At 50.5% G+C, this 115343-nt stretch carries 108 protein-coding genes and 2 tRNA genes (1 of these 110 running past the window's edge); 64 read left to right on the top strand and 46 right to left on the bottom strand.

Going from position 1 to position 115343, the window contains the following annotated elements; translation table 11 throughout:
* On the top strand, nucleotides 1-506 hold the 3' portion of the coding sequence (locus AC5FXQ_RS18140; RefSeq protein WP_493603827.1) for a bifunctional 3-deoxy-7-phosphoheptulonate synthase/chorismate mutase. The gene continues 505 nt to the left of window position 1, outside the view; only the last 506 of its 1011 coding nucleotides appear in the window; its start codon lies beyond the left edge, outside the window; it ends in the stop codon at nucleotides 504-506.
* 250 nt (nucleotides 507-756) lie between these two features.
* Complete coding sequence (locus AC5FXQ_RS18135; protein ID WP_493603826.1) at nucleotides 757-1503, top strand: hypothetical protein; 747 nt, start codon at nucleotides 757-759, stop codon at nucleotides 1501-1503.
* A gap of 124 nt (nucleotides 1504-1627) precedes the next feature.
* Here the strand turns inward: AC5FXQ_RS18135 and AC5FXQ_RS18130 are convergent, their stop codons facing one another.
* Entirely contained in the window at nucleotides 1628-3676 is a 2049-nt protein-coding gene (locus AC5FXQ_RS18130; protein WP_493603825.1) for an alpha/beta hydrolase family protein, read from the bottom strand.
* Nucleotides 3677-4054: 378 nt separating this feature from the next.
* Here AC5FXQ_RS18130 and hisH point away from each other — a divergent pair, with 378 nt between their 5' ends.
* The 4 genes from hisH (at nucleotide 4055) to hisIE (ending at nucleotide 6882) form a co-directional block, all read left to right on the top strand.
* The gene (gene hisH / locus AC5FXQ_RS18125) at nucleotides 4055-4636 is read left to right on the top strand and encodes an imidazole glycerol phosphate synthase subunit HisH (protein ID WP_493603824.1); all 582 of its coding nucleotides are present in this window, start codon (nucleotides 4055-4057) and stop codon (nucleotides 4634-4636) included.
* On the top strand, nucleotides 4633-5355 hold the full coding sequence (gene hisA, locus AC5FXQ_RS18120; protein WP_493603823.1) for a 1-(5-phosphoribosyl)-5-[(5-phosphoribosylamino)methylideneamino]imidazole-4-carboxamide isomerase: 723 nt from the start codon (nucleotides 4633-4635) through the stop codon (nucleotides 5353-5355). Before hisH ends, hisA begins: the two co-directional genes overlap by 4 nt.
* Nucleotides 5349-6113, top strand: coding sequence for an imidazole glycerol phosphate synthase subunit HisF (hisF, locus tag AC5FXQ_RS18115; RefSeq protein WP_493603822.1), 765 nt, complete (start codon nucleotides 5349-5351; stop codon nucleotides 6111-6113). The genes hisA and hisF overlap by 7 nt, the downstream gene beginning before the upstream one ends.
* A gap of 163 nt (nucleotides 6114-6276) precedes the next feature.
* A complete protein-coding gene (gene hisIE, locus AC5FXQ_RS18110) occupies nucleotides 6277-6882 on the top strand; it encodes a bifunctional phosphoribosyl-AMP cyclohydrolase/phosphoribosyl-ATP diphosphatase HisIE (protein WP_493603821.1) in 606 nt (201 codons plus the stop codon).
* A gap of 50 nt (nucleotides 6883-6932) precedes the next feature.
* Here the strand turns inward: hisIE and AC5FXQ_RS18105 are convergent, their stop codons facing one another.
* The 3 genes from AC5FXQ_RS18105 to AC5FXQ_RS18095 form a co-directional block, all read right to left on the bottom strand.
* Nucleotides 6933-7529, bottom strand: coding sequence for a hypothetical protein (locus AC5FXQ_RS18105; protein WP_493603820.1), 597 nt, complete (start codon nucleotides 7527-7529; stop codon nucleotides 6933-6935).
* Nucleotides 7530-7594: 65 nt separating this feature from the next.
* Complete coding sequence (locus tag AC5FXQ_RS18100; protein ID WP_493603819.1) at nucleotides 7595-8458, bottom strand: alpha/beta fold hydrolase; 864 nt, start codon at nucleotides 8456-8458, stop codon at nucleotides 7595-7597.
* Nucleotides 8459-8483: 25 nt separating this feature from the next.
* Entirely contained in the window at nucleotides 8484-9038 is a 555-nt protein-coding gene (locus AC5FXQ_RS18095; RefSeq protein ID WP_493603818.1) for a TetR/AcrR family transcriptional regulator, read from the bottom strand.
* A 136-nt stretch (nucleotides 9039-9174) separates the two neighbouring features.
* Here AC5FXQ_RS18095 and AC5FXQ_RS18090 point away from each other — a divergent pair, with 136 nt between their 5' ends.
* Nucleotides 9175-9420, top strand: coding sequence for a hypothetical protein (locus AC5FXQ_RS18090; RefSeq protein ID WP_493603817.1), 246 nt, complete (start codon nucleotides 9175-9177; stop codon nucleotides 9418-9420).
* 17 nt (nucleotides 9421-9437) lie between these two features.
* On the opposite strand, the gene AC5FXQ_RS18085 is transcribed toward AC5FXQ_RS18090, so the two are convergent.
* The gene (locus AC5FXQ_RS18085; RefSeq protein ID WP_493603816.1) at nucleotides 9438-11216 is read right to left on the bottom strand and encodes a chloride channel protein; all 1779 of its coding nucleotides are present in this window, start codon (nucleotides 11214-11216) and stop codon (nucleotides 9438-9440) included.
* A 194-nt stretch (nucleotides 11217-11410) separates the two neighbouring features.
* Here AC5FXQ_RS18085 and AC5FXQ_RS18080 point away from each other — a divergent pair, with 194 nt between their 5' ends.
* Nucleotides 11411-12217, top strand: a complete 807-nt coding sequence (locus tag AC5FXQ_RS18080) for a metallophosphoesterase (RefSeq protein ID WP_493603815.1) — start codon at nucleotides 11411-11413, stop codon at nucleotides 12215-12217.
* Between the two features lie 5 nt (nucleotides 12218-12222).
* Here the strand turns inward: AC5FXQ_RS18080 and mnhG are convergent, their stop codons facing one another.
* The 7 genes from mnhG to AC5FXQ_RS18045 are packed head-to-tail and all read right to left on the bottom strand — an operon-like array spanning nucleotide 12223 to nucleotide 18132.
* Complete coding sequence (gene mnhG / locus AC5FXQ_RS18075; protein ID WP_076421762.1) at nucleotides 12223-12624, bottom strand: monovalent cation/H(+) antiporter subunit G; 402 nt, start codon at nucleotides 12622-12624, stop codon at nucleotides 12223-12225.
* Nucleotides 12625-12627: 3 nt separating this feature from the next.
* Nucleotides 12628-12897 carry an MrpF/PhaF family protein gene (locus AC5FXQ_RS18070; RefSeq protein WP_493603814.1) on the bottom strand — a complete coding sequence of 90 codons (270 nt, stop codon included), beginning with the start codon at nucleotides 12895-12897 and terminating at the stop codon, nucleotides 12628-12630.
* Nucleotides 12894-13391, bottom strand: a complete 498-nt coding sequence (locus AC5FXQ_RS18065; protein WP_493603813.1) for a Na+/H+ antiporter subunit E — start codon at nucleotides 13389-13391, stop codon at nucleotides 12894-12896. Before AC5FXQ_RS18065 ends, AC5FXQ_RS18070 begins: the two co-directional genes overlap by 4 nt.
* A gap of 1 nt (nucleotide 13392) precedes the next feature.
* Nucleotides 13393-14901 carry a proton-conducting transporter transmembrane domain-containing protein gene (locus tag AC5FXQ_RS18060; RefSeq protein WP_493603812.1) on the bottom strand — a complete coding sequence of 503 codons (1509 nt, stop codon included), beginning with the start codon at nucleotides 14899-14901 and terminating at the stop codon, nucleotides 13393-13395.
* A 9-nt stretch (nucleotides 14902-14910) separates the two neighbouring features.
* Nucleotides 14911-15273, bottom strand: a complete 363-nt coding sequence (locus tag AC5FXQ_RS18055) for a Na+/H+ antiporter subunit C (protein WP_007661047.1) — start codon at nucleotides 15271-15273, stop codon at nucleotides 14911-14913.
* A 4-nt stretch (nucleotides 15274-15277) separates the two neighbouring features.
* Nucleotides 15278-15820, bottom strand: a complete 543-nt coding sequence (locus AC5FXQ_RS18050; RefSeq protein ID WP_493603811.1) for an MnhB domain-containing protein — start codon at nucleotides 15818-15820, stop codon at nucleotides 15278-15280.
* A complete protein-coding gene (locus AC5FXQ_RS18045) occupies nucleotides 15817-18132 on the bottom strand; it encodes a putative monovalent cation/H+ antiporter subunit A (protein WP_493603810.1) in 2316 nt (771 codons plus the stop codon). Before AC5FXQ_RS18045 ends, AC5FXQ_RS18050 begins: the two co-directional genes overlap by 4 nt.
* A 161-nt stretch (nucleotides 18133-18293) precedes the next feature.
* On the opposite strand from AC5FXQ_RS18045, the gene AC5FXQ_RS18040 reads away from it, so the two are divergent.
* On the top strand, nucleotides 18294-19217 hold the full coding sequence (locus tag AC5FXQ_RS18040; protein WP_493603809.1) for a universal stress protein: 924 nt from the start codon (nucleotides 18294-18296) through the stop codon (nucleotides 19215-19217).
* Between the two features lie 43 nt (nucleotides 19218-19260).
* Here AC5FXQ_RS18040 and AC5FXQ_RS18035 read toward each other — a convergent pair whose 3' ends face one another.
* The 4 genes from AC5FXQ_RS18035 to AC5FXQ_RS18020 all read right to left on the bottom strand — a co-directional run bounded on the left by AC5FXQ_RS18035 (nucleotide 19261) and on the right by AC5FXQ_RS18020 (nucleotide 23769).
* Nucleotides 19261-20589, bottom strand: a complete 1329-nt coding sequence (locus tag AC5FXQ_RS18035) for a Na+/H+ antiporter NhaA (protein ID WP_493603808.1) — start codon at nucleotides 20587-20589, stop codon at nucleotides 19261-19263.
* A 102-nt stretch (nucleotides 20590-20691) separates the two neighbouring features.
* On the bottom strand, nucleotides 20692-21765 hold the full coding sequence (locus AC5FXQ_RS18030) for an alanine racemase (RefSeq protein WP_493603807.1): 1074 nt from the start codon (nucleotides 21763-21765) through the stop codon (nucleotides 20692-20694).
* Nucleotides 21766-21769: 4 nt separating this feature from the next.
* Nucleotides 21770-22222 (bottom strand): GNAT family N-acetyltransferase, encoded by a 453-nt coding sequence (locus AC5FXQ_RS18025; RefSeq protein WP_493603806.1) that lies wholly within the window; start codon nucleotides 22220-22222, stop codon nucleotides 21770-21772.
* Nucleotides 22162-23769: a sodium:solute symporter family protein gene (locus tag AC5FXQ_RS18020; RefSeq protein ID WP_493603805.1), complete on the bottom strand. Its 1608-nt coding sequence runs from the start codon at nucleotides 23767-23769 to the stop codon at nucleotides 22162-22164. Before AC5FXQ_RS18020 ends, AC5FXQ_RS18025 begins: the two co-directional genes overlap by 61 nt.
* A gap of 1099 nt (nucleotides 23770-24868) precedes the next feature.
* Between AC5FXQ_RS18020 and AC5FXQ_RS18015 the strand changes: the two genes are divergently transcribed.
* The 13 genes from AC5FXQ_RS18015 (at nucleotide 24869) to AC5FXQ_RS17955 (ending at nucleotide 39073) form a co-directional block, all read left to right on the top strand.
* Nucleotides 24869-26380 (top strand): IS110 family RNA-guided transposase, encoded by a 1512-nt coding sequence (locus AC5FXQ_RS18015; RefSeq protein WP_493603804.1) that lies wholly within the window; start codon nucleotides 24869-24871, stop codon nucleotides 26378-26380.
* A 36-nt stretch (nucleotides 26381-26416) separates the two neighbouring features.
* Nucleotides 26417-27355, top strand: a complete 939-nt coding sequence (locus AC5FXQ_RS18010) for a DUF5677 domain-containing protein (protein WP_493603803.1) — start codon at nucleotides 26417-26419, stop codon at nucleotides 27353-27355.
* Nucleotides 27356-27451: 96 nt separating this feature from the next.
* Complete coding sequence (locus AC5FXQ_RS18005; RefSeq protein WP_493603802.1) at nucleotides 27452-28069, top strand: hypothetical protein; 618 nt, start codon at nucleotides 27452-27454, stop codon at nucleotides 28067-28069.
* A gap of 91 nt (nucleotides 28070-28160) precedes the next feature.
* Nucleotides 28161-28643 (top strand): hypothetical protein, encoded by a 483-nt coding sequence (locus AC5FXQ_RS18000; protein ID WP_493603801.1) that lies wholly within the window; start codon nucleotides 28161-28163, stop codon nucleotides 28641-28643.
* Between the two features lie 16 nt (nucleotides 28644-28659).
* Nucleotides 28660-29229 (top strand): DUF4256 domain-containing protein, encoded by a 570-nt coding sequence (locus AC5FXQ_RS17995; protein WP_493603800.1) that lies wholly within the window; start codon nucleotides 28660-28662, stop codon nucleotides 29227-29229.
* A gap of 110 nt (nucleotides 29230-29339) precedes the next feature.
* Nucleotides 29340-30173 (top strand): hypothetical protein, encoded by an 834-nt coding sequence (locus AC5FXQ_RS17990; protein WP_493603799.1) that lies wholly within the window; start codon nucleotides 29340-29342, stop codon nucleotides 30171-30173.
* A gap of 2 nt (nucleotides 30174-30175) precedes the next feature.
* Nucleotides 30176-30895 carry a hypothetical protein gene (locus AC5FXQ_RS17985; protein WP_493603798.1) on the top strand — a complete coding sequence of 240 codons (720 nt, stop codon included), beginning with the start codon at nucleotides 30176-30178 and terminating at the stop codon, nucleotides 30893-30895.
* The gene (locus AC5FXQ_RS17980) at nucleotides 30896-32173 is read left to right on the top strand and encodes a WD40 repeat domain-containing protein (RefSeq protein WP_493603797.1); all 1278 of its coding nucleotides are present in this window, start codon (nucleotides 30896-30898) and stop codon (nucleotides 32171-32173) included.
* An 8-nt stretch (nucleotides 32174-32181) separates the two neighbouring features.
* Nucleotides 32182-32409, top strand: coding sequence for a hypothetical protein (locus AC5FXQ_RS17975; protein WP_493603796.1), 228 nt, complete (start codon nucleotides 32182-32184; stop codon nucleotides 32407-32409).
* Between the two features lie 29 nt (nucleotides 32410-32438).
* Nucleotides 32439-33911, top strand: a complete 1473-nt coding sequence (locus AC5FXQ_RS17970) for a S41 family peptidase (RefSeq protein WP_493603795.1) — start codon at nucleotides 32439-32441, stop codon at nucleotides 33909-33911.
* Nucleotides 33912-34016: 105 nt separating this feature from the next.
* Complete coding sequence (locus AC5FXQ_RS17965) at nucleotides 34017-34757, top strand: acetolactate decarboxylase (protein ID WP_493603794.1); 741 nt, start codon at nucleotides 34017-34019, stop codon at nucleotides 34755-34757.
* 194 nt (nucleotides 34758-34951) lie between these two features.
* On the top strand, nucleotides 34952-37588 hold the full coding sequence (locus AC5FXQ_RS17960; RefSeq protein ID WP_493603793.1) for a DUF5686 and carboxypeptidase regulatory-like domain-containing protein: 2637 nt from the start codon (nucleotides 34952-34954) through the stop codon (nucleotides 37586-37588).
* A gap of 237 nt (nucleotides 37589-37825) precedes the next feature.
* Nucleotides 37826-39073, top strand: a complete 1248-nt coding sequence (locus AC5FXQ_RS17955) for an aspartyl protease family protein (RefSeq protein ID WP_493603792.1) — start codon at nucleotides 37826-37828, stop codon at nucleotides 39071-39073.
* A gap of 1 nt (nucleotide 39074) precedes the next feature.
* On the opposite strand, the gene AC5FXQ_RS17950 is transcribed toward AC5FXQ_RS17955, so the two are convergent.
* The gene (locus AC5FXQ_RS17950; protein WP_493603791.1) at nucleotides 39075-39353 is read right to left on the bottom strand and encodes a hypothetical protein; all 279 of its coding nucleotides are present in this window, start codon (nucleotides 39351-39353) and stop codon (nucleotides 39075-39077) included.
* 551 nt (nucleotides 39354-39904) lie between these two features.
* Here AC5FXQ_RS17950 and AC5FXQ_RS17945 point away from each other — a divergent pair.
* The 8 genes from AC5FXQ_RS17945 to argH all read left to right on the top strand — a co-directional run bounded on the left by AC5FXQ_RS17945 (nucleotide 39905) and on the right by argH (nucleotide 48523).
* Entirely contained in the window at nucleotides 39905-40573 is a 669-nt protein-coding gene (locus AC5FXQ_RS17945; RefSeq protein ID WP_076421777.1) for an N-acetyltransferase, read from the top strand.
* A gap of 7 nt (nucleotides 40574-40580) precedes the next feature.
* On the top strand, nucleotides 40581-41777 hold the full coding sequence (gene argG / locus AC5FXQ_RS17940; protein WP_493603790.1) for an argininosuccinate synthase: 1197 nt from the start codon (nucleotides 40581-40583) through the stop codon (nucleotides 41775-41777).
* The gene (gene argC / locus AC5FXQ_RS17935) at nucleotides 41777-42778 is read left to right on the top strand and encodes an N-acetyl-gamma-glutamyl-phosphate reductase (RefSeq protein ID WP_493603789.1); all 1002 of its coding nucleotides are present in this window, start codon (nucleotides 41777-41779) and stop codon (nucleotides 42776-42778) included. The genes argG and argC overlap by 1 nt, the downstream gene beginning before the upstream one ends.
* 286 nt (nucleotides 42779-43064) lie before the next feature.
* The gene (locus AC5FXQ_RS17930; protein WP_493603788.1) at nucleotides 43065-44213 is read left to right on the top strand and encodes an aspartate aminotransferase family protein; all 1149 of its coding nucleotides are present in this window, start codon (nucleotides 43065-43067) and stop codon (nucleotides 44211-44213) included.
* A complete protein-coding gene (locus tag AC5FXQ_RS17925; RefSeq protein ID WP_493603787.1) occupies nucleotides 44213-45169 on the top strand; it encodes a Rossmann-fold NAD(P)-binding domain-containing protein in 957 nt (318 codons plus the stop codon). The genes AC5FXQ_RS17930 and AC5FXQ_RS17925 overlap by 1 nt, the downstream gene beginning before the upstream one ends.
* Before the next feature lie 42 nt (nucleotides 45170-45211).
* Nucleotides 45212-46009, top strand: coding sequence for an acetylglutamate kinase (argB, locus tag AC5FXQ_RS17920; RefSeq protein WP_493603786.1), 798 nt, complete (start codon nucleotides 45212-45214; stop codon nucleotides 46007-46009).
* On the top strand, nucleotides 46002-47066 hold the full coding sequence (locus tag AC5FXQ_RS17915; RefSeq protein WP_493603785.1) for a M20 family metallo-hydrolase: 1065 nt from the start codon (nucleotides 46002-46004) through the stop codon (nucleotides 47064-47066). Before argB ends, AC5FXQ_RS17915 begins: the two co-directional genes overlap by 8 nt.
* A 125-nt stretch (nucleotides 47067-47191) precedes the next feature.
* Nucleotides 47192-48523 (top strand): argininosuccinate lyase, encoded by a 1332-nt coding sequence (argH, locus tag AC5FXQ_RS17910; RefSeq protein WP_493603784.1) that lies wholly within the window; start codon nucleotides 47192-47194, stop codon nucleotides 48521-48523.
* 54 nt (nucleotides 48524-48577) lie between these two features.
* Here argH and AC5FXQ_RS17905 read toward each other — a convergent pair whose 3' ends face one another.
* On the bottom strand, nucleotides 48578-49264 hold the full coding sequence (locus AC5FXQ_RS17905) for an MCP four helix bundle domain-containing protein (RefSeq protein WP_493603783.1): 687 nt from the start codon (nucleotides 49262-49264) through the stop codon (nucleotides 48578-48580).
* A gap of 199 nt (nucleotides 49265-49463) precedes the next feature.
* Between AC5FXQ_RS17905 and AC5FXQ_RS17900 the strand changes: the two genes are divergently transcribed.
* From AC5FXQ_RS17900 to AC5FXQ_RS17870, 7 genes are all read left to right on the top strand, one after another.
* The gene (locus AC5FXQ_RS17900) at nucleotides 49464-50186 is read left to right on the top strand and encodes a peptidase-C39 like family protein (RefSeq protein WP_493603782.1); all 723 of its coding nucleotides are present in this window, start codon (nucleotides 49464-49466) and stop codon (nucleotides 50184-50186) included.
* A 3-nt stretch (nucleotides 50187-50189) separates the two neighbouring features.
* Nucleotides 50190-51668: a RimK family ATP-grasp domain-containing protein gene (locus tag AC5FXQ_RS17895; protein WP_493603781.1), complete on the top strand. Its 1479-nt coding sequence runs from the start codon at nucleotides 50190-50192 to the stop codon at nucleotides 51666-51668.
* Nucleotides 51658-52914 (top strand): carboxylate-amine ligase, encoded by a 1257-nt coding sequence (locus AC5FXQ_RS17890; RefSeq protein ID WP_493603780.1) that lies wholly within the window; start codon nucleotides 51658-51660, stop codon nucleotides 52912-52914. The genes AC5FXQ_RS17895 and AC5FXQ_RS17890 overlap by 11 nt, the downstream gene beginning before the upstream one ends.
* Nucleotides 52908-53633, top strand: coding sequence for an N-formylglutamate amidohydrolase (locus tag AC5FXQ_RS17885; protein WP_493603779.1), 726 nt, complete (start codon nucleotides 52908-52910; stop codon nucleotides 53631-53633). Before AC5FXQ_RS17890 ends, AC5FXQ_RS17885 begins: the two co-directional genes overlap by 7 nt.
* A 142-nt stretch (nucleotides 53634-53775) precedes the next feature.
* Entirely contained in the window at nucleotides 53776-54381 is a 606-nt protein-coding gene (locus tag AC5FXQ_RS17880; RefSeq protein ID WP_493603778.1) for a YqaE/Pmp3 family membrane protein, read from the top strand.
* A 127-nt stretch (nucleotides 54382-54508) separates the two neighbouring features.
* On the top strand, nucleotides 54509-55444 hold the full coding sequence (locus AC5FXQ_RS17875) for a DnaJ C-terminal domain-containing protein (protein WP_493603777.1): 936 nt from the start codon (nucleotides 54509-54511) through the stop codon (nucleotides 55442-55444).
* A gap of 32 nt (nucleotides 55445-55476) precedes the next feature.
* Nucleotides 55477-55833, top strand: coding sequence for a hypothetical protein (locus AC5FXQ_RS17870; RefSeq protein WP_493603776.1), 357 nt, complete (start codon nucleotides 55477-55479; stop codon nucleotides 55831-55833).
* On the opposite strand, the gene AC5FXQ_RS17865 is transcribed toward AC5FXQ_RS17870, so the two are convergent.
* Complete coding sequence (locus tag AC5FXQ_RS17865; RefSeq protein ID WP_493603775.1) at nucleotides 55824-56567, bottom strand: pseudouridine synthase; 744 nt, start codon at nucleotides 56565-56567, stop codon at nucleotides 55824-55826. The genes AC5FXQ_RS17870 and AC5FXQ_RS17865 overlap by 10 nt on opposite strands.
* 94 nt (nucleotides 56568-56661) lie before the next feature.
* Between AC5FXQ_RS17865 and AC5FXQ_RS17860 the strand changes: the two genes are divergently transcribed.
* Nucleotides 56662-56862, top strand: a complete 201-nt coding sequence (locus AC5FXQ_RS17860; protein ID WP_007656593.1) for a hypothetical protein — start codon at nucleotides 56662-56664, stop codon at nucleotides 56860-56862.
* Between the two features lie 2 nt (nucleotides 56863-56864).
* Here AC5FXQ_RS17860 and AC5FXQ_RS17855 read toward each other — a convergent pair whose 3' ends face one another.
* Nucleotides 56865-57128 carry a hypothetical protein gene (locus AC5FXQ_RS17855; RefSeq protein ID WP_493603774.1) on the bottom strand — a complete coding sequence of 88 codons (264 nt, stop codon included), beginning with the start codon at nucleotides 57126-57128 and terminating at the stop codon, nucleotides 56865-56867.
* Between the two features lie 30 nt (nucleotides 57129-57158).
* Nucleotides 57159-57578: a hypothetical protein gene (locus tag AC5FXQ_RS17850; protein ID WP_493603773.1), complete on the bottom strand. Its 420-nt coding sequence runs from the start codon at nucleotides 57576-57578 to the stop codon at nucleotides 57159-57161.
* A gap of 316 nt (nucleotides 57579-57894) precedes the next feature.
* Between AC5FXQ_RS17850 and AC5FXQ_RS17845 the strand changes: the two genes are divergently transcribed.
* The 5 genes from AC5FXQ_RS17845 to AC5FXQ_RS17825 all read left to right on the top strand — a co-directional run bounded on the left by AC5FXQ_RS17845 (nucleotide 57895) and on the right by AC5FXQ_RS17825 (nucleotide 60926).
* Nucleotides 57895-58167, top strand: coding sequence for a hypothetical protein (locus tag AC5FXQ_RS17845; RefSeq protein WP_493603772.1), 273 nt, complete (start codon nucleotides 57895-57897; stop codon nucleotides 58165-58167).
* 47 nt (nucleotides 58168-58214) lie between these two features.
* The gene (locus AC5FXQ_RS17840; protein ID WP_493603771.1) at nucleotides 58215-58496 is read left to right on the top strand and encodes a GIY-YIG nuclease family protein; all 282 of its coding nucleotides are present in this window, start codon (nucleotides 58215-58217) and stop codon (nucleotides 58494-58496) included.
* Between the two features lie 117 nt (nucleotides 58497-58613).
* Nucleotides 58614-59633 carry a cation diffusion facilitator family transporter gene (locus AC5FXQ_RS17835; RefSeq protein ID WP_493603770.1) on the top strand — a complete coding sequence of 340 codons (1020 nt, stop codon included), beginning with the start codon at nucleotides 58614-58616 and terminating at the stop codon, nucleotides 59631-59633.
* An 81-nt stretch (nucleotides 59634-59714) separates the two neighbouring features.
* Nucleotides 59715-60395, top strand: a complete 681-nt coding sequence (gene msrA / locus AC5FXQ_RS17830) for a peptide-methionine (S)-S-oxide reductase MsrA (RefSeq protein ID WP_493603769.1) — start codon at nucleotides 59715-59717, stop codon at nucleotides 60393-60395.
* Nucleotides 60396-60491: 96 nt separating this feature from the next.
* Nucleotides 60492-60926 (top strand): phage holin family protein, encoded by a 435-nt coding sequence (locus tag AC5FXQ_RS17825; protein ID WP_493603768.1) that lies wholly within the window; start codon nucleotides 60492-60494, stop codon nucleotides 60924-60926.
* A 255-nt stretch (nucleotides 60927-61181) separates the two neighbouring features.
* Here the strand turns inward: AC5FXQ_RS17825 and AC5FXQ_RS17820 are convergent, their stop codons facing one another.
* The 4 genes from AC5FXQ_RS17820 to AC5FXQ_RS17805 form a co-directional block, all read right to left on the bottom strand.
* Nucleotides 61182-62315 (bottom strand): tetratricopeptide repeat protein, encoded by a 1134-nt coding sequence (locus AC5FXQ_RS17820; RefSeq protein ID WP_493603767.1) that lies wholly within the window; start codon nucleotides 62313-62315, stop codon nucleotides 61182-61184.
* A 70-nt stretch (nucleotides 62316-62385) separates the two neighbouring features.
* The gene (gene gyrA, locus AC5FXQ_RS17815; RefSeq protein ID WP_493603841.1) at nucleotides 62386-64938 is read right to left on the bottom strand and encodes a DNA gyrase subunit A; all 2553 of its coding nucleotides are present in this window, start codon (nucleotides 64936-64938) and stop codon (nucleotides 62386-62388) included.
* 68 nt (nucleotides 64939-65006) lie between these two features.
* Nucleotides 65007-65249: a hypothetical protein gene (locus AC5FXQ_RS17810; protein ID WP_493603766.1), complete on the bottom strand. Its 243-nt coding sequence runs from the start codon at nucleotides 65247-65249 to the stop codon at nucleotides 65007-65009.
* A gap of 147 nt (nucleotides 65250-65396) precedes the next feature.
* Nucleotides 65397-66179, bottom strand: coding sequence for an SDR family oxidoreductase (locus tag AC5FXQ_RS17805; RefSeq protein WP_493603765.1), 783 nt, complete (start codon nucleotides 66177-66179; stop codon nucleotides 65397-65399).
* A gap of 130 nt (nucleotides 66180-66309) precedes the next feature.
* Here AC5FXQ_RS17805 and AC5FXQ_RS17800 point away from each other — a divergent pair, with 130 nt between their 5' ends.
* Nucleotides 66310-67038, top strand: coding sequence for a hypothetical protein (locus tag AC5FXQ_RS17800; protein WP_493603764.1), 729 nt, complete (start codon nucleotides 66310-66312; stop codon nucleotides 67036-67038).
* A 56-nt stretch (nucleotides 67039-67094) separates the two neighbouring features.
* On the opposite strand, the gene AC5FXQ_RS17795 is transcribed toward AC5FXQ_RS17800, so the two are convergent.
* The 6 genes from AC5FXQ_RS17795 to AC5FXQ_RS17770 all read right to left on the bottom strand — a co-directional run bounded on the left by AC5FXQ_RS17795 (nucleotide 67095) and on the right by AC5FXQ_RS17770 (nucleotide 72519).
* Nucleotides 67095-68114, bottom strand: a complete 1020-nt coding sequence (locus tag AC5FXQ_RS17795; protein WP_493603763.1) for a metal-dependent hydrolase — start codon at nucleotides 68112-68114, stop codon at nucleotides 67095-67097.
* Nucleotides 68115-68120: 6 nt separating this feature from the next.
* The gene (locus AC5FXQ_RS17790) at nucleotides 68121-69287 is read right to left on the bottom strand and encodes a hypothetical protein (RefSeq protein ID WP_493603762.1); all 1167 of its coding nucleotides are present in this window, start codon (nucleotides 69285-69287) and stop codon (nucleotides 68121-68123) included.
* A 162-nt stretch (nucleotides 69288-69449) separates the two neighbouring features.
* A tRNA-Thr gene (locus AC5FXQ_RS17785) sits at nucleotides 69450-69522 on the bottom strand.
* 22 nt (nucleotides 69523-69544) lie between these two features.
* Nucleotides 69545-69617 (bottom strand) — tRNA-Thr (locus tag AC5FXQ_RS17780).
* Between the two features lie 131 nt (nucleotides 69618-69748).
* On the bottom strand, nucleotides 69749-71923 hold the full coding sequence (locus AC5FXQ_RS17775) for a DUF349 domain-containing protein (protein WP_493603761.1): 2175 nt from the start codon (nucleotides 71921-71923) through the stop codon (nucleotides 69749-69751).
* Nucleotides 71924-71949: 26 nt separating this feature from the next.
* Nucleotides 71950-72519, bottom strand: a complete 570-nt coding sequence (locus AC5FXQ_RS17770; protein WP_076421796.1) for a YqgE/AlgH family protein — start codon at nucleotides 72517-72519, stop codon at nucleotides 71950-71952.
* A gap of 276 nt (nucleotides 72520-72795) precedes the next feature.
* Here AC5FXQ_RS17770 and pdxH point away from each other — a divergent pair, with 276 nt between their 5' ends.
* From pdxH to AC5FXQ_RS17750, 4 genes are all read left to right on the top strand, one after another.
* A complete protein-coding gene (gene pdxH, locus AC5FXQ_RS17765) occupies nucleotides 72796-73446 on the top strand; it encodes a pyridoxamine 5'-phosphate oxidase (protein WP_493603760.1) in 651 nt (216 codons plus the stop codon).
* A gap of 29 nt (nucleotides 73447-73475) precedes the next feature.
* Nucleotides 73476-74774 carry a DUF1015 domain-containing protein gene (locus tag AC5FXQ_RS17760; protein WP_493603759.1) on the top strand — a complete coding sequence of 433 codons (1299 nt, stop codon included), beginning with the start codon at nucleotides 73476-73478 and terminating at the stop codon, nucleotides 74772-74774.
* Nucleotides 74740-75321 (top strand): Maf family nucleotide pyrophosphatase, encoded by a 582-nt coding sequence (locus AC5FXQ_RS17755; RefSeq protein ID WP_493603758.1) that lies wholly within the window; start codon nucleotides 74740-74742, stop codon nucleotides 75319-75321. The genes AC5FXQ_RS17760 and AC5FXQ_RS17755 overlap by 35 nt, the downstream gene beginning before the upstream one ends.
* Nucleotides 75322-75515: 194 nt before the next feature.
* Nucleotides 75516-76703 (top strand): class I SAM-dependent rRNA methyltransferase, encoded by a 1188-nt coding sequence (locus AC5FXQ_RS17750; protein WP_493603757.1) that lies wholly within the window; start codon nucleotides 75516-75518, stop codon nucleotides 76701-76703.
* A 176-nt stretch (nucleotides 76704-76879) separates the two neighbouring features.
* Here AC5FXQ_RS17750 and AC5FXQ_RS17745 read toward each other — a convergent pair whose 3' ends face one another.
* From AC5FXQ_RS17745 to sdaAB, 7 genes are all read right to left on the bottom strand, one after another.
* Nucleotides 76880-78271, bottom strand: coding sequence for a methyltransferase RsmF C-terminal domain-like protein (locus tag AC5FXQ_RS17745; protein WP_493603756.1), 1392 nt, complete (start codon nucleotides 78269-78271; stop codon nucleotides 76880-76882).
* Between the two features lie 52 nt (nucleotides 78272-78323).
* Entirely contained in the window at nucleotides 78324-78725 is a 402-nt protein-coding gene (locus AC5FXQ_RS17740; RefSeq protein ID WP_493603755.1) for a (deoxy)nucleoside triphosphate pyrophosphohydrolase, read from the bottom strand.
* 37 nt (nucleotides 78726-78762) lie between these two features.
* Nucleotides 78763-79752 (bottom strand): acyltransferase family protein, encoded by a 990-nt coding sequence (locus AC5FXQ_RS17735; RefSeq protein WP_493603754.1) that lies wholly within the window; start codon nucleotides 79750-79752, stop codon nucleotides 78763-78765.
* An 87-nt stretch (nucleotides 79753-79839) separates the two neighbouring features.
* The gene (locus AC5FXQ_RS17730) at nucleotides 79840-80829 is read right to left on the bottom strand and encodes an NAD(P)H-dependent glycerol-3-phosphate dehydrogenase (RefSeq protein ID WP_493603753.1); all 990 of its coding nucleotides are present in this window, start codon (nucleotides 80827-80829) and stop codon (nucleotides 79840-79842) included.
* Between the two features lie 16 nt (nucleotides 80830-80845).
* Nucleotides 80846-82246 carry an efflux RND transporter periplasmic adaptor subunit gene (locus AC5FXQ_RS17725; RefSeq protein WP_493603752.1) on the bottom strand — a complete coding sequence of 467 codons (1401 nt, stop codon included), beginning with the start codon at nucleotides 82244-82246 and terminating at the stop codon, nucleotides 80846-80848.
* A 9-nt stretch (nucleotides 82247-82255) separates the two neighbouring features.
* Entirely contained in the window at nucleotides 82256-83734 is a 1479-nt protein-coding gene (locus AC5FXQ_RS17720) for a TolC family protein (RefSeq protein WP_493603751.1), read from the bottom strand.
* A gap of 14 nt (nucleotides 83735-83748) precedes the next feature.
* Complete coding sequence (sdaAB, locus tag AC5FXQ_RS17715; protein ID WP_493603750.1) at nucleotides 83749-84426, bottom strand: L-serine ammonia-lyase, iron-sulfur-dependent subunit beta; 678 nt, start codon at nucleotides 84424-84426, stop codon at nucleotides 83749-83751.
* Nucleotides 84427-84770: 344 nt separating this feature from the next.
* Here sdaAB and AC5FXQ_RS17710 point away from each other — a divergent pair, with 344 nt between their 5' ends.
* From AC5FXQ_RS17710 to AC5FXQ_RS17700, 3 genes are all read left to right on the top strand, one after another.
* Entirely contained in the window at nucleotides 84771-85739 is a 969-nt protein-coding gene (locus AC5FXQ_RS17710; protein ID WP_493603749.1) for a tryptophan 2,3-dioxygenase family protein, read from the top strand.
* A gap of 197 nt (nucleotides 85740-85936) precedes the next feature.
* Complete coding sequence (locus AC5FXQ_RS17705; RefSeq protein ID WP_493603748.1) at nucleotides 85937-87505, top strand: NAD(P)/FAD-dependent oxidoreductase; 1569 nt, start codon at nucleotides 85937-85939, stop codon at nucleotides 87503-87505.
* A 99-nt stretch (nucleotides 87506-87604) separates the two neighbouring features.
* On the top strand, nucleotides 87605-87967 hold the full coding sequence (locus AC5FXQ_RS17700) for a CoA-binding protein (protein WP_493603747.1): 363 nt from the start codon (nucleotides 87605-87607) through the stop codon (nucleotides 87965-87967).
* Between the two features lie 203 nt (nucleotides 87968-88170).
* Here the strand turns inward: AC5FXQ_RS17700 and AC5FXQ_RS17695 are convergent, their stop codons facing one another.
* Complete coding sequence (locus AC5FXQ_RS17695; protein WP_493603840.1) at nucleotides 88171-90681, bottom strand: ABC transporter permease; 2511 nt, start codon at nucleotides 90679-90681, stop codon at nucleotides 88171-88173.
* A gap of 112 nt (nucleotides 90682-90793) precedes the next feature.
* Nucleotides 90794-91513 (bottom strand): ABC transporter ATP-binding protein, encoded by a 720-nt coding sequence (locus AC5FXQ_RS17690; RefSeq protein ID WP_493603746.1) that lies wholly within the window; start codon nucleotides 91511-91513, stop codon nucleotides 90794-90796.
* A gap of 144 nt (nucleotides 91514-91657) precedes the next feature.
* On the opposite strand from AC5FXQ_RS17690, the gene AC5FXQ_RS17685 reads away from it, so the two are divergent.
* Entirely contained in the window at nucleotides 91658-92377 is a 720-nt protein-coding gene (locus AC5FXQ_RS17685; protein WP_493603745.1) for an arylesterase, read from the top strand.
* 183 nt (nucleotides 92378-92560) lie between these two features.
* Here the strand turns inward: AC5FXQ_RS17685 and AC5FXQ_RS17680 are convergent, their stop codons facing one another.
* From AC5FXQ_RS17680 to AC5FXQ_RS17670, 3 genes are all read right to left on the bottom strand, one after another.
* Nucleotides 92561-93733, bottom strand: a complete 1173-nt coding sequence (locus AC5FXQ_RS17680) for an efflux RND transporter periplasmic adaptor subunit (protein ID WP_493603744.1) — start codon at nucleotides 93731-93733, stop codon at nucleotides 92561-92563.
* 1 nt (nucleotide 93734) lies between these two features.
* Nucleotides 93735-98132: a CusA/CzcA family heavy metal efflux RND transporter gene (locus AC5FXQ_RS17675; RefSeq protein WP_493603743.1), complete on the bottom strand. Its 4398-nt coding sequence runs from the start codon at nucleotides 98130-98132 to the stop codon at nucleotides 93735-93737.
* Nucleotides 98133-98236: 104 nt separating this feature from the next.
* Complete coding sequence (locus AC5FXQ_RS17670; protein ID WP_493603742.1) at nucleotides 98237-98560, bottom strand: DUF6660 family protein; 324 nt, start codon at nucleotides 98558-98560, stop codon at nucleotides 98237-98239.
* Nucleotides 98561-98851: 291 nt separating this feature from the next.
* Here AC5FXQ_RS17670 and AC5FXQ_RS17665 point away from each other — a divergent pair, with 291 nt between their 5' ends.
* The 3 genes from AC5FXQ_RS17665 to AC5FXQ_RS17655 are packed head-to-tail and all read left to right on the top strand — an operon-like array spanning nucleotide 98852 to nucleotide 101429.
* Nucleotides 98852-99385: an RNA polymerase sigma factor gene (locus AC5FXQ_RS17665; protein ID WP_116544760.1), complete on the top strand. Its 534-nt coding sequence runs from the start codon at nucleotides 98852-98854 to the stop codon at nucleotides 99383-99385.
* A 19-nt stretch (nucleotides 99386-99404) separates the two neighbouring features.
* Nucleotides 99405-100289: a hypothetical protein gene (locus tag AC5FXQ_RS17660; RefSeq protein WP_493603741.1), complete on the top strand. Its 885-nt coding sequence runs from the start codon at nucleotides 99405-99407 to the stop codon at nucleotides 100287-100289.
* Nucleotides 100290-100301: 12 nt separating this feature from the next.
* On the top strand, nucleotides 100302-101429 hold the full coding sequence (locus tag AC5FXQ_RS17655) for an outer membrane beta-barrel protein (protein WP_493603740.1): 1128 nt from the start codon (nucleotides 100302-100304) through the stop codon (nucleotides 101427-101429).
* 65 nt (nucleotides 101430-101494) lie between these two features.
* On the opposite strand, the gene AC5FXQ_RS17650 is transcribed toward AC5FXQ_RS17655, so the two are convergent.
* Entirely contained in the window at nucleotides 101495-102247 is a 753-nt protein-coding gene (locus AC5FXQ_RS17650) for a TrmH family RNA methyltransferase (protein WP_493603739.1), read from the bottom strand.
* Between AC5FXQ_RS17650 and tamL the strand changes: the two genes are divergently transcribed.
* On the top strand, nucleotides 102206-104701 hold the full coding sequence (tamL, locus tag AC5FXQ_RS17645) for a translocation and assembly module lipoprotein TamL (protein ID WP_493603738.1): 2496 nt from the start codon (nucleotides 102206-102208) through the stop codon (nucleotides 104699-104701). The two genes, AC5FXQ_RS17650 and tamL, sit on opposite strands and share 42 nt — an antisense overlap.
* Before the next feature lie 124 nt (nucleotides 104702-104825).
* On the opposite strand, the gene AC5FXQ_RS17640 is transcribed toward tamL, so the two are convergent.
* Complete coding sequence (locus AC5FXQ_RS17640) at nucleotides 104826-106904, bottom strand: alpha-ketoacid dehydrogenase subunit alpha/beta (RefSeq protein ID WP_493603737.1); 2079 nt, start codon at nucleotides 106902-106904, stop codon at nucleotides 104826-104828.
* A 306-nt stretch (nucleotides 106905-107210) separates the two neighbouring features.
* Between AC5FXQ_RS17640 and hemF the strand changes: the two genes are divergently transcribed.
* From hemF to AC5FXQ_RS17620, 4 genes are all read left to right on the top strand, one after another.
* A complete protein-coding gene (hemF, locus tag AC5FXQ_RS17635) occupies nucleotides 107211-108110 on the top strand; it encodes an oxygen-dependent coproporphyrinogen oxidase (protein ID WP_493603736.1) in 900 nt (299 codons plus the stop codon).
* Between the two features lie 2 nt (nucleotides 108111-108112).
* Complete coding sequence (locus AC5FXQ_RS17630; protein WP_493603735.1) at nucleotides 108113-108700, top strand: phosphatase PAP2 family protein; 588 nt, start codon at nucleotides 108113-108115, stop codon at nucleotides 108698-108700.
* Between the two features lie 94 nt (nucleotides 108701-108794).
* The gene (locus AC5FXQ_RS17625; RefSeq protein WP_493603734.1) at nucleotides 108795-111116 is read left to right on the top strand and encodes a TonB-dependent receptor; all 2322 of its coding nucleotides are present in this window, start codon (nucleotides 108795-108797) and stop codon (nucleotides 111114-111116) included.
* A 4-nt stretch (nucleotides 111117-111120) separates the two neighbouring features.
* Entirely contained in the window at nucleotides 111121-112053 is a 933-nt protein-coding gene (locus AC5FXQ_RS17620) for a DUF4249 family protein (RefSeq protein WP_493603733.1), read from the top strand.
* A 70-nt stretch (nucleotides 112054-112123) separates the two neighbouring features.
* Here the strand turns inward: AC5FXQ_RS17620 and AC5FXQ_RS17615 are convergent, their stop codons facing one another.
* Nucleotides 112124-112711, bottom strand: coding sequence for a riboflavin synthase (locus AC5FXQ_RS17615; RefSeq protein WP_493603732.1), 588 nt, complete (start codon nucleotides 112709-112711; stop codon nucleotides 112124-112126).
* Between the two features lie 238 nt (nucleotides 112712-112949).
* Here AC5FXQ_RS17615 and AC5FXQ_RS17610 point away from each other — a divergent pair, with 238 nt between their 5' ends.
* From AC5FXQ_RS17610 to AC5FXQ_RS17595, 4 genes are all read left to right on the top strand, one after another.
* Nucleotides 112950-113612: a protein-L-isoaspartate(D-aspartate) O-methyltransferase gene (locus AC5FXQ_RS17610; RefSeq protein WP_493603731.1), complete on the top strand. Its 663-nt coding sequence runs from the start codon at nucleotides 112950-112952 to the stop codon at nucleotides 113610-113612.
* A gap of 123 nt (nucleotides 113613-113735) precedes the next feature.
* Nucleotides 113736-113927, top strand: a complete 192-nt coding sequence (locus tag AC5FXQ_RS17605; protein ID WP_493603730.1) for a hypothetical protein — start codon at nucleotides 113736-113738, stop codon at nucleotides 113925-113927.
* Between the two features lie 165 nt (nucleotides 113928-114092).
* Complete coding sequence (locus AC5FXQ_RS17600; protein ID WP_493603729.1) at nucleotides 114093-114623, top strand: acyl-CoA thioesterase; 531 nt, start codon at nucleotides 114093-114095, stop codon at nucleotides 114621-114623.
* A gap of 15 nt (nucleotides 114624-114638) precedes the next feature.
* Nucleotides 114639-115277 carry a hypothetical protein gene (locus tag AC5FXQ_RS17595; RefSeq protein WP_493603728.1) on the top strand — a complete coding sequence of 213 codons (639 nt, stop codon included), beginning with the start codon at nucleotides 114639-114641 and terminating at the stop codon, nucleotides 115275-115277.
* The last annotated feature ends 66 nt before the right edge of the window (nucleotides 115278-115343 follow it).

Raw genomic sequence — 115343 nt, 5'->3', positions numbered from 1 at the left:
CGCAGATAGAAGACATGATCGATTATGTGGACGTTTTTCAGGTGGGTGCCCGCAACAGTCAGAACTTTAACCTGCTTGACTCACTGGGTGAGGCGCAGAAACCTGTGTTGCTGAAACGTGGTATATCCGGTACTTTGGAAGAGTTGCTGCAAGCGGCAGAGTACATCTTCTCGAACGGCAACGAAAAAATAATGCTTTGCGAACGCGGCATACGTTCTTATGAAAACGCCTACCGCAACGTACTGGACCTGAACGCCGTGCCGGTGCTCAAAGCCAAGACCCACCTGCCTGTGATCGTTGATCCATCGCACGGCATCGGGCTGCGCGACCACGTGGAGCCGATGTCACTGGCAGCTGTAATGGCCGGAGCCGACGGCGTGATCTATGAAACGCACCAGAAGCCGGAAGAAGCTTTTTCTGATGGACAACAGACGGTGAATTTCCAGGAATCGGAGCGCTTGATCAAAAGAATGCGACAGGCATTTGAGCTAAGGGAGAAGTTTTAAGGTATAGTAGTCTGAATCTTTAAGGGCCCCTTCCCAAGAGTTTGCAGGATTAGACAGGGCTCCTGCCCCACGTTTTTTCAGGGTTCCTGTGAAAGCTCTCGTCCTCGAGTAGGTATTTACAAAAGTGTATACCTATTTGCGGACATTACTCTAAATTAATTCAGAAGGCCTAATGCGAGAGCATTAGGCTTTTGCACTTAAGCTATAACCAACCACGCCTTTTGCGTACTAAATCATACAACAACCGCCTATGCAGAAATTATACGCACTGATAGTCAATAAACTTTTTCTTCTGGTACTCTCGGCTACATTGTTTTTCACCAGTTGCACTTCCCTGCAGGAGTCTCCTAAATACCAGTTTTCAGAAGGTATTTATAAAGCGAAGATTACGAAGGAGGCGGCGGCTAGGGTATACGTAGACATGGATGATGAAACCTTGATGCTCTACCCGGCGCAAGATTATAAAAGAGGGCAGTCGGTCCAGCTCGACACAACGACCAAAATTACACTTGCTATACCTGAGGAGCTGGATACGGCACCGGCTCACAGCTATACTTTCTCCAAGCCTTCCTTCGATCTGGATGTGCTGACCATTCCTTTTAAATACCGACCGGGCACGGCAGGTATACCAAACCAACTTAACACGACTTTTCAGGGAGCGCTGTTTATTGGAGCCCGTCGGGATGTTTTCCGGATCAACTACAAAGCTACACCAGTAGGCAATCACCGTCGTTTTTTGAACCACTTCGGGTATAGCTTCGGCTTGTTTTCAGGTATAGGCGCTACGACTGTGAACGAAGCCGTAACGGGTGGTCAGGTAGGCTATGAATATGAAGGGGTGGTGCTTTTAAATGGAGTGGCTGGTATAGTCGGCATCAACAACTTTACCTTTGGTCTGGCGCTGGGCTTCGATCATCTCCTCGATAAGTACCGCCACGACTGGGTATACCAGCGCAAGCCGTGGTTGGGATTGGCCTTTGGCCTGAACCTGAACTAATTTAGCCCTGATAGAAGAGAATTTCCAACCAGGGAATCGATATATTCTTTTAAAATTTTAAATCTGGGCAGTTATGCCTTGAAGCAAAAAAAGCCCGGTACCATTCAGTACCGGGCTTTCTGATTTAGTTTACTTTCGAATCTAGCGTTTCATCTAACCACTTGAAGAACTCACGCTGCCAAACCATAGCGTTCTGCGGCTGCAGTACCCAGTGGTTTTCGTCAGGCAGGTATAGCAAGCGGCTCTTGATGCCTTTAAGCTGGGCCAGTTGGAAAGCCTGCAGCCCTTGCTCTATACCTACGCGGAAATCCTGTCCTCCCTGTACGATCAGGATCGGCGTGTCCCACTTGTTGGCAAGCTCGATCGGGTTGTATTCCTTGTAGCTCTGTGGCGACTTCGTATCCCAGTAAGGACCTTTCAGTTCGTTGTTGGCGAAGAACATTTCTTCGGTGGTGCCATACCAGCTGCGCATGTCAAAAAGACCATCGTGCGCTATGAAGGTTTTGAATCGGCCTTCGTGCACACCCGCCAGCATAAACACAGAGTAACCACCGTAGCTCGCGCCAATCGCACCCAGTCGCTCTTTGTCTACATAAGACTCCTTCGCAACATCATCGATGGCAGACAAGTAATCGCGGATGGGCTGACCACCCCAGTCGCCACTGATCTGGCGGTTCCACTCCTCACCATGGCCCGGCATACCGCGACGGTTTGGTGCCACTACAATGTAGCCCTGTGCTGCGATCAGCTGCAAGTTCCAGCGATAAGAGTAAAACTGTGTCAGGGCTGACTGCGGACCGCCCTGGCAGTACAGTAGTGTTGGATATTTCTTGTTCGGGTCGAAGTCCGGTGGGTATACCACCCACGAAAACAGGTCTTTGCCGTCGCTGGCTTTGGTTGTGCGCGGCTCCACTTTGCTCTTCGCCAGTTTGCTGTATACCTCGTGGTTCACTTTTGTGAGCTGCGTCAGCTGCCCCGACTTGGTGTCCAAACGGTATAGCTCCGGCGCATGGTTCATGTCGTTGCGCGTTACGATCAGATTATTGCCCGCCTGACCCACGATGCCGTTCACATCGAACTGCCCTTTGGTTACCTGGCGTATACCTTTGGCCGTAACCTTGTCGAGGCTTTTCGGAAGCGCGATTTCGTATACCTGAATCGTGCCTTTGGTAGGGGCTACAAACCAAATTTTGCTACCATCGTTGCTCCACTCGAACCCGTTGATTGTCTCGTCCCAGTCTTGCGTCAGGTTGTGCTTCTTGCCCGATTTGGTATCCATTACGATCAGCTCGTTCTGGTCGGCTTCGTTGCCGTCTTCGTCCATAGCCAGCCAGGCCAGTTTAGAGCCGTCGGCGCTATAGGTGGGATGGGTGTCGTAGCCCATGTTGCCCTCGGTGAGGTTAGTAGTCTTTCCACTGGCGATGTCGTAGCGGTAAATGTCGGTGTTGGTGCTCACGGCGTAGTCCTTGCCGAACTTCTTCTTGCTCACATAAAGGATCGCCTTGCTGTCCGGGCTCCAGATCACGTCTTCTTTGCCGCCGAAAGGTTTTTGCGGGGCATCGAATGGCTCGCCTTTCATCAGGTCAACCGGTGTGCCCAGCTGCCCATTGTTGTAGCTGGCGAAGAAGATGTGCTGAAACTTACCGTCTTCCCATGTATCCCAGTGGCGGTAGTTCAGATCGTCGTACACATAAGCGTTTGCCTTCTTCAACTCCGGGTAGATGTCGGAGCTATGCATCTTCTTCACTTCCACTTCGCGGGAGAACAACAGGTGCCTGCCGTCCGGTGAGAAGCGTACATTGCTCAGGCCGCCCTCCACGTTGGTCAGTTGCTTGGGCTCGCCTTTGCCACCGGCCAGCTGCCAAAGCTGGCCTTTGTGCAGGTATACGATGTTGCCTGTAGCCTTATCGATATGCACCACACTCTCGCCACCTTTGCTAGAAGTCAGCTGGGTTGGCTGGCCGCCAGAAACAGGTATAGCGTAGAGATTGCGCTCGCTGTTGTTTTCCTCCACGTTCGGGTAGCTCACGCCATAGATCACAGATTTGCCGTCGGGGGTTATGGTTTCTGCAGAAACCCGGCCCAGCTTCCAGAGCAGTTCCGGGGTCATGCGCTGTTGTGCCTGCGCCATTGTCACGGCAAACACACCAGCAAGTATCATTATCTTTTTCATGCTCCAAAAATAACCGAAAACCCGACATCTTGAAACGACAATCGTATACCTTGTGAAAAAGAATCAGGTATAGGCATGGTATTACGCCAGCCGCAACCTATATTTGCAGCAATGAAAGGCACAATGGCACATCTGCACCATCATCATGCACGAAGCAAAAGTTTCGGAGCCGTCTGCCTATGGATTTGATTTAGTTTAAGCTAAAATATACTTTCCAAAAGCCTGACTCCGAACAGAGTCAGGCTTTTTTTGTTTGTCTGAATCTTTGTATAGGGGCCCTGCCCCAAGGATTTGTAGGATTAAAGGATTGACAGGATTTTTATTAATCATTAGTCTCTATCATTATTCATTCGTCACTATTCATCACTCATTATATAAATGAACCTCGTTATAGTTGATTACAAAGCTGGTAATGTGCAGTCGGTACTCTTTGCGCTGGAGCGACTGGGGGTGCAGGCTACGCTGAGCTGCGATTTTGAAACGATCAAGGCGGCGGATAAGGTGATCTTTCCGGGAGTGGGAGAGGCTTCGTCAGCGATGGCGCAGCTGCGGGCCCGCAATCTGGATAAGTTGCTCCCGACACTGGAACAACCTTTCTTTGGCGTTTGCCTGGGCATGCAGTTGCTCTGCGAGCACTCCGATGAAGGTGATACAGACTTGCTGGGTATCATTCCTTTGCCGGTGAAACGCTTTGAAACCGACCTGAAAGTGCCGCACATGGGCTGGAATCAGCTGGAGAAGCTGCAGTCGCCTTTGTTTGGAGGTATAGCCGAAGGGGAGTACGCTTATTATGTGCATAGTTATTATGTGCCGCTGAGCGAGTTTACCATCGCACAGACTTCATATCCGGAGCCGTTCTCGGCCGCTTTGCAATACAAAAACTTCTACGCTGCGCAGTTTCACCCCGAAAAAAGTGGTACTGCCGGTTCTCAGATCATCAAAAACTTCCTTGCCTTATGATGGAAATTGTCCCTGCCATTGACCTGATTGGCGGCCAATGCGTGCGCCTCACCGAGGGCGACTTTGCCCAGCAGACCACCTACGACAGCAATCCGCTGGAAGTGGCCAAACGCTTTGAAGCGAACGGCGTCAAGCGCCTGCACCTGGTGGACCTCGACGGCGCCCGCGCCCGTAAGCCGGTGAACCTCAACATACTCGAAAACATTGCCGCCAACACCAGCCTCACCATTGACTTTGGCGGTGGTTTGCAGTCAGACGAAGCGGTAAAACAAGCTTTTGATGCGGGTGCGGCTCAGATTACGGCAGGCAGCATTGCGGTGCGTGAGCCGGAGAAGGTGAAGAACTGGCTCTTGCAATATGGCGCTGAAAAGATCATCATCGGGGCTGATTTTAAAGGTACCAACATCGCTATCAGCGCCTGGACCGAAGAGAGCAAATACCCGCTGCAGGATTTTATGTCGGGTTATCTGAAAACGGGAGCCAAACTTTTTATCTGCACCGATGTTAGTAAAGACGGTAAACTGCAGGGACCTTCTATCAACACTTACCGTCACCTGAAACTCACCTTGCCCGATGCGCAAGTAATTGCCAGTGGCGGCGTCACGACAGTACAGGACCTGGAGGAACTACAGGAGATCGGTGTAAAGGGCGCCATCATCGGAAAGGCGATCTATGAAGGGACAATTACATTAAAGGACTTAGCGCGATTTTTATGTTAACTAAACGCATTATACCTTGTCTGGACATCAAGAACGGACGCACCGTAAAAGGGGTCCGTTTTGAGAACATCCGTGATGCCGGAGACCCGGTGGAGCTGGCCAAATGGTATGCCGGGCAGGGTGCTGACGAACTCGTGTTTCTGGATATCACCGCCACGAACGAAGAGCGAAAGACCTTTGCCGAACTCGTGCGCGACATTGCCCGCCACATCGATATACCCTTCACAGTGGGTGGAGGCATCAGTGCCGTGGCTGATGTGGAAGTACTCCTGATGGCAGGTGCCGATAAAGTATCCATCAATTCGGCCGCAATCCGTAATCCGCAGCTGGTGGAAGATCTGGCGCGTCGTTTCGGCAGTCAGTGTGTGACCGTGGCCATTGACACCAAGTATACCGAAGCTACTGGCTGGAAGGTATACGCCCGCGCCGGCACCGTGGAGACAGAACATGCCACCGTTGACTGGGCAAAAAAAGTAGTGGAACTGGGAGCGGGCGAGATCCTGTTGACCAGCATGAACAACGACGGTACCAAAGCAGGTTTTGCGCTGGATGTTACCCAGGCAATTTCAGAGGCTGTTTCCGTGCCGGTGATCGCCTCAGGAGGCGCAGGTACCATGCAGCATTTCGCCGATGCTTTCCAGGTAGCCCATGCTGACGCCGCCCTTGCCGCCAGCCTCTTTCACTTCCGCGAACTGGATATTCCGGATCTGAAGCGGTTTCTCAAGGCGGAAGGTATAGCGGTGAGGAGCGCTATGTAAATGAGTGATTGAGTGAATTGTAAAATAAACCTTGTAGGGACAGGACGAGACCTATCCGAACCGTGCTCGGAATTCCCCTCTGGGTGTAGGGGCCCTCGATAAAGGAGGGTTAATCGTGCAATCAACAATTCAACCAACCCAAAACATTGTAAATAATATAACTGTGCTAGATTTCGATAAAATGGGTGGGCTGGTGCCTGCTGTGATACAAGACGCAGAAACGAGTCAGGTGCTGATGCTGGGGTATATGAACCAGGAGGCGCTGGACAAGACGCAAAAGGAAGGGCTGGTGACTTTTTTCTCCCGCTCTAAAAACCGCCTCTGGACCAAGGGCGAAACTTCAGGACATACCTTGCAGGTAGTCAGCATGGCTGAGGACTGCGACAATGACTCGCTCCTGATCAAAGTAAAACCTAACGGCCCCACTTGCCATACCGGCGACACCAGTTGCTTCGGAGAGGACACGACAGTTAAGCGGTTAGCGGCGATCCAGTTCATCGCCAGACTCGAGGAAGTGATTCAGCAACGCAAGGTAAACCCGACGGAAGCGTCCTATACGAACTTCCTGTTTGACAAAGGCGTGAACAAGATCGCCCAGAAAGTGGGAGAAGAGGCTGTGGAAACCGTGATTGACGCGGTGGCGGGCAAGCTGGATACCATGAAAGGGGAGGCGGCTGATCTGCTGTATCACCTGCTGGTGCTTTTGGCAGCCACGGGGCTGGAGCTAGCCGATGTAGTGGCTGTGCTGGAGGAACGTCATAAAAAATAAAGATCAGTCGCGGTGGCGACTGGTCTTCAAAATATCTTATTGGCCCTTGCTTAAACGTTAACGAGCTTCAGGTTATTGAATTTACCCTTCAGGGTAATGTTGCACTTGCGGGGCTTTTCCTGATTGCTACCATAGGAGGTAGGGTCGGTTACATTCGTTATCGTTACTTCAAAGCTGCCGCTTGCAAGTCCGGTTGTGGCATTGTAGGCCTTGATCTCAATCTGCCCCTCCATGCGGTTTCCGCTGCTAAACAAGGCACTCTTGCTGGTCTTGTTGTAGTAGTGGTAGTAGGTCAGGTCGGCACGCCCTTTCTTGTTATTTGAGAGTGACCGGATTGGATAAACGCCGATGTAGTCATGCAGCAGATCCGCCTGCTTGATATTGAATACCAGTGCGTCGATGGTGGCAGGTTGTGACGGCGCAAAATTTATCTGCAGCTTTTCCTCGTCTGATAAGAATTGCATCTCTTTCAGACTAAGGCTATAGACAGCCTTTTCCTCTTCTGCAGATTCCAGGTAATTAAAAGATCTTTCCATCGTGGCCTCCACCTTTGGCATGATGGAGGTGCTTTCATCCTTCTCTTTATCGCACGATAAAGAGAGAAATGTAATGACTAAAAGCCATGCAGAAAGTATGATCTTTTTCATAGTTTTAATTTGACTATAAAGGTATGAAAAAGATTACTTTAGCAGCAATAAATATTAAAAATTCTTTATATAAAATCTTTGATGGCGTCAGCGACCTCGCCTCCCTTTTCCTCCTGCACAAAATGACCAGCCTCTAAACGCTTAACATTCGCTTCCGGGAAGGTATTTTGCCACTGTTCAAGCAGGTTCAGCGGGAGTAGTTTGTCTTTTTCTCCCCACAGAATCAGTTTAGGTATAGCACGAAGCTTTTCGCGCTGCTCCCAAAGGCTGGCAAACCACGACCCGGATTCTTTGAGTGCAATAGCAAAGTGCCAGGTGCCCATACGGTTGCGGCTGTTACCCAGGGGCTTTAAATAGTGCTGGTGCACGTCCTTACTAAGATGGCGTTTCTGGTGGTAGCCTTTAGGCAGGAGCAGGCGGGGCGAAAAGCCAAGGCTCAGGTATAGGAACCGCCCTATGCTGCCATTGAGGAAACCACTGATCTTCATTATTTGTGCTTCATCCTCCAGCGACCACATCCAGGTGTTCAGTATGATAAGGCGCTTCACATTCTGTGGATGCCTCAAAGCATAGCTCAGTCCGATGGGGCCACCAAAATCATGTACTACCAAGGTAATGTCCCGGAGTTGCAGGTGCTCAATCAATTGCTCCAGGTTCTGCGCGTGCGCTGCTGGGGTATACGCAAAGGCTTCAGGGCCAGGTTTGTCTGAGAGACCAAAGCCCAAATGGTCAGGGGCAATACAGCGGTGTGTCCGGCTGAGTGCTTTTATTTGCTGACGCCATACAAAAGACCAGGTAGGGGTGCCATGCACAAAAACGATCGGTTCACCCTGCCCTTCATCTACATAGTGCATCTGTCCGGCTTGCAGCGCCAGCGTGTGGTGAGCAAAGGGGTATAAAATGCGGTCAAGCCATTTGGGGGATTTCATCCTGTGTTTTTTTAACGATCAACATTCATTTCTTATACTTCATGATCAGGAGGGAGGCCACGTCATCGATAGGGTAATTGTCGTAAAACAAAAAGTGGCTGGCCATACCATCGATGGAAGCGAAGAGGAGTTTGGCTTCGAGTTCAGGGAAGGGGATACCCGCCTCCATCAGATTCTGTCGGATGCGCTCTTCGATGTAAGCAGTCTCCTCCTGCATCTCGTACAGCAACTGCCTGACGACCTCTGATTGCATCCGGATGCCGTGCAGCAGTTTCCAGAAGTCTTTCTTTTCTTTCAGCAGTTTCACAGTCTGCAGAATATGTTGCGCTATACCTGAGCCAGCCTGCTCAGAAGCGGGCTCAAATGAAGCATGGATGTCTTCGACGCCGCGGCGGAAGATTTCTGCCAGCAGCTCGTCTTTGCTTTTAAAGTAATTGTAAAGCAATCCGAGTGACATACCTGCCTCACTGGCAATGTTGCGGATTGAGGTGGCTTCATAGCCTTGCGATGCAAAGAGCTTCAAGGCTACCTCAACTAACCTGTTAATACTGTGTTCTCTTTTTTCCTGGAACCGGGTCATGGGAGGGTGAACGTTTGCTCAAATATATTATGATTGAACGTCCGTTCAAATATAAAGTTGTTATTTTAGTCGCTACTTCATCTATTAACGCAAACTCTTTCAGAAGCGTATAACTGGCGTTTACCTGCACAATGTATTGACCAAAAATGAAGACACCCACCAGTTAATCGGTAAGAAGATACTTTCTAAAGTTGCCAACAAAATTGTGGTCACCCCTGATAATCCGAAGGATAGCGAAGAGCTCCGGCCCGGAGATATTGAGGTAATTCGCGCTCAAGACCGCCTTGTTTTCAACTTCTGGAAAGACTGCCTGGTCAGCGGGTTTAGAACAGCTGCCGGTATCGAAGGTATCGGCACGGATCTAAGCGACCCCAATAGGTGAGATTTGGAGTTGCTCCCTCAGCTTCCCGTCGTTTTGATGAGGAGCTTGCGGTACTTTGTAAAGATGCTTGACTTGGATACGAAGCCCAGGTATGCGTCACCCTGAAGTACGGGGAGATTCCAGGCGCCTGTCTCGTCAAATTTTTTCATCACGTCTGCCATGGTGTCGTTGTGGTGTACCACGGCAGGCGGGGCTGACATGAGTTCGGTTACCAGCACTTTGTCATACTTATCCTGCTTAAACATGATCTCGCGCACATCTTCGAGTAGGATAATCCCTCTTAGTTTCTGCTGTTCGTCCACGACAGGGTACAGATTGCGGCGGCTGTGGGCGATCACGTCCACCAGTTCTCGCAATGTGGCGCTATACCTGACAGGGTGAAAATCAGTCTCGACCAGGTGGCGGATCTGCATGATGCGCAGTACCGTGCGGTCTTTGTTAGCGGTGAGCAGTTCCCCTTTCTGAGCCAGCTTCTTGGTGTCGAGCGAGAAGGGTTCAAAGTACTTAACCATCGCAAAAGCAGTGGCCGATACGATCATCAGCGGGATCATCAAGGTATAGCCGCCCGATATTTCGGCAATAAGGAATACGGCGGTTAGCGGAGCATGCATCACACCGCTCAGGATACCGGCCATCCCTACTACCGTAAAGCTGCCTTCCGGCAATTTATGGATCTGCAGTATATTGGCGAGCCGGCTCAAAAAGAAGCCCACGTGTGCCCCCACGAACATAGAAGGAGCGAAGTTGCCCCCATTGCCGCCACCTGCAATGGTGAAGGTAGTAGCCGCTACTTTTACCAGTGCCAGCATCCCGACAAAACCCAGCACCAGCCATTCATTTGTGCCGAAAAAAGAAAGCCAGCTGTCTTGCAGCAGTGCTTCGGGCTTGCCGCTTTCGAGGAGTTTGACGGCGCCGTAGCCTTCCCCAAAAAGCGGAGGAAACAACATGATCAGCAATCCAAGCAATACACCGCCCACCAGCGCCCGGCGGTAGGGCTGGTCCTGAAATGGCTCAAAAAGTGCTTCGATGCGCCAGGCGGCCCGGCTGTAGTACACAGACATCAGTCCGGTGAGGATACCCAGCAGGATGTAGAAGGGGACATGCGAGGCGGCGAAAACACCCAATTGGTCTGCAAAGAAAAGCAGCTCTTCCCGAAGGATGATGCGTGAGCAAAGCGCTCCCACCACCGCCGAGATGATCAAAGGTATAAAGGCGGAGATGCTGATATCGGTAAGCAGCACTTCGATGGCGAAGAGCACACCGGCGATAGGTGCATTGAAAACGGCCGCTATACCTGCGGCAGCGCCACAGGCCAGCAGCAGTGTACGGTCGCGGTAATTCAGGTGATACTCCCGCCCGAAATTAGACCCGATGGCAGAGCCTGTCACCACAATAGGAGACTCCAGACCGGCCGATCCGCCAAAGCCAGCCGTAATGCCACTGGTGAGCACGTGGGAATACATTTTATGCGACTCCACCATGCTGGACTTCTGCGATATGCTGTGCAGGATGCTGGCCGTGCCACGCCCCAGCTGTCCGTTGAACATGACCCGCACCAGGAACACCACCAGCAGGATACCCACCAGCGGAAACACCACCAGCCAGACCGGCTCCTCGAGCAGGCGGTTGCCGTACGCCAGCAGCTGCTGGATGTAATGCACCAGCGTTTTGAGCACCACGGCGGCCAGTCCGGCAGTGAGGCCGACCAGAACACTGGAGATCAGGATGAAGTTACGGGTAGAAGTATGGCGGCGAAGCCAGAGAAGTGGAATTTTATACTTGCGGAACTGTGGCATGTGGGACTATACACGAAAGGTCAGCCGGGTTTACGAAAAATACAATCAAAGGTCCGGCCTTAAAAAAACCTTGCGCATAAAAGTATAAACTCTAAGCCGTTAGAAAAAAAATAACATAGGAAATCTAACCTGTAGGGACGTTTTTTAGTTAATATAGTGGTTAAGACCTAGCGGAAATCCTTACAAAATAGCCTATGCATCACGAGCCTGACAGAAGCGGAAACCTGATACTGAAAGACTTGCACGGCCATTTCCATGTGATTGGAGATGTGCACGGCTGTTTTGATGAATTGGTGCTCCTCCTCCGAAAGCTTGGATACACCATAGAGGATGACAAAGCTGCTGGCAGGTATCACGTGACACCGCCCGAAGGCTGCATGGCCGTGTTTGTAGGCGACCTGGTGGATCGGGGACCTAACTCACCGGAAGTGCTGCGCCTGGTGATGGACATGGTGGAGCAGGATGTGGCACTGTGCGTTAGCGGCAACCATGACGACAAACTGTACCGCAAACTGATGGGCCGCAACGTGCAGGTGCGTCACGGACTGGAACTGACCATGGCCCAGCTCGAGCATTACAACAAGGCCTTCATTGACAGGGTAAGGGAGTTTTTGGGGCACCTGCCGCACCACATCATACTGGACGAAGGCCGCCTGGTGGTAGCGCATGCCGGCCTGGAGGAGCGCCTGCATGGGCGGCACAGCAAATCTGTGCGTGACCTTTGCCTCTATGGCCCAACCACCGGAGAGCTGGATGCCCACGGCCTGCCTGTCCGGCTCGACTGGGCCGCTGACTACTCTGGCGTAGCTGTCGTGGTATACGGCCATACGCCTGTCCGCGAGCCCCGCTGGAAAAACAATACCATCAACATTGACACGGGCTGTGTTTTTGGGGGAAAGCTAACAGCGCTGACCTATCCCGACCACATCCTGACGACCGTCGATGCCTTCGATACCTATGCCGAGTCTATCCGGCCCTTTCTTCATCATCCCACGCACTAAGCCTGCTATACCTGCTTGTTGTCACGCTCATGGTCGCGGTGGGCGGTGTGTTCTTTGTGCAGGTATTCCTTGAACTCATCGAGATTAGTACGGTCCCAGAACGGGATCTTATTCCGCACAGCGGTACGCCCGATCACGTGTGCCGCTACCGGAGACGTCAGGAAGGTAAAGCCGATGATCAGCACCACTTTCAAAAACATGTCGGGCTCGTTGAAGTAGATGCCCATACCTGACAGGATAAGCCCCAGCCCCAGTGTTGCCCCTTTGGTGATGGCTGACATGCGGATGTAGAAGTCCGGAAAGCGCAGCAGCCCGATGGTGCTGATCAGCATAAACATGACGCCGATGATGATAAGCACCGAGCTGATGATCTCGCGGATGAGCAGAAAATTGATGTCTTCAAGCATAGGCTAGCGGGTTGATTTCATGAGGTAATAGGCAAAAGAGATAGAGCCCAGAAAACCGAACAGGGATAAGATGATGGCAACGTCTATGAAGTCCTCGTTGCCGGTGAGCTCCGTATAAATAGCCACGATGCCGATGACATTGGCCACGAACAGATCAAAGGCCGTGATGCGGTCTGGCAGCGAGGGACCCATGGCAAACCGGATGCCGGTCATGATCAGGCAGAGGCTCAGGGCGGCCATGGCAAATATCAGTGTGAAGGAGAATATACTCATCTTGTAAGTTGTAATAGTCTGCGTTCGAAACCATGTTTTATCGTGTGCTTGGCCAGCTCCAGGTCATTGTGCTTGATGTATAGCGTATGTACGTACAACACCTTCCGGTCAGCACTCACATCGATGGAGAGAGAGCCCGGCGTGAGCGTGATGATACCCGACAGCAGGGTGATCTCCATATCGGTAGAGGCTGCCAGGGGCAGTGCAATGACCGTCGGCTTCATACGGTAGGTAGGCGTCAGGATGTCATAGGCTACCTTGAGGTTGGCCACGACCAGCTCCTTCAAAAAGAACAGGATAAAGGAGATGGCTTTTGGCAGTTTATGGAAATAGGAGCGATGATAGGAGGGGGTGGTAAGCCATAGGATAAACATGATGAACGTGGCGACCACTACCGCCCAGATCGCATTGTACGGAAACATCGGCTCGCCATATTCGAAGTAGATGTAGCTGCCAAAGAAAGCGATCAGGAAGTGGATGATAAATGTCTTCATGCTATTTTTTCAATACGGCGTTGATGTATAATTCGCTGTTCAGGAGCTGCTCGGCTGCCAGTTGCGCCATCGATACCACCGGCTCGGCATACACCCCGATAAAGAGAATGAACAGTACCAGAAACAGCACCGGCAGATGGAGCAGGAGGTTGTCTTTTTTCTCGCGCGCTGTCACCACGTCATCCAGCGGATCAGCCTCGGGCTTATTTTTCCAGAATACCTCGTTCCAGATCTTCGTCATCGAGAAGATCGTGATCAGGCTAACAGCCAGGGAAACTAGCACGATCACAAAGCTGTCGATCTCAAAGCCTGCTTTGGCCAGCATGAACTTGCCCCAGAAACCAGAGAAAGGCGGTATACCGGCCAGAGAGAAAGCCGAGATGAAAAACAGTACCGACAGAAAAGGGTGCTGCAGGTATACGCCGCCCAGCTTTTTGAGCGCAAAGGTGCCCCGGTTATGCGCCACCACACCGCTGATCAGGAACAGATTGGTTTTGACCAGAATGTTGTGGATGATAAAGTAGACACTGCCTGCAATCGCCAGGGGTGTAAACAGAGCCAGGCCCATCAGCATATACCCTATCTGGCTTACGATGTGGAATGACAGGATCTTGCGGAAGTCATTTTGTGAAGCCGCTCCAAACACCCCGATCACCATCGTAAAGCCGGCCAGCACGGTGAATAGCGGAATGGTCAGTTCCTGGTCGGTGACAAATACCAGCGTAAACAGGCGGATCAGTGCATACATACCTACCTTGGTGAGCATACCCGCAATGAAGGCAGAGATGGCAATGGGCGGCGTGTGGTAAGAAGCCGGCAGCCAGAAGAAAAGCGGAAATATGGCTGCCTTGATACCGAAGGCGATCAGGAAAAACATGCCCGCCATGGTTATGAGGGCCGGATGCGATACCGGCGTGCGAACCAGCACAGCCAGTTCCGCCAGGTTGAGGGAGCCCAGTATGCCGTACACCACGCCTATACCTGTGAGCAGAAAACCGGAGGCCAGAAAGTTGATGGTGACATACTTGATAGCGCCCTCCAGCTGCGGCTTGGTGCCCCCCAGCGCGATCAGCACAAAGCAGCAGATCAGCAGCACCTCAAACCACACGAAGAGGTTGAACAGGTCACCGGTCAGGCAGGCGCCTGACACCCCCATCTGCAGAATGAGCAGCACCGGGTAGTAACCAAAGGTCTGGCGGGCTTTGTCGAGCCCTTTGATGGAAAAGAGGTAGATGGCCATGCCGATGATTGAACTGGTAATCACCATCATGGAGCTGAACAGATCCGCCACCAATGATATGCCAAAAGGGGCGGGCCAGCTGCCGATCTGGGTTGTCCGGATGCCATGGTCATTCACATCAAAGAGCAGCAGGAAAGAGGCAATCAGCATACAGGCTTGTGCCAGAATGCCGATAACTTGTTGCGCTCGCACATACCGCCAGAAGAAGAGGCTCAGGATAGCCCCAAACAGCGGAATAAGCAGCGGCAACATGATAAGCAGGTGGTTCATAGGGTGTGCTTAGTGTTTTTCTTCAATCTGGTCGGTGGTGTTCATGTCGTCGAGGTCGGTGGTGCCAAACGACTGGTATACCCGCTTGATCAGCACAATGGCAAAGGCCTGTATACCGAAGCCGATCACAATGGCCGTGAGCAGCAGGGCCTGCGGCACCGGGTCGGCGAAAGGCTCTGTGGCTACACGCTCATCCTGCCCGATAATGGCTGAGCCCCCGCGGGTAAGGCGACCGATCACAAACAGAAACAGGTTGGTTGCCAGGCCGAACAGGATTAGCCCAAGTATAAGCTTAAAGAAATGCCGGTGCAGGATCAGGTAAAGACTTGCTGAAAAAAGGATACCGATCAGAAAGGGTAGTATGAGTTCCATAGTTTTATTCTTCTGACATCACAAAGGTTATTTTGAGCACCACCCCGATCACCAGCAGGTATACGCCAATATCGAACAGGATAGGGGTGCCCGGTTTGCCGATAATCGGGATGTAAAAATCAGCCCAGTAGGCATGCATGAACGGCTGTCCGAATACCAGACCCACAACGCCACTGCCAGCTGCCAGGAGCAGACCGGTGGCAATGATGTAGATGGGCTCGATGCGGATCATGCGCTCTTTCATCTCCGGGTGCCGGGCCAGTTTTCTGCGGCGCCACACATTCACCCGCATCATGCGCATCAGGTAGAGGGACCGGCTCTGGTTAGGCTGTCTCGGGTAGCCGTAGAGATTTATCTTCAGGAAGGTATCCACGGTTTGCTGCGGTCCGTGGGTCATGGTATGAAATACAAAGGCAATGGCCCCGATCAGACCGCCGATAAACCCCCCGCCCGGGTGGTTATGCCCCCTAAACAGGGTATAGACCGAGAAGATGATGAAGATCGGTATGAGGATGCGGATGGCGACCGCAAGAATGACGGTTTTCATGGTTTGTCTCCTTTCTGCATGCGTAGTTTCAGCATTGCCAGTATACCAATGGCCGCTACGGCCAGCACCACGATCTCACCCAGCGTATCCAGTGCCCGGAAGTCTACCAGGATCACGTTCACGATGTTGCGCCCCTGTCCGAGCAGGTAGCTGTTCTCGCCATAGTAGGCTTTCAGCTGGGAGTCAAGCGGGTACTGCTTCACGATCAGGATCACATAAGTCATCATGGCCCCAAAAGCCAGCGAAAGCAGCACATACTTGTAGCGCTCTGAGGCATGTGAGAGGTAGCGGAATGCCGGTAGTTTGTGCAGTATCAGTACGAAGATCACGACTGTCAGCGTTTCGATGAGCAGCTGCGTGGCGGCCACATCAGGCGCACCGAAGAGGATGTAAAACAGTGCCATAGAATAACCAATGATACCCATTACGGCAATAGAGGTGAGGCGGGAGCGTGACTTGAACAGGAAGATCAGCGCTGGCACGATCATCAGTAGCAACACCACTTCGTACATGCGCAACTGCGAGAGCTCCGGTAGTCGGTTAACGAGCTCCAACCGGGGACCATCCTTCCAGAGGGAGAGCACGATCAGGGCGATGTGTGCTGAGATGATGGCTGCGATGTAGCTGCGCAGGTAGCCGTTCTGAATGGCAGCTGTAATTTTGGTAGCGCCAGCCAGGAAACCTTTGAGCGAGAGCTGGTACAGGTTAGCCGGACCTAAGCGGTAGATTCCGTTGAAACGGTTGGCGTAGCTAAGCAGTCGGTTAGAAAAGCGGTAGACGACATAGCCCAGCGCCACCGTAAGCAGACTAAGGCCCAGCACCAGATTGAAACCATGCCACAGCGCCAGTTCAAACACCTGCTCGACTCCCAGCATTGCCTCTGCGGCGCGGCGTAGCAGCGGCGTTACAAAGAAGCCCGGCAGCAGGCCAAACACCAGTCCGGTGCTGGCCAGGATGACCGGCGGCAGGTAGAGCATGGCTTTGTCGGGGTGCTGCAGGGGTGTAGGCTCAACGGCACGACGCCAGAAAACGCCATAACCTATGGCAATCGCCACAGCCACAAACACCATCCCCGAAAAGAAACTCACGGCAAAGAGCATCCAGCGGAAAGGGCTTTCTTCGAGCGCGGCCTCATACACCAGCTCTTTGCCGATGAAGCCAAAGAAGGGAAGCAGACCAGCCATGGACATACCGGCCAGCAGCGCCGCAATAGCCGTGAAGCGCATGGAGCCGGACAGGCCAGTGAGTTGGGTCAGGTCACGGGTGCCGGTGGCGTGGTCTACGTTGCCGGCCACCAGGAAGAAGGTGCCTTTGTAGAGCGCGTGCGCCAGCAGAAACACTACCATGGCCTCCAGTGCAGGAGCAGTGCCTATACCTGTCATGGTCACCAGCAGACCCAGTGCACTGATAGTGGTGTAAGCGAGGATAGCTTTGAGGTCAACGTGCTGGGTGGCAAGCAAAGCACCTAATATGGTCGTGATGCCACCGATCAGCATTAAGGTATACTGCCATTCGTCAGTGCCTCCCATGACAGGGGTGAGCCGGGCCAGCAGGTATACGCCTGCTTTCACCATGGTAGCCGAGTGCAGGTAGGCGCTGACCGGAGTGGGAGCTGCCATGGCATTGGGCAGCCAGAAGTGAAAAGGAAACTGGGCCGACTTGGTAAAAGCTCCCAGCAGGATCAGCACGAGGGCCGGCAGGTATAGCGCATGCTTTGTCACCACATGCCCCCGCTCCAGCAGTTCGCTCAAGGTATAGGTTTCGCCGGCCATGCCCACCAGTATCAGGCCAGCCATCAGGGCCAGACCACCGAGCCCGGTAACGAGCAGTGCCTGCAGCGCCGAGTTGCGGGAGCTCTCCTTGTCATGCCCGAAGCCGATGAGCAGGTATGAACTGATACTGGTGAGTTCCCAGAAAACAAAGAGCGAAATGATATTACCAGCGAGCACTAGTCCCAGCATCGCCGTCATGAACAGCGTCAGGTACAGGTAGAAACGCCCCAGCAAGGGATGACCTTTGAGGTAACCTCCCGCGTATATCATAATGAGTGTTCCGAAGCCCGTGATCAGCAGGGCAAAAAGCAGACTGAGTCCGTCCAGAAAGAAATGCAGGTTGATGTTGAGAGAGGGAGCCCATTGTTGCACTTCACCTAAATTGTTGCCTCCCAGCACGGCAGGAGCCAGTGTGAGCAGGTATATAAAAATAGATAGGGGCAGCAGGGCCATGGGCACGTATACCCATTTGCCGAGCCAGCGGTAGAGCATAGGCGCGGCAAATGCCAACAGGAAACCTGCGAGTATAGCTAAAAACATCAAAAATGCTTAGTTTGTAAATGTATCCTTGTTAATTTCGTAGCTGATTTAACACATAGTACCAATCTGCGCATTTATTGTTACGTCAGGGTCGAAATTGAGGGGGAGAGCAGGAAAAGGACAAGCGCAGCAAACGATAACCCAAAAACCAAAACATCATCATGAACACGCTGAAACGTATTATGGTGGGGCTCGACCTGTCGGAAATGGACGATACCCTGATCTCCTACACCGCATTTCTTTGCTCCATTTCTGAAATAGAGAAAGTTTACTTCATCCACGCCGAGAAAAGCCTCGACATACCTGCAGAGGTGCTGAAGGGAATTCCGAACGGCATGGCAGTCGACGAAAAGATCCGCGTGGCCATGGAGGAGAAGATTTTCAGTTACTTCGGACCGGAGCAACGTTCGAAAGTAGAAGTGCAGGTAGTGGAGGGATCTCCGCTGAAGGAGCTGTTGCACTGGTCCAAAGAAAAGCAGATCGACATGGTGGTCGTAGGCCGCAAGTTCCATTTGCGTGGAAGTGGCGTACTGGCCCAGAAGATCCTGCGCAGTGGGCGTGTGAGCGTACTGTTCGTGCCTGAGAATGAAGATCCGATCCTGAACCACATCATGGTCAGCGTTGACTTTTCTGAATACTCATTGATGGCACTCGATCGCATCCTGCACTCAGCACTTACAAGACCGGAAGTGCGCATTACCTGTCTGCATGTTTACGAAGTGCCAACCGGCTACATTACGCTGGGCATCAGCTACGAAGACTTTGACGAACGCATGCAAGGCTTTGCCCGCGACAAGTTTGAGCAGGTACTGGCCCGTTTCCCTGAACTGCGGGACCGTGCCACACTACGACTTGTGAAGCAGGAAAACGAGGACGATGTGGGAGAACTGATCGTAGTGGAGGCGAAGCGCGCCAGAGCCGACATGCTGGTAATTGGTGCCAAAGGAAAGTCAGCTGCCGCTCTCTTTGTGCTGGGTAGCGTGACAGAGAAAATTCTACGCCACAACGACGACATGCCAATGATTGTCTATAAGAAGGAAAAAGAGGAGCTTGGCTTCCTGGATGCGCTTCTGGGCAACGATTAAGACCTGCTTCTAAAGCGGAATTTAAATTATGACGAAAGACCTGCTATACCTGAGGGTGTGGCAGGTCTTTTGGTTTGCCCGCCACTGCCAATACTAACATCCCAAGCAGACCAGCCAATGCTGAAGCCGCGTAAATACTGATCTTCACAAGCGTGAGCTGCTCCGGCGCAGCAAAAGCCTGCTGCGCCTGGAAGAGCGACAGCATAAAGCCCGCACCCAGTAGCAGAGCGCCGCCGGTCAGTTGACCCCAGTGCAGCCCTGCAGGTATGCGCGCTATACCTGTGAGCGAAAGCAGCCAGGCAAAAAGCAGCATTCCGATTGGTTTGCCGAGGACCAGGGCGAGGAATATACCCATCGGCACGGGGCCAAGCAGGTCACGCCAAACAAAGCTGTTGTAGGCGAAGGGCACAAAAGCCAGCGCAAAAAGGGGTAGGGCCAGGTAGGCAGCCCAGGGCAGGAGCCTTTGCTGCAAGCGCCGCAGCGGTGACAGGGCTTTTGTGCTGTTAGCCCGCAGGGTATGCGCAGCCGCCTGAAAATCTTCCTCCATTTCTTCGCCGGGTTCCGGGCGCTTCATCATGCGCAGGGCATGGAGCTGTCCCATCACAGTATCGGTGGAGGTTACAAAGTCTTCTTCTCTCACCCGCGAGTGGATCGGCATGACCAGCGCCAGCAACACACCTGCCACGGCTCCCTGCACACCTGCCAGGAGAAAACTAACCAGCATGACCAGCCCCAGCAGCAGGTATAGCCACATGGTGCGGTTGCGGAGCGCCCGCAGCACCACGAGCAGGCCAAACACGCCGGTGGCAACCGAAAGTGCCAGCAGGTTGTGGGTAGAGGTATAGAGCACCTGACTCAGCAACAAACTGCCTATACCTTGCATGATCGCGGTGGAAGACAGGAATACCCGCAGGGAAAGCGGCAGGGAATTGCTTGCCAGCGCCAGGAGCGCCAGAACTGCCGCCACATCGGCAGTGGCCACTACAGGCCAGCCTGCCTGTGCAGCAGGGGGAGCCAGGTATAGGTAGACCGCAACAGGTATAAGCATACCTCCTAAAGCGGTAGTAAAGGCAAAAATCATATCAGACTTTGCCTTCAGCTCGCCCACACGAAGCACCCGCTTCAGTTCCATGCCAAGTATAAGATATAAAAGTGGCAGCAAGGCCTGCTGCACCCAATAGCCGATTGGTTTGGCTATGGTGTAGGCTCCAAATGTGATGGTCAGCGGATTTTCCCACAGGTATAGCCAGGAAGCACCCCAAGGCGAGTTGAGCCAGGACAGAGCCAGTAGCGCAACAACCAGTGTCAGGGTACCTCCACGCACCAGCACCTGTTCGAATTTTTCGAAGGAGTAGGTTATGCGATTGAGCAAAGTGGGTTCAGCAGCCAAGGTATAAAGGAATAGCGATATTTAGATTCACCTTAGAGACGTAGCAAGTCCTGAAAAGTTTTGGTCCTGCTGTACCTTATGCTGCTATTCTACCACTTCTTTGGCAATGTAGCGGGAGTTCATGATGCTGAGCGCGCCCATGTACTTCAGATTAAAGTTCAGCACATCGCCCACCCTGTAGTTCTGTTCGTTTACGCCAAGCTCCACCACCAGCATATCAGAACTGGCTCCGACCACACTCAGGCCATCATCTTTGGGTATAAGGTATTTTGGGTTGATGTCCAGCAGACCTACATCCAGGATGGCACGGTGAGAGGTTTTGCCGTAGAGGCTCTCGTCGATCTCGAAACTCTCACCACTTGGGTTCTCCGCCAGCATACCGATCGGGATCATGGGCTTTTCGTTCAGTTCAATGATCTCGGCGCTTAGCTCGAACACATCGTCGTGCATGCCTTCAAAGGTTTCGCCGGTAAACAGGTTGAGCCCAAAAAACAAGGCCTCCCCAATCCGGAAATGGTTAATGCCCTTTGGCATCTGGTGGTTGAAGAGCAGGGGAATGGTAACCGAGGTGCCACCAGACACCCAGGGAATTTCGATGTTGAACTTCGCTTCGATGATCTGCTTGTACAGGCTCAGCTGTATCAGTTTGTCCTGCGTCGGCATCACGCCGTGGAGGCAGTTGAAGTTGGCACCAAGCCCGATGACGGAGATGCCGGGCAGGTTGAAGATCTGCTCGTAGAAGTCCACCAGGTCGTCGCCCATCACACCTTCCCGCAGGTCACCCATCTCGATCATGATGATGACCTTATGCGTTCTGTTTTGCCGCTCAGCCTCTTCAGACAGCAGCCGGATAATGTCGAGCTCTGTCTCAAAGCTCACATCGGCGTATCTGATGATGTCGGGAATGCTTTGTTTCGGAGCTGGTTTGATGTATACGGTCTGCACATCGGGTGCCATGTTCTTAATTGTGATCAGGTTGGTCACCCTGGAATCGTGGACCTCCTTTACGCCGAGGGCAAGCACCTCCTTCAGGAAAGTCTCTTCGCCGCAAAGTAGCTTGGTGACGATGCCCCAGTCGATGTTCCTTTCGCGGAGCACCTGGTCGATGTGGTTGTAATTGTGTCTGAGTTTGGAGCGGCACAGTTTTAAGACTGCCATTATATTATCTGATAAGTCTGTATTCTAAATATTTGTTGGTGAAGCCCATTTTTTCGTACAGGTGGCGAGCCGGATTGTCGGGCTCCACGTGCAGCGCAATGCTGCCCTCTGTTGTTTCGGCAGCCAGCTGTACCAGCTTTTTGCCTACGCCCTTGCCACGCTGACTGTTGTGAACGGCCACATAAACCAGTATATTTTCAGGGATATATCCGCTCATACCTGTATTATTCAGTATTAATGCGCCCACAACCTTTCCGTTCTCCCGTGCTACCAATACCGAACCGCCTTTGCCCTCTGCATCCGAGAGCGCATAATCCATGCACTTGGCTATGTCTTCGCGGGCGTCGCCGTACTGGTCCAGGTGCTCAAAGAGGAAGTCAAGCACTTCGTCGTGGTTTAGCTGCCGGTGGTTGGTAGGGGTGTGGATTTCGTATTGGACGGAGTTGTTTTCTGCCATTTCTCTTCTTCAGTTTTATTTGGGTATAGTATAGTTAACGTAATGTAAAGCACAAGGGAAGCCGTGAGGCCAAATAAATTGGGATCTAGGCCGTAGGGCAAGCCAAAGCTCAGATCGAGCCACGGCATGTGTACGATGCCTTCGGTATTCATGGTTACCTGCAGCAGAATGGTGGTAAAGCCCCCGACTAGCATCGCCCAAAATGCGGCCACACTGCTACGGCGTTTCCAGAAGAGCGCCCCGATGATCGGCACAAACAAACCGGACACCATAAAGGCGTAGGAGTAGAGCATCAGGTCGAGCACATTGGTCATGGTGGTGGCCAGCCAAAGCGCAAATGCCCCGACGAGCAGCGTGATCAATTGCGACAGGCGCAGCATTCTGGGAGAATCAGGATCAGATTTCGTGAAGTGCCCGATCACGTCGGTCACAATATTGCCCGACGAAGCCATCAGGCAACTGTCGGCGGTAGAAAGGATGGCGGAGAAATAAGCCGAGAGCATCAGCCCCATCAGGCCAACCGGCAGTACCGAGCGCAGGAGCATCGGCAGCCCTGACTCCGGATCCACATCCGCGCCTACGCCTAGTGCTTCAAACATACCCTGTTCCGCTGCCACTCTTGCCAGTATACCTAAGCTCACACCCATAAATGCCATGATCGGCCATTCGAACAGGCCGGCCAGGTACCAGGCACGCTTGGCAGTTTTTTCGTCGCGGCAGGCGTAGATGCGCTGGTAGAGCGTCATGCCCACAAACCAGATCGGAATGATGGTGATAGCCCAGTTCACGATCTGCTGCCAGGTGATGTTGGTGAGCGTCAGAAACTCTGCAGGCAGGGTGCTACGGATGGCTTCCATGCTGCGACCGGACTGTGCAGACACCCAGGCAAAATCTGTGAGCTGACCAAAGCCAATCTGCTCCACGCCACCACCGACAGCCAGAAAGGAAACAGGTATACCGATGAAGATGAGTCCGCCCATCAGAATCGCCCACTGTACGGTGTCTGTATAGATCACCGCTTTGAGGCCCCCCATAACAGTATAGACCACCGCTATGATGCCCATGATCAGCAGGGCCGTGTTGAGGTCGAGGTTAACGAATGTGCCGCTGGCCAGCTTGGCCCCGGCCAGAATCTGCGAGCTGGTAAAGCCGGTATAGCCGATGGCTGAGATAATGCCGGCCAGCAGTGCCACGCGAGCGTTGAAGTAGTGGCCAAAAATCTGTGGGAAGGTGAGGAATTTGTCGAATGCCGGGTTACGCTTCACTTTAGGTATAAGAAACATTGCCGCCAGCCAGGCACCGAGCAGGCCGGTAAAGAGCATCCAGGCACCGGAGAGCCCCATCACGAAGCCCAGTCCGCCCAAGCCGATGGAGAAGCCGCCCCCCACATCCGTTGCCACCACCGATAGACCAATGTGCCCGCTGCCCATACCTCTGCCACCCACATAATAATCGTCTGCACCCTGGTTCTTTTTGAGGAAGTAGAATCCAACGCCCAGCATGGCCAGCATGTAGAGCACGAATATGGTAAGGTCGAGTATGTGCATGTATTAGAATAGTATAAGTTTGAGTATAGGCTATTAGTATCGCTGATTATGAATATACTCAAAATTTTGCTGAAAAGCTTGTTTTAGTAGCTAAAAGTAGTCCTAAGGGCAAGGATTAGCTAAAATGAAGTGTGGCTTTTGTGCAAATTGTTTAAAGATGTATGACAGGAAGAGCGTGGACAAAAAAGGTGTGAAAGGGTGAATTTTGTTAGGATAATAATATTTAGGAGGAGCTGGTGATGTGTGTAATCAGGTTGATGATACGGACAGTTAATGGAAGCGGATTTTACTATAAAAATGATAAAAACTGAATATAATTTCAAGGTTTTGTTTATATTGGGTAGGTGCTATATTTATGTGAGCTCGGTGGTTCACCAGATATAGTGCAGATAGTGGGAGTAGGTATTCCTGTTATACACTAGTTGGCATTAATTTAAGATGAATAAATACAGGGTAGAACTAATAATTATTTTGATAGGCGTACTAATAGGTATTGTCTTTACTTATATTAATGTACTTTATTTCTTACTGTTTATAGTCTTAGTTGCTGTAGTTGCTGTTGTTTCCCTGATAACGTTCTTTGTGGGACTGTTCAACAAATCAAAAGCAAAATCAATTGGACTTGCATGCTTTATTTCTTCAGTACTTTTAATGGGCACCTACTTAGGAATGGGCAGACTAATCAAAATAAAAAGATAGCAAGTAGCATCAACAGTGATTAGCGACATTGAAGCTTACAGACTGAAAAAAGGAATATATCCTCTAAATTTAAATGAAATTGATGCCGAACAAAGGCTTAAAATACTTAGGTACACACCTAATGAAAGTAGAGATTCATACACTGTAAGCTATCTTATGAATGGCTACCATAGAACAGTTTATAGTAGCAAAACTGGTACTTGGACTGCAATGCAATAGAAAAACAAATGCCAACAAAGTGCATAATTTATGCTACGGCTTTGCCTTACACACATTATAGCACCAGCACGTTAGCTGGAATTCCCCCCATATTAACTATTGATTTCTCACGCTAACGCTGCTGCGTATAATTCTTGTATCCCTTGCAAGACCGGATTTTAATTGACGCTTTTAAGCTCGGGTGGCATTCTGGTTGGAATGTAGAGAGCCTTCTGTGGAAGAGGGCTTTGAGGTGATTTCAGTGGTGGCTCCCTTGGGAGACCCCGATCAGGATACTTTCAATACCTACAGTACATTCCCCTGGGATCATTTTTCTTTCACTTCATTCCTTACAGCTATGAAAAAGAAAAGCACACCCATGGAGATTGTCAACCCCCGCGCCGCCGGCATCGACGTGGGCAGCCGCTCCCACTTTGTGGCCGTGGGCCAGGGGGCGGATCAGGTGCGGGAGTTCGGTGTTTATCAGGCTGACCTACGGGAACTGACCCAGTGGCTGCAGGAGCAGCAGATCACCACCGTGGCCATGGAGAGCACGGGCACCTACTGGCAGAGCCTGTTCACGGCCCTGCAGCAGGCGGACCTGGAGGTGCTGCTCTGCAACGGCAAGTTCACCAAGAACATCAAGGGGCGCAAAACGGACGTGCAGGACTGCCAGTGGATCCAGCGCCTGCACTCGCTGGGGCTGCTCTCGGGCAGCTTCCTGCCTGACGCGGCCACCGAGGAGCTGCGCACCTACTGCCGCCACCGCGCCTCGCTGCTGGAGACGGCGGCCGTCACCACCCAGAAGATGCAGAAGTACCTGCGCCTTTTGAACCTGCGGCTCGACGTGGTGGTGCGCGACATCACCGGCCAGACAGGCATGGCCATCATCGAGGCCATCTGCCAGGGGGAGACGGACTCCATGCGCTTGGCCTGTTTCCGCCACGGCAACTGCCGCAAGTCAAAGGAGGAGATCGCCCGCGCCCTGCACGGCAACGGCCGCCGGGACCTGCTCTTCGCTCTGTCCCAGGAATTGGATATGTACAAAACCCTGCAGCAGAAAATTGCCGCCTGCGACGCGGCCATCGAGCAGCTGCTCAAAGAGCAGATTGGAGCAGACGAGGAGAGGCGGGAGCTGAAGGCTGATCCCAAGCCCTATAAGCGCGTCAACAAGAACGCGCCCCAGCAAATGGACCTCAACCAGCTGGCCTTCCAGTACTACGGCGGGGTGGACCTGCTAAAGATAGAGGGGGTGAGCCACGCGACGGTGATGGCGCTCATGAGCGAGGTGGGCGCGGAAGGAATAAGAAAGTTTCCCACGGCCAAGCAGTTCTCCAACTGGCTCAAGCTCTGCCCCAACACCAAGGTGAGCGGCGGGCGGGTGCTCAGCTCCCATATCCCCAAGGGCAGCAACCGTCTGAAGATCGCCCTGAGGCAGGCGGCCAATGTGATCGGTAACCTACGCGAGACGCACCTGTCGGACTTCTTTAAAAGGGTGGCTTTCCGCAAAGGGCGGCAGGCGGCGGTGAGCGCCACGGCCCGCAAGCTGGCGGTGATCATTTGGCACATGCTCACTTACCGCGTGCCTTACAACCCGCCCACCCAGTACCTGTTCCTCGATGAGAAAAGAAAGCTTAAGCTCGTGCAGCGGATAAAGAAAAACATCACTAAATTAGACCTCAAGCCTGAAGAATTAGGCTTCGCAACTGCCTGAAAAATAAACGTTAGTCAGGATTTAAAGAATTAGAAATTGAAGCAACCTGTACAAGAAATAGTCTCAAGAGAATTAAATAATGATGGAGTAAGAGCATTGCTTGAATACTTATCAAATGGTATTGACGAGACTGTTAACTTCGGTTCACATATTCTGAAATGGGATTTAGATACAGCAAGAGGTAGTGACGAGAATCTACCAATAATTTTATCACTTCGACACTTTTTAGAACTCATAGATTCTATTTCCATACTTATTAAAAGCTCGTCTGTTGATCCTTGTAAATTAATCCTAAGGGGTGCACTAGAGACCTATTTTAGTATAGAATATCTACTTGAAGATAAAACCATTGACCGTAGCATGGCTTTTATGGTGTGGCACACGCATAAAAATTTAAAATCTTACAAAAGGTTAGATCCTAGAAATGAACAGGGTAAGCAACTTCAGCATAAATTGAATAGTGACAAATCTGTTAATGGGTTTAAAATACCTGAAATACCAGAATTGAATCATGCTATTGTAAATCTTGAGTCACTGCTTCAAAAACCGGATTATCATAAAGCAAACCAAGAATACCTGCGAATTAAAGAAAAGGGTGAAAAGAATCCCGCGTGGTATAGACTTTTTGATGGTCCAAAGAATGTTCAAGAGCTTGCGGAACATTTAAAGCTTTCAGGTCTCTATGAAACTTTATATCGTTCTTGGTCAGGTCCTACACATGGAACAGATATTCTTCAAGGAAAGCTGTTTGGCTCAGTTGATAATAAGGCAGAAATTGTGCAGATAAGATATCCAAAGGATGTTCAAATGATTACCAGCTATGCAATGACTTTTTCCTTGAAAACATTTTCAACAATCATTAATAAAAGGCTCCCACTCAAAAAGAGAGAATATGATGATTGGTATTCATCCATTAAGGGCTTACATCAGCGAGTAGCAAGTAAAGAGCAGTTAATAAACATTAAGCTAGACTGAAGAATAACACAAGCTAACAAAGTTCATACAGAACCTTTCGCTAATACTTCAGGCTCCGCATGCACGAGTACCGTTAGGCTACAATAAAACTATGGAATGCTAAGACTATACAAGAGAAAACTCCCGAGTTGTGATAAGCTATTTAAGGAGTTTCTAAGTCCATGGTATCCAGAAGAAGAAAGAACTGAAATGACTCGTCCGGACATGTATGTTATAGCGGGTTATGAAGGAAGACCTCTTGATATGGATGAACTACAGTATTTGCAAGAAGATGTATTACAGGAAGTACAGGGATACATCAAAGATGTAACTGACGCTGCACTACAAGACTTCAAAAATATCGTTAATGCCAACTCTCTGAATCTTGAAGTTCTCGATAGAGTTGACAGGTTTTATGACAGAGTGAATGTTGCGCAAATAATAAAGCAAAGTAATCCGGAAGATTTTTCAAACCAGTACTTAGTATCTGTTTGTGAGTTGGGAGCTACATTAGGTTATTTGTTCAAGCAGTCACAAGAATTTGACTGGTTATACTCTTACCCATACTTTCATTCTATCATAGTGCATAAAGAAACAGGATTCGGTATTACTGTTTTTGATTGGGCAGTAAAGAAGTTTAGCGAGTATGGTATAGAAGATGGGCTTGCGGCTAAGTTTCAGGCAGCCTTAGATGGAATAGAAAACTATAAAAAAGAGAATAATATCCTAGCCTAACCAAGCACATGTGCAAAGCTTCGGCTGAAAGCCTCGCTCACCTCATGTACGAACATGTTCCCATAAAGACAACCCTCCCACAATAAATCACATGAAGCTAAAATACTACCTTATTCCACTCGCTTTTGTGGCTATATCTTGCAGCGCTTCCAAGAATACCGGCTCCACTTCAAATACTGCCTCCGCTAAAGGTATGGTTGACTACGGTAGTCCGGTGCACGAGCAAAAGCTACTGAATGAAACTACTTTCGTGATAGCAGAAGTCAGCGAGGACAAAACCTACGGCTATGACAGCAAAAATCCGATCATGGTGGGAGGCGCTGATAAGTCGGAGGGGCCTCTTAATGAAAGGCGATTCCTGAATGCGCTGGCAGGTCCAAACGGTGAACCCATCAGTTATCACCGGCTTGGAAGCTGCTGTAGTTTTCAGTCCAAAAACGGGATGATGGGTGGCGGCCTGCTCGACAAGTACAGCATCACCTACGAAGGTCTGGCAGAGCCGATCATTCTGTACATAAACATGTATGACTCTGACAATCTGAAAATACCGGTTGGTTTTACCTTGAAGCAATAAGTTTAACTAAGTCGATATGACCATGGCAACTACAAAAGACTTAACAGCAACACAGCAGGAAGAATTATTCAGCACCCTGAAAACCCGATTCGAAAAAAACATGCAGCGCCATGCAGGTATAACCTGGACGGATGTGCTAGCGAGACTAGAGGTGGATCCTGCTAAACTGTGGTCGCTGCACGAAATGGAGCGCACTGGTGGTGAGCCGGATGTGGTAGGGCATGATCAGCAGACAGGGGAATACATCTTTTACGACTGCGCAGCAGAGAGCCCCAAAGGACGCCGAAGCGTGTGCTACGACCGCGAAGGATTGGAGTCCAGAAAAGAGCACCGGCCAGAAAACAATGCCGTGGATATGGCTGCTGAAATGGGCATTGAACTGCTCACAGAGGCTCAATACCGGGAGCTACAAAAGCTTGGGAAATTCGATCTAAAGACGTCGAGCTGGATCCAAACGCCTGCTGAGATCAGAAAGCTAGGAGGTGCTCTTTTTTGCGACCGACGCTATGATCATGTTTTCGTCTATCACAACGGGGCACAATCCTACTATGCTGCGAGAGCGTTCCGGGGCTCCCTGACGCTTTGATCAGCAAATTCGAAATTGGAGTATTGACCTGCCCATTCTGGAAATTACAGGCTATGGCTATCTATTTTTTTAACTACTTCAACGATAATACAAACTTATTATTACGCTTCATGAAGATCAGATCAAGTCTAGCATTAATACTGGCAGTTATTCTTGCAGGCTGTCAGCTTAGTCAGGAAGTAGACCCTGTAGAAGAAGAAGATAACCTGCTGGTTGTCGATTGGAAGGGCCGGAAAAGCGACACGCATGGAAAGGAAAAAGCCATGGTATACCTCTACGATTCTGAGGAGGCCTGGCGCACACCTTATGCAACACCTGTAGCATCAGCAAGTCTGTCCGACATAAGGCCCAAGAATGGAGGCACCATCACTCCCGTAAATTCAGCGACCTTCAAAAACCTGGCTCCCCAGAAATACTGGATCAAGATTATTAATGCCTACAACCATAATGCTCTAATAGAGCATAACCAGAACCTTCCCTACATTCTGGAAACGCCCCTGCACAAAGGGACTATAACTTCAACAGCAGTTGAAACCGAAGCAGAGACACTGCTGGAATACAGGCTTAAAAAACTGACAATAAATGCTTTGCCTGAGATAAAAGCCAACCCGGATCAGCGTGTGAAGGTTATTTTCAAAAAGTTTTATCCCAGCAGCTATGCCGGGCCACTTCCTACCACTTATTATGAGCAAGTGGTGTCTACAAATGATTTTCCGCTCAGCATTAACCTAAACGTGCCCATCAGAGAGTTTAACTCATGGTGGTGGCATCCCTACTTTTACATTTACTTAGAAACGGTTGATTTTCATATCTACAGATCGGCGGAGCTAAATGTATTTAACCTGATCAATAGCAATGGAGGAATGTACGATCGCCTGCATTACAAAGACCAGAACAATGAGCTGGTGTACACTATAAATGGAGATTGGATCATAAAAGAATAACCATGAAGAAATTTTTAGAAGCTTTTATGGTGCCGTTTCTCCTGCTGCTTTGCAACCAGGTTCAAGGTCAGCATACTCACCAGTTAGAAGTTAAGATAGGGGGCGGACTTGCAGCTGCTGCTGAAAGCCATAGCTTTGACAGCAAAGGATTTACTATTTCACAGAAAGCTGAGCGGGAAGGTTACTTCTTTTCAGCAAGTGTCGGGACAAATAAACTGCTGAAAGTAGTAGAGACTAGCTATAGCCTGCGCTACCTTACTTTCGATGATACGCAACTGCAATACACCAGCCCCGGAGCCGATATAAGCTCTCCCTGGCAGCAACTGAGCGCGATACAGCATTACGTGGGCGCTACCTACTACCCGTTCACAAATTATAACAGCCGTTTTTCTCCGTTTGTATATGCTGGCCTGGGGTATAACGTGCTGCAGTTTAGCCAGGAAAAAGGTGACGTAATTGCCAGTACTCCCGCCAAAGGAGATGTACTTCCAACCGTGGTAACATGGAATTTACCCGCTGCTAAAAGTACATTGGGCGCATTAGGCTACGAGGCCGCGGTTGGGTTAAAGTATCTGGATTCAGAAAAATTTGGTGTCTTCATGCAGCTACGGTACAATCAGATACATCAGAACAAGACAGACAGGTTGGCTGACAAGCTAAACATGCTGCAGGTGGAGGGTGGTTTTATTTTGAGAACACTTAAACAAAAGAGGGCTTTTTAGATGAAGAAGATATTTCTGGCAGCAGCTTTTTTGCCCGCCCTGGCTACAAACGCACAAAATCAGACGCTAAAGCCATTCGACCTGCAGGGGAAGGTGGTGCACAGTATGGATTATTCTCCTGACGGATTGTTGCTGGCCGGTGCCTATGATAATAACATACAGCTGTGGCAGCTCGGCAAAGACAGCAGCAGTTTTAAGCTTTCCGATACTGTCGGACCTGTTACGGACCTGGATTTTTCAAATGATAGCAGGTACTTGCTTGCCGCGCACGGCAACAGCGCAAAGATCTGGGATATAGAAAAGAGGGAAGTGATCCGCACTTTCGAGCAAAAAGGCGCACTGTTGGCAGTTGCCTATAGCCCTGATAGTAAATTTGTGGCTTTGGGGGGAAGAGACAGAAAAGTGCAGGTATGGCAAGCTGACTCAGGTGAACTACTCCATACTTTCGAAGGACATGGTAAAGAAATAACAGATCTGACATTCAGCCTCGACGGTGGCCTGCTGGTTTCTGCCAGTGCCGATAAAACTATTAAAGTATGGGATCTGCAGGCGAAGAAACTTATGAAGACACTCAAAGGGCACAAAGACTGGGTAAAAGCGCTTGCCCTGAGCAAAGACAGCACCCATCTTGTCAGCGCTGGTTTTGACGGTCGGGTACTCCTTTGGAACTTACCTGATAAAGAAGCAACAGCATACACTGCCAAGTTAAAACACCCGCATTCTAACTGGGTATCTGCACTGGATATCAGCAACAACAACGTTCTGGTAAGTGTGGGCCATGACAACAGAATAGCGTTGTATAACCTGAACGTTCAGGCTGATAAAAAAGGACCGCATTACTTTCAGGAAAAAATGTTCCGGCTGATTGAGCAACAGCCAAATCGTGTGCGCTTTAATCCTGGCACGCTTCAGTTAGCTGTAGCCACATTAGGTAATGGTATTTATTACGATGACTATTTCCAGCTTAATGTAAGGACTGCTCACGAATTCAAAATCATTTCGATTGACGGGGAGGGAGTTGGAGATGTCTTTACTGCTGTCGGTAACACGGCCACCCTGAGCGCCATGGTGACCCGCCCGGAAGAGGTAAAGAAAATCAGCATAACAAATGAGAAGACAAAGGAGGTGCAGGAGTATACAGATCCTGTTAGCGCTGAATTTACCTTTGAGGTAAAGCTGCCAGAGCAAAGTAATTCCTTTCAGGTGGTGATTGAAGACAAAGACAAAAATATTAGTCCAGTAAAGTATTATTTCAAATTAGAGACGACCGCCCAATAGCTCTTTGCATGCAAAAACGCCATTACGGTCGCCCTAAGTTCGAGAACTACGAATATGTATTGCTATACCTTTCAAAGTATGAAAAGGACAACAAGCTCTACCATCAAAAATATCAATACGACCCAGTTAAGAAGCATGACAACGGAAAATGGACAGGGTTGAATGATGAAAGTATAGCGGAGCTGTTTGAGAAAAAGAAGAACGAAGTGTTTAAAGCTCGTGGGATATTTAATTGAACATCATCTATGGACAGCCATACAAATCTATGAAACAAATTTACCTGTTATTCACTCTGCCTGCCCTGCTTTTATTTGCCCTTCCTGCCCAGGCACAAGACTGTAACTGCGCCGATGCCTTTGAGCAAACCGTGCAGAATTACGAAAAGAATTACTCTCTATTTCGCCTGAAAGTAACTGATAAGAATCAGGAGATCTACAAAGCGCACACCGGGGTATACCGCAACAAGGCCGCCGAGGTGCAGCAGATAGAGGACTGCCTGCCCGTTCTGCAGCAGTGGCTGACGTTCTTTCGGGATGGGCACAGCAGAATAGAGTATAGCGGTGCCAGCTGCACAGAGAACCGCAGTGAGCGAATTGAACTTGACCGAAAGCAGTACCAAGCCGACTACAAGAAGAAGAAATACAAAAAGAACGATTTGCTGGGCATCTGGAAGTACGGCAGTTACGAGGTAGCCATTATGCCGAACCCTCAGAGTACCGATAATAAAGACTTTGTGGGCGTGCTCCTCAGCAGCACCAACAGTCGCTGGAAGCCGGGCGATGTTAAGTTCAGGCTGTCGCACGTTTATGGCAACGACTACACTGCTGTTCACTTTATGGACGACCACAGCGCCAAAAAACTGAAAGCGAAGCTAGCTAATGCCCACACGCTGGAGCTTGTGAACTTTAACAACTGGACCAAGGTATGGCCGGAATCTGCCGTAGGCGAAAGTGCGGCAGACGAAAAGAACCTGTACAGTGAGTTTCATTTCCGGATGATCGATGGTGAGATCCCATACATCCGGTTTCCTAATTTTTATGAAAGAAAGCCTGCCTTCGTCGACAGTCTGCTCAAAGCCAACCACGACGCGCTTATTAATGCTGACTTTATCATTGTAGATGTAAGGGATAATGGGGGCGGTTATGATGCTGTTTATAGGCCAGCCTTTCCCTATATTCTGTCCGGGCCTATCAAAACTCCAAACAACGGTATCTGGATGTCTGAAGAGAACATAGCCATGATGCTGGAGGGCAAAGATCCGGCTGATTTTGATGAGGAGCAGATGGCAGAGTATAGGTATATGATGTCTTTTAAAGACTCCATCTTTTGGGAAGGTGATGGCAGTTATGCCGTTACCCACACTCCCAAGACGCTTTTCGCGCCGCATCAGAAAGTAGCTGTCCTGATAAACGGGAAAACCGGCAGCTCCGGAGAGACCTTTGTGTACCGGGTGAAGCAGAGTGACAAGGTGGTGCTCTATGGCCAGAACTCGGCAGGGGTTGTCGACGGTTTTCACCAGTTTACAAAACGCATCGGTTGCTTCGATCTAAAGTACCCTTCCTCATTCAGGGCCAGAGACGTGGCCGAAAATCCGGTAGACCCCTATGGCTTTGCGCCGGATGTATACCTGGATGAAGAGGTGGATGCACTGGAGTTTAGTATTCAGCACATGCGGCAGTTGGTCAAGGCACAGAAAGAGGGATCCGCAAAAAAGACCGCTAATCCATCAAAAGAATAGCATAGGCGGGCAATGAAGATACCCAGTCAGCGGCAACAGATAAACCAGAGGACAAGACTTAACTTCGCTTTCTAATTAACTTGCTATTTACTTATACCTATCCAAATGATGAAGCCATTTAAACTTATTACAGGCAGCCTGGTGTTGTCTGCTCTTTTGCTGAGCAGCTGTGCCTCCGATCCGGCTCAACAAACGGCCACCGCCTCCGGGGAAGTGCAGGTAGTAGGCGCCATGCGCAACGTGATGTGGAAAGGAGAGCTGGCCGGTACGATCGACCTGGATACCATTTCACAAAAAGAGCACCTGGTGGGGCTGGGGCCTGTAGAGTACCTGGCTGGTGAACTGATGATCCTGGATGGCAGATCTTATAAATCGGTGGTGACCAGCGACACGACAATGCAGGTAGAAGAGACCTTCGCCGCCAAGGCTCCCTTTTTTGTCTATACCCATGTGCCGGGCTGGAACGAACAAACACTACCCGATTCCATTCGCACCTTGCAGCAACTGGAGCTATACCTGGATAGCGAGACGCAAACAAGCAGACGGCCTTTTGCATTTAAAATAAGCGGAGAGGTAGAGCAGGCTATTATCCATATCGTCAACCTGCCGGCAGGTTCTACTGTCAGCTCACCCGACGAGGCTCACGAGGGACAGGTGAATTATACCTTAGCTGATGAACAGGTAGAGATTCTGGGCTTTTTCTCGACGGAACACAAAGCCGTATTTACCCATCACGACACTTTCATGCACCTGCACCTGATCACCAAAGACCGCTCTAAAATGGGTCACCTGGATGAAGTGGCCTTTAAAGCAGGTAGCCTGAAGCTATACCTGCCTGCAGAATAGACCAAAACTCTTCGACACAAGTCTTCATAACAGCTGCTATACCTGAGCACTAATACCAGGTATAGCAGCTGTTTTTTTATGGGTTTCCTCAATTTTTTCAGAATAACATGCAACTGATGGAGGTTAAATTGCATCTTAACTATATATTGCGGTAGGTATTCTTTTATACGCTGCTTCTACCTTTAGCCCTTTTTATGAAGACTAACATTACGCCCTATCTGTGTTGTTTGCTTACCCTCTTACTGTTGCTGTCACAGCTTTCGCTTTCTGCCCAAGGTATACGCGGCAGCATCAAAAACCAGGAGGGCGAGGCGCTGCCATTTGCCTCGGTCTACATCACCAACCTCAACAACGGCTCCTCGAGTAACGCCAATGGCGATTTTGAGATTAAGCTGCCGGCAGGAAAGCACACGGTGGTAGTAAAATACATTGGCTATGAAGCACAGCAAGTGCAGGTCGAGATCACGGATAATTGGGTGCAGCGGGACTTTCGGCTTGGTGAGCAGTCCTTCGCGCTGAAAGAGGTGCAGGTAAAAGGCAAAGGGGAGGACCCGGCTTATACCATCATGCGCAAGGCCATCGCCAAGAAGAAATACCACCTGCTGCAGTACGACAGTTACAAGATGAAGGTATACGTGAAAGGTACCGGCGAACTGACCAATGCCCCCTTCTTTCTGAAGAACAAGCTCAAAGAAGAAGGAGTGAAACTGAACGAAGCCTATACCGTGGAATCAGTTAGTGAGATCAAGTTTGCGCAGCCCAATAAGTTTGAGGAAAAGGTGATCTCTATCCGAACTTCAGGCAACAACAAGGGCACCATTTCGCCGATGTCGTTTGTGAGTGCGAGTTTCTATGAAGACAAAGTGGTGGAGATGGTGTCGCCGCTGTCACGTTCTGCTTTTGCCTATTACAAGTTTCAGTACGAGGGAAGTTTTCAGGAAGGCAACATCGACGTAAACAAGATCAAAGTAACCCCACGCTCCCGCGGGGATAATGTGTTTGAAGGCTACATCTACATCATCGAAGGCCACTGGGCCATTCACAGCCTCGACCTCAAAACCAGCATGATGGGTTTCCCGATCAAGGTGAAGCAAAACTATGCTGAAGTAGCCCCGACTGTTTGGATGCCGACCACGCACCAGTTTCATTTCTCAGGCAAAGTGATGGGCTTCGGAGGAGAGTTCCGCTACCTGGCCTCCATCTCAGATTACCAGGTGGTGCTTAACAAAAAGCTGGTGGCGCCAAAAGAGATCATCGACGAGAAAGTAGAGGAAGTGCCGGAGGCAATCTCTGCTATTAAGTCAAGCAACAAGAACCCTAACCTGGAAGCACTGGCTAACCAGGACAAGCTGACCCGTAAGCAGTTCCGACAGCTGATTTTGGAGCAGGAGAAGGAAGCATTGAAGGAGCGAAAAGATCCGGAAGTGGTGTCGGAGCGCAGGTATACGGTAGACAAACTGGCCACCAAGCGCGACTCCGCCTACTGGGACTCCGTGCGTCCGGTGCCGCTGAGTGAAAAGGAACTCAGAGGCTATCAGCGTGATGACTCCCTGGCGCAGGTCAGGTCGGCTGAGTTGACAGGCAAGGATTCCACCAACGTGATCAAGAAGCGGAAATTCAAGCCGCTGGACATGGTGACGGGTGGGGGGTACAGGCTTTCGCCGCGCACACGTCTCAACATCAACCCGACATTCACCAATGTGTACTATAACACCGTGGAGGGCTGGAATGTGAACCTAAGCGGCAAGCTGCGTCACCAGTACGATAGTTTGCGCCGCAGCTTTGAGGTGGCACCAACGCTCCGTTATGGCTTCGACAGCGAAACGTTCTATGCCAAGACAAGGCTGACGCATACGGTAAGGAGAAAGGGCAAATCGCACCTGCTATACCTGGAGGGCGGTCAGTTTGTGGAGCAGTTCAACAGCGAGAATCCGATCCACCCACACATTAACACGCTCAGCACGCTACTTTTCCGCCGCAATTACATGAAGATCTACGAAAAGAGCTTTGTGGAGACCGGCTTTGAGTACAAGCCTTCAGTATGGCTGAAGATGAGCGGCAACCTGGAGTGGTCGCAAAGAAATCAACTATACAATAACACCGACCGTAGCTTCTTTTACTCTGATACTGACAGAACTTTTTCGCCTAGCACACCGGACAATATCGAGCTGGAAAGCACGGAGTTTCCAAAGCACGAGGCGCTGGTGCTGCAGGCTAATGTGAGCTACCGTCCGGTGCAGCGTTACCGTCTGTACAACGGACGCAAAATTCCGATCATGGAACGCTCGCCGGAGCTGTTGCTGATGTACCGCAAGGGTGTGTCGGGCGTGTTGGGGAGTGACGTGAATTTTGACCAAGTGCAGCTGGGCATCAACCATGCACTGGCGTTCGGGGTGCGTGGCAAGTTGGAGTTTGAACTGCGCGGGGGCACGTTCCTCAACAGCAAGAGCATGTACTTTATGGACTACAACCACTTCGACGGCAACCGCACCATCCTGAGCAGTCTCAAGCCGGCCGGTTCTTTCCGCCTGCTCGATTACTACCAGTACAGCACCAACGGCAGCTACCTTTCGGCGCACACGCACTACCAGTTCCGCAAGTTCCTGCTGACTCAGATACCGGAGGTGCGTTTCACAGGTATAAAAGAGAACATCTTCTTCAACTACCTCAAAACGCAGCACTCGCCGCACTACTACGAAGTAGGCTATTCGCTGGATAATGTGTTCCGGGTGTTCCGCATCGAAACGGCTGCTTCTTTCAATGATCGCAGCTTCCAGGAGATGGGCTTCAGGATAGGTATAGCCACGCTTTTGAAGTTTAATCAGAATTAAGGATGGTGACAGGAGCGGAAGCACTGGCTATACCTGTAAAGTGAAGCTAACACCACATGTCACCTACAGCTATAACAGCGCTTCTCTGTTACGATCTGCCTTGTAAAAGTGCTTTCAGGAAAGAAAAATCTGCGTCATGTTGCACTAAAACAATAATATTCAGTATCCTTGCCATCTTGTGCTAAAATCTACGTATACTAATAAGACTGATTGTCTGTGTCTTATGTAGATTTTATCATGACAAGGTTTTCCCGCTTCATCCTGCTTTGTCTTTGCTTCTGTCTGTTGTTTTCCGAAGCAATAGGGCAGGCATTTGCGAGTGATACGGTTTACTTTACATCGAAGCGCAAGAGCATCACCATTCCTTTCAAGCTGGTCCACAATCTGATCATCATCCCGGTGCAGATCAACGATTCTCAGCAGCTCAACTTCATACTGGACTCCGGTGTGAAAAATACACTGATTACCCGTCTGCATTACTCTGATTCGCTCAGCCTGAACGAAACCGGTCGTATTACAATACAGGGGCTAGGCACCGGGCACGAGATAGAAGCGCTTTACTCAAAAGGAAACTTCATGCGCATGCCCGGCATAATGGGTGTGAACCACGAGGTGTATGTGCTGATGGAAGATGTTTTCAACCTGTCGACCCGCATGGGAATGTCCATACACGGCATCATCGGGTATGATATCTTCCGCAATTTTATTGTCAAGATCAATTACAGCAGCAAAACACTAACGCTTTACAGACCCGATATCAAGCTCAAAATACCGAAAAAAGGAGAAGTATACCCGCTCCACATCGAAAACACCAAGGCCTATGTGGAGGCAGGAGTGCGGCAGCACAACGGCGACTCGATCAAAGTGAAACTGGTGATCGATACGGGGGCAAGTCACTCCGTGTCGCTCTACCTGCCTACTAATGATCGCCTGCAGTTGCCGCCTAAAGTGATGGAGGCCTACCTGGGGCGTGGATTGAGCGGCGACATTAACGGTAAGATCGGGCGGATCAATAGTTTTTCGCTTGGCAAGTATGAGTTGCAGGATTTGCCTGCTTCCTTTCCGGACGAGGAGTCGATCAAAGCAGCGCTTAACCTGGCGAACCGAAACGGCAACCTGGGCTCTGATATTCTGAAACGCTTTACGGTAATTTTTGACTACCCGCACGAGCGCATGATACTCGTTCCTAACCGCAAGTACAGCGATCCGTTCTACTACAACATGACAGGCTTCGAGATTAGCACACCCTTGCCGGGTGCTAACTTTTACATTGTGTCGCATGTGATTGACGACTCCCCAGCCAAGGAAAGCGGGCTGCTGCCCGGTGACCAGCTCATCAACATCAACGGCCGCGATTGCAAGGAGCTGGCACTGGATGAACTGCTCGAACTCTTTGACAGCAAGCCTGGTCGCAAGCTGAGAATGAGGCTGAAGCGCGACTCTAAATTAGTCAACGTAGAGATGGTCTTGCAGAGCAGGATCTGATTTAAGCCTGCTGCATATCCGTGTATACCTGCACCCCCAGAAGAACAACAGCCATGATGATAAGAGCAATGCCTACATAGAACCGAACCTTAGGGACAGGCGCTGCTACCATATTGCCGGCCGCATCAGGTCTGCTGAAGCGCAGATTCGACAAGATAAGTCCGTTTCCGAAGCTGAGCCAGATGGCGGCCATGAGCGGGTCACGGGTCAGGAAAAGGGAGGCAGTGCCAATAGCAGAGAAAAGGATGCCGATGATGACACTTAAAGACAGATTTTTCATGGTGCCGCAAGATACACAAAACCCGCCTTTCCACAGGTGCCGTCACCTGGCAGATGATTGATTAAACCGGTTTTAAGCTTTAATTTCAAAGGTAAGGCAGGTAAATGTTGTAACATTTTGCCTGATTGTGTAAATTTTACAATAAACTACAACTCTTTGTTGTTTAATTCGATATTATTTCAAAACCTTTGCTTTCCATAACAGGCAGAGGCCTGTTTAACAGATCGAACTGAATTTTTAAAATGAAAAAAAAGCCGACTTTATCATCAGCGATGGTAAATCACCTTTCTCCGAAGGGTGCGTCTTTTTCTATCCTGTCTGCCAGGATAGTTTTGAGGGCCATTAACGCCGTGGTCCGCTACAGGCCCTAGGCCGACGTGCTTCCCGACTGCTCACGTGGTGGTCATTCTTCCCCATTTCTTTTTGTGATAACATGTTGCCTGACGAGGGTATGCGTAGCTGCATAACCTGTCCACAGCATTGTTTCTTATTGTTTTAGTTCTGTATCAGCTGGTTATGCGCAGCCATAGCCGGGGTATATAATTTCTATAATGAATCCATCACCTTTTATCATTACTGTTGCCGATGCGCAACACACCGGCTACGCTGCTCAGATCTGCGATGAAATGGAGGCGTCTGCCAAGGCCAGAGGTACAGGTATAGCCAAGCGCACACCCGAGTACATCGCCCAGAAAATGCTGGAAGGCAAAGCAGTGATCGCCCTGGATATGAACGGCGTGTGGGCAGGTTTCTGCTACATCGAAACCTGGAGCCATGGCAAGTATGTGGCCAATTCGGGCCTGATTGTATCGCCGGAACTGCGCAAAAGCGGACTGGCCAAACTGATCAAGCAGAAGATATTTGAGCTGTCACGCACCAAGTACCCGGATGCCAAGATCTTTGGTCTGACCACCGGTCTGGCCGTGATGAAGATCAACTCCGATCTGGGTTATCGCCCGGTTACCTACTCCGAGCTGACGGATGACGATGCTTTCTGGAACGGCTGCAAAAGCTGCGTGAATTATGATATCCTCATGATGAAGAACCGCAGCAATTGCCTCTGCACCGCCATGCTCTATGATCCGGCCCGTGAGCAGAAGCCGATTGCCCGGGAGCAGCTGCAGATTCTGACTCCGATAGACGAGCCGGCTATACCTGTGGGCTACGGCACCTTTGCGCAGGGCCACGCAAATCCAAACATTAATCCGACAAGCATTTAAAGATAGCATGAAAAAGAAAGTTGTTTTGGCCTTCAGTGGCGGTCTGGATACCTCATACTGTGTAAAATACCTGAAAGAGGAAAAGGACCTGGAAGTACACTCAGTGCTGGTGAACACCGGCGGTTTTACAGAAGAGGAACTGCAGCAAACCGAGCAGCGCGCCTATGATTTGGGCGTAACGGAGCACACGAATCTGGATGAAACCGAGTACTACTACCAGAGTTGCATCAAGTACCTGATCTTCGGGAACGTGCTGAAAAACAATACCTATCCGCTGTCGGTAAGTGCTGAGCGTGTGACGCAGGCCATGGCCATTGCCCGTCACGCCAAAGCCCTGGGAGCCGACTACGTGGCCCACGGCAGTACCGGCGCAGGCAACGACCAGGTGCGCTTCGACATGATTTTTCATGTGATGATTCCGGAGATCGAAATCATCACGCCAATCCGTGACATGAAGCTGTCCCGTGATGAGGAAATTGAATACCTGAAGCAGCACGGCGTGGAATACGACTTCGTAAAGGCGCAGTACTCGATCAACAAAGGCATCTGGGGCACCTCCGTGGGCGGCAAAGAAACCCTGACCTCGCACCAGCCACTTCCTGAATCTGCTTACCCAACACAACTGACCAAAGAGCAGCCTGAGCGCGTGACGTTGCATTTTGAAAAAGGCGAGCTCGTAGGTATAAACGACCAGGTATATGAAAGCCCGGTGCAGGCGATTCAGGCACTGCAAGGTATAGCCGGTCCTTTCGCCATTGGCCGCGACATCCATGTGGGCGATACGATCATTGGTATCAAAGGCCGCGTGGGCTTCGAAGCAGCCGCTCCGATGGTGATCATCAAGGCGCATCATACCCTGGAGAAGCATGTGCTTACCAAATGGCAGCTTTACTGGAAAGACCAACTGGCGACCTGGTACGGCAACTGGTTGCACGAGGGGCAGTTTATCGACCCGTCCATGCGCAACATCGAGACTTTCCTGCAGGAAACACAGGAGAATGTTACCGGCAAGGTACACGTGCTACTGGCGCCTTACCGCTTCCAGGTGGAAGGCATCGAGTCGGAGCACGACCTGATGTCGTCGAAGTTCGGCAGCTACGGCGAAATGAACAATGCCTGGTCAGGTGAAGATGTGAAAGGCTTCTCGAAGATATTCGGCAACCAGGCCATGATGTACCATAAGATCAACAACACCGAACTATAATGGCAGCTACGATAAAAGCAGGTATAGTAGGCGGGGCGGGCTACGCTGGTGGCGAGCTGCTACGTTTGCTCCTGCTGCATCCGAACGTAGAGCTGGTTTTTGTGCAGAGTCGTAGCCAGGCAGGTAAGCCGGTTTATACCGCTCATCCAGATCTGCTGGGCGAAACGGAGCTGGAGTTTTCAGCTGATGCGGCTATACCTGTGGATGTGCTCTTTTTGTGCGCCGGCCATGGGGAGGCTGCTAAGTTTCTGGCTGAAAATGAAGTGCCTGCTGAGACCAGGATCATCGACCTGAGCCAGGATTTTCGCTGGAACGAAGGTACAGACACGGCCACTGTTGAGGTTAATGACAGAAGATTTGTGTATGGATTGCCGGAGCTGCAGCGCGAGCGCGTTAAGGAGGCGCAGTACATTGCCAACCCGGGCTGCTTCGCCACAGGTATACAGCTGGCGCTATTGCCTTTGGCCCAGCAAAACCTGTTGACTTCTGACGTGCATGTAAGTGGCATCACAGGCTCGACGGGTGCAGGTCAGAGCCTGAGCGCTACCTCACATTTCAGCTGGCGCACCGAAAACATCTCGACTTACAAAGTGATGGAGCACCAGCATTTGCGTGAGATCAAGCGCAGTCTGCTGAGCCTGCAGCCGGAAAGCCAGCCCGAGATCCATTTTATACCTTATCGTGGACCATTTGCTAGAGGCATCTTCATCACGGCCTACCTGCAAGCAGATCTGTCGCTGGAAGAGGCGCAGGAATTGTATAAAGGTTACTATGAAGGTCATCCATTCACCATCATGACAGACCAGAACCCGGACCTGAAACAAGTGGTGAATACAAACAAATGTGTGCTATACCTTCAAAAGCACGGCGACATGCTCGTGATCACCAGCCTGATCGACAACCTGCTGAAAGGAGCCGCTGGACAGGCTGTTCAGAATATGAACCTGGTTTTCGGGCTGGAGGAGAAAACCGGACTGAAGTTGAAGGCTGCAGCTTTTTGAGATAATTAAATACCGCGCCCTCGCTCGCCTCTGGCGAGTGTGAGCTACCCAGTGGCGTCCCGCCACTTGTGCCGACAGGGACAAAGAAGCGGCCAGTTGCAAATCCCGAATACCTTCGGGAAGTCCGCCATATAGCTCACACTCGCGGGACGCGAGCGAGGGCTAAAGGCCATAAATGCAGGTTAAACAATTAACAATCAGCAATTAACAATCAACAAAATGCTCACATACCCAAGAACACTGTTCTACATCTATTTTCTAACCTCTTACATCTAATTCCATAGCCATGAACCTCTTTGATGTTTACCCGCTCTTCGATATTGAACCAGTAAGAGCAGCCGGTCTGTCCGTTTGGGACAAGGAAGGCCGCAAATACCTTGACCTCTACGGCGGCCACGCCGTGATCTCTATTGGTCATTCTCACCCACACTACCTCAAGCGCATTGCCCGTCAGCTTTATGACATCGGTTTTTACTCCAATGCAGTACAGATGCCGTTGCAGCAGGAACTGGCCGAAAAGCTGGGCAAGCTCAGCGGCTACGGAGACTACAGTCTGTTCCTGTGTAACTCCGGTGCCGAAGCCAACGAGAACGCCCTGAAACTGGCTTCTTTCCAGACAGGTCGTAAAAAGGTCATATCCTTCACCAGCTCCTTCCATGGCCGCACCTCTGCCGCTGTAGCTGTTACTGACGACCCGACCATCGTGGCGCCAATCAACCAGACCGAAAACATCATCTTCCTGTCATTTAACGATGTGGCTGCTTTTGAGCAGGCGCTGCAGGAGCATGGGCAGGCACTGGCTGCTGTGATAGTGGAAGGTATACAGGGTGTAGGAGGGGTAAACATCCCAAGTGTGGATTTTCTAAAAGCATTGGAAGCTGGCTGTAAGCAGGTGGGCGCGCTGCTGATTTTGGATGAAGTACAATCGGGCTATGGTCGCTCCGGCAAATTCTTTGCGCACCAGCATGCAGGCATTAAACCTGATCTGATCACGGTGGCTAAAGGCATGGGCAATGGTTTTCCGGTAGGCGGCGTGTTGATCAGCCCGGAGATTGAGGCGCGCCATGGTATGCTCGGTACCACATTCGGTGGCAACTACCTGGCATGTGCAGCTTCTCTTGCCGTGCTGGAGGTGATGGAAAATGAAAACCTGTTAGAGAATGCCACCATCATGGGACACTACCTCCGTGAGAAACTGGAAGGGATGCCGGGCGTGAAAGAAGTACGTGCGCTGGGCTTGATGATTGGCATTGAGCTGTATGAGCCTTGTGCAGGTATACGCAAGATGCTGCTCAACGAGTTCGGCATCTTCACGGGCAGTTCTTCGAATAAGAACACGCTCCGGTTGTTGCCGGCCCTGACCATCAGCAAAGCCGAAGCAGACCAATTCCTGAAAGCATTTTCTGTTATCCTTAGTAAAAAAGTAACTGCCTGATGAAGCAATTTACTTCCGTACACGATGTGCAGGATGTAGCCGCCCTGGTGAACGAAGCACTAGATCTGAAAAAATCGCCTTACGCGCATAAAGCACTCGGGCAAGACAAAACGCTCGGTTTGATCTTTATGAATCCAAGTCTGCGCACCCGTTTGAGCACACAGAAGGCTGGCTTGAATCTGGGCATGAACGTAATGGTCATGAACCTCGACAAAGAAGGCTGGGCGCTCGAAACCCGCGATGGTGTGATCATGGACGGCACCACGGTAGAGCACATTCGGGAAGCAGCCGCTGTGATGGGGCAGTACTGCGATATCATCGGCATCCGCTCTTTCCCAAAGCTGCAGGACAGAGAGGAAGATTATAGCGAGGACTTGCTGAACAAATTCATCGAGTTGACCGGAGTACCAATTGTGAGTCTGGAGTCGGCCACACGCCACCCGCTGCAAAGCCTGGCCGATTTGGTGACCATCAAAGAGCAGTCTCCTGCTGGCAGGCGCCCGAAAGTTGTGCTGAGCTGGGCACCACACATCAAGCCGATCCCGCATTGTGTAGCCAACTCTTTTGCCGAGTGGATGCAGCAGGCGGATGTGGAGTTTTTCATCACAAATCCGGAAGGCTACGATCTGGCCGAAGAGTTTACCAAAGGCGCTCAGGTGCTGCACAACCAGGACGAGGCGCTGCAGGATGCTGATTTTGTATATGTGAAGAACTGGTCTAGCTATGAGCAATATGGCAGAGTGCTGACAGACGGCGAAGGCTGGATGATCACGAATGATAAGCTGACTTTGACCAACAACGCCAAAGTAATGCACTGTCTGCCGGTTCGCCGCGGTCTGGAGCTCAGCCACGAAGTGTTGGACGGCCCGAACTCCCTGGTGATCGAGCAGGCAAACAACAGGCTCTATGCAGCGCAGGCTGTGCTGAAGCGGATGCTGGAGAGAATGAGTAATTAAATCACTCATTCACTTAGTCACTCATTCACTCATTAATCTGACATGTACATAATTAAAATAGGCGGAAATGTTTTGGACAACCCGGCGCGGCTGCAGCGTTTTTTGATTGATTTCGCGCAGCTGCCCGGTCCGAAACTACTGGTGCACGGCGGCGGCAAAATTGCTTCTACTATTGGGCTGCAGCTCGGCATAGAGCCAGCTTACGTAGAGGGTCGCCGCCTGACCGACGCTGATACACTCAAGCTGGTGACGATGGTTTACGCCGGCCTGATCAACAAGAATGTAGTAGCGCAACTGCAGGCCTTGGGCTGCAATGCCATCGGAATGACCGGTGCTGACGCCAACGCCATACCTGCCACCAAGCGACCAGTAAAGACGGTAGATTATGGCTTTGCAGGTGATGTAGCAGGTCCAGAAAGGATAAACGCTACTGTAATTCAGGCGCTCTTGCAGGCAGGACTTACACCGGTTTTTGCCCCGCTCACCCATGACGGACAAGGCAGTCTGCTCAATACCAATGCCGATACCATTGCCTCTGTGCTGGCTACGGCACTGGCTCCGCATTATGAGGTGAAACTGGTCTACTGTTTCGAGAAAAAGGGTGTGCTGGCTGATGCCGAAGATGATAATGCCGTGATTCCACACATTGATCAGCACAGGTATAGCAGCCTGAAGGCGGAGGGTGTGGTAAAAGACGGGATGATCCCGAAACTCGACAACGCTTTTGCAGCCCTGCGACATGGCGTCAGTGCGGTACTGATCGGGGAGGCGGAGGCGCTTCCATCGCTGGCTACAGCCGAAGGATATACAGGCACGACTATAGCACTGCAACATGGATAAGAAGAACCTTTACCCACAGACACTGGACCTATTGCAGCAGCTGATCGCTATACCTTCTTTCAGCCGCGAAGAAGACAGAACAGCTGATACGATCGCTGTTTTCCTGGAGGCAAGGGGAGTGGAGGTGCACCGGAAGCTCAACAATGTGTGGGCCATTAACAAGCATTTCAATCCGGCCTTGCCTACGCTGCTGCTCAACTCACACCACGATACCGTTAAGCCGAACACCGGCTATACCCGCGACCCTTTTGCAGCTACTGTAGAAGATGGGAAATTGTACGGCCTGGGAAGCAATGATGCCGGTGGCTGCCTCGTGTCGCTCCTGGCTACCTTTCTGCATTTCCATGCGCAGGAAGGGCTTAGGTATAACCTCGTATACGCCGCTACTGCCGAGGAAGAGGTTTCTGGCCGAAATGGTCTGGAGCTGGTGCTGCCGGAACTGGGCGAGTTGGAAGCAGCTATAGTCGGTGAGCCGACCCAGATGCAGTTGGCTGTGGCTGAAAAAGGTTTGCTGGTGCTGGACTGTGTAGCTGCCGGTCGTTCCGGCCATGCCGCCCGCGAAGAAGGTTTAAATGCAATATACGAGGCGCTCCCGGATATCACCTGGTTTCAGACCTATCGTTTTCCTAAAGTGTCGGAGCATCTGGGACCGGTGAAGATGTCAGTAACCATAATAGAGGCGGGCACGCAGCATAACGTGGTGCCAGACAAGTGCAGGTTTACAGTCGATGTGCGTCTGACAGATGCCTATAGCATGGAGGAGGTGCTGGAGGTGATTCGTCTGAACATAAGAGCCGAGGTGGCACCCCGTTCCATGCGGTTGAAGCCCTCGTCTATACCGATGGAGCACCCACTGGTACAGGCAGGTATAGCTCTCAACCGCAGCACCTATGGTTCGCCCACAACATCTGACCAGGCCCTGCTGTCTATACCCTCTCTCAAACTTGGCCCAGGTGACTCTGCCCGTTCACACATGGCGGACGAGTTTATCTACCTGCATGAGATAGAAGAAGGTATAGCGCTTTACATCAATATACTTGAAAAGGTAGTTAAATAATTGTAAACAGGTTGTTGTCATCTCAACGTTAGGAGAGATCTGGATCAATTACGAACCGGACCTTATCCAGATTTCGCATTACATTCGAAATGACAAAAATTATTCACTAATTTAGAAATAACCCCATGAAACTCTGGCAAAAGAACACCGACGTCAAAAAAGAGATCGAGCAGTTTACAGTTGGGCGTGACCCGGAATTTGACATGCAGCTGGCCGCTTTTGATGTACTGGGCTCTTTGGCGCACACGCGTATGCTGGAGCAGGTAGGCTTGCTGGAGAAGGATGATTTGGATGCTTTGCAGCAGGAGATGAAAAATATTTACCATCGCATTGTGGCAGGTGATTTTGAGATTGAGCCGGGAGTGGAAGACATTCACTCGCAGGTAGAGCTGGAGCTGACCCGCAGGCTGGGTGAAGCCGGTAAGAAGATCCACAGCGGCCGTTCACGCAACGACCAGGTGCTCGTTGATCTCAAGCTATACCTGCGCTACGAACTACAGCAACTGGTGCAGGAAGTAAAAGCGTTGTTTGATGTAATGCAGGAGCAGAGTGAGCGGCACAAAGACAAGCTTTTGCCTGGCTATACCCACCTGCAGGTGGCTATGCCATCTTCTTTTGGACTTTGGTTCGGTGCCTATGCCGAGAGTCTGGTGGACGATGTGCTTTTGCTGCAGGCGGCCTATAAAATTACCGATAAAAACCCGCTGGGCTCTGCAGCCGGGTATGGTTCTTCGTTCCCGCTCAACCGGCAAATGACAACTGATCTGCTAGGTTTCAGCACCATGAACTACAATGTGGTGTATGCGCAGATGGGGCGTGGTAAAACAGAACGGGTAGTGAGTACAGCCATTGCTTCGGTGGCAGCCACACTGGCGCGCATGGCCATGGACCTGTGCCTGTACATGAGCCAGAATTTTGCTTTCGTTAGTCTGCCAGATAACCTCACGACTGGCTCCAGCATCATGCCGCACAAAAAGAACCCGGACGTGTTTGAGATCATGCGTGGCAAGTGCAACAAGCTGCAGGCGCTGCCGACTGAAATCTCCATGCTGCTCATTAACCTGCCTTCCGGTTATCACCGGGAGCTACAGCTACTCAAGGAATCACTCTTCCCTTCCATTACGGAATTGAAAGATTGCCTGCAAATGATGACTTTCATGCTGCCGCAGCTGCAGGTGCCTGATCAGATCATGGAAGAAGAGAAATATAAATATGCCTTCAGTGTTGATGCTGTGAATGCGGAAGTGCTGGCAGGTATGCCTTTCCGGGATGCGTATAAGGTGGTGGGAGAGCGAATTGACGCGGGTACTTTTTCTGTTCCTGAGGCAGTGAGCCATACCCACGAAGGAAGTATCGGCAACCTGTGCAACAGCGAAATTGCCGCCCTGATGGACCAGGCCATAGCTGACTTCAGTTTTGATAGAGCAAACAAGGCCATCAGCGAACTGGTAAAGTAACAGAGTGGTCAGGTAGTTATACCCTGACTCTTAATTAAGCGGCTCCGGTCTTTATTAATTCCAGTGATAATTCTGGGGCTTGATGTTTTTCAATTTACGGGTAGCCTGTAGCAGCGTAGCGACCAGCAGGGCGATAAACACCGACATGCCGATCACCAGGTATGAGAGCACTTTCAGTGTTTTAACTTGTCTGTCAGCCGACTGGTACAGCTCTTTTCCAACTTCTCCCTGTAGTGCAATCAGTTCATGTAATGGCTCCAGCAGATGCAGAAAGGCCTGGTGGCCTTCGGTGCGGTACAGGTTTTCAGCTTTGGCCTTATCGCCTGCGCTGCTTAGCTGCAAAATACGATCCTGCACAGCCACGAGCTTTTTAAATTCTTTCTTATAGGTAGCCAGTCCTGCGCTTTCGCGCTCGATCAGGTATGTGCTTTCAAATTGGTCAATCAAGGACTCAATCTCTTCGGTATTTGCCAGCACCAACTGATGCAGGCTGTCCTGCTCTGATGCAGCGGTGGACAGGATGTGATCTTCAAGCGTCAGTCGGTTCTGATAGTAGCGTTCCATCACATCCGATATAACCAGCGAAGGCACCAGGCGATCTTGGTATACTTCTCGGAACTGATTGCTCACACGACCGATGCTGTAACTGGCAAACCAGTTAGCCAGTATGATAATAGCAAACACTGAACCCAGCGCAAATGCTACTTTATCACGTTTTGTTATCCGATAGGCCCAGTTCATAACAAATAAGGTTTAGGTAAAAGACAATATACGTTTTATGGCTTAGATTCACCAGCTAAACGCATTATTATTACACGCAATAATTGTGCTGAACTTGCGGCATATTGTTAATTCTTCTTTCTAAAATACAGATAACTTCTTTCATGGTCCGCGTATAACAGGCACACTGATACAAAGTGCAACGCAAAAGAAGCTGCCTGTGATACCGATCAAGATCCATACGCAACCTGACGATTCCACTTGCGGACCTACCAGTTTGCATGCGGTTTATCGCTATTTCAAAGATCCTATCTCACTGAGCGAGGTGATCAAAGAAGTGCCGTATCTGGACGAAGGCGGAACGCTGGAGGTGCTGCTGGCCTGTCATGCCCTGGAGCGTGGCTACCGGGCCCGCATCTATACCTATAACCTGCACATATTCGACCCTACCTGGTTTCAGCTCAGCAATAAAGAAATCATAGCCAAACTGGAGGAGCAGCTAGCTTTCAAGAAAGGCACCAAGTTCAGGCGGGCTACCCTGGCTTACATTGATTTTCTGCAGCGGGGTGGTGAGCTGCGCTGCACCGACCTGACCAAAGGTCTTTTAAAAGAGTATTTTGAACGGGACATTCCGCTATTGACAGGGCTCAGTGCGACCTACCTCTACCAGAGCGCCCGTGAGTTCAGCGACGAAAATGGCAACTCGATCTACGATGATGTGCGTGGTTACCCGATGGGGCACTTCGTGGTGCTTTGCGGGTTTGCAGAAGATCAGAAACACATTGTGGTGGCGGACCCTTACCAGGAGAATCCATTCTTTCAAAATAATTATTACGAGGTGAAGGCTTCACACCTGCTCAACTCCATCATGTTGGGCATGGCTACCTACGATGCCAACCTGCTGGCCATACAGCCCGCAAAATCTGAACCTATCGACGAATAAACCATGCGAAAAATAGTAGTTGTGGATTATCCCAAAGACTGGGATGTGGCGATTGAAGACGTGGAAGTAGTGGATGTGCAAACTTACCTGACAGATACCGCCTATACTGATATAAAAAACGCCCGTATTTTTAACCTGTGCCGCTCTTACAGGTACCAGAGCGCCGGTTACTACGTATCGCTTCTGGCTGAAGCCAGGGGGCATAAACCCATCCCAAGCGTAGCCACCATGCAGGACCTCAAGAGCCCGACCATTGTGCGGGCCATTACCGTGGAGCTAAATGAGCTGATCCAGAAAACGCTGGGAAGTCTGCGGTCGAAGTCCTTTACCCTGAGCATTTACTTCGGGCAGAACGTGGCCAAGAAATATGAGAAGCTTTGCAAGCATTTACATGACCTGTTTCAGGCGCCGCTGCTACGGGCGCAGTTTGTCTACAAAGATGAATGGGTACTGCAGAGCATCTCGGCTATACCTATCAACGATGTGCCGGAGCACCACTGGCGCTACCTGCTGCGTTTTGCCAAATCTTACTTTGCACGGCACCGCTTTTCAGGCGCCAAAATCGGCCGCAACAAAATCTATGACCTGGCTATCCTGGTTGACCCGGATGAAAAGGAGCCTCCCTCAAACAAAAAGGCACTTCAGCACTTTGTAGAGGCCGGTGAAGGAATGGGCTTTTATGTGGAGATGATCACCAAAGATGATTACCGCAGGCTGCCAGAGTTTGATGCGCTCTTTATCCGCGAAACGACTTCTGTCAACCATCATACCTATAAGTTTGCCCGTAAAGCCTATGCTGACGGCTTGGTGGTGATCGACGACCCGATTTCCATTCTGCGCTGTACCAATAAGGTATACCTGGCGGAGTTGCTGACCAAAGCCAAAGTGCCTATTCCCAAAACCATGATCATCCACAAAGATAACCGCGAACTTGTAGAGCAGGAACTCGGTATACCCTGTGTGCTGAAGAAGCCGGACAGCTCTTTTTCGCAGGGTGTCGTAAAGGCCAAAGACAGTGCAGGTCTGCAGCGCGAGCTGGATGTAATGCTCGTGGACTCAGAACTGATCATCGGGCAGGAGTTTACACCGACCGACTTTGACTGGCGCATCGGGATCATGGACAAGCAGCCGCTTTATGCCTGCAAGTACTACATGGCCAAGGGGCACTGGCAGATCTACAACTGGAACGGCAAGAAGAAAAACGACACAGAGGGCGATCACGAAACGGTGCCATTTGAAGAGGTACCCTTTGTGGTGTTGCACACGGCCATCAAAGCTGCGAACCTGATCGGCAATGGGCTGTATGGGGTGGATATAAAGGAGATAGACGGCAAGGCCTATGTGATTGAAGTGAACGACAACCCAAGCATTGATGCCGGCTGTGAGGACCAGATCTTAAAAAAAGAACTTTATACCGCTATCCTTAAATCCATAAAGAAACGCATAGATGACAACAAGAACGTTAGAACAGATGAGTACTAAAACCGCGACGCTGCACCTGTTTGAAGGCTATGGCGTGGAGATGGAATACATGATCGTTGACCGGGACACATTGCAGGTACGGCCTATCACAGATCAGCTGATATACGACCAGGTGGGTGCCTACGTGTCGGATGTGGAGTTCGGCAAAATGGCTTGGTCTAATGAACTGGTGCTGCACGTGGTGGAGCTGAAAACGCAGTCCCCTGTCCATACCTTGATCGGCCTGGAAAACGACTTTCAGGAGCATGTGAAAAAGATAAATCAGCTGCTGGAAAAGCACAACGCCATGCTACTGCCCACAGGTGCACACCCCCTGATGGATCCCTTCAAAGAAACCAAACTGTGGCCGCACGAGCACAATGCCGTGTACGAAGCTTATAACCTCATTTTTGACTGTCGTGGGCACGGTTGGGCCAACTTGCAAAGCACCCACCTGAACCTGCCTTTTGGCAACGATGAAGAGTTTGGAAAGCTGCATGCCGCCATCCGGATGGTGCTGCCGCTTATACCTGCTCTGGCTGCTTCCTCACCTGTGCTCGATGGCAAGCTGTCCGGTCTGCTGGATACCCGTCTGGAGGTATACCGCCACAACCAGGATAAGATTCCGGCCATTGCCGGCAAGGTGGTGCCCGAGGCTGTGTTCACGCAAAAGGATTACCGGGAGCAGATCCTGAACCGCATGTATGCGGCTGTCGCACCTCACGATCCGGAGGGTGTGCTGCAGGAAGAGTTCCTGAACTCACGCGGTGCCATTGCCCGCTTCGACCGCAATGCCATTGAGATTCGCATTATTGATATACAGGAGAGTCCGGTGGCTGACCTGGCCGTGCTGCAAGCTGTCGTAGCGGCCATACAGGCACTGGTAGGGGAGCGCTGGGTAGGTATAGACAAACTGAAGCAATGGGATGAAAACCGGCTCTCTGACCTCTTCCTGCAGGTGGTGCGCAGCGGACAGGAAGCTGTGATCAATGACCGCGACTTCATCGACTGCTTTGGCTTCGATTGCGAAGATAATTGTACCGTAGGCGAACTGTGGAAGCACATTGTGGCCGAAACCCTCAACCTGGAAGAACAACCCCATGTAGCCCATGCCCTGAATGTGATCTTGTCACGCGGCTGCCTCTCTAAGCGCATTGTGGAAGCGCTGGGTCAGGATCCAGGCGAGGAGGACTTTCATCGCGTATACCTAAGCCTTGCCCGTTGCCTGCAGCAGGGCAGCGTGTTTATACCTGAAAAACCATGCTGAGACTACTGCTTACCTGCGAACACGGAGGGAATTTTATACCTACTGCCTACACACCACTCTTCCAGGGGCAGGAGGAAGTACTGAAAACGCACCAGGGCTACGACATCGGTGCCCTGGAACTATTCCATACGCTGAAACCAGTGGCGGATGTGAGTTTCTATTCTGAAACAAGCAGGCTGCTGGTAGAACTGAACCGTTCGCTGCACCATGCCAGGCTCTTCTCTGATTTCACGCAAGTGCTGCCACCAGCTGAGAAGGAGCGATTACTTGAGAAACACTACAAGCCATACCGGGAGCAGGTGGAGCAGATGGTAGCTGATTTTGTATCGGCAGGGCGGCGTATACTGCATGTAGCGGTTCATACCTTCACGCCGGTGCTGGATGGCGAGGAGCGGCAGGCTGACATTGGTCTACTCTATGACCCCAAGCGGAAGCACGAGCAGGCCTACAGCAAAGAGTGGAAAGCCGCGCTGAACAAAGCCGACAAAGAACTGCTGGTGCGTTTCAACTACCCATACCTGGGCATATCCGATGGTTTCCCAACCTACCTGCGTCGCAAGTTCACGGCTGATGAATATGTGGGCATTGAACTCGAAGTGAACCAGAAATTCCCGCAACAAGGGGGTGCCCGCTGGCAGGAAATTCAGGCTATGCTGGCCGCCACTCTGCAGGAAGTAGTGCTCCGAAACAGAGCCCTGTTATCTGAGAATGCTATTTAGAGAACAAAATAACCTGTAATACAGTACTGTATGTTATATATGAAGAGTTTTGCATATAACCATAGCACTATCTCTTTCTGTAGTATACACCCTTAGCCAGGGATCAGTCTTTTTAATTTTAATACTTTAAAAACCTAAAACTATGAAGATCAAAAGTTTACTTAATCTGGTATTTGTTCTGGTAGCCGCGCAATTGATGTTTGCCTGTAGCTCAGCCAAGTACTACGAGTTTGCCGGCCACAAGCAGGCTCCTTACCACGACATGAAGAAGCCTGCACCACAGCAGGAGGTAGCCCCTGAAATAACGCTGAGCGAAGTAGCCATGGCTGCAGTAGAAGAAAAGGCCACTAACAAAGCAGTGGAGGAACCTGTACTGGAGGCTAGTGCTGCTATACCTGCTGTTCCTGTTGCACCAGCACCTAAGGTAGCTCCGATTGCCCCGGCTTCTGTAGAAGAGATAACAGTAACTGAGGCCGAAGCGCTGGCGATGGCGAAAGAGCGTTTGGCCAACATGACCAAGGCGGAGAAGAAAGAGTTTAAGAAGGAGGTGCGCGAAGCCCTGAAGCAGGACCGTCGTGGTGGCGGTGTAAGCATCATCAAGATCATTCTGGCTGTACTGCTTCCACCATTGGCCGTGTTCCTGCACGTTGGTCTGGGCACACAGTTCTGGATCAGCCTTATTCTGACGCTGCTCTTCTGGATTCCGGGTGTGATCTACGCACTTCTCGTCGTGACAGATACCATCTAAACGCAACGAATTCCTCATCGATCAAAAGCACTGCCTCCCGGGGTGGTGCTTTTTGTTTTATACCTGCTTAACCCCCTGTGCAGGTTTGCGTTTTATACCTGTAGCTGACCTTTATACCTTTACAAGCATGGAATACAAGGACTATTACAAAATACTGGGCGTAGAAAAATCTGCCTCACAGGCCGATATCAAAAAGGCCTACCGTGCTTTAGCCAAAAAATATCACCCGGACAAAACCAAAGGCGACAAAGCTGCCGAAGAGAAATTCAAGGACATCAGTGAGGCCTATGAAGTGTTGGGAGACGAACAGAAGCGGAAGCAGTATGACGAGCTGGGCGCTAACTGGCGTCACTTCCAGCAGCAGGGCGGGCAGTACCAGAGGCAGCCTGGTGGTGGCTATGGCGGCACCTATTACGAAGGCGACATGGGCGATATGTTCGGGGGTGGCAGCGGCTTTTCCGATTTCTTCGAGCAGTTCTTTGGCGGTGGGTTCTCGCAGCAGGGAGGTGGTTTTCGCTCAGGCAGACGAGCACCTAAAGGGCAGGACTACGAAGCCGAGATGCTTATTACGATGCAGGAAGCCTACAGCGGCACCTCCCGTCTACTGACTGTCAACGGCCAGCAATTGCGGATTACGACCAAGCCCGGAGTTTCTGACGGGCAGGTGCTTCGGATTAAGGGGAAAGGTGGGCCAGCTGTGGCTGGGGGCGTAGCCGGCGATCTGTATATACGCGTACAGGTGCAGCCTTTGCCTGGCTTTGAGCGTCAGGGAGATGATCTGCATACCAAACTGAATCTCGACATGTACACGGCCATATTGGGGGGAGAGGTGCAGGCCAATACGCTGACCGGTAAAATAAAACTCAAAATACCAGCCGGCACACAAAACGGAAAAACGCTTCGCTTGCGGGGAAAAGGAATGCCTATCTATGGGAAAGCAGACCAGTACGGCGATCTGTACGTAAAAATAGAAGTACAGCTACCTGTGCATCTCACAGAAGAGGAGCGGAGCCTGATGGAACGGCTTAGAGAACTGCATCAACGTAAGACTGCCAGCGTATAACAGAAAGAGAACACCATTAAGCCCACCTTGCCATGTTAATGACCATCGACCATATCAGTATCCATAACCCCATCGAAGATTTTGTTGATAGCCTGGCCGATAGCAACCTGACCTGCTATGCCAGCGATTTATTGGAGCAGCAGGGCTGTCAGAGTCTGCAGGAACTGAGCGATGCTGTGAAGCGCGCAACAGAAGTGTGTAATTGCATGCATGTGCCACTGCAGGAAAATTTTAAAGTGGTCTACCGCTCCAGAAACGGCGAAGTTGTGCAGGACTGGAGACTATCGCGCATGGCTTATCTACTCACCGCCCTCAATGCCGACTCCAGGAATGCCTTTGTTGCCCAACTGCAGCTCGAAATGGTGAAGCAGATGCTACATCATACCTGATTCAAAGAAGGGTCCGTCACTAAACTTTCTTTCTGTAAAACATCCTTCCAGCCAAACTGCAGGCACAAGCGCTGGAAGTGTTGGGGCAGGGGGGCCTTTAGCTCGATCACACCACCACGCACAGGGTGCGTGAATGCTAAGGTGGCGGAGTGCAGTAGCATGTAAGGTGATTCCAGCTGCTCACGGAACATCTGGTTGTGTCGCCAGTCGCCGTGCCGCTTATCGCCTACGATGTAATGCCGGATGTGCGCAAAGTGCTTTCGGATCTGATGCATACGCCCTGTTTCCGGTTCCACTTTCACCAGCGAGTAACGGGAGGTGCTGTAGCGACCGACAGTTATAGGAAGCTCGACAGTAGCCAGGCGCTCGTAGTGTGTTACAGCATCTTGTGGTGCCTTATGCTTGTGGTCTTTATCCGGGCGGATGGGGCTGTCGATAGTTTCCTTTTCCGGGGTATAGCCCCGCACGATAGCGTAGTATACCTTGTCTACCTGTTTATCTTCAAATGCTTTTACAATAGGCGCAACTGATTCCGGATTTTTGGCAAATAGCAACACCCCGGAGGTGCCACGATCCAGGCGGTGTGCTGCATATACCAGGTAACCCAATTGGTCGCGCAGCATTTGCAGAGCAAACTCTTTCTTCTCCTCTGCAATGCGTGTGCGGTGCACCAGTAGCCCATTCGGTTTGTTCACCGCTACATAGCTTTCGTCTTCGTATAAAATCTCTAGCACCTTAAATAATTTTTCAGGCAAAGATAGCCATATATTAAGAATTGACCTGAAAGCTGCCTATACTTGCCGAAAATCTTCAAAGAGAAATTAAAGCATGGCCATATCGTTTGACAACCTGCGGAGAGGGAAAAAATATGTGTTGGAGAATTACGGTGAGCGCTTCGAGTTTCAGGTGCTGGATATGCCGGAGGAGGGGGCCTACCGGGTGAAGGATCTCCATACGCTGGAAGTATTCATGCTGCACGACCTGATCAGGTATGGCCGTGGCAAAGACTTTGATATGCAGGAGCTCTAAGATCAGGTACTTCGGGTCACTTTGCCTTTCAGGTCCCAGTGGCTTCTTAGCACTTTCCCGGTCTTGCTATCACGTACGATCTTGCGTACATAACGCTCTCCGGAGATCGCACCATCCTCCAGCCGCTTGCCGATAAACAAGGTAACCGCCTCTCCGTTTTCGTTGGTGATGAGGGTCAGGTCCTTGCCATTGTAATGCTGGTCAAGTCTACTGTCAGGTGTATATAGCTTGTCAAGCTTTTCGATCAGTTTTGGTCCAAGCGCCATGAATAGTAAGGTATATTTTGATTTCGTAGATTAATTCGCAGATAGCAGGTTAGGTTGCGCGCACCAGGCCTGGGCATCTTTCGAGTTATGGAACACTTCGTACTCTACGCAGTTTGCAGTCTGGTCGTTGATTTGATTAAGTATCTTGTGTGTCACTATTTCCTGAAACACATCCATGGGTGTCACGCGGGCAAATCTTTTAATGGACATATGCTTCATCCGGCTAGCTGCCAGCTGAGCTAATGCGCGCTGCATCGAAAGGTCCGGCTGGAACCCAATACTATTGTCAGTCACCCAGCTCACTGCCTGATTTGTAATGGCCATATCGAATCCTTTGTCATAGCAATGGAGTAGCTTTGATTCGCAGGGAGGAAGATGCCACTTCAGATAGATCTGATTGGTATCAGGATGGTAGCTTATATGACAAAAATTGTCTCTATAGTGATTCATTTAAGTTTATTAGCGATTGAGCAGTGTTAATACAATACTATAAAAGGGGTTTAAAGTTCAAAAAACATTATATTTAAAACGGTATTATTAGGATAGTTCAATGATTGGTTTTGCAAGAGTAACATTAGGTCTATTGAACAGGTAAAAAATACAAGAAGATTTAGACAGACTCAATGTTATGTTGTATGTACATGAAAACCAGGAACCTTTAGTGCATCAGAGCGAATTTCTGGAGATCAGAGTTAATCCAGGGGAAAAACTCTTGCTCTCAAACTGGGTGGGGTGGTTGAATACTGCAAAAGGACACACAGGCTGTTTGAAGATTCTTGACTATGTAAATGAGTATAAGATTTCCAAGATTCTGAATGACAACTCAAAAGTGACAGGGCACTCAGGCGATACAAAGTGGATGAATGAGGTTTGGATACCAAAATTGCGTGAGGCAGGAGTGAAGTATTTTGCCTGGATCTACTCTTACGAATTCTTTACACAGCTCGAAATTGACAACACAGTGGACAGAAGCACCGGTATTTCCATGCGAACTTTTTTCCTTCCGGAGGATGCCCGCCAGTGGCTGCAGGTTTTCTAACCGGGCGATACATCTTTCGTATACCATGAAACAAACTTACCTTTTTTATGCAGCCAGACCAGCACGCAAATCACTTCTATGTTTATATAATAGGCGACCAATCGCAGCCTCAGTTAAACATTGGCGTTTCTGAAAACCTTCTACAGCAAATTTCACAACAGGGTGGTCTCAGTAGTCAGCCTAAACTTGTGTATTATGAGCACTATGACCGGGAAGAAATAGCGCGGGTGCGTGAGCGGCATATCAAATCCTCCAGCCCTGAAGAGCATCTTCGACTTGTTGAATCCATGAATCCTAATTGGCTGGACCTGGCGGATACCTTAAGCTGATTTTAGCACCTCTTTTCATTTTTCGTTATAAACTATGTTTGCCTTCGGCGTCTGTTCCTTGTACCTTGTAGGGTATAGGATGGTGCGACATGTACCTACCGAAAACAAGCCCACGCAATGATAAAACTGCTGAAGCAGCAAAATGAGAATATACGCATGCAACTGCTCGTGCTGGTTGTAGGTGTGCTGCTGCTGCTTGCCAAATTCCTGGCTTTTTACCTTACCAATTCCAATGCCATACTGACAGATGCCCTGGAGTCTATTATCAATGTGGTGGCGGGCGGCTTCTCGTTGTACAGCCTCGTGCTTTCAGCCCGACCACGGGACCTGAACCATCCCTATGGACATGGCAAAATAGAGTTTGTGGCTGCTACCCTGGAGGGCTCTCTTATCCTGGTGGCAGGTGGGGCTATCATTCTGAAATCGGTGTATAACCTTTTTGAACCTCAAGTTATCTCCAGACTCGATGCAGGTATATACCTGGTTGCATTCTCTGGTATCATTAATTTCATAGTGGGCTACCTGACAGAGCGGCATGGGAACAAGGCCAAATCCATGGTGCTGGTGGCTGGTGGCAAACACCTCAAAACGGACGCCTATTCTACCGCCGGTATTCTGATCGGGCTTTTGCTCCTGTACCTGACCGGCCAGGTATGGCTTGATAGTGTGGTGGCCATTTTGTTCGGGGCCTTTATCTGCTATACCGGTTATCGCATTTTGAGAGTGTCCCTGGCAGGCATAATGGATGAAGCTGACTACGAGCTGCTAAAGCGCATTGTGCAGGTGCTCAACGAAAACCGGTGCGAGAACTGGATTGATATTCATAACCTGCGTGTCATTAAGTATGGTAACACACTGCACATCGACTGCCACCTGACTGTGCCCTGGTACCTAACGGTGTTGGAAGCCCACGAAGAAGTAGAGGCTGTCGGCGAATTAGTGCGTGAGCATATTGACCCTGATATTGAGCTATTCATTCACACGGACCCCTGCGTAGAAGTATCCTGCCCGATTTGCACGAAGTCCAATTGTGATGTAAGGCGTGCTCCCTTCAGTAAGCGAGTAGAATGGGACCTGGACAAAGTGATTGCTGATAAAAAGCATGGCATCCACAACCCAGACAGCAGCGAGAGGTAGGAGGGGAGAGGAGCTAAAATTTTAACAAAAACTTATCCCAACCGGTTAAATTAGCGTAGCCATTAGTAAGGCTTGTGGCGTATGGAACGAAAATATAATTACCTGTTTTTCCCTTTATTACTGCTGCTCTGGGCTTGTACGGAGTCTGGGGGGGAGCAGCGGACTGTCTTGCAGCAGAGTGCCTACAGTTACGGCGATAGTTCAGATACACTCGGACTTAGCAAGGCAACATTCGCTGGAGGCTGTTTCTGGTGCACGGAGGCTTATTTTGAACGACTCAAAGGCGTAGACCGTGTGGAGTCAGGCTATACGGGCGGGAGTGAGGAGCGGCCCACTTACGAACAGGTTAGCAGCGGTAAAACAAGCCATGCGGAATCGGTGCAAATCTGGTATAGGCCCAATGTGATCACTTACCGGGAACTGCTTGAAGTATTCTTTGCGACGCATGATCCGACCACACTAAACCGCCAGGGCCCCGACGTAGGAAAGCAATACCGTTCTGCCATTTATTACCACGATGAAGAGCAAAGAAGACAGGCCCGTAATTATATGCGCGCCTTAGAAGATGCAGGTACTTTTCGTAACCGGATTGTAACAGAGCTCAAACCAGCCAGTAAGTTTTGGATTGCAGAAGATTATCACCAGGATTACTACCGTAATAACCCGGATGATCCTTATGTGATATCCATCACGCACCCCAAGGTTTTAAAATTTGAAGATGCCTTTCGTAGTAAACTCAAACCCAATTATGTAAAGCAATAGCTGAGGGGCCATACAGGGTATAGATTACTGTAAAAACATCCATAAGTGCTTATATCCGTATTAGGACAAAATATTGTCACTAAAACACTATAAACTATGGATTTTATACTCAACTTACTGGTAAGTGCCGGTGTTATCGTGCTATTGGCCTATATACTACCACAAGTGCACGTTAAGAGTTTTCTGACAGCCCTGTGGGTGGCTTTTCTGATCGGTTTGTTTAATGCAACCATTGGCTGGCTGTTGCGCGGCCTACTTAACCTGGTTTCTTTTTTCCTGCTCGAAGCTATCATCGGACTGATTGTGACCGCGCTTATGATCAAGCTGGTTGATAAACTGGTAGGCAACTTTAAGGTGGACGGCTGGTGGCCAGCCTTTGTGATAGCCATTGCGACAGCCATTGCCTTGGCGCTTCTTGGTTGGGTCCGTGGTGGAGACGAAGAATATGCCATGCTCCACAAGCAGCCCAAATTCGAGCAGTATCTCGCACAGACCGCCAGCGAAGACACAAATACGATCCGGATACTATAAGCAATTGCATCAGGTGTAAAGAGATTCTGGCTAATTTCTTTACACCTGAATTTTATAGTTGATTTAATAAATACCGTGATGATTAAATTCGACTACTTAACATAAAGTATATTATCAGTGACACTTATTATAGAGTATTAATACTCGTATATAATCAGTCTTATAATTTATATTATGTTAAGTAATAAATATGGCAATAAGAAAGGGAGCCTGTAATAAGCTCCCTTTCCTTCTTTTTTTTCTTAGCAAGTAAGATTAGTTTTTCAGTTTCTTACCGATTCTCTCTGCATCAGCAGTACGCTTCAGTCGCGTGTAAACGCGCTGCAGGTTGGCAAGTGTTGCCTGATCTTCCGGCTGAATTTCAAGGGCTTTTTCGAAGTATGGCAACGACGCTTCATAATGCTTGATAGCCTGCTTCTCCAATGCCGGACCTTGCTTCTTGTAAGTTGCATAGTCCATCTTGGCAGCTTTGTTGTTGAACTCACTGCCCTTGTTGTACTCCAGTACACCCAGGTTAAAGAAACCGTCGAAGTTATTTGGATCTACTTCTACTGCTTTCTTGTAGTTTTTGTAAGCAGCGTCGATGTTTCCTTTGCGTTCTTCCAGGTTACCACGAACCGCATAAAGGCTGGCATTGTTCGGATCAGCTTCGATTGCTTTGTCCAGTTTAGCCATCGCCTCGTCAGCACGGTCGTTCTTCAGGTAGTAACGCAGCTCCTCCTGCATCAGGTATACGCTGTTCGGGTGCTTCTCCAGACCAGCAGCGATAGAAGCCATTACTTCTTCGTCGCTCGCTTCGATAGCCTGCTGCAGCTGAATTTTGTTTTTGTAAACATCTTCAGTTGTATGGCCAATACCGATCAATTTATCATAATATTTAACCGCTGAGGCATAGTCCTGCTTAGCAGTTGAGGCATAAGCAGCATAAAGCACAGCTGTTGTATCAGTCGGATTTAACTTGGATGCCATATCATACTTGGCAATGGCGTTGTCCCAGTCCTGGTTGTTGTGGAATTCAACAGCCTGGTTCAGTACTTGACCGTAAAGGATCTCCATACGCTCTGGTACCATTTTGCCAAACTGGCCGTTTTCACCGTCAATCTCAAGCGTCTTGTTGAACGAAGCAAGCGCTACTTCAGGAGTTTTCTCAGTAGCCAGTTTGCCGTAGATTGGGTGACCGATCAGGTCCTGGTTAATTACACCATGATAGAACCAGGTCTTCGCTTTGTCTTGAGTCTTTTTGTGCTCCGTGGCTTTATTGATGTCTTCTAGCGCTTTGTCCAGTGTACCGTTCTTGTGATTAAGCACGGCGCTGTTCACGGCTGAGTTCTGAGCGACAGCAACCTGAACGCTTGCGGCTGCCATGGCTGTCATCAGTATTTTTTTCATACTATTCAGAGATTGGTTTTTGTTTGTTTGTTAAACGATTAATAAATAAAATAAAATTCCATTTTACAGATTAAACTTCATCCTCAGCTACTTCCGGATCTATCTGATTATCAGGTTGCAAGGAGTCTTCCGGCTTCAGTTCTGACTGCTCCATCAGGGCTTCAGCCACTTCTTCTTCGTTCTCCATCTCCACTTTTGCTACGGATGAAATCTGGTCGCCTTCCGTCAGTTTGATCAGTCTTACGCCTTGCGTAGCGCGGCCAATCACACGGATATCAGCAACGCGCAGTCGAATTGTGATGCCTGAACGGTTAATGATCATCAGGTCATCGGTATCAACCACGCCTTTGATAGCCACCAGCTTGCCGGTTTTGTCCGTTACGTTCAGGGTCTTCACCCCTTTTCCGCCGCGGTTCGTTATACGGTATTCTTCCAGCAATGAACGCTTTCCAAAACCATTTTCAGAAACTACCAGCAGTTCTGTGTTCTCGTTTTCTACACAAACCATACCAACTACCTTATCATCTGGTCCGGCCAGTGTTACGCCGCGCACACCTGCTGCGTTACGACCCATCGGTCTAACCTGGTGCTCGTTGAAGCGGATGGCACGTCCGGAACCCAAAGCAATGATGATTTCACTGTTGCCTGTAGTCAGCTGTACGTCCAGCAGTCGGTCTCCATCATTGATCGTGATCGCATTGATACCATTGGTACGTGGCCTGGAGTATGCCTCCAGCACGGTCTTTTTGATCGTGCCTTGCTCGGTACAGAATACCAGGTTGTGGTTCAGCACGAAATCCTGGTTCTTGAGGTCACGCACATTGATTACCGCACGGATCTTGTCGTCCTTTTCAATGTTGATCAGGTTTTGGATAGCACGTCCTTTGGTGGTCTTCCCTCCTTCCGGAATCTCGTACACCTTCATCCAGAACACACGGCCAAACTCCGTGAAGAACAGCATGTGATGGTGGGTGCTGGCAACAAACAGGTGTTCTGTGAAGTCGCTCTCCTTGGAAGCGGCTACTCCACGTGAACCAACACCACCACGGCTCTGACTACGGTACTCGCTCAGCGAAGTACGCTTGATGTAGCCTTCGTGCGAGATGGTGATCACCATGTTCTCTTCCGGGATCATGTCCTCGTAAGAAATATCGCCGGTAGAAGCCTCGATGCTGGTACGACGTACGTCACCGTAGCGCTCTTTTATTTCATTTAACTCGTCTTTGATGATCTGCATACGCAGGCCTTCGTCATTCAGAACTGAAGTCAGGTAGTCGATCAGCTTCATGATCTCCGCATATTCTGCCTGGATCTTGTCACGCTCCAGACCTGTCAGACGCTGCAAACGCATGTCAAGGATTGCACGAGCCTGGATCTCAGACAAGGCAAAGCGCTCCATCAAGCCGTTGCGGGCAATCTCCGGGTCACGCGATGAACGGATCAGGTTGATCACTTCATCAAGGTTATCCAGGGCGATCAGCAAACCTTCCAGAATGTGAGCACGCTTTCTGGCTTCGTCCAGCTCGTACTGCGTTCTGCGGATCACCACTTCATGTCTGTGTTCTACGAAGTGATGAATCAGGTCTTTCAGGTTCAGCGTCATCGGGCGTCCTTTTACCAGGGCCACGTTATTCACGCCAAACGAGGACTGCAGTTGCGTATACTTGTATAAGTTGTTGAGTACTACGTTAGGTATAGCATCGCGCTTCAAGTCATACACGATGCGCAAACCGTCACGGTCAGACTCGTCACGCAGGTCGGCTATACCTTCAATCTTCTTCTCGTTGATCAGGGCAGCAGTCTTCTCGATAAGAGAAGCCTTGTTCACCATGTAAGGAATCTCCGTTACGATGATCTGCTCTTTGCCTGTAGAAGTTGTTTCGAAAATGGCACGACCGCGCATCAGCACGCGTCCACGACCCGTTTCGAAAGCGGCCTTCACGCCATCATAGCCATAGATGATACCGCCAGTCGGGAAGTCAGGCGCTGTGATGTAGTGCATCAGTTCAGCTATCGTGATCTCCCTGTTATCGATATACGCAATGGTACCGTTGATGACCTCTGTGAGGTTGTGTGGCGCCATGTTGGTGGCCATACCTACCGCAATACCGGACGTGCCGTTCACGAGCAGGTTCGGAAACTTGGCTGGCATGACAGACGGCTCCTTCAGGGAGTCATCGAAGTTCGGCACAAAGTCCACGGTATTTTTATCGAGGTCAGCGAGCAGTTCGTCGGCTATACGCTTTAGGCGTGCCTCTGTGTAACGCATCGCAGCCGGTGAGTCACCGTCAATAGAGCCGTAGTTACCCTGACCGTCTACCAGCGGGTAGCGCAGCGACCACTCCTGGGCCATACGCACCATGGTCTCGTATACCGAGGAGTCACCGTGCGGGTGGTACTTGCCCAGCACCTCTCCTACGATACGCGCTGACTTTTTGTAGGACTTGTTATAGGATACCCCCAGTTCGGACATGCCGTACAGCACACGACGGTGTACTGGCTTCAGGCCGTCTCTCACATCGGGTAAGGCTCTGGAAATGATAACAGACATTGAGTAGTCGATGTATGCACCGCGCATCTCGTCTTCAATGTTGATCGGTATTATTCGTTCGCCTTCGTTCATGTTCAAGGTCTAAATAATAGTTTTGTGTTGGTTGAATATACTCTTCAGGCAAAAGCCTGTAACATTCTTTAGTTTTTACGCTGGCTCTTGTCGTTAGTGCGCTTGCGCACCTCCCCTGTTTGCTTCGGCAGCTTTTCGCCTATTTTAGGGTTTTGTTTTTTGTGAATGGGCTGCCCACGGAATTCCTGCTCACCATGTGCATGCACCATGCGTACCTGACAGGCACTGATTGGACAAAGTGGTTTGCAGGAGGATACAGTTAGAAGCAGCAGAGCAGCGCTAAAGGGTAAAAGCAGTCGGATTTTTGCCATGCATGTTGGGTTATGAAGAGCACTGGAAACTGTTGTTGCGCTCTTGCAGCCTTATCATACAAAAGTAGTAAAATTTGGATTAATAAACCAGTGTTTCAGGGGATAGTTTAGCTGCCCGGAACACTGCTTTTATACCTGTTTTATACCTTAGGCGGGGTGAAAGCCATTGATGGTAAAACCACCGTCTACGGCCAGTGTCTGACCAGTGATATAGGCTGCTGCCGGCATGCAAAGATAGGCCACTGCACCCGCTACATCTTCTGGTTTGCCAATCACGCGCATCGGCGTTCTGACAAGTACTTCGTGCAGGTACTGTTCGTTCTGCAGCACGGTCTGCGCAAGTGGGGTGCTAATGTACCAGGGGGCAACGGCATTGACCCGGATTCCATCTGCCGCCCACTCCCCTGCCAGGTTTTTCGTAAGTTGCACCAGCGCGGCCTTGGTCATGCCGTAGATGGCACCTGTTCGCACATGCGTAAGACCCGCCACCGAAGTTACATGGATAATGTTTCCCTGCTCTGAAGCTTTAAGCAGCGGATAAAAGCCCCGACTCAGTTCAAAGGCAGAGCGCAGGTTGGTGCTCATCACAAAGTCGTATTCCTCAGGCGAATATTCAGTCACCGGTTTGCGGATGTTCGTGCCTACGTTGTTGACCAGCATATCCAGCTCACCCCAAAGGGTTTGCACTTTGTCCAGCAGCTGCTGGCGACCTTCTGCCGTGCTTACATCAGCTACCAATACCTGCAGTCCTTCGGGAAACTTCTCCTGTAACTGCTGCAGGTCTGCTTCTTTGCGTGCCACCGCCAGTACCTCGGCTCCCAGGGCAATAAACTCTTCTACAATCGCGGCGCCTATACCTTTGGAGCCTCCTGTTACAACGGCTTTTTTGCCTGTCAGGAGCCAACGGTTATGAAATGTATCCTTATCCAATTTTTTCTATGCTGAATGTTATGACTTAATATAGTTTTTCACTAATTTAATAATTCTAGTCTAAACTTGGTTTTCTTTATATTTTTAATCGATAACTGAGGCATAATTATCTATATAATATTGTTTTAAAATGAAAAAAATACTACTTGTCGCTTCATTATCTTTGGCAGCACACATTTCTTTAGCTCAACAATCAGTTAGAGCTACTACTGGAGTTGCTCAGCAAAACCTGGAAGACTTAGGCAGAAGCAATAGCAATGGAATGGTGTGGTCATTTGATGACAGATACGAAGGTGTCAAAGGATCTCCATACTTTTCAGATAATTGGATGAACGCCGAATTATTCATTAGTGATAGGCTCTTTGGGAATGTCGAGGGCAAATACAATGTAATGGAAAATAAGTTTTTTTATCGCGACTCAGCAGGAAAAACCTTTGTGTTAAGTGAAGATAAAATAGCTAGGTTTATGCTCTATGATAAAACCAATGAAAACCTCTATAACTTTAAGAAGATAACGAGCGGTAATATTGATTCTAAATTGAAGGACCGCTTCTTCCTTGTTCTTAGTGAGGGGCCTAAAATGGAGCTACTCATGCTACCAGAAAAGGTTATGTTCAAAGCCAGTCATAAGTCCAACTATGGTGGCAATATTCCTTATGATGAGATTGTTACCAAACATACTTACTATATCATTAGTCATCAAAAAAACATACAAAAGGTTAAACTTAGTAAAAATAACCTACTTAAGTTGCTGTCTGATAAGAATGTTGAGGTACAGACGTTCCTGATGAAAGAGAACATAGACGCCACCACCGAAGACGGTTGGATCAAAGTGCTGATGTACTACGAAACGCTGTAGTTATCCAACAGCAGCTATTTTAACAGAGAAGGCCCCTGATGAAGGTGGCTTTTCTGTTACTGCTTCACGCCTAGAATACGGTTCAAATATGCTTTTAGATAATCACCGTCTATTTTCGGTCGGTTATTTACTTCTTCAAAGTGAAGAGAGCCATCCTGCTCACGCCAGACATGGTAAACGAAGACATACTGCCCTTTCCCTTCCTGCCAGCCGTCAAACTGACCAAAGCGCAGATCCTTGATATAAATACCCCGCTCCACCTCTTCTACCGCATGATAGCCTTTAGTGATCTCTAGCAGGCGTTCCATTTTCGGGTGGCCACGGTACTCCTCCAGCAAATACTCCTGGCGCGGTTCAAAGCTATACCTGATATCCCGGTCCTGGTCAAGCAAGGAGTAAAAGCCTGTGTAAAAGCCGTCTTCAGTGGCCGCAGTGGCAGACCAGAGCAGAGTGTTCATAGGAGTGGCTTTCACGATCTCTGACTCAAAGCGTATACCTTGATCCTGCAGGCTTTCGGTGAAGGCATTTTTGGCATAGGTCTGTGCTGCAAAAGAGAATAGTATGTAGAGCGAGCTGATCACCAGGCCAGCATTGTTCCAGCGTCGCCGCTTGGGGTTACGCCTGTCATAAAACATGACGGCAATCACGCAGATCAGAAAGGGCACCGTATACAGCGGGTCTATGACAAAGATGTTGTAAAAGGCTACACCGTAGTTGCTGAATGGCCAGAATAGCTGAGTACCCCAGGTTGTAAAGCTGTCGAGTATGGCGTGGGTTGTGAAGCCCAGAAAGAACAGCAAGGTCCAGTCGCGGAAGCTCGCGTGCTCATTTTTGTAGAGCCGCCAAAGCATCCAGCCCAGCAATGGCGAGGCCAGGAAGGCAAAAAAGAAAGAGTGTGTGACAGATCGATGGAAGCTTAACTGGCCCACCATGTCCAGTAGCGGATTAACCAGTACGTCCAGATCCGGGATTGTGCCGGCGATGGCACCCCAAAGCAGGGCTTTGTTGCCCAGTTTGCGGCCAGCCACCGCCTCGCCTACGGCGGCTCCCAGTACGATCTGTGTTAGTGAATCCATCCGTGGCTACTTAATGATTGGAGCACGCTTGAATTCCTTGTTTCTATCAAACAGGAAACGGTACGTCACATAAGTTTTCAGCACGCGGCTCCCCACCTGCTCCACAACTTTCATCATTTTAGGGTTGAAGTCCCCGATCCAGTTCATTTGCATATCATAGTAAGGGATATTCGGATTACCCTGTACCAGTTTAGCTGCAGACACCACCATGGCCGCCTCTACGCCTTTGCCCTGACACTCTGGCGTGATACCGAATACAATGCCGTACATTGTCTTGCAGGATCCTCTCCAGCGATGGTAGGCAAATTTGATCTTGCCCCACAGGTCCAGTTTCCCGTTCACGTGTTTGAACAGCTGATTCAGCTCAGGTATAGCGATGAAGAATCCGGCTGGCTCCCCATTGTGGTATGCGAACCAGATGATCTTCTCATCCAATATCGGCTTCAGAGCTTTCATAATGGATTTTGCCTGTGCTTCACCCATTGCCTTAACACCTTCATGTTTTACCCATCCCTTGTTGTAAACGGTACGAAAGTCCTCGGCGTATTTTTCAAGGTTGTTCTTGTCAAGGTGCTGAAAGGTATAGCTTGGGTCAGACAGTACGCGCTGCGCCTTCTCATGGTATTCCGGCGCAAGCGGATCCTCTACGGTGCGGTAGTAAACATACTGGTTGAAGTATAGCTGAAAGCCGTAGTTCTCGAACAGTTGCTGGTAATAAGGATGGTTGTAATTCATGCAGTAGGTGGGCTCGTAAAAGCCGTCTACCAGAAGTCCCCACCACTTGTCGCGCTCGCCGAAATTGATCGGGCCATCCATGGCTTCCATACCACGCTCCTGCAACCAGTTGCGGCAGGCCTCGAATAGTATGTTAGCTGCTTCCTGATCATTGATACAATCGAAGAAGCCCATGCCACCGGTAGGCTGTTCAAAAGAGTTCGCTGTTTTCCTGTTAATGAAAGCGGCTACCCTGCCGATGGTTTCGCCCGTCTCGTCTTTCAGGATCCAACGGATGGCTTCACCGTCGCGCAGCAGCTTGTTCTTTTTGGGATCAAAAACCTGGTGCACGTCCTTGTCAAGCGGCCGGATGTACTTAGGGTCTTTGCGGTATAGCCTGACCTGCATTTTCAAAAACTCTTCAGCCAGTTCAGGTGTGTTTACTTCTATCAGTTGCATGGATCGGATTCAGTGCTTGGATGAATCCCCAAAATAAGTCATAAAACTTGAAAAAGCATATATAGCAGGGGCAGGTTCAGACCAAAACATTGCAGAGATCTGCTGAGGTATGGAGGAGGCATAAAACAAAAAAGGCCTCAGATTTCTCTGAAGCCTTTTAAGAGCCCCCAGTCGGAATCGAACCAACGACCTACTGATTACAAGTCAGTTGCTCTACCAGCTGAGCTATGGAGGCGGTAAAAGTACAAATAAAGTTGAGCCCCCTGCCGGGATCGAACCAGCGACCTACTGATTACAAGTCAGTTGCTCTACCAGCTGAGCTAAGGAGGCGATACTTTATTTGTGTTGCCCTATCGTTCTAAAGCGTTGCAAAGGTATAATATAGTTTTTAATATACAAACACCTCCTGCAGGATTTTTTTGCCCTTTTGCGATAAGCTTTTGAATATCAAACAGAAATTTTTATCTTCTGAAAGCGGCCAGCTGCCGCTGCAGGATGTCGATTCGCTTCTGTGTGTCTTCTATACGTCCTTCGTACTCCTCTCGCAACTTGTCTGCATTCTTGGAACGCGCAAAGAAGTCGAGGTTGGTACGAAGTGTCTGGATGTCATTCTGCAGTTGTGATATCTCACGACGCAGCGTCTGCTCTTTCTGGTACAGCTTCTGTGAGGCGTCCGGACTGTTCTTTAAACGGTCGACCTGTAGCTGTGCCAGCATGGTAGCACGATCATCGTAGTGCAGATCAGGCACGCGTTCCAGGTAACGCTCCATCAGGGACAGGAACTTCTCCTCTACCCTTGCGCTTACACGCTTATTGCCGGCATCCAGGGTACCCCATTCCGCTACGATCTTGTTGTAATCTTCCAGCGAAGTCGTTGTGTTTGGCTGAGCCAGTTCTTCTGTTATACGGTCGCACAGGGCCAGTTTTTCTGAAGATAGTTTCTCTATTTCGGCGCCTTTCTGCTGCTCCTGCGCCTGCTTGCGGTCAAAGAACTCGTTGCAGGCTGCTCTGAAGCGCTGCCAGATCTTGTCGGAATGCTTGTCTGGCACGCGTCCTATGGTTTTCCACTTCTTCTGGAGCTGGATCATTTTCTCCTTGGTGGCATTCCAGTCTGTACTTTCTTTGAGACTTTCAGCTTGTTCGCACAGCTCAGTCTTCAGACGCAGGTTCTGCATTTTCTGCTCGTCCAGCCCTTTGAAGAACTGATTCTTATGCTGGAAGAAAGCTTTGTAATTGCTCCAGAAAGTCTTGTTGACTTCTTCTGCGTATTCTTTCGGTACGAGGCCGGCATTGTCCCATTCTTCTTTGAGCTTCTGGATCTCGTCTGTTTTATCGCGCCACTCGTTAATGCGGTCGGTGTTGAAGCTCTGGAATTCCTGTAAGCGAGCCAGCAGGCTGCGCTTTTTCTCCAGGTTTGCCAGCTCAACAGTTTTGCGCTCTTCCATGTAGGTGCGACGGTGCTCATGCACTTTCTCAGAGGCCTGTATGAAGCGCTCCCAAATGACGTCGCGCTGCTCATTTGGTACCGGACCGATGTTTTTCCACTCCTCGTGCAGGTGGCGCAGTTCCTGTAGGGCCTTGTTAATAGACTGTTCGTTCTGAAGGGCTTCGGCGCGCTCGATCAACTGCACTTTGGCGTCCAGGTTACGGCGTCTGTCCAGCTCTTTCATCTCGAAGAACATGCTGCGGTTGTTGTAGAAGATGTCAAGCAGGGCATGATAGGAATCCCATAGCTCCTGCGCTTCGCCTGGCGGCACCGGGCCTATGCTCTTCCACTCACCCTGTAGTTTCTTCAGTTCATCGCTGCTGTTTTTGGTTTCCGCTGACTCCACCAGGGTACGCAACTGTTGTAACAGTTCACGCTTGCGCTCCAGGTTTCGATGGCGCTGCTCTTCGCTGTGCTGACGCTCCTGATAACGTGCCTCGCGGTAGGCAGTATAGAGTTGCTCCAGCTCGGTGTGTTCCATCGGCGCATGGTACTCAAAGTCCTCTTCGGTACCACCCTCCTGACGGAAGCGGTCAAGCGCCTGGTTTTTTTCTATCTGGAATTTATCTTCATACTGGCGATGGATTTCCTGTATTTTCTTGTATTTGCGTTTTGCATCAGGCCCTTTGAGAAGCTGGGCCAAATGGTTGCGCAGTTCCTCTATCGACATCTCGCTGTAGTCTGTGTGGTCATCCTCATCCAACTCTTCGTCGTCATGATGATCATCAGCTGCTGCCGGTGCCTTTGTTTCTGCTGCCGCTGAGGCAGTTGGTGAAGGTGCTGCTGGTGTTTCTGCCTGTGCAGGAGTCTCAGTTTTGGCCGTAGCAACTGTTTCGGTTTGAGATGTTGCAGCTATCTCTGCCTCCGGCAGGTTAGCATCAGCAAAAGCCTCCGTTATTTTTTCTGTTTCTGACGTTTCTGCCTCAGAAGCCAGTTCTGGTTTTATTTCAGGCTGTTCTTCTTTGGGCACACCTTCTTCCGTTGGATTGTCCTGTGCGCTTTCTTTTTGAGCGTTGATTTCGGCGAGGCGCTGTTCTACAATATCCATCGGCGACGAGGCCTGCTGCTCGTTGGCTTGTGCTTCGTCTTGTGGCCGGGGCTTGTTGGCCTCAGCTCCGTTTGCGTCGGTGTGCTGTTTATCAGTTGTCATGACTTCAGGTTTTAGTCCACGTTTTGTCAGTTCAGGCGGGGGTCTACAGGGTAGTTCGACAGTACCTTATATTTTCCGCCCATTTGGCGCAGTATGTTTCGCCAAAGCGTATCTGCTTCCAAATTAAATAATTTATTTGCAGCATTGTTGTTCACGATCCAAACATTTTTGTCGATCTCCTCCTGCAGTTGGCCAGGTGTCCATCCGGAGTAGCCAAGAAAGAACTTGATATCTGCCGGTGTTACCTCTCCTGTGCCGATCATGGTGCGAAGCGACTCAAAGTCGCCACCCCAATACAAATTGTCATCCAGCTGCACCGCCTGCGGCAGATCCGGTATCTGGTGTACATAGTGCAAGGTGTTGTATTGCACAGGTCCCCCTATACCTAGTTCGGCTTCAAATGAATCATTATAAATATCAACCACATCAGACAGCTTAAGGTTTGACAATCGGTTGAGTACCAGCCCAAATGTCCCCTCTCCTTCCACGTGGCTGCAGATCAGCACCACAGTCCGCTCAAAGTTTGGGTCACCCAGGTATGGCTCCGAGATCAGTATGCTGCCGTTTTGTGGCTTATTTTCGCTTTCTTCCTCCATTGTTCTCCAGGGTTTAGTTGCTTTACCTTACAAAAACTTCTGGCCTGGCAGGCCTGGCAATCGCTATTTATACCTTCTTACGGAAACAACACATTAGGGTACAATTCCTGTCATCTGGCAAAGCCATTCAAAGTCATTTGTTAACGGGATGAAATCAGTAAGCACTGGAAATAAGTCTTCTAATTTTATAAAATAATTTTAAATTATTGCAATATTAATTAAAATTTAAGCCTCAGCCGATTATTTTATAATTTTGGGCAAATCATCGAGTCTACTATGTCGCTACAGCATGACATTGCCTCTATCCGGAAGAATTACTCCCGGCAGGCACTTACCGAAGAATCTGTTTCCAATGATCCACTCGACCAGTTTAAGGTATGGCTCAATGAAGCTATCCTCTCCCAGGTGCTGGAGCCAACGGCGCTGGTGCTCTCCACTGTGTCGGCTGATTGTCGACCTTCGTCGCGTGTGGTGCTTTTGAAGGAGGTGTCTCCGGATGGCTTCGTGTTTTTTACCAATTACGACAGCCGCAAAGGACAGGAAATGGCGGAGCGGCCTTACGGCTCGATGACCTTTTTCTGGGCAGAGCTGGAGCGACAGGTGCGCATTGAGGGCACCATAGAGAAAGTGGCTTCGGAGGTGTCGGATGTGTACTTCCACAGTCGCCCGCGTGGCAGCCAGATCGGGGCCTGGGCCTCGCCGCAGAGCCGTGAGATAAAAAATCGTGAAGAACTGGAGCAGGCTGAGGCTAAATATGAAAAAGACTTTGCCAGTCTGGATGTAGTACCCCGTCCGCAGCACTGGGGTGGCTATGTGCTGAAGCCGGAGCGTATTGAGTTCTGGCAAGGCCGCCCAAACCGATTGCACGACCGCATCGTGTTTGAACAAGCCGATACCCAATGGACCCGCAAAAGGCTCGCGCCCTGATTCTATACCTATACCTGTAAACAAACCTGATGGCTGAAATACTACCCATAAAAGCATGGCGCTACAAAGAAGAGCTGAGCCAGTCGATTGAAGAACTGACTTCTCCCCTTTTTGATGTGGTGTCAGCGAAGCAGCGGGAGGCGCTGTACCAGAACCCGATCAACAGCATACACCTTTCAGTACCTCGCGGCGATACGCCCGCTGACACTGCGGCAGACATGTTGCAAGAGTGGAAAGCAGCGGGTACAATTGTGCAGGACCCGCTGCCCGGTATTTATGTGTATTACCAGTATTTCAGGCTTCCCGGCAGCGACCGCGAGTACTGCCGAAAGGGTTTTATCTGCCATATCAAAGCCTACGACTGGAACGAAGGCATGCTCCTGCGTCACGAGAATACGATACCGAGCGCCGTGAATGATCGCATCGACCTGCTCGACAAGACCCTGATGAACACCAGTGCCACCCATGGGCTTTATACCGACCCTGAATTTGTATTGGAGCGTTACATGGATGAAAGTATTCAGTCGCCGCTATATGTGACCGAAGACTACCAGGGCGTGCGCGACGTACTGGCCGTGATCCACGACCGCGAGGTGATCAGGCAATTTTTAGCGGTACTGGAGCCGCGACAGGTACTGTTGGCAGATGGGCACCACCGCTACGAGGGTTCGCTGGAGTACCGGAAAAAGCGCATGGCTGACAATCCGAACCACACGGGTACGGAAGCCTATAACTACCACCTGATGTACCTGACCAATACCGAGGCCGATGACCTGCGCATTCTGCCGACGCACCGGGTGCTGGAGAAGATAGATCTAACGGACGAAGAGTTTCTGGAGCGCCTGCGGGAGTTCTTTGTGGTAACGCCAAAAGAGGACGCATACGAACTAAACGAGGTGATCGTGGGCAAGAACTGGGCTTTCGGGCTATACCTGTCTGGCAATGCTTATAAATTGCGCCTGAAGCCGGAAGTGCACCACCTGATCGATTGGCCCGTGCCACAGGAAGTGAAAGACCTTGATCTGACGGTGATGCATTATTTTGTATTTGAAAAGGTGCTGGGTATAGATCGGGAAGCCCAGCGCGATTACCCGGGTCTGAGCTATGTGCGCAACTTCACAGCCTGTGTCAGTCAGGTTGACTCCGGTAAAGCTCGTTTGGCCCTCATCACCAACGATGTGTCGATGGAACAAGTGAAACGGGTATGCTACAGTGGCGCCATCATGCCGCAGAAGTCCACCTTCTTCTACCCGAAAACCATCTGCGGATTTTTATTCAGTTCAATCAAAGAAAATGAATTTATCTCGTCCAATACTGCTTGCCTCTAATTCCCCGCGCCGCAAAGAACTCTTAGCCGGGCTTGGGCTTCAGTTTGAAGTGCGTGTGAAAGAAGTGCACGAGGTTTTCCCGGAGCACCTGCAACGCGAGCAAGTAGCCGAGTTTCTGGCTTCTCACAAAGCCGATGCCTATACTTCCGAAATAAAAAATGAAGTACTGATCACGGCCGATACGATCGTATGTCTGGGTGAGCGCATTCTGAACAAACCCGCCGATGCTTCGGAAGCCTTTGAGATGCTAAAGGCTTTGTCAGGTACGCACCATGAAGTGATCACGGGTGTTTGCATCCTGACCAAGAACTCCAAGACCATCTTTCATGATGTGACCAAGGTATACTTTAAGAGGTTGAGTGACGAAGAAATCAATTACTACATTGAGCACTACCAACCCTTTGACAAAGCGGGTGCCTATGGTATACAGGAGTGGATCGGCAAGATCGGTATTGAGAAAATCGAAGGCTCCTACTTTAATGTAGTAGGGCTGCCTGTTCAGAAACTCTATACCTACCTCAAGGACCTTCAGGTAATCTCTTTATAATATTGCACTCAACAGCTTTCACAGTTTGCAGGTATAGCACGGATTACTTTCTTCCCTCAAAACGGAACGATATTTTTCCTATACAGCTTAATCTGTTTCATGCTGCAAGAGCATATTGCCGGAAATGCGAATCAACATGTTAGCTTAGAATCCATAATCGATTTAGCACATCATTAATTACTACATAAAACCAGATGTCTCTTACCAAATTATACCTGGCCAAAGGAAAAGAACACTCCCTGAAGCGTTTTCACCCGTGGGTTTTCTCTGGCGCCATTAAAAAAATTGAAGGATCGGAGCCGGAAGAAGGCGACACGGTGGAGGTATACTCAAACCAGCGTGAATTTCTGGGCATGGGCCACTGGGCACCGGGCTCTATTGCAGTGCGCGTGTTCTCTTTTGAGCAGGTTGAGCCAGACTATACCTTCTGGAAAAGCAAGGTGCAGCAAGCTTACGATTACCGTAAACGCCTTGGTCTGATCGACAATCCGCACACAGATGTATACCGCCTGGTATACGCTGAGGGCGATGGTGTGCCGGGTCTGATTGTGGACATGTACAAAGACACGGCCGTGATCCAGACGCACTCTGTGGGTATGTATTCGGTGCGAGAGCATGTTGCCAAAGCCCTGCAGGAAATTTACGGTCCGCACCTGAAAGCAGTTTATGACAAGAGCGCGGAGTCGCTGCCGGCTAAGTCACCGGTGCAGGCCGAGAATGGCTATTTGTTTGGCGAGTCAAGCGGTGGCGTAGTGGTGACCGAAAACGAGAACCAGTTTTTTGTGGATTGGGAAAGCGGCCAGAAGACGGGCTTCTTTATTGACCAGCGCGAAAACCGGGAGTTGCTGGCCCGTTACGTGAAGGATAAGTCGGTGCTGAACACCTTTTGCTATACCGGCGGCTTCTCGGTATACGCCCTAAACTCCGGTGCCAAAGAGGTGCACTCGGTTGACGTATCCAAAAAAGCCATTGAACTGACGATCAAAAACGGTGAGCTGAGCCAGGCACCGGACCGCCATGAAGCCTATGCAGTCGATACATTTGAGTTCCTGAAAGGAAAAGAAGACCGCTATGATGTAATCATCCTGGATCCGCCAGCCTTTGCCAAAAGCCAGAAAGTGCGTCACAATGCCGTGATGGGCTATAAGCGTTTGAATGCAGAGGCCATGAAGCGTATTAAGCCGGGCGGTATTCTTTTCACTTTCTCCTGTTCGCAGGTGGTAGACAAGTACCTGTTCAACAACACGGTTATGGCAGCTGCCATTGAGGCCGGTCGCAACATCAAGATCATGCACCACCTCTCCCAGCCCGCCGACCACCCCATCTCCATCTTCCACCCTGAAGGCGAGTATCTGAAGGGGCTGGTGCTGTTTGTGGAATAAATTGGGACTCGTAGGGACAGGTCGTGACCTGTCCGCACAATAGCCGATCAAATTTTGATGAAAAACCATGCTATGGATAGGGATATATACCTCACGTAGCATGGTTTCTCATTAATAGGCTGATAAAGCTTCGTAGCACCACGACGTTACACTGTAACGTCGCTACAATCTACCTCCTACACTCCCCAACTCTCAAGTTCTAAAACTTGTGGCAATTCCATGCGGATGCGCCATTCTTTTGGATAGTAATTGTTGAGGCGGTTGCCGACTTGCTTGGCCCAGCCGAGTGGAAGGCCTTCGAACTGCAGTAAGATCCAGTCGTTGCTGTTGCCGCTGATGCCGATGTCTTCCTTGCGGAGATAGCGCAGCGCTGATTCCAAGTCGAGTTCTTCGGTGCGGAAAGCTGCTTTGTTGAGGTACTGCGACAGTGCCAGGGACTGCAGTGGTTTTAGCTTTTTACCTTTAGCTTCGGCTATTTCGGTACCGGCGTAGATCACATACAGATTTTGGTAGAGCTGGTCCACTTCATCAAACAGATTCTCAGGTATAGCCGAGATCACTTCGCCATACTGTACCCAGGCACAGCGGTCCGGTTCCAACAACCAGTCGCTGACCATGGCCTGTTCTTTTTTGCCGGCTAGTGTTAGCTTATGCTTTTTCTTTTTTGATGAGCGCTGCGGCTCTTCATACTCCCCTGCCTTTCGGATTACGGACAGAAAGAAGCCTTCACCCTGCACCTGATGCGGGTAGAAGCGGTAACCTGAAACGCCGTCGAGTGATGTAGCCTCTACTCCCCATTCCGGATCCAGTGTGAGTGAAAGCGGCTGCGCGTTTTCCTGGTCAGCCAGCCAGGCAATGTTCTGTTCGTTTTCCGCCAGGTTCCAGGTACAGGTGCTGTAGATTAGGATACCGCCCGGTCGTAGAGCCTCCCACACATCCATTAAAATACGCTGTTGCCGCTGAGCGCAGAGGTTCACGTTCTCGTCTGACCATTCATTCATTGCCTGCGGGTCCTTACGGAACATACCTTCGCCACTGCAGGGGGCGTCTACCACCATCACATCAAAAAACTCAGGCAGTCGGCTAAAGTCGCGCGGATCGTTGTTGGTGACTACCACATTGCCGCTTCCCCACTTGGTTACGTTCTCGGCCAGTATGCTGGCACGGCTGCGAATGACTTCGTTGGCTACCAAAAGACTGTCAGGGGAGATCAAACTGGCGATGTGGGTCGTTTTGCCACCAGGTGCTCCGCAAAGGTCCAGTACATGGAGCGGCTGGCTGAGGTCTGCATGCTGACGAAGCGCCTGCTCTAAAAACATGGAGCTGGCTTCCTGCACATAGTAGGTACCGGCATGCAGACGCGGGTCCAGTGTGAACTGCGGTCGTGACGGCAGGTAGTAACCTGTCTCTGTCCAGGGGACACGCGGCAGGTTAGGCTGGCCCTGCAGCTTATTTTTGTTTAAACGGATGCTGACTGGCGCAGGCTGTTGCAAAGCTGTCTCGAAGCGGGTGTAGTCCGCTCCCAGCTGTTCTTTCATGCGCTCGACAAATGAATGTGGTAATTCCATACCCTAAAGGTACGGCTATTTGGTCTTTCAGGAAAAGAAGTGATTTGTGTTGTTAGGTCGGTTGCTGATTTATTAGCTCCAGAAATTCCTGCACAATGGGAATATCAGCCGGGCACCAATTATAGTTGGGAAGATCCTGTGGCATTACCCAATGGTAAGAGCGGTGTTCTGTGAGCTTGATTGTTCCTCCGTTGTATTGGCAAAGGAAAGGTATAAGTTCAATTGTTTTGTCATCATACTCCTGTACAACGGGTGTAAGACGCTGCACCGGGGTGATGCTCAGGTTCAGTTCCTCTTGAATCTCACGTATCAGGCAGGCGATCTCAGTCTCTCCTTCCTCTACTTTTCCGCCGGGGAACTCCCATAGCAAAGCTTGTGGCATGGTTTCGCTGCGCTGGGTGACCAGCACACGACCATATTGTTCAATCAGGGCACAGGTAACTTTTGTAATCATAGTTTAAGTTAGCAAAGTGGCGCGAATAAATATATCCTTATTTTGATATTTTTTTGCTTAAAGCAGTTTCCAGCAGATAGAAGACTAGTCCGGTAAAGAGACATACTGCCAGGTTGAGGGTTATGTTCGTATCGTCCAGTATCAGCCCGAAGTATAAAACCTGCATCAAAAAGATATGGTAGGATGCTTTTCCTGTGGTTGCCATAGCACGAAGAGCCAGAAAATTTGACTGCTGCGGAAAAACAAGTATGCCTACATAAATCAACAAGGCGGCGTATGGAAAAGTAAGAAACAACTGTGCCTGCCACTCGGGGCGTATGTAAGGAAGATTGATGTTGAGGTATTGATGAAAGTACAGGTATAGCCCGCTTAAAAACCCAACCAGAAGCAGTAGCCGGCCGTGCCTTTTAGCAGAGGTACTCATCAGGCGGGAGAGCCACAAGCCTAAGGCAATGGCTGAAAAATAACGAAATAAAGCAGCATCGTAGAGATAGCGGTCCTCTTCAAAATAGTTAATGTGGTAAGCTATGAGCTGAAAAGCTATTTCCAGGAGTACCAGCAAGAGACCGGTGCGAACAGGCCAGCGATTGAAGGTATAGCCAATCAGGGGCAGCGCGATCAAAGACTGCAGCAATAGCGTAATAAAGTAATTGCCTTTGCCTGAAACCGGCAGCACGCCGATCAGGTTTTTCCAGCCCAGGGTATAGACCTCCCGTGCGTGTACCTGTTCCCAAACATAGCCTGCCACCAAGGCGATGACATAAATCAGCAAAAGCGGGAAAATAATGCGAAGGGCCTTCTTCTGAAAATAATGTGGGGTATAAAGCTGATCAAAATGCAATGTCTTGCTGCCGTAAGACATCCCCAGGTTCAAACCCATCAGTACCATAAACACCGGCACAGCCTGCCAGATATGATACACGGCATAGCTGTCAACCAATTGCTCCCGCGAGAGCGAGTGCAACAGCAGCACGGCGATAATGGCCAGTCCTTTCAGGATGTCAATTTGCTGGAAATGCTGTTTCATGTGTCAGACCCGACCAACCGATATGGGCTTTAAACGCGAAAGGCACACCACAGGGTATGCCTTTCGTGCTATATGAATTGTTATGGCTTAGGTGAGTTTTTCCTTCAGAATCTCAAACTCCACAGCCGGTGCGATGCGTTCGTACAGGATCAGGTAAACCGCTGTCGTGATCGGCATGTCTACTTTTAGCTTTTTGTTGAGCTCGTAAATGCTTTGCACAGCATAGTAACCCTCCGCTACCATGTTCATCTCAATCTGGGCCGACTTCACAGTATAGCCATGTCCGATCATGTTACCAAAAGTACGGTTACGGCTGAATTGGGAGTAGGCTGTCACGAGCAAGTCTCCCAGGTATGCTGAGCCGTTCAGGTCGCGGTGGATCGGCATGGCGGCATGCAGAAAGCGCTCAATCTCCTGCATCGCATTTGATACGAGCACCGCCTGAAAGTTGTCACCATAGTTCAGGCCACGCGCTATACCGCAAGCCAGCGCAATAATGTTCTTGATCACAGCACAATACTCCACGCCGTCAAGGTCGTCGAGCGAATTAGCTTTGACGTAGCGGTTGCGCAGCAGTTCGCAAAAACGTTCCGCTGTGGGCAGATCGTGCGAGCCGATGGTCAGGTAGGACTGCTTTTCCATGGCTACTTCCTCGGCATGGCACGGACCGGCAATCACCAGTTGGTGACTGTTCGGAACGTCGTACTGCTGGCCCAGGTAATCCGTGATCAGGATATTCTGTTTAGGGATCATTCCCTTGATGGCAGAAATCAGCACTTTGTCGTTTAGCGAATTCTGATCCAGGCCGCTTAACGCCTCCTGTACAAAGGCGGCAGGAACGGCCAGAATCACCCAGTCCGCTACGGCAACTACATTGCGCAGGTCCGTCGAAGGCTTTACATAGTTAAGGTCATAGGTCACGCCACTCAGGTAGCGAGGGTTATGACGGTAATTAATCAGGTGTTGCACGTCGTTTTCGTTGCGCATCCACCAGTGTACCTGTGATTTATTCTCTGAAAGGATCTTCACCAAGGCCGATGCCCAGCTTCCCCCTCCTATAACTGCAATTTTTTCCAAACCGGATGTTTATTTGTTATTCACCATTCGCTTCAGCCAAAGCTGATTTGTTTAGTGACTTCTCGTCTTTCACGGCCACTTTAGCTCCGTCTTTCAATGTTTTCGATACAGCTCTGAAAGGACCGGATACTATTTTCTGACCTTCTTCCAGTCCGCTCAGAATCTCGATGTTCTCGAAGTCGCTGATACCGGTTTTCACTTTTACTGATTTCACGGTGTTATCAGCGGCATGTACAAATACAACTTCTTCGATTGGTCCTGAAGGTGCCGCCGTAGCTGGCTCCGCGTTATTATTCGCGTTTTCTTCATTCCCGTTTTCTCCTTCAGCATCGTTGTCTGTTGTTCTGGCTGGCGTGTTCGAGCGAGTCGTCACAGCCGACAAAGGTACAGATAAAACGTTATTTTTGCGTGCTGTGATGATATCGACCGAAGCTGTCATGCCCGGGCGGAAAGGACGGGCATTTTTGTCGGCCAGGTGGCTGTAAGATTCGTTCAGCAAACGGATACGCACCTCAAACTCGGTCACGGCTTCGAGTGAAGCGGCGTCTTTTGCAGTATTGGCAATGGAGGTCACGATGCCCTTGAACTTCTCGTCGCGGCTGGTGTAAGAATCAACTTCCACGATTACAGAGTCGCCCATACCCACCCGGATGATATCGTTCTCGTTCACGTTCACACGTACCTCCATGTTGTTGAGGTTGGCAATGCGCATGATCTCTGTACCAGCCATCTGGGAAGTACCTACCACACGTTCTCCTCTTTCCACATTGAGTTTGGATACGGTGCCGCTTACCGGAGCGTAGATGGTGGTTTTGTTCAGGTTCTCACGGGCGTCATTCAAAGAAGCCAGCGCATTCTGAACACTGAATTCAGCGGCACGCACGCTCTGAGCCATAGACTCAATCTCCTGCTTACCTGCTTCATACTGCGCCTTGATCTGCTGAAATTCCGCTTCGGAAATTACCTTCTGGTCATACAAGCTCTTATTGCGCTGGTAGTTCTGCTCTATTTGAACAAAGTTTGCTTTCGATTGCGCCAAACGGGCTCTTGACTGCGCCAGGTTAGCACGGGCCTGGTTTACGCCAGCCGTCTGCATGTCCACCAGCGACTGGTAGTTGTCAGGGCGTATACGAACCAACAGTTGACCTTTTACTACGGAGTCACCCTCCTGCACGGTCAGTTCAATGATCTCACCTGATACATCCGGGCTTATTTTTACTTCAGTTTCAGGTTGTACTTTACCAGAAGCACTTACCTTTTCTACAATCTCGGAGCGCTTCACTTCGGCCAGCACTACCTCTGTTCCTTCTTCTTTGCCAATCCAGCCTGCCTTTTTAGCTGCCAGAGCCAATACAAGAATCAGAACCAGAGCGCCTATCAGGGTGTAAATAAGCTTATTCGATTTTTTCGCTGCCATAATTTTTTATTAGAAAGAGAGGTCTTTGCCTTGGTAGAAGTCCAAGACTTTTAGTTTAAAGGTATACTCGTATTTAGCCTGTACAAGATTGGACTGAGCTGAGCGGTAGGTGTTCGCTACAACATTGAAATCTACTGTGTTGATCACGCCACCCTGAAGTCTGAGTTCAGCATTTCGGAAGTTCTTCTCAGAGGCGTTTACCTGCTGGCGGGCGGCCGCATAGCGACGCTGTGCCGCGATGGCATCCACATAGGCCTGCTCGATTGTCTGACGCAGGTTGTTGCGTGCAATATCAGCGTTGAGCTGCGCATTTTGCTGCTGTATCTTAGCGCGCTGTACATTAGTGCGTGCCTGCAAACTGTTCAGGATCGGAATCTGAAGTGACACCCCCACCTGGGTGTTCAGGTTGTCGTCCCACTGACTGAACATTCCGTAGTATTCATCAATACGGCGTGTCTCCACATTGTCAAACCAGAGTGTCTGAGAGGCAGAACCTGTTTCGTTCAGGTATACAACCTGGGGTACTCGGCCTACCACTTCCCTTTCGAGAGCTAATAGTCTGCGGCTGGTGCTGGCATATCTGCTACCTGCACCTGCAAATAGACTCAGGCGAGGGAAGTAAGCTCCACGTGCTAAGCTAAGGCCTGTTTCAGCACTGCGTAAACGTAGGTCTGTCGCGCGAATGGCAGGAAGTGTCTGCAGGGCTACATCGTATACCTGGTTTCCGTCCACAATCACCGGGTTCTCATCGGGCTCCGGAATGTCCGGTATCTCCACCTGAAACTCTTCTGTTGTCGGTATATTCAACAGTTGCATCAGCGTTAGCCTTGATATATCGCGCTGATTCTGTGCCGTAATATAGTTAAGCTCGTCTGTTGCCAGTTGCGACTCCAGATCCAGCACAGCGTTTTCGGCCACGCTGCCAGCTTTCAGAAGGGCTTGTGTACGGGTAAGCTGTTGTCTGGTGAGGTTGCGCTGCAGATCCGACACATTCATCTGCTCGTTGGCAAACAAAATGTTCAGATAGGCGGTTACGATCTGAATTGTAATGTCATTTTGAGCAGAAAGGTAGTCTTGCTCACTTGCCTCGAGATCCAGGCTATTCTGCTTGATTTGATTTACCTGCTGAAAACCTGCAAACAGCGGCAGCGACGCATTGATCGATACGTTGGAAGTACGGGCGTTCTGCGTCTGCAGGCTAAAACTTACCGGGTCCTGAAATGAACCTGTGTTGAAGCTGTAGTTACCATTGGCATTGATACTGGGCAGTCGGGCTGCACGTGACTGGTTCAGGTCAGCCCGGCTTAAATCGCGGTTCAGACTGCTCTGACGCACGTTCAGGTTGTTTGCCTTGGCATACTCAACTGCTTCCTGCAGCGACCATACGCCATCACCTCCTGCACCTTGCTGCTGCGCCATGGCGGAGCCAAAGCCGCCAACTGTTAATCCCAGTGCTAACAAAAGCACCTTGTTTGACATTTTTTTCATAGTATGATTTCTTCTTAAAGGTCGATATTAGGGATGTAAATCACGTGCTTTACCCAACTCAGCTGTTTCAGGTACTCGAGTGTGATAGGTTTGATGCCAGAGTCCATTTCGATGAACTGACGTGCTAACTCATTTCTGCCCTTGCGCGACACGTTCATGGTGGCAATGTTGCAATCATCGTGTGCGATCACGGTTGCGATAAAGGCGATACTGCCTTTCACATCGTCTGCGTCAATGATCAACGTGTGCAGATTGGCCGAGAAGTTTGCCGTAAAACCGTCTACCTCTACAATCTTGATCACGCCGCCACCGCGGCTCTGCCCGATCACTTCTACCTGCCGGTCGCCGGCTTTCAGGTTAAGTTTGATCGTATTGGGGTGCATGGTAGACGCATTGCCAACGGATCGGAAGGTATATTTCAGGCCACGCTCTTTAGCGTGGTCAAAAGCTTCCTTGATGCGTTTATCATCTGTTTTAAAATCTAGCAGGCCGGCTACAATGGCACGGTCAGAGCCGTGGCCCTCGTAGGTTTGGGCAAAGGAATTATAAAAAGTAATGATAGCTTCCTCAGGAGCTGTGCCTAGAACCCGGATGGCTGCACGCGCAATGCGCACTACACCAGCGGTATGGGAGCTTGAGGGGCCAATCATAATGGGTCCTATCATATCAAAGACACTGCTTTTTTCTGCCATGGGGATAAAGCGGGAAAATATCGTAAAACCCAAATTTAACAATTAAGGCTTATTATAACATTTTTTCGCCGTTATATTCTGGTGAATTCTACCAACAGTCGCTTTTGCTCTATCAAAATCGTTATTAGGTCCATAAACTATATGGAATTGCACCGGTTTGGTAAGCATACCAAACACATGATGCTAAAGGGGAAGAAATGGTTGCCTGACTCCGATGGATTTATTTTGGCAGATAATTGTTTTCATGGGAGGAGTGATAAATATGGGATCGTCTTCAAAATCTATGCGATTGTTTTACTTTATTTGTAGGCTAATGGCGTCTCATCAAACCCCATCTGTATAACATGGAGCAACAACCTTTTAAGCCGGAAGTGCTGGAGCAACTCCGCAGACTGGAAGCCAAGTATGTGCCGCTCGGGCAGGATCTGGCCGCCTATCTGGAGGGACTCTACTACACGGATTACCTCAACTATTGGGATTATATTCACCTCGATACCCTGTTGAGTCTGCAGAACCCCCGCACGACCATACCGGATGAAAAGATCTTCATCATGTACCACCAGATCACCGAACTCTACTTTAAGCTGTGTCTGGAAGAGTACCGTCAAATAGGTGAAGACAAAGGAGTTACGGGTGAAGTGCTCTTCAAACGCTTGAAGCGCATCAACCGCTATTTTGAAAACCTGATCGACTCCTTTGACGTGATGGTGGACGGCATGGACCCGAAGCAGTTCCTTCAGTTCCGGATGGCCCTGATGCCAGCCAGTGGTTTCCAGTCGGTGCAGTACCGCATGATCGAGATTGCTTCCACGGAGCTACGTAACCTCACCGATAAAGAGAAACGCAAAGCGCTTGGTTTGCAGAGCACGCACGAGGAACTGATGGGGTGCATCTATTGGAAAGAAGGGGCCACCGAAGTGTCGTCGGGTGCCAAGACCCTCACGCTGATCCGTTTTGAAGAGAAGTATACGCAGCAACTCATTCAGTTTGCGAGGCAGTATGAAAACATGAACGTTTGGGCTGTTTATAAGCGCTTGTCGGAGGAAGAACAGCAAAACCCGCGCCTGATCCGCCAGATGCGTGAGTTGGACAGCAACGTGAACGTGAACTGGCCGCTGATGCATTACAAGTCAGCCGTGCGTTACCTGCAGCGCGACCCTGAGGTGATTGCTGCCACGGGCGGAACCAACTGGCAGAAATACCTGCCTCCCAAGTTCCAGAAGCGTATTTTCTACCCGGAGCTCTGGTCTGAAGAAGAGCTCGGTAACTGGGGGAAAGGCTGGGTTGAGAAAGTGCTGAATGGGGATGTTTAGAATTGTTGATTGCTTATTGTTAATTGTTTACTTCAAAATGATTAAAATTCCCCGATCTGCATTACAATCGATAAGCGTCTAATATAATGGCTCTATCAGTAACTAGAGGCATTTATGGACAAGTGTTGAACAACAATTAACAACCAACAATTGACAATCAATTAAAACTTTAAGGATAAATACCTTACTAACCGTAAATGAAGAAGAAAGAAGTTGAAGTTGTGCTGTCGCCGGAGGTGGCGTACAACGATGAAGTGCTGGAGCTGGAGCTTATTAAATGTGCCGGTGTGAAGCCGGAAGATGTCAAGCATATTCACCGCATTAAGCGGTCTATTGATGCCCGTGGCCGTCAGGTGCTGCTCCGGGTAAGAGCCGATATTTACCTGGATACCCCTCCTGCTGATGTTATCTCGCCAAGGTATAACTACCCTGATGTAAGCAAAGAGAAGAAAGTGATCATTGTAGGCGCTGGCCCTGCCGGTCTGTTTGCGGCTTTGCGCTGCATCGAGCTCGGCCTGAAGCCGATCGTGCTGGAGCGCGGCAAAGATGTTCGCTCCCGTCGCCGTGACCTGGCTGCCATAAACAAGGAGCATATCGTGAATCCTGACTCGAACTATTGTTTTGGGGAAGGCGGAGCCGGTACTTATTCAGACGGCAAGCTCTATACCCGTTCCAAGAAGCGCGGTGATTTGCAGCGTATACTGGAGATCTTTGTGCAGCACGGCGCTACCCGCGACATCTTGTTCGATGCTCATCCGCATATCGGCACGAACAAACTGCCCCGTATCATCACCGCCATCCGTGAAAGTATAGAAGCAGCCGGTGGTGAAGTGCTGTTCGACAAGCGTGTCACCGATTTTATCGTGGAGCAGGACGAGATGAAAGGCGTCGTGACGCAGGATGGACAGGAATATTCCGGCGAAGCCGTAATTCTGGCCACCGGCCACAGCGCCCGGGATATTTTTGAATTACTGCACCAGAAGGGCATTACCATCGAGGCCAAGCCTTTTGCCATGGGTGTGCGTGTAGAGCATCAGCAGCGCCTGATCGACAGCATACAATACAAGTGCGAAGACCGCGGCTGCTGGCTGCCGGCTTCTTCTTATGCGCTGGTACACCAGACGGTATATGACAACAAGCAGCGCGGCATTTTCTCGTTCTGCATGTGTCCGGGTGGTTTTATTGTACCTTCTGCCACAGCTCCCGGCGAAGTGGTGGTAAATGGCATGTCGCCAAGCCGCCGCGATTCTAGGTTTGCCAATTCAGGCATCGTCGTGGCGATCGAGCTGGAAGACATGGAGCTTGACAAGTACGGACCGCTTGCCGGACTGCGTATGCAGGAAGAACTTGAACGCAAGGCCTGTGAAATGGCCGGTGGCACACAGAAAGCCCCTGCTCAGCTCCTCCTCGACTTCACCCGTCAGAAAACTGGTGGCGCCCTGCTGGAGACCTCTTACCAACCTGGCCTGACGCCTGTAGACATGAACAAACTGTTCTCCCCTGCGATGGCTTATCGTCTGCGGGAAGGATTCAAGGCGTTTGGCAACAAGATGCGCGGTTACCTGAGTAACGACGCTCAGATCATTGGGGTCGAAAGCCGTACCTCCTCCCCTGTGCGTATACCACGCGACAGAGAGACGCTGGAGCACGTGCAGATCAGGAACCTATACCCTTGTGCTGAAGGTGCCGGTTACGCAGGTGGTATTGTGTCAGCGGCGATGGACGGGGAGCGTTGTGCCGAAAAAATTGCGGCCAAGGTGCTCTGACAGGTATAGTCAATTGGTTTGTAACGGTTTTATAACTGATTGCCCTGTAACGTTTCAGCACGTATAGCGGTTAAATAGAAGGAGCAAAATATCTGAACTATGAAAAAGACACTTGTTTTAGGTGCTACCGATAATCCTTCCCGCTTTGCCTACAAGGCCATACACCGTTTGCAACAGCACGGTCATGAAGTAGTGCCGGTGGGTATTCGCAAAGGAGAGGTCGGCGGCCAGCCCATTATTACTGATAAAGAAAAGAAGATTGAAGGAGTAGATACGGTGACCCTGTATGTGGGACCGCAGAACCAGCCTACCTGGTATGATTATATTCTGTCTGTAAAGCCGAAGCGCATTATCTTTAATCCGGGTACTGAAAACCGCGAACTGGAGCAAATGGCTGAGGATGCAGGCATAGAAACCATGCACCATTGCACGCTGGTGATGCTGGCTTCCAGCACCTATTAAAATTTTCTCAATTTTTTTTGAGAGGCTGTAACCTCCGAAAAAGTCGGGCGTATAATCCAATATAATCAAAGTTTGCAGATGGCATTTGTTGTCTATGCGATCTTTAGAAAAAGGGATCTTTTAAGAGATCCCTTTTTTGTTTTATAGCGATTTGTGGCTCGGGAACGGATATTTTGCCTTGCATGCTATTTGCCCCTCAACTCCTACGCTTCTCTTCTCAAGACCTCCAGCGGCGGTCTGTTCAACACACCTCGGCTATTGAGCAAGCCAACTGCCACGGTAAGCAGCGTTACCAGCACAAAGATGACCAGCAAAGGCCAGAGCACTGGCACAAACTCCATCTCAAAGCTGAATACGGCAAGTGCCCATGCGGCGCCAAAGGCAATCACGCAACCCACAGCGGCAGCCAGTATTCCTAGCATAGCGTACTCCATCAGCGTTATACCTAGTATCTGCTTTTTGTTGGCCCCAAGAGTACGCAGGAGTACACTCTCCTGCACCCGCTGAAATTTACTCACATTCACAGAACCCACCAGCACCAGTAAACCTGTGAAAATACTGAAGAGCGCCATGAACTGAATAACAAATGAGATCTGGCTGACCACTTCCTCCAGGGTGCGCAGAATCAGGTCGAGTCCAATGGCAGATACGTTTGGAAAGGCCTCCACCACCCGGCGCTGGAACTGGGCTGCCTGCTGTTCGTTGTCACTGCGGGTCATCAGCACATGGAATTGCGGGGCTTCTTCCAGCACACCTTCAGGAAACAGCACCTGAAAGTTTGTCTGCACCCGGTTCCAGTCAACCCGTCGAATATGCGCAACCCGTGCAGGTATAGTTGCCCCCTGTACATTGTACAGCAACGAGTCTCCTACCTTCACTTTTATTCGCTCAGCATAGCGTTCCTCCAAGGACACAGGCACTCTGCCACTGCCACCATACTGATTTTCACTCCAACTACCCTCCTGTGTTTTCTCTGAATCGCTGAGGTGGTCGCGATAAGTCACGCGGTATTCCCTTGTGAAGTTCCAGGGTCTGATCTCCAGTGTGGTGTCTTTGCGGACATCGGCTAGTGTCAGGTTATTAATCTGCTCCAGCCGCACTGTCACAATTGGATCAAAGTACAGGATCGGGAGCCCCTCCTGTTTTGTCAGGTCAGCCACCTGCTCGCGCTGTGCATTCTGAATGTCGAATAAAACGAGATTTGGCTGATCTTCAGTACCGGAAAGCGACACTTCGCTCAGCAGCGTGCGCTGTACCATAAAGAGCGTGCCGATCAGGGCTGTGCCTAAACCGATAGAAACCACCAGTAACAAGGTCTGGTTGTTTGGCCGGTACAAATTGGCCAGTCCCTGCCGCCAAATGTAGCCCCAGTGCGACGGGAAGAAGCGTTTAACGGTCCAGGACAAGCCTTTAGCGAGCAGAGCCAGTACCAGGAAGGCAGCAATGACGCCGCCTGTGAAGTATAAGGCCTGCCACCAGGTGCCCATCTGCCATCGGGAAAATATAACGACAAATGCCAGTATAAGGCCATATACCGCCCAACGGAGCGGGTCTTTCTGGTTGGTCAGGTGCTCCACCGTAGCACGCAAAGTAATCAGTGGCGATACCTGCCGAATGCTTAACAGCGGCAGCAGCGCAAAGAGCACCGACACGACCACACCCAAAAGTATTCCTTGTGCAGCGGCTGTGACTGAAAAATAAGCGTCTACTGATACCGGCAGGAAAGAGCCGAACAGCTCGGGCAGAACCAGTTGCACTACGCTGCCTAATGCCGCACCGGCAAGTCCACCCAGCAAGCCCATACCCATTACCTGGAACAGGTATACCAGAAAGGCCTGTTTGCCGCTCATACCCAGGCAGCGAAGTATACCTATAGTCGACAGCTTGTCGCGCATGTACACGTGCACGGCACTCGCCACCCCTACACAGCCCAGCAGCAGGGCCACAAAGCCTACCAGCGCCAGAAAACGGGCCAGTTCGTCATAAGAGCGGCCCATACTCTTTTTGCGGGTTTCCACGGTGTCGTAAAACATACCTAACTCCTCAAACCGCGGATCCAGCCTGTTGCCGAGCGTATCGGGCTGTACATTATCGTTGAGGTCGTAGTAATAATAGTAAGAAACCCGGCTGCCGCGCTGTATCAGGCCGGTTTCGGGCAGGTATTGTCTGGGTATATACACGACAGGCGCTACGGCAGCCGTCATGGCTGTCTGGCCGGGGATGCGGTGCAGGGCTCCTTCGATGGCAAAGGTTAGTGCCCCCACCCGGATCGAGTCGCCGGGCTGGGCCTCGTACTGCAGCATCAGGTTGTAGTCCACAAGCGCTCTTCTGTCTTCACGGAAGGTACGGCTGGCTTCTACCGGGACGGTCTCAATGGCTCCGAAATAAGGAAACTCCCCTTCCAGCGCCCGTACCTGCACAAGTCTGGTGTCGTTGCTCTTCACAAAGTATACCATCGACATCATGCGGTTCTCGTCAGAGCGCTTACCCAGTGTGCTCACCGAGTCAATCAGGGCCATGGAAAGCGAGTCGGGTTCTTTGTTCATGCCCATCACGAGATCAGCACCGATCAGGCCACGGGCTTTTTCGTCGATAGCGACCTGCAGACTGTCGCGGAACGAGTTGATGGCCACCAGCGCGGCTATACCCAGCACAATGGACGAAAGGAACAGCACCAGCCTGCCCCGGCTGCGACGGGTATCGCGCCAGGCCATCTTGAGCAGCCAGGGTATGTGCAGTTTCGGTTTATCCGGATTTGGCTTGTTGTCAGACAAGGTATACTTGATGTTTAGTGAGGTAAAAGGTTATGAACTTGATGCTTAAACCTTATGAAAGGTTGGAGTCCTCGGGCTGGTGAACCGTTTCAGGAGCCCCTGTATCCGACACCACATGCCCGCCCTTGATGCGAATAATGCGTTGCGTCTTTTCGGCCAACTCCAGGTCGTGGGTTACGAGTACCAAGGTAGTACCCGCTTCGCGATTGAGGTCGAACAGCAGCCTTTCTACTTTATCGCCGGTCTCCTCGTCCAGGTTTCCGGTCGGCTCATCGGCAAAGAGAATGGTGGGTCGGTTGGAGAAAGCCCTTGCAAGAGACACCCGCTGCTGCTCCCCTCCTGAGAGTTGTGTCGGGTAATGGTCGTGGCGCTCGGCCAATCCCACCCGGGCCAGTAGGTCCATGGCTTCCCGCTGCACATTGCGTTCACCGCGCAGCTCCAGCGGCACCATCACGTTTTCGAGCGCTGTGAGCGTAGGGATCAGCTGAAAGTTCTGAAAAATGAAGCCCACGTACTGGTTGCGTACCTGCGCCCGTGCGTCTTCACTCAGGTTGTCAAGTTGCACGCCGTTGAGGATCACAGAGCCGCTACTGGCCCGGTCGAGTCCGGCACAGAGGCCCAGCAAGGTGGTTTTGCCGCTTCCGGATGGTCCCACGATCGCGCAGGTGTCTCCGGCCTGCAGCGTAAAGTTGATGCCCTCCAGCACCGTCAGGTGGCGGTCGCCGCTGTCGTAGGTTTTCTTCAGGTTATTGATTTCTAGTATAGTAGACACGTAGGTAGTGTTTTTATGAAATGTAACGACAGGTATAGCGCAGTAGGTATAGCTACCGCTGCACTATTCCCGAACCTAATAACTTATACTGGTCGTTATAGGTTTTAAGATTGATAGAACTAAATTTAGCAAAAAATAAGCTACATGAACAAAACGAGCAAGTATATCTCCTTATTCCTAGCCCTCTTCCTTACCCTGTCGGGCTGCGATCAGGCCACTACCACTGAGCAGGTGGCAACAGAACAGCAGGCACAATCCGACACCACTACAACTGCTGAAGCCCAGAAAAACGAGCGTATCAAGACTATTGTATTCTTCGGTAACAGCCTTACTGCCGGCTACGGACTGGAGCCGGACCAGGCCTTCCCGGCGCTGATCCAGGAGCGAATTGATTCCCTTGGACTGCCCTATAAAGCCGTAAATGCTGGACTAAGCGGTGAAACCTCAGCCGGTGGCAAAAGCCGCATTGACTGGTTGCTGAAACAACCAATCGACGTGTTTGTGCTGGAGTTGGGTGCGAATGACGGCCTGAGAGGTATAGACCCAGCCTCCACGTATGATAACCTTGGCACAATCATCGATAAGGTGCGGGAAAAGAATCCGGAGGCAGAGATCATTCTGGCAGGTATGCAAATGCCGCCGAGCATGGGACAGCGCTATACCCAGGAGTTTCAGCAAGTGTTCACGCGTTTGGCCGAGGACAAAGACGTAGCGCTTATACCTTTCCTGCTGGAAGGCGTGGCAGGAGACCGGGCACTCAACCAAGGCGATGGCATTCACCCGACTGTAGAGGGGCAGCGGATACTGGCAGATAATGTGTGGGCCGTACTGGAGCCAATTTTAGTGGCTAAACGAGCCTCCTAGGCAGCTTTTTGAAATTTTTTAAAATTATTTTCAACGATTTGTAACCTTTAGGCATGCTGATTGCGTATAAAAGCATGGCTAAAAGTTGAAAGTTTAATTAATAATTAATCCTTTCAAAAAATAACAGCGCCGGTCCCTTTATTGGAGCCGGCGCTGTATTTTTTTACATCGGTTCTATACCTGTTACTCTTCCGCCACTTCCGATTTCATCTTCTCGGCCAGTACATAGTAGGCGCCTTTGGTAACCACCTGCGCCGTGGCTGGCATCTCTTTCATAGGCTTTACTTCCATAAAGCCGTTTTCGGTTATACCTGTCTCCACTTCCTGCATGCGAAACGTCGTAGGACCTTCTTTCACAAAAACGTAGTGCTTGCCCTTGTAGCGTACCACCGACTCCTCGGGCAGCGCGGGCAGTTCCTGCTTCCCGGCCATAATCTGGGCATTCACATACATGCCCGGCAACAGGTTGGCATTTTTGTTATTCTCCAACTCAGCATGCACGGTTACCATGCGGGAATCCCCCTCAAATGCCCTGCCCAGGGCGAAGATCTCCGCCTCCAATGGCTCACCGGCCACGTTTGGCATGGTAAACAGTACTTTCTGACCCTCTTTCATTTTGCTGAAGTCCCGCTCGAACACGCTGAGCTCTAAGTGCAGGTGGTGGTTGTTCACGAGCTCGAACATCTGCTGGCCCGGCTGCGCATAAGAGCCCATATTCACGTCGATGACGCGCACATAGCCACTGATGGGCGCCGTAATGTCCATGGTGGAGGTGATCTGTCCTGCTTCCACGTTTTTAGGCGATATGCCCATGGCAGACAGGTGGGTGGCGAGTGCCTTCAACCGTGCCCGTTGCACCTGCACATCTGACTCGGCCTGTTCAAAGCGCTTGCGGGAGCCCACCTGCTCTTCATTAAGCGTACGCTGGCGATCGTAGTCCTGCTCGGCAAAACGCAGCTGATTGCGGGTGGTCAGGTATTCTTCCTGCAGCTTGATCAGCTCCGGGTTCTGGATTGTGGCCAGCACCTTGCCTTTCTGCACGTACTCCCCTTCTTTTACAGGTATAGAGCGCACTACACCTCCCATCAAAGGGTTGATACTGGCTTTGTTCTGCGGCGGTAGTTGAAGTTGTCCGTTAGCTGTCACGCGGGCCGAAAGCGACTTGTTTTCGATTGTACCAAGTTCAATGCCGCCAACTTTTTGCTGCGCTTCAGAAAAAGAAACGACAAAGGGTGATACGCTCGTGGCAGCTTCCGTTGTAGCAGCCTCTGGTTCCTCGGCAGGTGCCTGTTTAGAGCATGCCGCCAGACTGAGCAGTGCGCACAGGGCGATGATTTTTATGTTGTATGCTGTCATGTTATTCTATTCCTGCAGTAAATTCTAAACTGATAATGGTTTGGTTGTAATCGCGGAGAGCGTTCAAGTAATTATTGCGGAGCTGGTACGCCTGGTCGAGCGCCTGCACATACTCCACATAATCGATGTCGCCGGTGCGGAAGCTGAGTTCAGCGGCCTTGTTCATCTGGTCGGCCTGGCGTAGCGCTCCCTGCTCAAAGAATGCCAGGGTGTTGCCATGTTTCTGCAGCTCCTGCGCCAGGTTCTGCAGCTCGGTCAAAAGCATCTGCTGCTGATACCGCACCTGGCTCTTCACGGCCTCTTCGTTCATTTTAGCCGCCTTGATGCGCGACCGCTGTGCCCCGAACCAGAGCGGAACGGCTATACCTACCTCGTAACCCGTAAAGCGGTCACCGGAGTTGTATATCCGGTTCGGGTTCTCGCGTGGTGCCTCTCCTACAAAGGTTTGGTTGAAGTAGCCGACTGTAAAGTCCGGCAGCAGACGTGATTGCTCCAGTTGTTTCTGTCGCTCGGCCACCTGCGTCGCACTTTGCAGAAAGGCCATGTAAGGATTAGCGGCTAAAGCGGCACTGTCAGCCTGCAAAATCAATTCCCGTTTGCTCAGTCTCTCCTCTTCAAATTGCAATGGCTCCTGTGCCTGCAAAAGTTGTCGGAGTCGACGTTCGGCTATCTGCTGGTCGGCCTGCGCTTGCTGCAGCTCTGTTTTTATACCTAAGCTGCGGGTCTCGGCTGTGGCCTGCTCCAAATAGCCTGTTTCCCCTGTTTTAAAGCGGATGGTGGCTGCTCTGGTGAAACGCCCATACAGGCTGTCCTGTTGCTGTAGCAGGCGCAGGCGCTCGTTGTGGTACTGTAGCAGGTACCAGGCCTGCTTTACATCCCGGATCAGTTCCCGCTCCACGATCTGCTTTTGCGCTTCAGCCTGTTGGATGGTGGCGTCAGCCAGGCGTGCCTGATCGCGGTATACCGTCGGGAAGGCAAACTGCTGGGAAGCAGAGATGTATTCATCCTGATTGAGGGTGCTGATCTGGCCCCTGCTGTAGGACAGGTTGGTCTTTGGCAGGTCGGTCGCCGCACCACGCAGGGCCTGCTCGCGCTCCACACCATAAGCTGCACTCTTCAAGCCGAGGTTGTGCTCCCGGGCATAGTTGATACTCTGCTGCAGGTTCAGCGGTCCTTGGGATGACTGCGCTATACCCTGTGCCGGATAAAGCAGAGTGCCAGCTACCAGAAGCAAGGAAATCAGGTGGGCCGGTACAGGCTTGCGTTGTATCTCCTCTTCACTATACTTTTCATTTGAAGAGAAAATATAATAGAGCACAGGCAGTACTACGAGTGTCAGCAAAGTAGAGGTAAACAGTCCTCCGATCACGACGGTAGCCAGCGGACGCTGCACCTCTGCGCCGGCAGAACCGGAAAGGGCCATCGGCAGGAAGCCCAGCGCGGCCACTGATGCCGTCATCAGTACCGGGCGCAGACGAACACTCGTGCCGAGCAGCACCCGTTCGTAGACATCAGTCATACCTTCCCGTTTGAGCTGGTTAAAGTAGCCGATCAGTACGATGCCGTTCAGCACTGCCACTCCAAACAAGGCGATAAAGCCCACGCCTGCCGAGATACTGAAAGGCATGTCGCGCAGCCAGAGCGCAAAGATGCCGCCGATCGCTGACAAAGGTATAGCGGTGAAAATAAGCAGACTTTGCTTGACGGACTTAAAGGCAAAGTATAAGAGCAGCAGAATCAGCAGAAGTGCTGCTGGTACGGCAACCGAAAGTCGTTGTTTGGCATGTATAAGATTTTCGAACTGACCGCCGTAGGTAATAAAATAGCCAGCCGGAAGGGGCAGTTCACGGTTCAGCTTACCCTGTATCTCGGTTACAATCGACTCCACATCCCGCTCACGCACGTTGAAGCCCACCACAATACGGCGACGTCCTTCTTCGCGGGAGATCTGCATCGGTCCTTCTTCAAAGCGAATGTCTGCTACCTGTTGCAAGGGCACTTGCCCACCTTGCGGGAGACCTACAAACAGGTTCTCTATGTCATTGAGATCACTGCGGGAGCCTCCTTCCATGCGTACGACCAGGTCGAAGCGGCGGTCACCTTCGTAGATGGCACCGGCAGCCTGTCCGGCAAAGGCCGTGCGGAGCACTGCGTTCACGTCAGCCACCTGCAAGCCATACTGCGACATGCGTGCGCGGTTATAGTCCACCACGATCTGTGGCAGCCCTGTCACCTCTTCCACATAAATGTCCTGCACACCGGCTACGGGAGCGATCAGTTTATCAACCTGATCGGCCAGCTCTGAAAGCTGGTCCAGGTCCTCCCCAAATATCTTAATGGCCACATCCTGACGCGCACCGGTCATGAGTTCGTTGAAGCGCAGCTGGATCGGCTGCTGGAAGCCGTAGTTCACACCTGGCAACACTTTCAGGGCCTCGTCCATTTTGGCGGCCAGTTCCTGGCGGGTGCTGGCGCTGGTCCACTCGTCTTTGTCCTTGAGCAGGATCATGACGTCGGCGGCCTCTATCGGCATCGGGTCTGTTGGGATCTCAGCGGTCCCTATCTTGCCGATCACCTCCGTTACCTCCGGGAACTGCGTCAGCAGAATTTCGCTGGCTTTGGTGGTTGTTTCGATGGTCTGGCTGAGGGAAGCACCTGGTACCAGGCGCAAATCCATGGCAAAGTCACCTTCTTCCAGGTCAGGCAAGAACTCCCCGCCCATGCGGCTGAACACAAACAAACTGAAGGCAAACAAAACAAGTGCCGCCCCAATAACCAGTGCTTTGCTGCGCAGGGCAAAGGTGATCACCGGACGATATACCCGCTCCAGAAAGCCCATGATCCGGTCCGAAATGTTCGGCTTGTGCTTGGTGGTCTTGCTCAACAAGAGAGTCGATACCATCGGTACATAAGTAAGCGACAGGATGAAAGCGCCCATAATGGCGAAGCTCACGGTCTGCGCCATCGGCTTGAACATCTTGCCCTCAATCCCTACCAGTGCCATAATCGGCAGGTATACGATCAGGATGATGAGCATACCGAAGGCGGCTGAGTTCATGATATTGGAAGCGGCACTTTTCACTTCCAGGTCCATCTCTTTTTGGGTCAGGCGGCGCAGCGGCAGGTCCTTGTTCTTGACCACAATGAAGTGCAGCACGCCTTCTACAATGATCACGGCACCATCCACTATAAGCCCGAAGTCGATCGCACCCAGACTCATCAAATTGCCTGACACGCCAAATACGTTCATCATGCCCAGCGCAAAGAGCATGGACAAAGGTATAACCGAGGCCACGACCAGTCCTGCCCGCAGGTTACCCAGCAAAAGCACCAGTACAAAGATCACAATCAGGCCACCTTCGATGAGGTTGGTTGCCACGGTGTTGATCGCTTTCCCTACCAGGTCACTGCGGTCGAGATAAGCTTCAATCACCAGGCCTTCCGGTAGTGAAGACTGTATGCTGGCTACTTTATCCTGCACGTTTTTGATCACTTCAGACGAACTGGCTCCTTTCAGCATCAGCACGATGCCTCCGACCACTTCGCCTTCGGTATTGCGGGTGAGGGCGCCATACCTAACCGGGTGGCCGTACTGTACCTGTGCCACGTCACGGACAAGCACAGGCATGCCATTTCGGTTGGAAACCACGATCTTCTCGATGTCCTCCAGGGTGCTTACCAATCCGAGGCCTCGGATAAACAGGGCACTCTGGTTTTTTTCGATGTAGGCAGCGCCCGTATTCTCGTTGTTCTGCTCCAGCGCTCCGATCACATCCGTCACGGTCAGGTTCATGCTGCGGAGACTGGCCGGGTTTACGGCTACTTCATACTCTTTCAGGAAGCCGCCAAAGCTGCTAACATCGGCCACGCCGGGCGTGCCGAGCAACTGCCGGCGCACGATCCAGTCCTGGATGGTGCGGAGTTCAGTTGGGCTGTATTTTTTACCACTTTCCGGATCTGTTACCAGCACATACTGATAGATCTCGCCCAGGCCGGTGGTAACGGGTGCCAGTTCCGGCGTTCCCATTTGCTCTGGTATCTGCCTGCTGGCCTCACCCAGTCGCTCGGTGATCATTTGCCGGGCCAGGTATTGATCCACCTCGTCTTTAAACACGACTGTGATCACAGAAAGACCGAAGCGCGATACAGAGCGCATCTCGATTACATCCGGCACGTTGGCCAAAGCCATTTCAATGGGTGTGGTAATAAAGCGCTCGACTTCCTGGGCGGCGAGTGTCGGCGATGAGGTGACCACCTGCACCTGGTTATTGGTGATGTCAGGCACGGCGTCAACGGGCAGCTGCGTCAGGGAATAGGTTCCCCAGACAATAAGCGCCAGCACCATGAGCCCTACCACCAGTTTGTTATTTATCGAAAAGTCGATGATTTTATTAAACATGGTAAGCTTGATTTAAATCAATAGAAATAGGTATGCAGCATAGCCGCAAGCACATTTTATGGCTTGTGGTTATAATTAAGCTGCATTTTATCTTGATAGGAGAATCAGGCTACCAGCCGTGGAGGGTGCCACCAGGTAGAGGCGATCTTGATTTCGCGCAAATCCGGGTAGATAAGGGGTTTAGTCTGTGGGATGACAGGTATACGGAAAACAATATGCTCCGGCTCCACTGTAACCGTGAATGTGGCACAGCAACCGCAGCTGCAGAATAACGGGCAAGTGTCTTCGTGAAAGGGCGACTCGCCTGTGGTGTCAGCTACGTCCGTCAGGTTGGGAAGGTGTTCGTGGCTATCCAAAATCTTATCTGTGCACGGCAGACAGGCCGTCCAGAACAGGAAGATTGAAAAAAGGATTGCCACGAATTTCATTTCTACAAATATAATGTATTCTGCTCTAAACAGGTTCCAGGTATACCTATTCAGAACAATTCTTAAAAAGCGATAGCCTGAAGTTGGTGCTGTTGAAGAAATAGTGAAATAAAATCTAGCTGGCAGTCAGTATTTTATAGTAAACGCTGCCGCATTCTGAAAAAAATATGAGAAATTTATTTTTGCTTAGGCAACCTCCGGGTGGGTATCTACATCTAAGAGGTAAAGAGCAACAAAACAGCTCCGGGAAAGCCAAGATAAGCGACATTATTTGATAAAATTTTACCCAGCGTGACGGAACAGGAGTTAATAGCAGGTTGCCAGAAGGCCGAAAGTAAAGCGCAGAAATGCCTTTACGAGCGCTTCGCCTCACCGATGTACGGTGTGTGCCTGCGTTACCTCAAAAACCAGATGGACGCGGAAGAAGCTTTGCTGAACGGATTTATGAAGGTATACCAGAACATAGACAAGTTCGAGGGCAAAGGCAGTTTTGAGGGTTGGGTGAGACGCATCATGGTAAATGAAGCACTTGGGTTTTTGAGAAAAAAGGAGTCGCTATACCTGTCCATCGAAGACGACCACGTACAAGTGGCCGGTAGCATGGGCGCCGATCATGATCTGGCTGAAGGCGAATTACTGGAGCTGTTACGCACTTTACCTGCCGGCTACAGGGCAGTTTTTAACCTGTATGCAATTGAGGGATATTCTCACAAAGAAATAGCCGACATGCTGAACATTACGGAAGGCACTTCGAAATCGCAGCTAAGCAAAGCACGCGCTATGCTGCAGCGAAGACTGACCGGTCAGGAAGCAGTCGCCAGCTAATATAAAAGGAGGGTCTATTATGAAACCAGAAGACATAGACAAACTATTCAAAGAGCGTTTGGGGCCTTCGTCGCCCACGCCTCCTGCCGATCTCTGGAACAGACTTCAGGACCGGATAGAAACCGAGATGCCAGCCGCCACGAAAGAGGAGGCAAAGCCCCGTGGCTTTATGTGGCTCTCCTACTCCATCGCTGCCGCTATTGCATTGGTGCTCTCGGTGGGCATCGTGTTTTACAATGTGCAGAACGGCACTGTACCGGTAGACCGAGACGGACTGGCCGACCGCAATGGTCTGAAAGCAGAGCAGCCGCTTGTTATCACAGCACCCGCCACAGCAGACGAGCAACTGGCACAAGTTATTGAAGACCCAGCCTCTACCCCGTCAGCAGATGAAGAATTGGTTGAGCCTGCCAGACCAGCTGAGACTACTGCTAAAGCAACTAAACCGGCTGAAGATCCTACCAGGCAAATGATCGCTAAAGCTGCACCGAGCGCAGCGGCAAAAAATGCCAGACCAGAAACCAGTGCAAAAAGCGTTGCTTCAACTCAACAACTGGCAGCACAAGTGGAAAAGCCGGCTATACCGGATGCTCCTCTAAAGGGAGGCTTTGATAACACAGGAGAAACCACACCGGTTGCTTTTGCCGCCAACACAGTCGATCTGAACGCGCAGCCTGTGGAAATTATAATAAAGCGAGCTGTGGCTGTGCAAGAGGTAGTGGCAGATGAAGAGCTGAGCGGCTTCGAAAAGAAACAGAAACTTGCCAGGAACATCTTTAAGCAGGTTCGCAACCTCTCGAACGGTGAGCGGGTGGAGCTCTCAGAGCTCGGCATCAATGCAGACAGAATTGCACTTGAAACTCAAATCGGAAAACAGAAAATATCTAAAGTAATCAATCTCTAATCTTTTAAAACCATGAAAAAGATACTACTTCTCGTAACAGCCATCATAATGGCTGCAGCCACCGGTGTGTCTGCCAAAGGCGGTCAAACCATAGGCGAACGACTCGGCCAGCAGGATACGATCGTTGTGAAAATGGCCAATGGCGCTAAAATGGTGCTATACCTACAGAACATAGAGCAGCTCAAAGCTTTCGAAAACTATAGCCTGGACTCCCTGATGCGTGTACTGAATAAATATGTAGACCAGGTAGACCGCATGGACGGTGCTAACAAGGAACTCAAGTCTCAGGAGACCACTGTTGTGTTTGGCAAAGACGACAATGACCCGGAAACTGTGACCATCACCGTGCAGGAAACTGGTCAGGATGGGAAGGTAAGCAAAGAAAAGCACGAGATCCGGATCAACAAGAACATCAAGATTGATGTGGAAATTGAGGAAAAGGATGGCAATACCAGGGTTGACGTGAACGTGCCCAACCGTGCCGAGCGTGACAGCGTACGCACAAGCAACGCGAGAAAGTCCTACAAAGCTACCCGTTTCAATTTTGACGTGGACCTCGGCCTGAACAACTTCTTAAACACCAATAGCCAACAGGTACCGGACCTGAAGCCGCTGGGTTCGCGCTACGTAAGTCTCAACTGGCACCTCAACTCGCAGATCGGTGGCCGCAAAAGCCCGCTATACCTGGTGTCAGGGCTTGAATTTGCGTTCAACAACTACATGTTTGACCGCAACTTCGTGATCGAAGAGGATGTGAATGATGTGACTTACTTCCGCCGTGATATGGAGATCAACTATGACAAAGTGAAACTGACGCACTCTTCTGTAAACGTTCCGCTTATGCCGATGCTGAAGTTCAAGCGCCAAAACGGCAAGGAAGGATTTAAGCTTGGCGCCGGCCCGTTTGTAGGCTACCGCCTGGGTGCTCACTCTAAGTTCAAGTTTGAGGACAGCGGCAGAACGCAGAAAGAGAAAGTACGCAGCAGCTACAACCTGAGTGACTTCCAGTATGGCCTGACCGGCGTGATAGGCTACGGAAACCTGGACCTGTTCGTAAAATACAACATGAACGACCTGTTCAAAGACAATCGAGGTCCGGACGCCAACGTGATCAGCTTTGGTTTAAGACTACTCAATTAGAATGCTGTTAATTAGGTGATTATATTGTTTGCAAAAGAGGCCTCTACACAGAGGCTTCTTTTGTTTTAGAGCCTTGCGTTGCGCATAAAGTTATCGATGATGATAGCGGTGGCTGTAGCCACGTTCAGCGACTCTGCCTCTCCGAAGGCAGGGATCTTGATGAGCCGGTTCACTTCACTGGCAACTTCCGGGCGTATTCCATTCGCCTCGTTCCCCATCACCACCACGCCTGTTGGCTGCAGTTGCATGCGGTGCAAATTTTCGCCTTCCAGCGAAGCGCCGTAGATGGGCGTGGTTTCCGGTAGTTGGTGCAACCACTCACCCAGTTTGAGGTAATAAGCCTTGACACGGGTAAAAGAGCCCATGGTAGCTGAAATGGTCTTGGGATTATAAAAGTCAGCACAGGTTTCGGAACATACAATGGTCTGGATGCCGTACCAGTCTGCAATGCGGATGATGGTGCCCATGTTGCCCGGATCGCGAATGTCGTCAAGCGCGAGGGTGAAATCGCCAGGCTGAAACTGCAGTTCCGGGAGCTGGTGCATGCGGGCTACAGCCAAACCAGCATTATTACTTGAAAAAGTGCCCGCCCTTGTCAGATCCTGTTCCGTAACAAGTTCGTATCTTGTACCTTTGCTTAGACTGTTTCCATGCTCCTGCAGGAAATCCTGGGTTATGAACAGGTGCTGTATCTCAAAATCTGAGTTTAACAGCTCCAGTACGCTTTTAGCTCCCTCCACCACAAAGGCTTGGTGTTGGTTGCGGTATTTTTTTACTTGCAGGGAGTTAACGTATTTTACAATTGCTTTCGACAACATAGAGCGGAGAATCGTTTGAGAACACGATATTATATATTCGGGCTGGTAATTACAATTTTAAGTTTCACCGCCTGCGTGCCGACCAAAAATCTGGGCGAGAACGAGCAGCTCTTGTTAGGTATAGAACCTAAAGGGATCGAACATGTCAGCCAGACTGATATAGAGGCGGTTTACCAACAGCGCCCCAACCGTACTTTCCTTGCCTCTACGCCTTATCTGGCCATCTATAATTTCGGAAAGCGGTTTTACAGTCCTGCTCGTATCGACGAGCGCATTGAAAAGCTACGCAGAAAACGCGCAGAGAAAACAGCCCAAGCCGATGACTCCACTAAGGTGCGCCGCATCCAGGACCGCTTTGACCGCCGCATTGCCCGCCAGCGTGATCGGAAGGAAAAGGGTAATCTGCTCATGCAAATAGGTGAACCTCCTGCCATCTATGACTCTTTGCTAATGGAGCGCACCATGGACCAGGTGGATATTTACATGAATACTAAGGGCTTCTTTAATCACGAAGCAAGCTACGAGAAACAGGTAAAAGGCAAGAAGGTATACATTACGATCAATATCGCCGAAAATGAGCCTTACCGCTACAGTTCGCTCAACTACACGATACCCGATGACTCGCTGCTCCAGATTGTGAAGCGATACGAAGATAGATCGCTCCTTAAGATAGGTGATGTGTATGATGAACAGGTGCTCACACAAGAGCGGGATCGGCTGCATGAGATGATCCGCCACAACGGATATTTTGACTTTTCACGTGCATATATAGTTTTTGAGCCAGATACCAGTTACGGAGATAATACGGTACGTTTACATACCATTATTCAGAATCCGGAGAACGGGTCCCGTCACAAAGCCTATACTATTCGGAACGTGTATTTTAAGACAGATGCGGACCGGTTTGGTTTGGCGCGTGACACGATGGAGTACAACAATGTAAAATACCTGGCATACGACCACAAGTACTCTTTTAACATACTTGACAATAAAGTTTCGGTATACCCCGGTCAACGGTACAGCCAGTTCAGGACATCTCTTACCCAGCGGCGACTGACCGAAATGGATGTATTTCAGTTTACCAACGTAAGCTACAACAAGATCACAGATGCGAGTGACTCAACAGCTGGGAACCAGTTGAATGCCTTCATTAATGCCCTCCCCTCCAAGAAGTTTCAGGAAACGGCTGAATTGGGTATGAACTTTACCGAGCGCAGACCTGGTCCTTTTTCCAGCATCAGACTGAAGACACGCAATGTTTTCGGAGGTGCCGAGAACCTGGAATTCGGAATCCGTGGAGGTTTGGAGGGGCAGATTAATATTGCGACTGATGAAACGGTCATGATACGGGAGTTTGGTGGTGATGCTGCGCTTACTTTCCCGTTGTTTATTCTACCTTTTGGAGGAAAGAATATTTTGCAGGACTTCAATCCCAGAACCCGGTTGTATACAGGCTATACCAACGTAAATCGTGCTGAGTTTCAAAGAAGTATTTACGAAGCCTCTCTTGATTACATCTGGTACAAGTATCCGCGTCCCCTCCTGACACCTACTGTCCAATATGTGTTTTCGCCAGTTAATGTGAACATCATACATGTAAATCGTATTGATCCCACTTTTGCACGGGAATTGGTAGAGTTAAGTCAGCTAAGCCGTTCTTTCCTGGAGAGTTTTAGAAGCGGCTTCATTTCATTTGTAGGCTTCAATCTGATTTACAACACAAACGATTTTTTGCAGTCGCGCAATGCCCGTTATATGCGTGTACTGACCGAGGTGGGCGGACTTACATCCAAGCTTGGTATATTGCCTAAAATGGGTGATCTGCGCCAGTTTCAGTATGCCAAAATTAATACAGATTATCGTCGCTACCTGCCACTGGGAGGACAGCGCTATTTTGTGTATCGCGTGAATACTGGTGTAGGTGGTCCACTTTTCGGCTCAAACGCTCTGCCTTACGATAAATACTTTTTCGCTGGTGGTGCCTCTAGTGTGCGAGCATGGCCCGCACGCAGATTGGGGCCAGGCTCTTACCGGAGAGTACTTACAGAAACTGAAAGCGGAGAGGAAAGGACATTCATCTCTGAACAGCCTGGAGAAGTCCTACTAGAGGCCAGCGCTGAGTATCGATTCAACATGGTTGGCTTTCTGAACGGAGCATTTTTCGTCGATGCCGGAAATGTGTGGATGCTCAAGCCTGATAACCGTCCCGGTTCTGAGTTTCAGTTCAACCGCTTCTACAAGGAACTTGCTGTAGGTACGGGCTTTGGTCTGCGTCTCAATTTTTCTGTCGTGATTCTACGCTTTGATTTTGCCACGCAGGTATACGATCCGGCCGGAGACCTGAATGGGAATAAGTTTGTGATTCGTGATTTCCGCTTTTCTGACTTCTTCCGACAAGTAGACCCAACCGAGCGACGCACCAATCTGAACATAGGTATAGGATATCCTTTCTAGGATCTGGGTTTAGAGGATTTATGCGGATAAGCCGACAGCCCCGAACATCATCAATCTTGATATGACAAAAAAGCCCCGTCATCAACTGGCGGGGCTTTCTGTTATATAAGAGCTATCTCTTGATCTAGTAATTCAGCAACTCCTCCATTGCCGCTGCTACTTTCTCCGGATTTGGCAGCATCATCTTCTCGAGCTCCACATTCAAAGGTATAGCAGGCAGGTTGGCAGCACCCAAGGTATAGACTGGTGCATCGAGCTGTTGGAAGCACTCTTTCGAAATACGACCGGCCAAAGACTCAGCAAAGGAGTTCATTAATGGCTCTTCGGTCAGCACCAGTGCCTTGCCGTGACGACGCACAGATGCAACTACTGCCTCAAAGTCCAGCGGATTGAGCGTGCGCAGGTCGAGGATCTCAACGCTGCCTTTAAACTGCTTGGAAGCTGTCTTGGCCCAGTAGACGCCCATGCCGTAGGTGATAACCGTCATGGAGTTGCCCATGCGGATTTCCTCGTCTGATGCTTGCTGCACGACATTGGCTTTACCGAGCGGCAGGATGTAGTTCTCGTCCGGCTCCACCGTCTTGGCGTCTTCGGTGCCAGCTACTTTCGACCAGTACAGGCCCTTGTGCTCGAGCATGATCACTGGGTTCGGGTCCAGGAAGGCAGCTTTCATCAGCCCTTTCATGTCGGCGGCATTGCTCGGATAAACAACTTTGATACCACGGATAGTCAGCAGCGTAGACTCAATGCTGCCGGAGTGGTACGGACCACCTCCTCCGTAAGCGCCAATTGGCACACGAATCAGTGACTGCACCGGGAACTTGCCCATGGAGAGGTAGCAGCTCTTCGAAAGCTCTTCTACCAACTGGTTCATACCCGGCCAGATGTAGTCGGCAAACTGAATTTCCACGATCGCTTTGGCGCCTACCGCTGACATACCTGCGGTAGAACCCACAATGTAAGCTTCCTGAATCGGGGTATTAAATACACGATTATCGCCGTATTTCTTAGCCAGCAAGGCGGCTTCTCGGAATACACCACCAAGCTCCCCTCCCACATCCTGACCGTAGAACAGGGCCTCCGGGTAAGTGCGTAGAATATCGTCCACGGCATGAAGAGCAGCGTCCACCATGATGGTTTTTTCAGCACCGGATGGGCTGCGCTCACCTTTTTCTTCCGTTACCGGAGTTGGGGCAAACTCGTGCTGATCGAAGGTGTTAGGGTCAGGCACGGGAGCGTCCAGTGCCCGCTGGTAGTCTGCAGCCACTGTTTTTTGAGCTTCCTGCTCGAGCCATTGTACTTCCTCGGACGTAACATCAGCATCCAGCAGCGCCTGACGCAGCTTCGGAATCGGATCGTTGACGCTGTGCTCCTGCAGGTTATTGCCACGGTACCACTCGCGGCGTACACCGGAGGTATGGTGACCAAGCAAAGGCACTCTGGCATGCACCAGTATCGGTTTGCGCACTTCACGGGCATACTCAAATGCCACCCGCATACCTTCATAGGACTCAGCAAAGTCAGAGCCATTCACGCGCAGGCGCTCCATACCTTTGAAACCGGCAGCATACTCATAGGCGTCCATGGCCCGCATTTCCTTGCCTGTGGCCGAAATACCCCAGTCGTTGTCCTGCACCAGGTATACGATCGGCAGATTCTTGAGCACGGCCATCTGGAAGGCCTCGGCCACTTCGCCTTCGGTCACAGAGCCGTCTCCCAGCGAGCAAAGCACCACCGGCTTCTCCTCACTATTTGTCAGTCCCTGCGATTCGAAATAAGCAATGGCGTGCGCCATACCGGTGGCAGGTATAGCCTGCATGCCAGTGGCGGAGCTTTGGTGCGGAATGGTCGGGAAGCCTTCGCGACGCAGCGAAGGGTGTCCGTAGTAGGTGCGGCCGCCCGAGAAGGGGTCCCCGGCTTTGGCCATCAGCTGCAACATGAGCTCGTAAGGCTGCATGCCTATACCCAGCAGCACTGAATCATCGCGGTAGTAGAGCGAGGCGTAGTCGTAAGGCTTCAGCTGAAAGGCAGTGGCCAGTTGTATGGCTTCGTGGCCCCGGGACGTGCTGTGCACGTACTTGCTGCAAATGGTCTTGTTTTCTTCGTAGGTGTCTGCCATTGTTTTGGCAGTTATCATGAGGCGGTAGGCCTTTTTAAGAATAGATGTGTCAATCTTAAAAGCCTCCATCAGTTCTTTTGACATAGGTTGCGCGTAGTTGTTGCCCGAAGTTAAGGAAAAATGTGCTTTTTCTGAAATCCTTACGAATGTTCGGTAGAGCGGGGTTTATTTGGTAATTTTGTGAGTACGTATCAAGTATCACGACACACGTAGCACGACTTTTTAGTTTGACAAGGGACATTTTGACAATGGACAAGAGAGGCTTGAAAGCTGAAACGCATTTTCGAAAAGTCTTTTCACTTTTGTCAAGTAGTCCTTATTCCTATCCCCTTACACCGAAAGTCATGATACTTGATACGTGCTACGTGATACGACAAAAACAGAAGTAAAATGTTCAGAGAAGAAGTTGAAGTTTTTATGCGCCAGTTCCAGCTGGACCTGGTACGCGACCTTGAAAACTGCGATGGCGGTGCTACTTTCCAGAAGGATGAGTGGCAGCACGAACAGGGCGGTGGCGGCATTTCCCGTATTATCGAAAACGGCAACGTGCTCGAAAAAGGCGGCGTCAATTTCTCTGCCGTGCAGGGTGAGCTTTCTCCTCAATTTCTAAAAATGCTGCAGATGCCTGATCCGAAGTTCTTTGCGACAGGCGTATCAGTGGTGATGCACCCGCACAGCCCCATGGTTCCGATCACGCACATGAACGTACGTTACTTCGAGGCGGGTAATGGCACAGCCTGGTTCGGCGGTGGCATTGACCTTACTCCGATCTACGTGGATTTGAAGCAGGCGCGGGATTTTCACGAGACTATGAAAGCCGTGTGCGACAAGCACCATCCCTCCTATTATCCGGAGTTCAAGAAATGGGCGGATGATTATTTCTACAACGAGCACAGACAGGAAACCCGTGGGGTAGGCGGCATCTTCTTCGACCGATTGATGGCGACAGACAAGTTCAGCATGGAAGAGCGTTTTGCCTTTGTGCGTGATGTGGCCTATGCTTTTGCGCCTTTCTACACCAAAATCATCAACGAGAACCGCAACCTGCCTTATGGGGAGCGTGAAAAGCAGTGGCAATTGATTCGCCGTGGTCGCTACGTGGAGTTCAACCTGGTGTACGACCGTGGTACCAAGTTCGGCCTGGCCACCAACGGGCGCATTGAGTCTATCCTGATGAGTCTGCCGCTGCACGCCTCCTGGGTATACAACCATAAGCCGCAGCCGGACGGAGCCGAGGAAAAAACGCTGGGCTATCTCAAGAAAGACATCGACTGGATCAACATAGCTTAAGTATGCTGGATCAACTGGAGAAGCTGGATCAGGAGCTGTTTCTATACCTGAATGAGCAGCAAAGCCCGTTTTGGGACACCGTCATGGTTACGGTATCTGATAAATACTTCTGGATTCCCTTTTATCTTTTGTTGATCGGCTATATTGTCTGGCGCTACAAGCTGCAGAGTATCCCGATGCTGCTGATGGCCGTGGCAGGTATAGGACTGGCTGATTATGTGGCCTCTGGTATTTTCAAGCCTTATTTTGCGCGTCTGCGTCCCTGTCACGATCCTGAAATATCGGCTATGGTGAACCTGGTGCGCGGCTGCGGCGGACAGTTCGGCTTCCTCTCCTCACACGCCTCTACAGGATTTGCGCTGGCGGTGTTCTTCAACCTGACCCTCTCCGACCGTTACCTGCTATTCAAGATCTTGCTGGTGGTGTGGGCAGTGGTGGTCTCTTATAGCCGGATCTACCTGGGGGTGCATTACCCCGGCGATACGCTGGGTGGCGCGCTGGTGGGCACAGGTACGGCCATGCTGGCCGTGGCAGGCTACCGTTTTTGGCTGCGAAAATATACCCGCTTTCAGCACAAACCTTTGGCATGATCGACTGTTTCTGACGTATTGTTAGAAGAGCTGATTTCCGGACTTGCAACTACGACGCTTTTTATACCTGTTTCTGTTACTAATACTCCTGCCTGTGCTACCCACATGGGCGCAGGACAGCTTTGTGCTGCGCGGACGCGTGCTCGACGCCCGTACAGATGAACCCCTGGCAGGTGCTTCCATCAGTTTAAAAGAACGTCCTTCCATTGGAACAGTCTCAGCACCGGACGGCAGGTATAGCCTGAGTGCACTGCCGGGCAGCTATACCCTGATTGTCCGTTACATTGGCTACAATAACCAGGAAGTTTCGCTAGAGCTCTTCCGCAACGAAACACTTGACATACAATTGGAGCAGGCCAGCTACAGCACCCGCGAAGTGGAAGTGATCGGTACCCGGCTCAAACCGATTACCCAAACCTCCACCATGGGCGAACTGGACATTCCAATGGCTTCAGTGAAGACGCTGCCGGTGCTGTTTGGTGAGACCGACATCATGAAAACCGTTCAGCTGATGCCGGGGGTGCAGTCGGGTGGTGAGGGCAATACAGGGTTTTATGTGCGGGGCGGTGGCGCTGACCAGAACCTCGTGCAGCTTGATCAGGCGGTGGTTTACAACCCGGGCCATTTGCTCAATTTCTTCTCCGTCTTTAACAGCGACGCCATCAGCAATGCCACCCTGATCAAAGGCAACATGCCGGCCAGGTATGGCGGGCGCCTGTCGTCGGTGCTGGACGTGGAGCTGCGGGAAGGCAGTGCGGACAGTCTGCAGGCCGAAGGTGGTATTGGCCTGATCGCTTCGCGGTTGACGGTGCAGGGCCCGCTGGTCAAGGAAAAGGCTGCGTTTATCTTCTCTGCCCGCCGTACTTATGTGGATGTGTTGTTCGGGCCATTTCTGAGAAACACCGAACAAGGTGGGGTGCCTTATTATTTTTATGACTTTAACGGCAAGCTTTCCTATACCTTGTCCCCAAAGGACCGCCTATACCTGAGCGGCTACTATGGCAAGGATGTAGGTTCTCTTACGCTGTCCTCTGGCCGCTTTGTGGCTGATTTCCAGTGGGGCAATGCTGCCGCCACTGCCCGCTGGAACCATCAGTTTTCAGAAAAGCACTTTGTAGATGTAACTGGCACACTGAGCGACTATGCCTTCGATTTCAATTGGGATTTCGGAGACATTACAACAGCCGTGGAAACCGGGGTACGGGATTATACCCTGAGAACCGACTTTGTCTACACCCCTTCCGTGCGACACGAGCTGCAGTATGGTCTGCACTATACCCACCATACCCTGCGCCCCCGCACCGGCAGTGCCGAAACGGCGGAGGGCGACATCTTCTCTACCGATCGGATCCTTTCCAAAACAGCCCATGAAGCGGCTGTATACCTGTCTGATGACTGGAATGTGACGGACCGGCTCTTGCTGAGCCTGGGCATGCGCGGCAGCTATTTCGCGCAGATGGGGCCTTTTACTTTTTATACCTTTGACCAGAATGAACGCCCCATCGATTCGGTAGCATACGCAGCGGGAGAGCGGGTGAAATCTTTTCAGGCCCTGGAGCCGCGGGTGTCGCTGCGTTATAGTTTAGGGGCGGATGCCTCCGTTAAAGCCAGCTATACCCGATCGGCACAGTACCTGCACCTCGTTTCCAATGCCTATACCACCCTGCCACTTGACGTGTGGGTGCCGAGTTCGGCAATTGTGGAGCCGCAGCGGGCAACACAGTATGCAGTGGGTTATTTCCAGAGTTTCCGGCAAAATATGTATGAGGGGTCTGTGGAGCTCTATTACAAGTCCATGGAGAATCAACTGGAGTACCGGGAGGGTTTTGTGGCGGGCCCAAGCAACCGTGATCTGGAGTATGAGTTTGTGCGTGGAAGCGGCGAATCCTATGGAGCGGAGTTTTTCCTTCGCAAGAACTATGGCGATCTGCAGGGCTGGCTTGGCTATACCTTGTCACGGACCGACCGCACCTTTTCCGCAATTAACCGGGGCCGTACCTTCCCTGCCCGCTTCGACCGTCGACATGACCTCTCCATAGTGGCGACTTATAAGTACAATTCCCGCTGGACTTTAGGTGGCAGCTTCGTCTACGGCACCGGACAGGCCACTACTATGCCCGAGCGGCGCTACCTGATCGAAGGGACGGTTAATTACCAGTACGGCGACCGTAACAGCTTCCGGATGGAGCCTTTCCATCGACTGGACCTCTCTGCTACGTTGGAAGGAAAATCGCAGCGACGGTTGCAGTCGAGCTGGACTTTCGCGATCTACAATGTGTATGGCCGCCGCAATCCTTTCCTGTACTACATTGATAGCGAAGGAGCACCATACAGTACAGAGACGCGGGTGCAGGCTAAAAAAGTATCACTGATTCCAATCCCGCTACCATCAGCCACCTGGAATTTTAAATGGTAATGCTATGCGATTCAGAAATCTCCTCCTACTCATTCTGTTCCCCTTCCTGCTTTCCTGCGAAGAAAGTCTGACCATCGATATACCTGCCGGACAGGAACAACTGGTGGTAGAGGGGCACATTGAGCAGAACTCTCCTCCAGTGGTGGTACTCACCCGCAGTATGCCGGTGGTTGCCGGTTTTTCTCCCGCTGATATCGAGGCCAGTTTCGTGCACGGGGCGCAGGTGATGGTGAGTTCAGGTGGCCGCAGCTATGCCTTAAAAGAGGTACCTGCCGCTGCCTTCTGGCCCGAGCTGCGGCGGGTGGTGTCAGAACAATATGCTATACCTGAGAATCAGCTCACGAGTGGCAGCAACTTTATTTTCTATGTCTATACCTCAGAAGAGTTGCGGGGAGAAGTAGGCAAGAGCTATCAATTGCGGATCAGTCACGAAGGGCGGGTGTTGACTTCCGCTACGACCATACCCCATCTGAACCCACTGCAAGATCTCTTTCTACAGCCTCACCCCGACCCAAGGCAGGACAGTTTGTTTACACTCTTTTACCGCTACCGCGATCCGGATACCTTGGGCAACAGCGTCCGCTACTTCACAAAGCGCAACAGCGAACCCTTTTACCCCGGCTACTTTACCTCCGTTTTCAATGACGAGCTGATCAATGGTGTGCAGAACCTGAGCTTCCCGCTTGACCGGGGTGAGCCCCGTGGTCGGGAGGTCGATCTCGATACTTACAGTTATTTTGGAAAAGGCGACACGATCACAGTGCGCTGGGCTGCGATTGATCTGGACCATTATCGCTTCTGGTATACCTTAGAAAACGAACGCAACAACAACGGCAGTCCCATCGGTTCACCCAATACCACCCGGTCCAACATCAACGGCGGATTGGGCGTCTGGGGCGGTTACGGGGTAACGTACCACAGCATTGTTGTGGAGTGATGTCTAAATCAGGATTTTCAGGATTAAAGGATTAACAGGATTCTTAAATCACTCAATCACACCTTCGAAACTAACTCTTCCCCAACAACCTCGCTACATACTTACCAATGATATCAAACTCCAAATTTACAGTAGAACCCGGCTTCACCTGGTGTAAATTGGTATGTTCGTAGGTATAGGGTATAATCGCAACAGAAAAGCGGTCTTCCTGTGAGTTAACCACTGTCAGGCTGATACCGTTGACAGTGACCGAACCCTTCTCCACCGTCACATTTCCCAAAGTGGGGTCGTAGCGGAAGGTGAAAACCCAGCTGCCGGTTTGGTCTTCTACGGACTCACATACTGCTACCTGGTCCACATGTCCCTGCACGATGTGACCGTCGAAGCGGCCGTTGGCACTCATGCATCGCTCCAGATTCACCTTGTCACCCACCTGCAGGCTGTTCAGGTTGGTCTTTTGCAGCGTCTCATCGATCGCAGTCACAGTGTACTTGTCGCCGGCAATATTCACCACCGTCAGGCAAATGCCGTTGTGAGCCACACTCTGGTCGATCTGTAGCTCCTGCGTGAAAGGCGCCGACAGCGTGAAGTGCTTGTTGGTGCCTTCATCCTGTATGGCCTGCACCTGGCCCATGGCTTCTATTATACCTGTAAACATGGTTTCTCTGGTTGTTATCTGAATTCAAAATTAACCATGATTTTGCTGAAAAGCATGCGTGCTATACCTAAATCCGCAACAGGCCGAGATTAAATTGCTTTAGTGTTAGGTAACTCTGCCCTCCTATGCTTATTTTCGCATACCGGCATTTTCTTTTTTCAGAAAAGAATGCCGCGAGCTGAATCAGCTAGCATGACAAGTGCCACTCATTCGTAACTAGTATAATAGGAAAAGGGAAATGCAGGTAGATTTGTACAAGCACAAAGGCATGCGCCGCGCCTTGGTAAAACAGTTGAGAGACAAAGGTATACGCGATGAACGTGTGTTGGCGGCAATTGAAACGGTACCCCGGCATTTTTTCTTTGAAAAAGCCTTTCTGGAGCAGGCCTACCAGGATAAAGCCTTCCCGATTGGTGAAGGACAAACTATTTCGCAACCCTATACAGTGGCTTTCCAGACGGAGCTGCTGAAGCTGAAACCAACCGACAAAGTGCTCGAAATCGGTACTGGGTCGGGCTACCAGTGCTGTGTGCTCCTGCAGCTTACGCCTAAAGTTTACACTATCGAGTATAACAAGCCCCTCTACGAGAAGGCGGTGAAGTTCTTCAAGACTTATGGTTTGTTTCCGCACACCTTCCACGGCGACGGTTCGCAGGGTTTGCCTGCCCATGCACCATACGACAAGATCATTGTGACGGCCGGAGCGCCCGGTATACCGAAGACATTGGTAAGTCAGCTCACTATTGGTGGCATTCTGGTGATTCCGGTGGGTGGTGAGTCGAGCCAGAAGATGCTGCGCATCACCCGCACCGGCGAAAATGATTTTATGCGGGAGGATTTCGCTGATTTCAAATTCGTACCGCTCCTGGGCAAATCTGGCTGGGAGTCCGATAATTTATAAGGCATTAACCTGACTAGCATTAAGTTAATAGTAATTTGACCAGTTTCGGAGGTTTCGTCCCCCTGCCAAAACTATGCACCTGCTCGTATAGTATAACCTTTATTTACCTAACGAGGCGATATTATGAAAGCAAAATGTATCATGTTTGCGCTGGCGGCAATTCTGTTTGCTGCGCCAGGCTGCGCTGAAAAAGAAACCGATGTGGACGAGGGGTATAAGGAAGATAATGTGGAGCGAAGCAATGATGCCACAGGCAACGAAGTTCCTGCCCAGAGTGAAGAAGGCACGAGCGAGGGCCGCAACCAGGGAAATTAGTTAGTTCAAGATCAGTAGCAAAGACGCAGGAGCATTACCGGATGCTCCTGTGGCTTTTTCTATACTCGCCTCGCTCCCACCCAAACATTTTGAAGCAATTGCCCTATCGGTCTTTTTGTTTGGCCCTTCGTGCCCTATCTTTGCGTCAGAATTTATAGAACAGACATGCGTAAACAGAAAAAAGTAAGCGAATCGTACGTGATCATGACTGAGTTGGTGTTGCCAAACGACACCAATACCCTGCATAATCTGATGGGTGGCAAAATGATGCATTGGATGGACATTGTGTCGGCTATCGCTGCGCAAAAGCACTCCAACCGCATTGTAGTGACGGCTTCAGTAGACAACGTATCATTTGCTGAAAGCATAAAATTGGGCAATGTGGTTACGCTCGAGGCTAAAGTTACCCGCGCCTTCTCTTCTTCTATGGAAGTGCACATCGTGGTGTATGCTGAGGACATCCCTTCGGGCAGAAAAGTGATGTCAAACCAGGCTTTCTTCACCTTTGTGGCGGTTGACCAGTCTGGCAAAGCGATCGATGTGCCGGAAGCTATACCTGAAACAGAAGAAGAGATAAGGCTATACGATGGTGCCTTGCGCCGTCGTCAGTTGCGCCTGGTACTGGCTGGCCGAATGAAGCCGAGCGAAGCCAATGAATTACGCTCTATCTTTGATCTTAAGGAAGAAGCTGAATAATTTATACCTTACTAAATGGCAGCCCTGACACCAGAACAACTAAACGCGGAATTTCTAAAGCATTTCATGCCCGAAACGCTATACCTGATCGAGCAGGACCAGGTGCCTGTTGTCAGTGCGTCTGAACCTATTGCTGAACCTGCGGCTATACCTGCAGTTACTGAGGTGCCAGTTAGCAAGGCGGCCAGCGAACCTGCTGCTGCCGGCGCAACGACAGCAGCTACGCCTAAGCTGCCGAAAATAACGCCAACACCTCAGTCGAAGTCTTTTGATCTGATTGGTGAAAACCGCAAAGGTCTGATCGTGTTGGTTACGCTGCCGGATGCTGAGTTCAGGTTATTGCCGCAATCACCGTTTTTGACCAAAATACTGGCAGCCATTGGTTTTGGTCCTTCAGATGTTGCCTTTGTGAACAATGTGTCCGGAGCGATCACGAAGTTCGAAGCGCTGCGCGAAACCACCCAGACAAATTTTATCATCAGTTTCGCCAGTCGCCTTGACACGGACCTGCCGCACGAGAAGTTCACGCTCTACAATCCTGTGCCGGTAGACGGTGTGCCAGTTGTTTTCTCACAGTCCCTGGCTGTGTTGGATGGCGATCAGGAACAAAAGAAGTTGCTGTGGGCGGCGCTGCAGCTTGTGTTTAAAAAGTAGTAACAATTACATAGCCCACAAATAAAAAGCCCTTCCATGACAGAAGGGCTTTTTATTTATATCAGG

The organism is Pontibacter sp. LHS1 (genome assembly GCF_058932855.1).
This window is presented reverse-complemented; position numbering and strand designations above follow the sequence as displayed.

Coding starts and splice junctions, on each gene's coding strand:
- AC5FXQ_RS18135 (WP_493603826.1), top strand. CDS start 757: ATGCAGAAATTATACGCACTGATAGTCAATAAACTTTTTCTTCTGGTA.
- AC5FXQ_RS18130 (WP_493603825.1), bottom strand. CDS start 3,676: ATGAAAAAGATAATGATACTTGCTGGTGTGTTTGCCGTGACAATGGCG.
- hisH (WP_493603824.1), top strand. CDS start 4,055: ATGAACCTCGTTATAGTTGATTACAAAGCTGGTAATGTGCAGTCGGTA.
- hisA (WP_493603823.1), top strand. CDS start 4,633: ATGATGGAAATTGTCCCTGCCATTGACCTGATTGGCGGCCAATGCGTG.
- hisF (WP_493603822.1), top strand. CDS start 5,349: ATGTTAACTAAACGCATTATACCTTGTCTGGACATCAAGAACGGACGC.
- AC5FXQ_RS18105 (WP_493603820.1), bottom strand. CDS start 7,529: ATGAAAAAGATCATACTTTCTGCATGGCTTTTAGTCATTACATTTCTC.
- AC5FXQ_RS18100 (WP_493603819.1), bottom strand. CDS start 8,458: ATGAAATCCCCCAAATGGCTTGACCGCATTTTATACCCCTTTGCTCAC.
- AC5FXQ_RS18095 (WP_493603818.1), bottom strand. CDS start 9,038: ATGACCCGGTTCCAGGAAAAAAGAGAACACAGTATTAACAGGTTAGTT.
- AC5FXQ_RS18085 (WP_493603816.1), bottom strand. CDS start 11,216: ATGCCACAGTTCCGCAAGTATAAAATTCCACTTCTCTGGCTTCGCCGC.
- AC5FXQ_RS18080 (WP_493603815.1), top strand. CDS start 11,411: ATGCATCACGAGCCTGACAGAAGCGGAAACCTGATACTGAAAGACTTG.
- mnhG (WP_076421762.1), bottom strand. CDS start 12,624: ATGCTTGAAGACATCAATTTTCTGCTCATCCGCGAGATCATCAGCTCG.
- AC5FXQ_RS18070 (WP_493603814.1), bottom strand. CDS start 12,897: ATGAGTATATTCTCCTTCACACTGATATTTGCCATGGCCGCCCTGAGC.
- AC5FXQ_RS18065 (WP_493603813.1), bottom strand. CDS start 13,391: ATGAAGACATTTATCATCCACTTCCTGATCGCTTTCTTTGGCAGCTAC.
- AC5FXQ_RS18060 (WP_493603812.1), bottom strand. CDS start 14,901: ATGAACCACCTGCTTATCATGTTGCCGCTGCTTATTCCGCTGTTTGGG.
- AC5FXQ_RS18055 (WP_007661047.1), bottom strand. CDS start 15,273: ATGGAACTCATACTACCCTTTCTGATCGGTATCCTTTTTTCAGCAAGT.
- AC5FXQ_RS18050 (WP_493603811.1), bottom strand. CDS start 15,820: ATGAAAACCGTCATTCTTGCGGTCGCCATCCGCATCCTCATACCGATC.
- AC5FXQ_RS18045 (WP_493603810.1), bottom strand. CDS start 18,132: ATGTTTTTAGCTATACTCGCAGGTTTCCTGTTGGCATTTGCCGCGCCT.
- AC5FXQ_RS18040 (WP_493603809.1), top strand. CDS start 18,294: ATGAACACGCTGAAACGTATTATGGTGGGGCTCGACCTGTCGGAAATG.
- AC5FXQ_RS18030 (WP_493603807.1), bottom strand. CDS start 21,765: ATGGCAGTCTTAAAACTGTGCCGCTCCAAACTCAGACACAATTACAAC.
- AC5FXQ_RS18025 (WP_493603806.1), bottom strand. CDS start 22,222: ATGGCAGAAAACAACTCCGTCCAATACGAAATCCACACCCCTACCAAC.
- AC5FXQ_RS18020 (WP_493603805.1), bottom strand. CDS start 23,769: ATGCACATACTCGACCTTACCATATTCGTGCTCTACATGCTGGCCATG.
- AC5FXQ_RS18005 (WP_493603802.1), top strand. CDS start 27,452: ATGCTAAGACTATACAAGAGAAAACTCCCGAGTTGTGATAAGCTATTT.
- AC5FXQ_RS18000 (WP_493603801.1), top strand. CDS start 28,161: ATGAAGCTAAAATACTACCTTATTCCACTCGCTTTTGTGGCTATATCT.
- AC5FXQ_RS17995 (WP_493603800.1), top strand. CDS start 28,660: ATGACCATGGCAACTACAAAAGACTTAACAGCAACACAGCAGGAAGAA.
- AC5FXQ_RS17990 (WP_493603799.1), top strand. CDS start 29,340: ATGAAGATCAGATCAAGTCTAGCATTAATACTGGCAGTTATTCTTGCA.
- AC5FXQ_RS17985 (WP_493603798.1), top strand. CDS start 30,176: ATGAAGAAATTTTTAGAAGCTTTTATGGTGCCGTTTCTCCTGCTGCTT.
- AC5FXQ_RS17980 (WP_493603797.1), top strand. CDS start 30,896: ATGAAGAAGATATTTCTGGCAGCAGCTTTTTTGCCCGCCCTGGCTACA.
- AC5FXQ_RS17975 (WP_493603796.1), top strand. CDS start 32,182: ATGCAAAAACGCCATTACGGTCGCCCTAAGTTCGAGAACTACGAATAT.
- AC5FXQ_RS17970 (WP_493603795.1), top strand. CDS start 32,439: ATGAAACAAATTTACCTGTTATTCACTCTGCCTGCCCTGCTTTTATTT.
- AC5FXQ_RS17965 (WP_493603794.1), top strand. CDS start 34,017: ATGATGAAGCCATTTAAACTTATTACAGGCAGCCTGGTGTTGTCTGCT.
- AC5FXQ_RS17960 (WP_493603793.1), top strand. CDS start 34,952: ATGAAGACTAACATTACGCCCTATCTGTGTTGTTTGCTTACCCTCTTA.
- AC5FXQ_RS17955 (WP_493603792.1), top strand. CDS start 37,826: ATGACAAGGTTTTCCCGCTTCATCCTGCTTTGTCTTTGCTTCTGTCTG.
- AC5FXQ_RS17950 (WP_493603791.1), bottom strand. CDS start 39,353: ATGAAAAATCTGTCTTTAAGTGTCATCATCGGCATCCTTTTCTCTGCT.
- AC5FXQ_RS17945 (WP_076421777.1), top strand. CDS start 39,905: ATGAATCCATCACCTTTTATCATTACTGTTGCCGATGCGCAACACACC.
- argG (WP_493603790.1), top strand. CDS start 40,581: ATGAAAAAGAAAGTTGTTTTGGCCTTCAGTGGCGGTCTGGATACCTCA.
- argC (WP_493603789.1), top strand. CDS start 41,777: ATGGCAGCTACGATAAAAGCAGGTATAGTAGGCGGGGCGGGCTACGCT.
- AC5FXQ_RS17930 (WP_493603788.1), top strand. CDS start 43,065: ATGAACCTCTTTGATGTTTACCCGCTCTTCGATATTGAACCAGTAAGA.
- AC5FXQ_RS17925 (WP_493603787.1), top strand. CDS start 44,213: ATGAAGCAATTTACTTCCGTACACGATGTGCAGGATGTAGCCGCCCTG.
- argB (WP_493603786.1), top strand. CDS start 45,212: ATGTACATAATTAAAATAGGCGGAAATGTTTTGGACAACCCGGCGCGG.
- AC5FXQ_RS17915 (WP_493603785.1), top strand. CDS start 46,002: ATGGATAAGAAGAACCTTTACCCACAGACACTGGACCTATTGCAGCAG.
- argH (WP_493603784.1), top strand. CDS start 47,192: ATGAAACTCTGGCAAAAGAACACCGACGTCAAAAAAGAGATCGAGCAG.
- AC5FXQ_RS17905 (WP_493603783.1), bottom strand. CDS start 49,264: ATGAACTGGGCCTATCGGATAACAAAACGTGATAAAGTAGCATTTGCG.
- AC5FXQ_RS17895 (WP_493603781.1), top strand. CDS start 50,190: ATGCGAAAAATAGTAGTTGTGGATTATCCCAAAGACTGGGATGTGGCG.
- AC5FXQ_RS17890 (WP_493603780.1), top strand. CDS start 51,658: ATGAGTACTAAAACCGCGACGCTGCACCTGTTTGAAGGCTATGGCGTG.
- AC5FXQ_RS17885 (WP_493603779.1), top strand. CDS start 52,908: ATGCTGAGACTACTGCTTACCTGCGAACACGGAGGGAATTTTATACCT.
- AC5FXQ_RS17880 (WP_493603778.1), top strand. CDS start 53,776: ATGAAGATCAAAAGTTTACTTAATCTGGTATTTGTTCTGGTAGCCGCG.
- AC5FXQ_RS17875 (WP_493603777.1), top strand. CDS start 54,509: ATGGAATACAAGGACTATTACAAAATACTGGGCGTAGAAAAATCTGCC.
- AC5FXQ_RS17870 (WP_493603776.1), top strand. CDS start 55,477: ATGTTAATGACCATCGACCATATCAGTATCCATAACCCCATCGAAGAT.
- AC5FXQ_RS17860 (WP_007656593.1), top strand. CDS start 56,662: ATGGCCATATCGTTTGACAACCTGCGGAGAGGGAAAAAATATGTGTTG.
- AC5FXQ_RS17855 (WP_493603774.1), bottom strand. CDS start 57,128: ATGGCGCTTGGACCAAAACTGATCGAAAAGCTTGACAAGCTATATACA.
- AC5FXQ_RS17850 (WP_493603773.1), bottom strand. CDS start 57,578: ATGAATCACTATAGAGACAATTTTTGTCATATAAGCTACCATCCTGAT.
- AC5FXQ_RS17840 (WP_493603771.1), top strand. CDS start 58,215: ATGCAGCCAGACCAGCACGCAAATCACTTCTATGTTTATATAATAGGC.
- AC5FXQ_RS17835 (WP_493603770.1), top strand. CDS start 58,614: ATGATAAAACTGCTGAAGCAGCAAAATGAGAATATACGCATGCAACTG.
- msrA (WP_493603769.1), top strand. CDS start 59,715: ATGGAACGAAAATATAATTACCTGTTTTTCCCTTTATTACTGCTGCTC.
- AC5FXQ_RS17825 (WP_493603768.1), top strand. CDS start 60,492: ATGGATTTTATACTCAACTTACTGGTAAGTGCCGGTGTTATCGTGCTA.
- AC5FXQ_RS17820 (WP_493603767.1), bottom strand. CDS start 62,315: ATGAAAAAAATACTGATGACAGCCATGGCAGCCGCAAGCGTTCAGGTT.
- gyrA (WP_493603841.1), bottom strand. CDS start 64,938: ATGAACGAAGGCGAACGAATAATACCGATCAACATTGAAGACGAGATG.
- AC5FXQ_RS17810 (WP_493603766.1), bottom strand. CDS start 65,249: ATGGCAAAAATCCGACTGCTTTTACCCTTTAGCGCTGCTCTGCTGCTT.
- AC5FXQ_RS17800 (WP_493603764.1), top strand. CDS start 66,310: ATGAAAAAAATACTACTTGTCGCTTCATTATCTTTGGCAGCACACATT.
- AC5FXQ_RS17795 (WP_493603763.1), bottom strand. CDS start 68,114: ATGGATTCACTAACACAGATCGTACTGGGAGCCGCCGTAGGCGAGGCG.
- AC5FXQ_RS17790 (WP_493603762.1), bottom strand. CDS start 69,287: ATGCAACTGATAGAAGTAAACACACCTGAACTGGCTGAAGAGTTTTTG.
- AC5FXQ_RS17775 (WP_493603761.1), bottom strand. CDS start 71,923: ATGACAACTGATAAACAGCACACCGACGCAAACGGAGCTGAGGCCAAC.
- AC5FXQ_RS17770 (WP_076421796.1), bottom strand. CDS start 72,519: ATGGAGGAAGAAAGCGAAAATAAGCCACAAAACGGCAGCATACTGATC.
- pdxH (WP_493603760.1), top strand. CDS start 72,796: ATGTCGCTACAGCATGACATTGCCTCTATCCGGAAGAATTACTCCCGG.
- AC5FXQ_RS17760 (WP_493603759.1), top strand. CDS start 73,476: ATGGCTGAAATACTACCCATAAAAGCATGGCGCTACAAAGAAGAGCTG.
- AC5FXQ_RS17755 (WP_493603758.1), top strand. CDS start 74,740: ATGAATTTATCTCGTCCAATACTGCTTGCCTCTAATTCCCCGCGCCGC.
- AC5FXQ_RS17750 (WP_493603757.1), top strand. CDS start 75,516: ATGTCTCTTACCAAATTATACCTGGCCAAAGGAAAAGAACACTCCCTG.
- AC5FXQ_RS17745 (WP_493603756.1), bottom strand. CDS start 78,271: ATGGAATTACCACATTCATTTGTCGAGCGCATGAAAGAACAGCTGGGA.
- AC5FXQ_RS17740 (WP_493603755.1), bottom strand. CDS start 78,725: ATGATTACAAAAGTTACCTGTGCCCTGATTGAACAATATGGTCGTGTG.
- AC5FXQ_RS17735 (WP_493603754.1), bottom strand. CDS start 79,752: ATGAAACAGCATTTCCAGCAAATTGACATCCTGAAAGGACTGGCCATT.
- AC5FXQ_RS17725 (WP_493603752.1), bottom strand. CDS start 82,246: ATGGCAGCGAAAAAATCGAATAAGCTTATTTACACCCTGATAGGCGCT.
- AC5FXQ_RS17720 (WP_493603751.1), bottom strand. CDS start 83,734: ATGAAAAAAATGTCAAACAAGGTGCTTTTGTTAGCACTGGGATTAACA.
- sdaAB (WP_493603750.1), bottom strand. CDS start 84,426: ATGGCAGAAAAAAGCAGTGTCTTTGATATGATAGGACCCATTATGATT.
- AC5FXQ_RS17710 (WP_493603749.1), top strand. CDS start 84,771: ATGGAGCAACAACCTTTTAAGCCGGAAGTGCTGGAGCAACTCCGCAGA.
- AC5FXQ_RS17705 (WP_493603748.1), top strand. CDS start 85,937: ATGAAGAAGAAAGAAGTTGAAGTTGTGCTGTCGCCGGAGGTGGCGTAC.
- AC5FXQ_RS17700 (WP_493603747.1), top strand. CDS start 87,605: ATGAAAAAGACACTTGTTTTAGGTGCTACCGATAATCCTTCCCGCTTT.
- AC5FXQ_RS17695 (WP_493603840.1), bottom strand. CDS start 90,681: ATGGCCTGGCGCGATACCCGTCGCAGCCGGGGCAGGCTGGTGCTGTTC.
- AC5FXQ_RS17685 (WP_493603745.1), top strand. CDS start 91,658: ATGAACAAAACGAGCAAGTATATCTCCTTATTCCTAGCCCTCTTCCTT.
- AC5FXQ_RS17680 (WP_493603744.1), bottom strand. CDS start 93,733: ATGACAGCATACAACATAAAAATCATCGCCCTGTGCGCACTGCTCAGT.
- AC5FXQ_RS17675 (WP_493603743.1), bottom strand. CDS start 98,132: ATGTTTAATAAAATCATCGACTTTTCGATAAATAACAAACTGGTGGTA.
- AC5FXQ_RS17670 (WP_493603742.1), bottom strand. CDS start 98,560: ATGAAATTCGTGGCAATCCTTTTTTCAATCTTCCTGTTCTGGACGGCC.
- AC5FXQ_RS17660 (WP_493603741.1), top strand. CDS start 99,405: ATGAAACCAGAAGACATAGACAAACTATTCAAAGAGCGTTTGGGGCCT.
- AC5FXQ_RS17655 (WP_493603740.1), top strand. CDS start 100,302: ATGAAAAAGATACTACTTCTCGTAACAGCCATCATAATGGCTGCAGCC.
- AC5FXQ_RS17650 (WP_493603739.1), bottom strand. CDS start 102,247: ATGTTGTCGAAAGCAATTGTAAAATACGTTAACTCCCTGCAAGTAAAA.
- AC5FXQ_RS17640 (WP_493603737.1), bottom strand. CDS start 106,904: ATGTCAAAAGAACTGATGGAGGCTTTTAAGATTGACACATCTATTCTT.
- hemF (WP_493603736.1), top strand. CDS start 107,211: ATGTTCAGAGAAGAAGTTGAAGTTTTTATGCGCCAGTTCCAGCTGGAC.
- AC5FXQ_RS17630 (WP_493603735.1), top strand. CDS start 108,113: ATGCTGGATCAACTGGAGAAGCTGGATCAGGAGCTGTTTCTATACCTG.
- AC5FXQ_RS17620 (WP_493603733.1), top strand. CDS start 111,121: ATGCGATTCAGAAATCTCCTCCTACTCATTCTGTTCCCCTTCCTGCTT.
- AC5FXQ_RS17615 (WP_493603732.1), bottom strand. CDS start 112,711: ATGTTTACAGGTATAATAGAAGCCATGGGCCAGGTGCAGGCCATACAG.
- AC5FXQ_RS17610 (WP_493603731.1), top strand. CDS start 112,950: ATGCAGGTAGATTTGTACAAGCACAAAGGCATGCGCCGCGCCTTGGTA.
- AC5FXQ_RS17605 (WP_493603730.1), top strand. CDS start 113,736: ATGAAAGCAAAATGTATCATGTTTGCGCTGGCGGCAATTCTGTTTGCT.
- AC5FXQ_RS17600 (WP_493603729.1), top strand. CDS start 114,093: ATGCGTAAACAGAAAAAAGTAAGCGAATCGTACGTGATCATGACTGAG.
- AC5FXQ_RS17595 (WP_493603728.1), top strand. CDS start 114,639: ATGGCAGCCCTGACACCAGAACAACTAAACGCGGAATTTCTAAAGCAT.